Origin of the sequence: Mycobacterium sp. 1274761.0 (assembly GCF_001668615.1) — a bacterium.
Lineage (GTDB): Bacteria > Actinomycetota > Actinomycetes > Mycobacteriales > Mycobacteriaceae > Mycobacterium.
Window position 1 is genome coordinate 1 of sequence record NZ_LZMC01000073.1, and the last position, 114,277, is coordinate 114,277.

A 114,277-nucleotide genomic window follows, 5' to 3' on the forward strand; every position below is an offset into this window, starting at 1 on the left:
CGCGCAGGCGCAGATACAGTCCACGTGTGACCGAATACCAGACGATTACGCTCGAGCAGTCCGGCCCGATCGCGCGGCTCACGCTCAATCGGCCCGATGCCGCAAACGGCATGAACGACATCATGACTCGCGAGCTGGCCGACGCAGCCGCCCGCTGTGACACCCCCGCGACGAAGGTCGTCGTGCTGACGGGCTCGGGCCGATTCTTCAGCGCGGGAGGCGATCTCAAGTCCTTTGCGACGGCGCCCAGCCGGGGCAGCCACATCAAGGCCGTCGCCGACAGCCTGCACCGCGCGATCGGGCCGGACTGCTCGAGCGTAATCGTCTGGTATTCGGTCACACGTGGACTGTATCTGCGCCTGCGCGCCTGTCGTCGCACGTGGTCCCATTCCTGCGTTCACCTCGGTATGGCACTCTGAGCTTCCCCGGCGTATCCACGACGAAGGTGCATATGGCTGCCAGCAAAGCGAAGACATCCCGGCATACCGAGATCGAGCGGAAGTTCGACGTGATCGACTCGACGGTCTCGCCGTCATTCGAGGGGCTCTCGGCAGTGGCGCGGGTGGATCGGGCGCCGGTGCAGCGACTGGATGCCGTCTATTTCGACACACCGAACCACGACCTTGCCGCCCACCACGTGACACTGCGCAGGCGGACCGGCGGCACGGACGCGGGCTGGCATCTCAAACTGCCGGCCGGCCCCGATACCCGAACCGAGGTGCGGGCCCCGCTCGGCGACGCCGACGACGAGGCGGTGCCCGACGATCTCAAGGACATCGTGCTCGCCATCGTCCGAAACCGTCCGCTGGCGCCGGTAGCCAAGATCTCGACGTACCGGACTGTCACCGTCCTGTATGACGCGGACGGTTCGCCTCTCGCCGAGTTCAGTGACGATCAGGTGACGGCCTCAGCCGTTGAGGGCGAGCAGCAGCAGTGGCGCGAGTGGGAGCTGGAACTGGCCGAAGGCGCTGATGCCTCCGACGGTCTGTTGGATCGGCTATCGAACCGCCTGCAGGATGCCGGTGGCGTGCCCGCCGGGCACGGCTCGAAGCTTGCCCGCGTGCTGGCCAGCGATAACGACGAGGCGACGCAGCCACCGGACGATCCGATCCACCGGGCAGTGGCCGAGCAGATCGACGAGCTGATCGAGTGGGACCGCGCGGTGCGGGCGGACGTCGATGACTCGGTGCATCAGATGCGGGTGACGACCCGCAAGATTCGCAGCCTGTTGCAGTCCTCGGAGGAGGCTTTCGGCATTTCGGACGACGCGTGGGTGCTCGACGAATTGCGCCAGCTCGCAGCAGTGCTCGGCGTGGCCCGTGACGCCGAGGTGCTGGCCCAGCGCTACGAGGAGGCCCTCAACGAGTTACCCGGGGAACTCGTGCGGGGCCCGGTACGGAAGCGGTTGATCGAGGGCGCGAAGCGCCGCTACAAGTCGGGTCTGCGGCGATCGCTCATCGCAATGCGTTCAGAGCGGTACTTCCGGCTGCTGGATGCGCTCGACGGGCTGGTCGCGGCTGAACCGGTGCAAACGACCGACGACGGCGAGTCGAAGACCGCGACCGTCGGCTCGGCATACAAGCGTGTGCGCAAAGCCGCCAAGAACGCAGCCGACGCCGCCGAAACCGACCGCGATGAAGCGCTGCACCGAATCCGCAAGGGCGCCAAGCGCCTTCGCTATACCGCGGCCGCAACGGGCGCCGACAAGGTCTCCGACCGGGCGAAGAGCATTCAGAGCCTGCTGGGTGACCACCAGGACAGCGTCGTCAGCCGCACTCATCTGGTTCAGCAGGCTGAAGCCGCTCACGCAGCCGGGGAGGACACCTTCACCTACGGCCTGCTGTATGCCCGCGAGGACGCGGTGGCCCGCGACGCGCGTGGGCGACTGGACAAGGCGCTGAAGAAGCTGGACAAGTCGGTGCGCAAGGCCCGCTAACGCGAGGCGGGCGAACGAGTTGGCCTGTAAGCCGGATTCTGTTATCTGGGCGTTTGCAGCGTTGGCTCCGTTGTGTATTCGCAGGTCAGATTGTTGACTTTGTTGGTCGCCGACGGCTGTTGTCGAACCTACTGCGGACGATCCGCGGACGGGCGGGCGCTCCGCCGGGCCTGTCGCACGGGCCGGGCAAATCCCCAGGCTCGATGGGCCGAATTGCCCCCCGCGGCCTCCGACCAAAATTGTGGTTGGGAGTCGACCACTTCCTGTCACAAGAGAGGGAGTCCGTATATGGCTGACTTCGGGATCAACGACGGCGCGGGCTACCCTGTCTGAGTTTTTGCGAGCAGTCTCGCCATCAGCCGCCCGCTTTCATAAAGACTTTCATGAGTTGTGGTGTCAATTCGTCCACGAAAGAACCGGGTACTGGGAAGCGATTGGCAATTTCGAATTCATGGCTGATGTGCGCTTCCGTATATTCGCCAACAGCTTCCGGAAGTTCCACGGCTCGAATGGTGTAACCACGAAGGCTGCCCCAATCTAACTCGACACTCCCTGATGATCCCGGTCGATAGCCTTCTCTAGGTCGCGCCCCAACGGCGACGAGGTCTATTGGACCCGTGAACGATTGGGTGCGGTGGTCGGACTCGAGTGGTGACTTCTGGGATCTGTTCCTCGCCGGCTGCTACTGGTGGAGGCTGAGTTTGATCTGACCCCTCGTCTGGCGATTGCTGATGTAGATCTCATCCAAGCCCCGTTCATTGCTGTGGCCTTTCACGGTCCATGTCAGTGAACGCGGGCCGTCGAGTGCGCCTGCAGCGAAATTGATGATGCCGGGGCTCTCAAGGGTGATCGGCTCGGGCGGTATGAGCGTCGCCATGCAGCAGAGGCTATCCCAGCGGTCGTCGATCAGCCGGTAGGGCTAGCAGGCAAACGGCTGACCAGTCGGCCGCAGTGATCGCGTAATCCGGATGCAACTCGTAGCCCGCGATTTCGCGCTTAATGATCGGCCTTCAAGCCCCTTCACGCTGAACGGTTCTTCTTTAAGACATGGTGAGGGTGTAACCGTTCCGGTTCGTGAACGTGATGCCGTCCACGGTCCAGATGCCATTCGAATCAAGCCACTTGTCCCCTGCCCAGTGGAACTCGTCAGGTCCCTTGTTGGTAACCCACGCGAAGCAGGCCGGGCCGCAGTCCAGCGCCACCCCCACGTGCCATACCGTCCCGTCCTGTTCGGTGACCGTGTGCGATCCGGGCGTGACGGGAACGGGCGGCGGGTCATCGGCCAGCGCGGGGGCGGCTAGCGCGATCGAGCTTGCGGTGAGTGCCAGCGCTGCCGCCAATGTCTTCTTCATAATTTCCCTCCCGTTGGTAGCTGCCTGCCAAGTCGATGATTAACGCTGTGGCAGCTAATTAGCCCCCCTCAACGCAAGGTAGCGCGCTGGGCAGCATGATCACAGCTACTTCTCGGGCATTACTCTCGCAGTACTTGCATAAGCAAAAGCAGCGAACATTTCACCAGCAAGAAAAGGGTTCGCGGCCTCATAACTTGGTGGGACGCAGGTACCACTTTCGAACCTTTTGTTCATTCCCAGCCACTCACAGAAAGAGTTTGAACGCCGATTCCAAGAAGCTGGGTCCGTTGTTGAGCTACGGGTTCTAGGCTTCCAATGAAGCAGCAGGTGGCGAATGGACCACTTCCTCGGCCTCGATCAAGTCTTGGGATTGGTACATGAAGAATTGAGTGGCACCGCACACGTTCGGACGAGTTGGCACCGGCCACGGTCGGAGTGGTCCACGGCCTCGTTTCCACGGTGATGAAGTCGGCGATCCGCGATCCGCGATCGGCGGATCGCGTCGAACCCTTGCGACGGAACGAAATTGCCGAAGGTCCAGCGCCCGCAAATTGTGCCACTCACGACCGAGCAGGTGTCCGCGGTTCGCGCAGAACTGCCGCCGGAGCTACAGGTGCTCGTCACATTGGCCGCGGGAACCGGGATGCGCCAGGGCGAATGCTTCGGGCTGACGGTCGACCGCGTTCGGTTCCTCGAGCGGACCGCGATGGTGGACCGGCAGCTCGTCACGGTGCAAGGCGAAGCGCCGACCCTGGGACCACCCGAGACGAGGGCGAGCAATCGGACGATCCCGCTCCCCCAGGTCGTTGTCGACGCGCTCGCGGCGCACCTAGCGGCGTTTCCTGCCGAGCCGGACGGCCTGGTGTTCAAACTGGCGAGCAAGCCGATCACCCGGCAGGCCTTCGGCCACAAGTGGCGTCCAGCAGTCGAGGCCGCGGGACTTCCGGCCGGGACAGGCTTCAACGCGCTTCGCCACTACTACGCAAGCCTGCTCATCCGGCACGGCGAGAGCGTGAAAACAGTTCAGGCGCGCGTCGGTCACGCAAGCGCAGTCGAGACGCTGGACACCTACAGCCACCTGTGGCCGGATTCTGACGACCGGACGCGCGACGCCATCGACTCCGTGCTCCGGAATAACTGCGGACGCACTGCGGACGACCTCCACCCAGACGAGCTAAACATGCAGTTCAGAGAGTTAGCGCGAACGAGTTGGCCTATAAGCCGGATTCTGTTCCTCACCGCCGCGAACTACCACGGCGATGAGGCGGCGACCATCCATCTGGGCACACCGTCACCGGGTGCCTCGAGCGGCCTACCCGCAGGCTCGGGCGAGCAACCCTCGAGCGCCTGCGCAGCCGCACCAGGTGCGACCTCTTGGCCTTGCTTCGGGTGGGGTTTGCCTAGCCATCCCGGTCACCCGGAATGCTGGTGCGCGCTTACCGCACCGTTTCACCCTTACCACCGTTGGTGGCGGTCTGTTTTCTGTGGCACTTTCCCGCGAGTCACCTCGGATTGCCGTTAGCAATCACCCTGCTCTGTGAAGTCCGGACTTTCCTCGGACCCTCGGGTCCGCGGCCGCCCAGCCAACTCGTTCGCCCGTACATAATATTCCTGTGGCGCAGGTTGTTCCGGCCCGTTATCTGCAACGGGCCAAGGATCTGGTCGATTCGCGCTATGCCGAGACGATCACCGTCGATGATCTGGCGGCCGCCGCGGGTCTGTCGCGGGCACATTTCAGCCGGATGTTCACTCGGACATTCGGCGAGTCGCCGCGCTCCTACCTGCAGACTCGGCGACTGGAGCGGGCTGCGGCGCTGCTGCGCTACACCGACCGATCGGTGGCCGACATCTGTGTGATGGTGGGCCTGCAGAGCGTCGGGTCGTTCACGACGAGCTTTGCCCGGGTGTACGGCCTGACGCCGGCCGCCTATCGGGCCAGCATGCCGCCGGCGCTGATGCATGCCCGGGTGCCGAGTTGCATCCTGGCGCGCGATACCCGGCCACTACCCGACAGTCGGGTCAAGACAGCACACGGGGAGAAGACGAGCGCCGACCGCCGACCGTAGCGTCGGGTCCATGATGAGAATCGGCAGCGCCCACCTATGGGTCCATGATCAAGAAGTCGCCTTGAAGTTCTGGACCGAGAAGGTCGGCATGGAGGTGCGTGAAGATGTCTCCTTCCCCGAGGAGATGGGCGACTTCCGCTGGCTGACCGTCGGCCCGCCGGGCCAGGACGACGTCAACCTGGTGCTGATGGCGGTGCCGGGTGAGCCCGTGATGGATGAGGCCACCCGCAAGCAGGTGCTGGATCTCACCGCAAAGGGCTTCGCGGGCACCGTCTTTCTGGTGACCGACGACATCGACAAGTCGTACCGGGAGATGACGGCACGCGGCGTGGAGTTCAACGAGCCGCCCAATCAGATGCCCTACGGCATCGACTCGGGTTTCCGCGACCCCTCCGGCAACAGTGTCCGCCTCACGCAGTTGGCGGAGAACTGGCCAAACACTTAGGCGGGCGCCTCCGCGCCCGCGGCTTCTCGCATTTCGGCGAAAGCCGCGGCGAAGGCGTCGGTCAGGTCGTGAGGATCCCGCAGCGTGGCGTCGTCGGTGAGAACCGCGATACTCAACTGGTCGACGTAACTCCAGACGGTGATGTTCAGCGGGGCGCCCGCGGCGATAGGCCCAACCGAGTAGAACTCCGTCACCACGGCGCCCGCGACGCTTCCCTGTTTGCGTGGCCCCGGCACGTTGGAGACGATCAGGTTGAACAGTCGGTTGGGCGCTTCGCGCCGCGACATCAATCCGAATACCAGTCGGGTCATCGCGTGAGGTATGAACTCCAACCACTGGCCGACGAGGGTCGGACCGAGCAGTTCGTGGTCTTCCTTCGCGATGCGTGTCGATGTCCGTATCAGGTCCAGCCGCTGTACCGGGTCAGCAATCTGAACGGGCAGCGAGACGAGCATTGTGGCCAAGGCATTGCCGGCGATCCGGTCCGGCGACGTGTCGGTAGACGCGGGGACCGACGCAATCAGCGGCTGGTCGGTGTGGTCGCCGTAGAGCAGCAGCAGGCGCCTCAGCGCGCCCGCGGCGGTGGCAAGCACCACGTCGTTGACCGTCGCGTCGAGCTTTTTGCTGATCGCTTTGACGTCCCCGAATGGCAGCGCGGCGCTGGCGAACATCCGTCCCGGCGCCACCTTGTGGTTGAAGAACGTGGGCGGCGGGTTGAACTGGGCCGCCAGCTGGGGGTGGCGGCGACGTTGTCGTATCCGGCGCTGCAGCCGGTAGGCGCCGCCCACACCGGCGCGCACCGCCGACGGGAGGTTCCGCATCCGCGTGACGTGGTCGCGCGCAGCGAATGTAACCACTTCACGTGTGGTCGGCGGCCGCGTCGTCTCGGTGTGCTGCTGCGGGGGCGCATCGTCGGGCCAATCGACGGTGCGCGCCATCAGATTTGCCGACGCAACACCGTCGGCGAGAACATGGTGCACCTTGCCGATCACCGCGATCTGGTCATCTGCGAGCCCCTCGGCGTAGTAGAACTGCCACAACGGACGGCGGCGATCCACCGCCGTACTGGCGATGTCGCCGATCACCGCATCGAGTTGCCGACGACCGCCGGGCGCGGGCACCTGTACCCGTTTGAGGTGGTAGTCCAGGTCGAGTTCGGCGTTCTCCCGCCAGATCGGGCGATGTAATCGCCACGGCACCGAAGCCAACTGATACCTCAGCGGTTCAAGCACCGGCAGCCGCGAGCGGAACACCTCGCGGAACGCCTCGAACGACGGCGTGCCCTCGAACGCGCTGGTGTCGACGACAGCCACCTTCAAGGTGTGCTGGTGCACGTTCGGCGTTTCGCTGGCCAGCATCAGGACGTCCCAGCCGCTGAGTCGCTTCACCTTCGACTACCTGGCCGACCGCTCCTGGTGCTGCGCGCGGGGAAGTCGCTGATGCACTGATCGAAGCGCCCGCCGCAGCCCCGGTACGAACGCGGCAGGCTGCAGCGTGCACCCGGCGTGGCCGGCCTCGACAGGCACCATCTCGGCGTCGGGGATCTGCTCGGCCAACCACTGCTGGCGTCGAACGCCGAAGGCGCGATCCTTCATGGTGACGACCACCGCGGTGGGCACATCGATCTGTCCGACCCAGGGAGTCGAGTCGAACCGGACGACTTCGGCGATCGCTCGGCTGATGCCGCCGGGAGACGTGGCGCGCAGTTGGCCAATCACCCACCGGTGATCAGAGAGCCACCCGTCGGTGACAGCCGAGGCCGGTCCGCAGGGCCGTGGCGCGGGACTGAGGGTTTCCATCAGCGCCGCGAAGAGTCCCGTGGCGACCCGCTCGTAGCGGGCGCGGCTGACCGCTGCTGCCGCAGCGCAGAGCACCAGTCCGTCGACCCGGTCCCGGTGGCGTCTCCAAACCAATTGTGCGACAAGCGATCCCATCGAGTAACCTACCGGCACGAAGCTCGGGATGTCGAGGGCGTCTGCCAATGCGGCGACGTCGTCGGCGCAGTCCTCGAGCAGCATTCTCGGCGGTGAGATGCCCTGTCCATGGCAGCGCTGGTCGAACACGACGACACGGCCGAACTCGCGCACGACATCCAGTGCCGGATACCACGTCATCAATCCTGTGCACGCCAGCGAGTGCAGCAGCACGAAGGTCGGGCCGTTGCAGGGCCCGCTGTCGACGACATAGGTGCTCCCGCGCCCGGGCAGGTCGACGACGACGCCGGCGGGAATGCGGGCGGCGGAAGCCAACGCGGGCACCTGCGGTAACCGCGGCATCGGGAGGCGCATCCCAGGCCACAAGCTGTCGATGCGCTATTACAGCATGTCGGGCCGATTACGCTCGGGCGTTATCGCACAGAGGATCAGAATGAGGTTCCACTGATCTCACGCGCTGCTGCTTCCCGTCGTCTACACAGTGGAGAGGATGCCTGATGACGACATGGCAGAAGCGGGTGGATTCCGCCGACTGGGACGCGGTCACCGCCGAGCTGGACGAGTTCGGCGGTGCGCTGCTCCCCCAGCTGGTCACCAAGGCCGAGGCGGCGACGTTGCGCTCCCTTTACACCGATGACCGACGTTTCCGCGCCACAATCGACATGAGCCGCTACCGGTTCGGCGAAGGCGAGTACCGCTATTTCGACCGGCCGTACCCCAAGCCGATCGACGAGCTTAAGCACGCGCTCTACCCGCGGCTGTTACCCATCGCCAGGCAGTGGTGGGCCAACCTGGGCCGCGACGCGCCGTGGCCCGACGACCTCGACGACTGGCTCGCCATGTGCCACACCGCAGGGCAGACCAGGTCAACCGCCATCCTGCTGAAGTACGGACCCGGCGACTGGAACGCCCTGCACCGAGACCTCTACGGGGAGTTGGTCTTCCCGTTGCAGGTGGTGATCAACCTGTCCGAGCCCGGCATCGATCACACCGGCGGCGAATTTCTCTTGCTGGAGCAACGGGCGCGAGCGCAGTCACGCGGCACCGCCACGCTGCTCCCCCACTGTCACGGTTTCGTCTTCACCACCCGGGAGCGGCCGGTGGAGTCAGCTCGTGGATGGTCGGCTGCGCCTGTGCGCCACGGGGTTTCGGCAGTGCGCTCCGGCGAGCGCTTCACCCTTGGCCTCGTCTTCCACGACGCGTCATGAGTGCTCGCGCCGCCGCACCAGGATGACGTTGTCCATCCAGGGCCATTGCTCACCGCCCGGACCGACAGCGTGCCGCTCAACGGAATCGGCCCGGATGCACTCGAATTCGTCACGGTCCAGGTTCAGCGCCGCGACCACCTCGTCGCTGCTGGGGAACTCGTGATGGTGGTCGAGCTTCGACGGCCACGGGGGTGCCGAACCGTGGTCGACGATCACCAGAAGTCCACCGGGCCGCAGCGCGGCGAGCGCGTTCGTCAGCGCCTTCTTCCTGTCGAGATACACCGTGGAATGCAGGAACTGGGCCGACACCAAGTCGAAGGTGCCGTCGGGAAAGTCGTCAGAGAGGTCCATCTGGACAAGCTCGATGCGGCCCTCAACTCCGCGCGAAATCGCCGCCTCCCTGGCCCGACCCAACGCGGTGTCGGAGATGTCGACCGCAACAACGCTCCAACCCCGCTCCGCGAGCCACACGGCGTCGCCGCCCTCCCCGCAGCCGAGGTCGAGCGCACGCCCGGGCGCCAGATCGCCCACCACATCGGCGAGTTGGACGTTGACGCGGCCGCTCCAGATCCGGTCGCGCGCTCCATAGTGCTCTTCCCAGTGCGCTTTCGTCTCGCTCATGCAGCCCAGCTTGCCGCGCCGCCGCTGATCTGCCAATCTGATTTGCTATGCAGGCAAACCAGGCGGCTGAGGACGACGTCGACCTGCGGGTTCGCCGAAGGCTCCGCGAGCTGCGGGTGGGCCGCGGCCTGACCCTGGAAGACGTGGCCCGCAGCGCCGGCATCGATGTCTCCACGCTCAGCAGGCTCGAGTCGGGCAAGCGTCGACTTGCCCTCGACCATCTGCCCCGCCTCGCCGAAGCGCTGGCCGTGAGCACAGACGAACTGCTGCGCGCGCCCGAGCCAGCCGACCCGCGGGTGCGGGGCAGCTCGCACACCCATGACGACATCACCTACTGGCCGCTCACCCGGCATGCGGCGGCTGGCGGGCTGCAGGCGTACAAGGTCCGGATCGCCGCCAAGCGCCGAAAACCACCGCCAGACTTACCTGTTCACGAGGGACAGGACTGGACATATGTGCTGTCTGGGAGGATGCGTCTCATCCTCGGCGAGCGCGATTTCGTCATCGAGGCCGGCGAAGCCGTCGAATTCAGCACGTGGACGCCGCACTGGTTCGGCGCGGTGGACGGTCCGGTCGAGGCCATCGTGATCTTCGGCGTGCACGGCGAACGCCTGCACCTGCACGAATGATCACAGATACGACGTGTCGTTTACCAGTCGCACGGATGACGCTCCGTCGGGGTAGAACTCGGCAATCGACAGCGACGCAAGGTCGAGGTGCAGCCGGTAGAGAATACCGGGCCCGGCATCCAACGCCAGCCGAAGCAACGTCTTGATCGGCGTCACGTGCGACACCACGAGCACCGTCTCACCCGAATATTCGGCGATGATCCGACCACGCACCCGCTGCACTCGTTCTGCCACGCTGTCGAAGCTCTCACCGCCGGGCGGACGGATGCTGGTGTCCCCCAGCCAACGTCGGTGCAGCTGCGGGTCGCGTTCCGCCGCCTCCATGAACGTCAGACCTTCCCACTCGCCGAAGTCCGTCTCGATCAGATCGTCGTCGACGGTGACGTCGAGGCTCAGCGCCTTGGCGGCCCGGGCAGCTGTGTCGTATGCCCGCTGCAACGGTGAGGTGATGACTGCAGCGACTCCCCCGCGCTGCCCGAGATAGTGCGCGGCGGCGTCGGCCTGCTGCTGGCCGAGGTCGGTCAGCGCTGGGTTACCACGGCCGGAATACCGCCGCTGAATGGACAATTCGGTCTGCCCGTGCCGCAACAGGAGGAACCGAGTCGGCACACCGCGGGCGCCGGTCCAACCGACCGGTGCGGGCGGCGCCGGCTGCGGCTCCAACTGGGCGGCCGCATCCATCGCCTCGTTGGCCAGCCGGTCGGCGTGCGAGTTCTGATCCCGCGGAATCCACGTGTACGTGACGTGTTGAAACGCCGACGCGGCCGACATCGCCTGTGCCATGAGCGTCTTCAGCTCGGCGTTCTTTACCTGCCACCGGCCCGACATCTGCTCGACGACCAGCTTGGAATCCATCCGCACGTCTACTTCGGTGGCCCCGACCTTTGCGGCTTCCTCGAGGCCGGCGATCAGGCCACGGTATTCGGCGACGTTGTTGGTGGCATGGCCGATCGCCTGCTTGCTCTCGGCGAGCACCGTTCCCCGATCGGCTGTCCACACCACCGACCCGTAGCCCGCTGGCCCGGGGTTACCGCGAGAGCCGCCGTCGGCCTCGACGATGACCCTCACGGGCTACCATCCTTGACCCGCAAGAGGATTGCGCCGCATTCCGGACAGCGCAGCACCTCGTCGTCCGCGGCGGCGGTGATTCTGGCGATCTCCCCGCGATCGATCTCGATGCGGCACGCGCCACACCGGCGGCCCTGCAACCGGCCCGCGCCGGCACCACCGCGCGCCCGCTGACGCTCGTAAAGCGACACCAGATCGGCGTCCAGCGCTGCGGTCAGTTCGTCACGGCGCGAAAGGTTTTGGTGCCGGCTCTGCTCGACGGCCGCCAGCGCTTCGTCACGGGCCCGCTGCGCTTCGGCCAGCTCGCCTTCAAGCGCATCGATGGCGGTCAATTCGTCGGTCTGCTGGCGCTGCAAGTCTTCGCGACGCTCCATGACGTCGAGCAGCGAGTCCTCGAGGCTCGCCTGTCGACGTTCCAACGTCTCGAGCTCATGCTGAAGGTCTGCCAGCTGCTTGGCGTTGATGGCACCTGCCTCGAGCAGCTTGCGGTCCCGGTCCTCCCGCCCGCGCACCGCCTCGATCTCGGACTCGAATTTCGCGATCTGGGCATCGAGGTCCTCAAGCGCCAGACGCAACGCCGCGAGCCGGTCGTTGGCCTCGCGGTGGTCGGCCTGCGCCTTCTCGAAGCGCTCCTGCTCGGGCAGATGGCGAGAGCGATGTTCGATCCGACTCAGCTCGGCGTCGAGGTCGGCGAGTTCGAGCAGCGAACGTTGTTGGATGACTTCAGCTTTCATGAACCATTTCTCTCGATGTTCCACGGATCGGTGCGGACGGCAGATACCCGCACCGGCAGCGAATCCCCGAAGTGATCACGGAGCACGCCGGCCGCCTGATGGCACCAGGGGTATTCGCTCGCCCAGTGTGCGACGTCGATCAGCGCAACGTCGGAGCGTCTGCGGTGTTCGTCGGCCGGGTGGTGACGCAGGTCTGCCGTGACATAGGCGTTGACGCCGGCACCCGCGACGACGTCCAGCAGTGAATCTCCGGCGCCACCGCAGACCGCCACCCGCGAAATCTGGGCGTCGTCCTCACCAGACGCGCGTATCCCCCACGAGGTGGCGGGCAGCGCGTCGTGTACGCGCGAGACGAAGCCGGCCAATGTCTGCGGCTCCGAAAGGGTTCCGATACGGCCCAGCCCGACGTCGGCGGGCACCGGCGCCATCGCGAGTATGTCGAACGCGGGCTCCTCGTAGGGGTGCGCATGGCGCAGCGCCGCGAGGACGTGGCCGCGCAACCGGGCAGGCGCGATCATCTCGATCCGGTCCTCTGCCACCCGTTCAACCGACCCGACTCTGCCGATCGCCGGTGACGCGCCTTCCTGAGGCAGGAACTGCCCGGTTCCACCGACACTCCAGCTGCAGTGTGAGTAGTCGCCGATGTGCCCGGCGCCGGCGCCGAACATCGCCTCACGGACCACGTCGGCGTTCTCGGTGGGGACGTAGACGACCCACTTGTCGTTGTCGGGGCCGCCGGGCGCGGGAGCGAGTACCTCCTGCACCGTCACGCCCAGCGCGTCGGCGAGGGCATCGGAGACGCCGGGCGCGGCGGAGTCGGCATTGGTGTGAGCGGTGAACAACGCCCGTCCACCGCGGATCATCCGGTGCAGCAGGGCGCCCTTGGGGGTGCTCGCGGCCACGGTGTCGACACCGCGCAGCAGCAGCGGGTGATGTGCCAGCAGCAGACCGCGCTCCGGCACCTCGTCGACGACGGCTGCGGTGGCGTCAACCGCGACCGTCACCGACTCGACGACGTCGCCGGGATCACCGCAGACCAGACCGACCGAGTCCCAGTCCTGCGCCAGTGCGGGTGGGTAGGCGGCGTCGAGAACGTCGATGATGTCGGACAAGCGCGTGCTCATGGGAGCACGGTCACCTGTGTTGGACTTGCCACATCACGACCTTAGTGGGCCGTCGGAGACAATGGACGCGTGACGACCCTGGATGACACGGCGGCGGCGAACAGCGCACGCGAGGAGCAAAAAGAGCTGCGCCCGCAGCTGGTGATCTTCGATCTTGACGGCACCCTCACCGACTCGGCGGAGGGCATCGTGTCCAGCTTTCGTCACGCCCTCGGCGAAGTCGGCGCCGAGGTGCCCCACGGCGACCTGGCCAGCCGCATCGTCGGCCCGCCGATGCACCACACCCTGCGCGCCATGGGGCTCGACGAGGCCGACACGGCGATCGCCGCCTACCGCGCCGACTACACGACGCGCGGGTGGGCGATGAACAGCCTGTTCGATGGCATTCCGCAGCTCCTCGATGACCTGCGCGAGGCGGGGGTGCGGCTGGCCGTGGCGACGTCGAAGGCCGAGCCGACGGCCCGCAGAATTCTCGAGCACTTCGGCCTCGACGCATATTTCGAGGTCATCGCGGGCGCCAGCGTCGACGGTGTCCGCGCCACCAAGGCCGATGTGATGGCGCACGCGCTGGCTCAGCTCGACTCGCTGCCAGAGCGGGTCGTAATGGTCGGCGATCGTGCCCACGACGTCGAGGGCGCGGCCGCGCACGGCATCGCGACGGTCGTGGTCGAGTGGGGCTACGGGCGCGCCGACTTCGACGGCCCTGCCGCGGTCACGCCCGCGGCACGGGTGGCGACGGTCGAGGACCTTCGCGAGGTGCTGGGTGTCTGAGCCTCTGCACGTCACATTCATCTGCTCGGGCAACATCTGCCGGTCCCCGATGGCGGAGAAGATGTTCGCCCACCAGATCCGCGAGCGCGGCCTGGCCGACGCGGTCCGAGTGACCAGCGCTGGCACCGGAGACTGGCACGCCGGCGAGGGCGCCGACAACCGGGCCAACCGCGTGCTGCGTGCCCACGGCTACCCCACCGAGCATCGGGCCCGGCGGATCAACGAGGACCACCTGTCGGCCGACCTGCTGGTCGCGCTCGGCCGAAACCATGAGCGGATCCTGCGCGACATGGGCATACCACCTACCCGACTGCGAATGCTGCGTTCGTTCGACCCGAAGTCGGGTGCCCACCCGCTCGACGTCGACGATCCCTACTACGGCACCCAGGAGGACTTCGAGGACGTCTTCGGTGTGATCGAGGCGGCGCTGCCCGGTTTGCACCAATGGGTGGACGAACAGCTCGTCGAGCGTGGGATCGCCAGCTGATGAAGCGGTGGTCGTTCCTGCTTCGGCCGGGCTGGCTCGCATTGTTCGTCGTCGTGGTTGCGTTCGCCTACCTGTGCTTCACCGTCCTCGCCCCGTGGCAGCTCGGTAAGAACACCAGGACATCACGCGAGAACGCGCAGATATCGCGGTCATTGACTGCGGAGCCTGTGCCGCTGACAAGTGTTCTGCCGCACCAGGATTCGTCGGCATCCGACCAGCAGTGGCAACGAGTGACGGCGACCGGGCATTACCTGCCCGACCGGCAAGTCCTGGCGCGGCTGCGGGTGATCGAGGGAGATCCCGCGTTCGAGGTGCTGGTGCCGTTCGTCATTGATGACGGGCCGACGGTTCTGGTCGACCGCGGCTACGTGAAACCCGAAGAGGGCTCGAAGGTTCCGGCCATTGCGCCGGCGCCCGAAGGAAGGGTGACGATCATCGCGCGGCTGCGCGATTCCGAGACGGCGCCGCCAGACAAGGCGCCGTTCCGCCAGGACGGCGTGCAGCAGGTGTACGCGATCGACACCGTCCAGGTCTCCGGGCTTCTCGGCGTTCCGTTGGCCGGGTCCTACCTGCAGTTGGTCGACAATCAGCCGGGCGGGCTCGGCGTGGTTCCGCTGCCACACCTCGACGCCGGGCCGTTCTTGTCCTACGGCATTCAGTGGATCGCGTTCGGCATCATCGCCCCGATCGGGCTGGGCTACTTCATCGTTTCGGAAATCAAGGCGCGACGCCGGGAAGCGGCCGTTCGGCCTGCAACCGGTCCGCTGACCACCGAAGAGAAACTCGCCGACCGCTACGGCAAGCGCCGCTGACCACCACCGTCGCCGCCACCGCACCCACCAACTGAACAGCCCGCGAAAGCCGCACGGCCCGAATCAGATCCACCACCTGGGGCGCGGGGCCGTCACCGAGGGCGGGCCGGATCTCCAGCTGGTGCGCGTACTGTGTCGGGCCGCCGAGTCGAACGCCAAGAGCACCCGCGAACGACGCCTCGGCCACGCCGGCATTCGGGCTCGGATGCCTCGCTGCGTCGCGCCGCCACGCCCGCACCGCCCGCCACGGCGAGCCCCCGACGACGGGTGCGCACACCACCACCAGCGCACCGGTTACGCGGGCGGCGACGAAGTTGAGCAGATCGTCCAATCGCGCTGCGGCCCAACCGAATCGCAGATACCGCGGTGACCGATGGCCGATCATCGCGTCGAGCGTGTTGGCCCCGCGGTAGACCAACACCCCGGGCACCCCGCCAACGGCGACCCACACAAGGGGCGCCACCTGCGCGTCAGAGGTGTTCTCGGCGACGGACTCCAGGGCCGCGCGGCTGAGCCCATCAACGTCGAGCACGGAAGGATCGCGGCCACACAACGACGGCAGCAGAGCGCGCGCCGCAACGACGTCGGGGCGCGCCAGCAGACCGGCGATCTGCGCGCCGGTGCGGGCCAGCGAGGTACCGCCGAGCGACACGAACGTCGCCGCGGCCGTCAGTGCGGCCGTCCACACGGGCCCTCGGCGGGCTGCCGCCCGGTCAGCCGCGACCCCCACCGTCGCCAGCACACTGAGCAGCGCGCCGGTATGCAGTGCGCCCGCCAGCCGGTCATCGGCATAGGTGAACCGTTCGAGGCGGGCGGCGGTCGCGCCGAACAACGCCACGGGGTGTGCACGCCGAGGGTCGCCGAACGTCAGGTCGGCCAGGTATCCGACCGCGATACCGGCCGCGCGCCCCAGACACATCCGCGCAAACACGCTGCGAGCGTCTCACAAGGTGGTGTACTCGAATCATGAGGCTGGGGCCCCCGCAGCGGCCGACCCGTGTGGTCGATCTGATCAACCCTGCGGCGCTACTGGCGCCCGCCGCCAACGTGATCATGCAGTTGTCGTTGCCGGGAGTCGGATACGGCGTGTTGGAGAGCCCGGTGGACAGCGGCAACGTCTACCTGCACCCCTTCAAGCGGGCCCGCACCACCGGCACTTATCTCGCCGCGGCGACGCTCGGCACGGACGCCGACCGCGCCCTGATCCGGGCTGCGGTGGACAAGGTGCACGCTCAAGTGCGGTCGAGGAAGTCAAGTCCGCTGTCTTACAACGCATTAGACCCGCGGCTGCAGCTGTGGGTGGCGGCGTGTCTGTACCGGTACTACATCGATCAGCACGAATTCCTCTACGGCCCACTCGGCGACGAGGCGGCTGACGCGATCTATCAGGACGCCAGGAAGCTGGGCACCACGCTGCAGGTCCGCGACGACATGTGGCCACCCGACCGCGTCGCGTTCGACGAGTTCTGGAAGCGCACGCTGGACGAGTTGGCCATCGATCCTCCGGTGCGCGAGCACCTGCACGGTGTGGCCGCGATGGTGTTTCTTCCTGCCCCGCTTCGCCTGCTGGCCGGCCGGTTCAATCTGTTCGCCACCAAAGGTTTTCTGCCGCCTGAGTTTCGCGCGCTCATGAAGATGTCGTGGTCTGCGGCGCAACAGCGGCAGTTCGACCGGCTACTGGTATTGCTTCGGGTCGTCGACCACGTCGTCCCGCGCGAGGTGTGGCTGCTCGGCTACCGGATGTATCTGTGGGACATGCGTGCTCGGGCACGCCGAGGAAAGCGGGTCGTATGACGAGGGTCAACCATGTCGCGGTCACGGTGCGTGACGTCGATGCCAGCGCGCCCTGGTATCAGGCGCTGTTCGGCACCGACCCGGTGCTCGACGAGCACACCGACGCCGGCTTCCGGCATGTGGTGTGGGCGTTTGACGACGGCACCCTGTTCGGCATTCACCAGCATGACCGCACGATCGAAGACGGACGCTTCTCCGAATTCCGCGCCGGGCTCGACCATGTCGGCTTCGGCTGCGCCGACCGCGCGGAGCTCCAGACATGGCTCGACAAGCTCAACTCACTGGGGATCGAGCACGGCGGCATCGTCGACGCCCACTACGGGTCTGGGCTGAGCTTCCGCGACCCCGACGGCATCGCGCTGGAGTTCTTTGCGCCGCCCGGCGGCTAGCCACCTACCCTTGCCCGTGTGCACGAGCATGCCTTCAGCGACGAGGAGCGCCGCGCGGTCTACCGGGTGATCGCCGAGCGGCGCGACATGCGCCGATTCATCCCCCGTTCGACGGTTTCCGACGAAGTGCTGGCACGGTTGCTGGGCGCCGCGCACGCCGCACCGAGCGTCGGGCTGATGCAGCCGTGGCGGTTCATCCGCATCACCGACGACACGCTGCGCACGCGCATCCACCGGCTCGTCGACGAGGAACGAGACCGCACCGCCGCGGCGCTGGGTCCGCGGGCCGAGGAGTTTCTGGCGCTGAAGGTCGAGGGCATCCTCGAATGCGCCGAGTTGTTCGTCGTCGCCTTGTGCGACAACCGGGAAGCTCATACCTTCGGGCGCCGCACCCTGCCCCAGATGGACCTGGCGTCGGTGTCGTGCGCAATTCAGAACCTGTGGCTGGCCGCGCGCGCCGAGGGGCTCGGCATGGGGTGGGTCTCGCTGTTCGAGCCCCGCGAGTTGGCCGAGCTGCTGGGAATGCCGGCCGATGCCGACCCGGTGGCGGTGCTGTGCCTTGGCCCGGTGCCGGAATTCCCACCGCGGCCGATGCTCGAGATCGATCAGTGGGCGGTCGGGCGACCGTTGGCGGAGTTCGTCAGCGAGAACGCCTGGCTCAGCGGGTCATCGGACGACCCGGTAGCGCAGGTGGGCTACGCCCGGGGCTTCGAGCACCCGGACTAGCTCGAGAGTGGGCTGGCCCGCGTCGAACCCGTCGAACAGGGGCTCGCCCGACCCGAGTATCACCGGGCTGATCTGAAGATCGATCTCGTCGACCACGCCCGCTGCGATCGCCTGCCGCGCGCATGAGGCTCCTCCGGCGATCGATATGTCGCGGTCACCGGCGGCCGCTGTCGCCAGGGCGTAGGCCGACTCGATGCCGTCGGTGACGAAGTGGAAGGTGGTCCCACCGGCCATCTCGATCGGGTCGTGCGGATAGTGCGTCAGGACGAACACCGGACAGTGGTAGGGAGGCTCGTCGCCCCACCAACCCTTCCAACCCGAGTCCCCCCAGTCGCCACGGATGGGCCCAAACATGTTGCGGCCCATGATTGTTGCGCCCATGCCGTCCATCATGTCCGAGACCACCTGCCGGTTGACCGGGTGATCCTTGGCGGGGCCCAAGTGCCACGCGTGAAGCGCCTCACCGCCCACACCCAGCGGATGCTCCTCGCATTGGCAGGGCCCGGCGACATAGCCGTCGGCAGAGATCGACATCGAGAGATTGGTTCTGGTCACGGGAAGGCAGACCGGGACGGCCCGCAAAAGTCATCGGTGGGCGCGGACGGTATCGAACCGCCGACCGCTGGTGTGTAAAACCAGAGCTCTACCACTGAGCTACGCGCCCGTGCCGGTGCAGGCTACACGGCGATCACCGGCGACGGGAAATCTTCAAGCCGACCTTAGGGCCGCCAACGCCTCGGCCCAGACCGCTTGATCGCGGGCCTCGCCGGGCTGTTTCATCTCGGCGAACCGGATGATTCCGGCGCGGTCGACGACGAACGTGCCGCGGTTGGGGAAACCCGTGTCGGAGTTGAACACCCCGTACGCGGCGGCGACCGCTCCATGCGGCCAGAAATCGGCCAGCACCGGGAACGTGAACCCGCTCTGGGTGGCCCAAACCCGGTGCGTTGGGGGCGGACCCACCGAGATTGCCAGCGTGGCGGTGTCGGCGTTCTGGTAGACGGAAGGGTTGTCGCGGATCTCGTCGAGCTCGCCCTGGCAGATGCCGGTGAACGCCAGCGGAAAGAACACCAACAGCACGTCTTTGGCGCCGCGGAAGTCGCCGAGCCGCACCTGTTGACCGTTCTGGTCCTTCAGTGTGAAGTCAGGGGCCTCAGTTCCCAGGCCCAGCACTACCGCTGCTGTCTGCTCTTCGCGCAAGCGCTCATCGCCTGCCGTCTGCTCTTCGCGCAAGCGCTCATCGCCTGCCGTCTGCTCTTCGCGCAAGCGCTCATCGCCTGCCCGCCGCTTTCGACTTCGGCTGCACCAACCGGCTGGCGCTCCAGTCGCCGAGGTTGGCCGACGACGTCTGCATCAACCCGGCCGTCGGCGCCGACTCGGCGATCTCGGCCGGCAGCACATGGCCCGGTTTGCCAGTTTTGGGAGTCAAAACCCAGATCACGCCGTCATCGGCCAGCGGGGTGATGGCATCCATCAGCCTGTCGACCAGATCGCCGTCATCGTCGCGCCACCACAGCAGCACGACATCGACGACCTCGTCGGCGTCCTCATCGAGGAGCTCACCGCCGCACGCGTCTTCGATATCGGCCCGGATGTCGTCGTCGACGTCGTCGTCCCAGCCCAGTTCCTGCACAACCTGATCTTTTTGGATGCCCAGCCGTTGGGCGTAGTTCGGGGCGTCCGCCGCCGCGACCACCGTCGGTCCTCCTTCAACTGCTCGCTCGATCGTCCTATCGTCGCACGACCGAGTCTTCTAGCGGTGCCTGGTGCGGAAAGGTTTATCGATATGCGGCATCACAGAGGTCGAGCGCCGTCGTCTTGACGTCGTTCAACTTGGTCACCGCGGCGTTGAACTCGTCGGGTCCGTAGTTGCCTGCGATGGCGTTGGCCACCCCCCGGGCGGCGTCCACCCAGGCGTTGAGGGCGTCCCGGAGCTGGGGCGTCAGCGGCTCGCTGATGCTCTGGGCGACCAGGTCCGCGCTGTGGTTGAGCGAGTCGACGGCCGGCCCGGCCTTGGCCGCCGCATCCGGGGCGCTGTCGTTGAAGGCCTTCACGTAGTCGTTGACCGCGGTGATCGAGTCGACGCTGCTGGAACTCAACGCCTCACACGAGGTGTGCACCGCCTCGGTGGACAACGATTCCCGGCGCTGCGACTCCTTCGAGCTGGACGAGGACGCCGACTCCTCGATCGACGCCGAAACCGATGCCCGGTACACCGGCGCGTCGCCGGCGTTCACCGTCGGCGAGCCGTCGGTCACCGAGGTGCAGCCGACAACGATTATGGCCAGACCCGCCAGGCTGCCGACCACCTGGGCGACAATTCGCAGCCGCGGCCCCCTCACCGGCCCTCCCGTCTGCACAACCTGCAGACGTTACCGGGTCAACGGCTGATCGGCGGTTCATTCCACTAGGCACCACCGGCGGTGCACGTGGGGCACGATGGGGGGACGATAGGGGTTGTGCGAGACCTATACCTGGAACCGAGGAGCGCAAGTTGACCACCGAGTTCGCGCGCCAAGACCTGGCCCAAAACTCCGGCACCGCAGCCGAACCCGACCGGGTACGGGTGATCCGCGAAGGCGTTGCCTCCTACCTGCCCGACATCGATCCCGACGAAACCAGTGAGTGGCTGGAATCGTTCGATCAGTTGCTGGAACGGCAGGGCCCTGCGCGTGCGCGCTATCTGATGCTGCGCTTGCTGGAGCGCGCCGGTGAGCAGCGGGTGGCCATCCCGTCGCTCACCTCCACCGACTATGTCAACACCATCCCGACCGAGCTGGAGCCGTGGTTCCCCGGCGATGAGGAGATCGAGCGCCGCTACCGCGCGTGGATCCGGTGGAACGCTGCGATCATGGTGCACCGCGCTCAACGGCCGGGAGTTGGTGTGGGCGGCCATATTTCGACATACGCCTCCTCGGCCGCGCTCTACGAGGTCGGCTTCAACCACTTCTTCCGCGGCAAGTCGCATCCCGGCGGTGGCGACCAGGTCTTCATCCAGGGACATGCATCGCCGGGCATCTACGCGCGCGCGTTCCTCGAGGGCCGGCTCACCGCCGACCAACTCGACGGCTTCCGCCAGGAGCACAGCCACCCCGGCGGAGGCATCCCGTCGTACCCGCATCCGCGGCTGATGCCCGACTTCTGGGAGTTCCCCACGGTGTCGATGGGTCTGGGGCCCGCGAACGCGATCTTCCAGGCACGTTTCAACCACTACCTGCACGACCGGGGCATCAAAGATACCTCCGATCAGCACGTCTGGGCGTTTCTCGGGGACGGCGAGATGGACGAGCCGGAGAGCCGCGGGCTGATCCAGGTAGCCGCAAACGAGGCACTGGACAACCTGACCTTCGTGATCAACTGCAACCTGCAACGCCTCGACGGTCCCGTCCGCGGCAACGGCAAGATCATCCAGGAGCTGGAATCGTTCTTCCGCGGCGCAGGCTGGAACGTCATCAAGGTCGTGTGGGGACGCGAGTGGGACGCACTGCTGCACGCCGACCGCGATGGCGCGTTGGTCAACCTGATGAACACCACGCCCGACGGGGACTACCAGACGTACAAGGCCAACGACGGCGCCTACGTGCGCGATCACTTCTTCGGCCGCGATCCGCGCACCAAAGCACTCGTCGAGAAGATGAGCGACAGCGAGATCTGGAACCTCAAGCGCGGCGGCCACGACTACCGCAAGGTCTATGCGGCCTATCGCGCCGCCACCGAGCACAAGGGTCAGCCGACGGTGATCCTGGCCAAGACCATCAAGGGCTACTCGCTCGGCGCGCACTTCCAGGGCCGCAACGCGACCCACCAGATGAAAAAGCTTGCGCTGGAAGACCTCAAGCAGTTCCGCGATGCCATCCGCATCCCGATCAGCGACGATGACATCGAGAAGAACCCCTACTTGCCGCCGTACTACCATCCGGGGCCCGACGCACCCGAGATCCGCTACATGCTCGACCGCAGGCGGACGTTGGGCGGCTTCGTGCCGGAGCGGCGCACCAAGTCGAAGGCGCTGACGCTGCCGCCGCGTGACATCTATAAGGCATTGAAGAAGGGCTCCGGCAAGCAAGAGGTGGCGACCACCATGGCGCTTGTGCGTACCTTCAAGGAACTGTTGCGCGACAAGAATATTGGGCCGCGGATCGTGCCGATCATCCCGGATGAGGCGCGGACGTTCGGCATGGACTCGTGGTTCCCGAGCCTGAAGATCTACAACCGCAACGGCCAGCTGTATACCTCCGTGGACGCGGAACTGATGTTGGCGTACAAGGAAAGTGAAGTCGGCCAGATCCTGCACGAGGGCATCAACGAGGCCGGCTCGACGGCGACGTTCACCGCGGCGGGCACCTCGTATGCCACCCACAACGAGCCGATGATCCCGGTTTACATCTTTTATTCGATGTTCGGCTTCCAGCGCACCGGCGATGGGCTGTGGGCCGCCGCGGATCAAATGGCCCGCGGTTTCGTGCTGGGCGCCACGGCGGGGCGCACCACTCTCGTCGGCGAGGGGCTGCAGCACGCCGACGGCCATTCGCTTCTGCTGGCGTCCACCAATCCCGCTGTGGTCGCTTACGATCCCGCGTTCGCCTACGAGATCGCCTACATCGTCGAAAGCGGCTTGGCCCGCATGTACGGCGAGGATCCGGAGAACGTCTACTTCTACATCACGCTGTACAACGAGCCCTACAAGCAGCCCGCCGAGCCGGAGGGACTGGACATCGAGGGCCTACTGCGCGGCATCTACCGCTACCGGCCCGCGCCGGAGAAGAAGTCGAAGCAGGCGCACATCCTGGTGTCCGGGGTGGCGATGCCGGAGGCGCTGCGAGCGGCCGACTTACTGGCCGACGAGTGGGATGTCGCCGCTGATGTGTGGTCGGTGACGAGCTGGGGCGAGCTCAACCGCGACGGCGTCGAGATCGAGAAGGAAAAGCTGCGTCATCCCGACCGGCCGGCGCGGGTGCCCTACATCACCCAGGTGCTCGCCGACACCCGCGGACCTGCCGTGGCGGTGTCGGACTGGATGCGCGCGGTGCCCGAGCAGATACGGCCATGGGTGCCCAACACCTACGTGACGCTGGGCACCGACGGCTTCGGGTTCTCCGACACCAGGCCGGCCGCTCGGCGGTACTACAACACCGACGCCGAGTCGGTGGTGGTGGCGGTGCTCGAGGCGTTGGCTCGCGACGGCGAAATAGACGATTCGGTGGCCGCCGAGGCAGCCGACAAATACGAGGTCGACGACGTGCTCGCTGCGCCGGAGCAGACCTCGGACCCCGGGGTCGCCTGACTCGCTGCCTTCTTGGAGGATTCCACCAGAAATATGGGGTAGCTTTTAGGGATGACCGACAATCGGTACGTCCCGCCCGCCTCCACACTCGAGGTGCTCGAGACGGTGCCCGAATCGGTGTTGCGTCGGTTGAGCCAGTACTCGGGGCGGCTGGCCACCCAGGCGGTCCACGTGCTTGAGGAGCGGCTGCCGTTTTTCGCCGACCTGGAGGCTTCGCAGCGGGCCAGCGTTCAGCTCGTAGTGCAGACCGCCGTGGTCAACTTCGTCGAGTGGATGCGCAACCCCAAGGGCGACGTCAGCTACACCGCGCAGGCCTTCGAGGTGGTGCCGCAGGACCTCCGTAGACGCATCGCGCTGCGGCAGACCGTCGAGATGGTGCGCGTCACGATGGAGTTCTTCGAGGAAGTGGTGCCGCTACTGGCCCGCTCCGAAGAACAGCTGACCGCGCTGACCGCAGGAATTCTGCGCTACAGCCGCGACCTGGCGTTCGCCGCCGCAACGGCCTACGCCGACCAGGCCGAGGCGCGGGGCGCCTGGGACACCCGGATGGAGGCCAACATCGTCGACGCGGTGGTCCGCGGCGACACCGGGCCCGAGCTGCAGTCGCAGGCCGCCGCGCTCAACTGGGATGCCACCGCGCCGGCCACCGTCATTGTGGGTATGCCGCAGCCCGACCGCATCGACCTGGCCAGCGACGACGTCCACGACGTCGTCGTCAGGCACGGACGCTCGGCGCTGTCGGACGTGCACGGCACGTGGCTGGTGGCGATCGTGTCCGGGCCGATGAGCCTGACGGACAGGTTTGTCGCCGAGCTCGTCGACGTCTTCGCCGACGGGCCGGTGATCGTCGGGCCCACCGCCCCGACCCTGTCGGCGGCCCATTGGAGCGCCACCGAGGCGATCGCCGGGATGAATGCGGTCGCGGGCTGGACCGGCGCCCCCCGCCCGGTGACGGCCCGCGAGCTGCTGCCGGAGCGGGCATTGCTGGGCGACGCGTCGGCGGTCGCCGCGCTCGAGACCGAGGTGATGAGACCCCTCGGCGACGCCGGGCCCGCGCTGACGGAGACGCTGGATGCCTATCTGGACTCAGGTGGTGCGATCGAGGCCTGTGCCCGCCGACTGTTCGTTCATCCAAACACCGTCAGGTACCGGCTCAAGCGCATCGCCGACTTCACGGGCCGCGATCCCACCGTCCCGCGCGACGCCTATGTGCTGCGCGTGGCCTCGACCGTGGGACGATTGACCAGGCAGGCGTACCTTTCCGGCCAGTCAGCCACGGGGGGTCGAGAAGGGTAACAGATTGCGGGTCTATATCGATGGTGTCCCATCACATGCTGTTTTGTGGGGACTCCACAAAAAGATAAGACGAGGTTCATAATCTCTTACACCGCGCAGATCCGTTCCCACAGTGTTTTCTTAAATACGTGCTCGCATTGCTTGCTCCCGGACAGGGATCGCAGACCCCCGGCATGCTCGCCTCGTGGCTTGAGCTGCCCGGTGCGGCCGACCGTGTCTCCGCATGGTCGCAGGCCACCGGTCTCGACCTGGCCCGCCTCGGCACCACCGCGACGGCCGAGGAAATCACCGACACCGCGGTGACGCAGCCGCTGGTCGTGGCGGCGACGCTGTTGGCCTGGGAAGAGCTCACCAAGCGCGGCCTGCTGGCCGGACGCGACTTCATCGCAGCCGGACACTCCGTCGGAGAGATCGCGGCCTACGCCATCGCCGGCGTGATCTCGAGCGACGACGCCGTTGTGCTGGCGGCGACCCGCGGCGCTGAGATGGCCAAGGCCTGCGCGCTGGAGCCGACGGGCATGTCGGCTGTGCTCGGCGGCGACGAAGCCGAGGTCGTCAGCCGGCTGGAGGCGCTCGACCTGGTGCCCGCCAACCGCAACGCGACCGGCCAGATCGTCGCGGCGGGCAGCCTGACCGCGCTGAGCAAGCTCGCCGAGGATCCACCCGCCAAGGCCCGTGTCCGCCCGCTGGCCACCGCCGGCGCGTTCCACACGCACTACATGGCGTCGGCGACCGAGGGCTACGCCGCCGCCGCCGAGAGCGTCGCCACCAGCGAGCCGACCGGTAGGCTGTTGTCGAACGCCGACGGCAAGCCGGTCGCCTCGGCGTCGGATGCCATGAGCAAGCTGGTCGCTCAGCTGACCCGGCCGGTGCGCTGGGACCTGTGCACGGAGACGCTCCGGCAATCAAACGTGTCCGCGATCGTCGAGTTCCCGCCCGCCGGGACGCTCGCCGGAATCGCCAAACGCGAACTGAAGGGCACGCCGACTCATCCGGTTAAGACCCGCGCTGACCTGGACGGGCTGTCTGAGCTCTAAAGGTGTGACGCCCGGCATTCGTTGGGTGTCAGTGACAACCGAATAACTACGTAATCGCAGTAACACAACCAATTAGAAGGAGCCATTGTGCCCGCCACTCAAGAAGAAATCATCGCCGGTCTCGCCGAGATCATCGAAGAGGTCACCGGTATCGAGCCGTCGGAGGTCACCCCGGAGAAGTCGTTCGTCGACGACCTGGACATCGACTCGCTGTCGATGGTGGAGATCGCCGTGCAGACCGAGGACAAGTACGGCGTGAAGATTCCGGACGAGGACCTCGCAGGCCTGCGCACCGTGGGTGACGTCGTCTCCTACATCCAGAAGCTCGAGGAAGAGAACCCCGAGGCTGCCGCCGCGCTGCGCGAGAAGATCGAAGCGGATCGCGCGTGAGCAGGCCTTCCACTGCTAACGGCGGTTACCCCAATGTTGTGGTAACCGCCGTCACGGCGACGACGTCGATCGCGCCGGACATCGAGAGCACGTGGAAGGGCTTGTTGGCAGGCGAGAGCGGCATTCGCGTCCTCGAAGACGAGTTCGTCACCAAGTGGGATCTTCCCGTGCGGATCGGCGGCCACCTCAAGGAGGCCGTCGACGACCACATGGGGAGGCTGGACCTGCGGCGCATGTCGTATGTCCAGCGCATGGCCAAGCTGCTCGGTGGGCAGGTCTGGGACGCCGCCGGTACCCCGGAGGTCGACCCCGACCGGTTCGCAGTCGTTGTCGGCACCGGCCTCGGTGGCGGCGAGAAGATCGTCGAGACCTATGACCTGATGAACGAGGGCGGGCCCCGCAAGGTGTCCCCGCTTGCCGTCCAGATGATCATGCCGAACGGTGCCGCCGCGGTCATCGGCCTGCAGCTCGGTGCCCGTGCCGGCGTCATGACGCCGGTGTCGGCCTGCTCGTCGGGCTCGGAAGCCATCGCCCACGCGTGGCGGCAGATCGTCATGGGCGACGCCGACATCGCTGTCTGCGGTGGCGTCGAGGGCGGCATCGAAGCGCTGCCGATCGCGGCGTTCTCGATGATGCGTGCCATGTCGACCCGCAACGACGACCCGGAGGGCGCCTCGCGTCCGTTCGACAAGGACCGCGACGGTTTCGTGTTCGGTGAAGCCGGCGCGCTCATGGTCATCGAGACCGAGGAGCATGCGAAGGCACGCGGCGCCCAGCCGCTGGCCCGGCTCATGGGTGCCGGTATCACGTCGGACGCCTTTCACATGGTGGCGCCGGCAGCCGACGGTCTGCGCGCGGGTCAGGCAATGAAGCGGTCGATGGAACTTGCGGGCCTGTCCGCCAAGGACATTGACCACGTCAACGCCCACGCCACGGCGACCCCGATCGGTGACACTGCAGAGGCGAACGCGCTGCGGGTCGCCGGTGTGGAACACGCCGCGGTGTACGCGCCGAAATCGGCGCTCGGCCACTCCATCGGTGCAGTGGGCGCACTCGAGTCGGTGCTGACGGTGCTGTCGCTTCGCGACGGCGTCATCCCGCCGACGCTGAACTACGAAACACCGGATCCAGAGATCGATTTGGACGTCGTCGCGGGTGAGCCGCGATACGGCGACTACAAGTACGCCATCAACAACTCGTTCGGATTCGGCGGACACAACGTGGCACTTGCCTTCGGCAAGTACTGAGGTGTTCGGGGAAAGGAAGCACCGCAACGAGATGACAGGGTTAGCCACGGGGAATGGTTTCCCCAATGTCGTCGTCACCGGCATGGCCATGACGACTGCCCTGGCTACCGATGCGAACAGCACGTGGCAGAAACTGCTCGACGGGCACAGCGGCATCCGCACGCTCGAGGATCCGTTCGTCGAGGAGTACGACCTCCCGGTTCGCATCGGCGGTCACCTTCTCGAGACCTTCGAGGATGAGCTGACGCGGGTCGAGCTGCGTCGGTTGTCGTATCTGCAGCGGATGTCGACGGTGTTGAGCCGGCGGGTCTGGAAGGACGCCGGCGAGCCCGAAGTCGATCCGAAGCGGTTGATGGTGTCCATCGGTACTGGAATGGGCTCCAGCGAGGAACTGCTCTTTGCCTACGACGGCATGCGGCAAAAGGGTCTGCGGGCCGTCTCCCCCCTCGCCGTTCAGATGTACATGCCGAACGCGGCTGCGGCCGCAGTCGGTTTGGAGCGCAAGGCCAGGGCCGGAGTCATCACTCCTGTCTCGGCTTGCGCCTCCGGCTCCGAGGGCATCGCGCACGCGTGGCGCAACATCGTGCTAGGCGAAGCCGACATGGCGATCTGCGGCGGCGTCGAGACGAAGATCGAGGCGGTGCCGATCGCCGGCTTCGCGCAGATGCGAATCGTGTTGTCCACCACCAACGATGACCCCGCCGGTGCGTGCCGTCCGTTCGACAAGGACCGCAACGGGTTCGTGTTCGGCGAAGCCGGCGCGCTGATGGTCATCGAGACCGAGGAGCACGCCAAGGCGCGCGGTGCCACCATCTACGGGCGGATCATGGGCGCCAGCATCACCTCGGACGGCTACCACATCGTGGCGCCGGATCCGAATGGCGAGCAGGCCGGTCACGCGATGACACGCGCGATTCAACTCGCGGGTCTCAAACCCACTGATATCGACCATGTCAACGCGCATGCCACCGGCACCAGCGTCGGCGACGTGGCCGAGGGGCAGGCGATCAACAATGCGATGGGCGGACACAAGCCCGCGGTGTACGCGCCGAAATCCGCGCTCGGCCACTCGGTGGGCGCGGTGGGGGCCGTCGAATCGATCCTGACCGTCTTGGCACTCAAGAACGGTGTCATCCCGCCGACGCTCAACCTGAAAAACCAGGATCCGGAGATCGACCTCGACGTCGTCGCCGGCTCACCGCGACCCGGCAACTACAACTACGCGATCAACAACTCGTTCGGATTCGGTGGGCACAACGTGGCGCTCACCTTCGGGAAGTACTGAAGCCCCGATAATCCGGCCCGACAGGAGGTTTCGATGACGATCACGGTCCCCGAGGCAGTCGGCGAATCGACCGACCCCCGCGATCCGCTTCTGCGCCTGAAGAACTTCTTCGACGACGACTCCACATTGGAGTTCCTCCACGAGCGTGACCGCTCGGGTGTGCTCGCCGCCGCAGGAACGGTCAACGGCGTGCGGACCATCGCGTTCTGCACCGACGGGACCGTGATGGGTGGGGCGATGGGCGTGGAAGGCTGCGCCCACATCGTCACCGCTTACGACACCGCCATCGAGGAGCAGAGCCCGATCGTCGGCATCTGGCACTCCGGTGGCGCCCGCCTCGCCGAGGGCGTACGGGCGCTGCACGCCGTCGGTTTGGTGTTCGAGGCGATGATCCGGGCGTCGGGCTACATCCCGCAGATCTCCGTCGTCGTCGGATTCGCCGCGGGCGGCGCCGCTTACGGCCCCGCGCTGACCGACGTCATCGTGATGGCGCCGGACAGCAGGGTTTTCGTCACCGGACCTGACATCGTGCGCAGTGTCACCGGCGAAGACGTCGACATGGCGTCGCTCGGCGGTCCCGACACCCACCACAAGAAGTCCGGCGTGTGCCACATCGTCGCCGATGACGAGCTCGACGCCTACGCGCGTGGCCGTCGGCTGGTCGGATTGTTCTGCCAGCAGGGCCATTTCGACCGCAGCAAGGCCGAGGCCGGTGACACCGACCTGCACGCGTTGCTTCCCGAGTCGGCGCGCCGCGCCTACGACGTGCACCCGCTCGTCGAAGCGCTGCTGGATGCCGACGCGCCGTTCGAAGAATTCCAGGCCAAGTGGGCGCCGTCGATGGTGATCGGCCTTGGTCGGCTGGCCGGGCGCACCGTCGGTGTGCTGGCCAACAATCCCCTCCGGCTGGGCGGCTGCCTGAATTCCGAAAGCGCCGAGAAGGCAGCGCGTTTCGTGCGCCTGTGCGACGCGTTCGGTATTCCGCTCGTGGTCGTTGTCGACGTGCCCGGCTATCTGCCCGGTGTCGACCAGGAGTGGGGCGGCGTCGTGCGGCGCGGCGCAAAGCTGTTACACGCGTTCGGTGAGGCCACGGTTCCCCGCGTGACGCTGGTGACCCGCAAGATCTACGGCGGCGCTTACATCGCGATGAACTCGCGTTCGCTCAACGCCACCAAGGTGTTTGCGTGGCCGGACGCTGAGGTCGCCGTCATGGGCGCGAAGGCCGCCGTCGGTATTCTGCACCGCAAGAAGCTGGCCGCCGCATCCGACGACGAGCGGGAGGCGCTGCATGAGGAACTCGCCGCCGAGCACGAGCGTATTGCTGGCGGCGTCGATTCCGCCATCGAAATCGGCGTGGTGGACGAGAAGATCGACCCGGCCCACACCCGCAGCAAGCTGACTCAGGCCCTGGCCGAGGCGCCCGCACGCCGCGGACGTCACAAGAACATTCCACTGTAGGTTTAATCAAGAACGACCGCGGTGAATCCTCGCTTCCGTAATGTGGTTAGCGGCCCATCCCGTCGGGGGACAACCTGGGCCCCGCAACGGAGTGAGGAGCACACATGTTTGGCATCACTATTCGCCGTGGAGTCGCAGGGGTTGTCGCCGCCGCAGCGTTCACCGGACTTGCCGGCGCCATCGCAGTGCCGACGGCATCGGCCGACGCTGACTGTACGGTGTCCGGGCTGAGCAACGCCATCGGCGAGGTCGGGTCACAGACCGGCGCCTGGTTCGCGAACCATCCGGCCGCAAACAAGGCCGTCACCGACGCCGGCAATCAGGGCGGAGGGGCCGAGGCTGCCATCCGCAACTACTTCGTCGCTCATCCCAGCGAGTGGGCCGAATTGCAGCGCATCGCTTCCCCGCTGCGCAACCTGCGTCAGCAGTGCGGATCGAACGTAGCGCCCGCTGACATCGCGCGGCTCTACGACGCGATGGCCTCATAGCCGGGCCGAGGCGATCGGCGACGCCGAATTGATGTAGGGCTAAGTAGATCCCGTACCGACTCCGAGCATCTCCTCTGCGACAGTCAACACGGCGGCCCTGTCGGCGTCGACCAGCCCGATGCGCGTGCGGCGGTCGACGATGTCGTCGACCGCCAGCGCACCCTCGTGCGTCACGGCGTATTCGAATTCGGCGCGGATCACGTCGATGCCATCGGCCACCGGATCGGTGGGCCGCTCACAGGTGGCCGTGGCGATGACGTTCGAGGCCTCGGCGCCGAACCGCGCCACCAGTGATGGCGGCAGGTCGGTGGGAACGGGCTGTCCCGTAACGGGATTCGACGGAGCGCCGACGAGCGGAAGGTTTCGGGTTCGGCAACCGCGCCCATCCAGTCTCCGCAGCGCGACGGCCTTGTCGAGGACGTCTTCGGCCATGAAGCGATACTCGGTCAGCTTGCCGCCGATCACGCTGATTACGCCGGACGCCGATTCGACGACGGCGTGCTCCCGCGACACGTCGGCAGTCCTGCCGGCACCGGTGTCGATCAACGGGCGCAGGCCGGCGTAGGCGCCGATGACGTCGTCACGGCCGAGGGTGGTTTCCAGTGCGGTGTTGACGGTGTCGAGGAGGAAAGCGATCTCGTCCGAGGTCGGCTCGGGGACATCGGGAATTGCGCCAGGGGCGTCCTCGTCGGTCAGACCGAGGTACACCCGGCCCAACTGCTCGGGCATCGCGAACACGAAGCGGTTGAGTTCGCCGGGAATCGGGATGGTCAGCGCCGCGGTCGGATTGCCGAATGCGTTGGCGTCGAACACGAGATGGGTGCCGCGGCTGGGCCGCAGGCGGATCGAGGTGTCGACCTCGCCGGCCCACACCCCGCTGGCGTTGATGACCGCCCGCGCGCGGACGTCGAAGGACTCACCGGTCAATTGATCGTTAAGGCACACCGACGTGCCGGTGGCATGTGAAGCGGCGACACGGGTGAGGATGAACGCGCCGTGCTGGGCCGCGGTTCTCGCGACGGCCGCGACCAGGCGGGCGTCGTCGATCAACTGCCCGTCGTAGGCGAGGAATCCGCCCAACAGGCCGTCGCGTCTGACCGCGGGCGCCATGTCGACCGCTCGGCTCGCGGAGATCCGTCGTGATCGCGGCAGCGTTTCCGATCGGGTGCCCGCCAGGCGGCGCAGCGCGTCACCGGCGAGGAACCCGGCTCGCACCAGCGCTCGCTCTGCGCCGCCCATCGCGGGCAGCAGCGGCACGAGTTGCGGCATCGCGCTGACGAGGTGAGGAGCGTTGCGCGCCATCAGGATTCCGCGTTCGACCGCGCTGCGCCGCGCGATACCGACGTTTCCGGTGGCCAGGTACCGCAGCCCGCCGTGGACGAGCTTGGAAGACCAGCGGCTGGTGCCGAACGCGAGGTCGTGCTTCTCCACCAGGGCTACGCTCAAGCCGCGTGACGCCGCGTCCAGCGCGATCCCAGTGCCGGTGATCCCGCCGCCGATGACGACGATGTCGAGCGGTCCCCCGTCGGCCAGGATCGCGAGCTCGCGCGACCGGCGGGCTGCGTTGAGTGCGGCCGGGTTCGTCACGGCTTGAGGTATCCGTCCAGGCAATGGGCGAGTTCCACGGCGAGCGCATCGGCGTCGAGGATCGGAACGACGATCTGGGCGGACTGGATCGTCGACTGGGTGATGAGCAGACACATCGCGGCCAGCTGCCGCGGATCGCCCGGCCGCACACTGCCGTCCCGCTGCGCCTCAACCAACTCGCGCGCGACCGCATCGATGAGGATCTGCTGGCTGGTGCCCAGCCGTTCGGCGATGTACACCATCGCCAGGTCGGGCGCGGTATGGAACACCGCCATCACAACGTCGTCCTGCCGCAGCCGCTCGGCGACGCCGACGATCCGCTCGACGATCGCTTGCCGGCCCCAACCGCGCGACGGGACTTTGTTCAGCGCACCGACGATTCGGGCCGTCAGCAGCGCGGCCAGCAGGGCGCGGGTGTCGGGCCAGCGGCGGTAGATGGTCGGCCTGCTCACGCCCGCGCGGCGGGCGATCTCGGCGAGCGTTACCCGGTCCACGCCGTAGGCGAGCACGCAGCTGGCGGCCGCGTTGAGAATTCGGTCGCCGACATCCGGCGCCGTATCGTTACTGATTGACAGCATCTGTAATACTGTAACGCATGATGAAGTGGGACGCATGGGGTGACCCGGCGAAGGCCAAACCGCTCTCCGACGGGATTCGCAGCCTGCTGTCGCAGGCGCTGGGCATTGACACCTCACCGCTTCCGCAGCTGGAGCCCGATGTGGTGCGGCTGCGACCCTCGGCCCTGTCGCAGGCCGACCGCGACGCGTTCGCCGGCGTAGTCGGCGCCGACCATTGCGGTGTCGACGATCAGGCCAGGCTGTTGCGCGCGGGCGGCAAATCCACGCTCGACCTGCTGCGCCGGCGCGACACCGGAGTCCAGGACGCCCCCGACGCCGTGCTGCTGCCCCGTGACGAGGACGAGATCGCGGCGATCCTTCGGGTGTGCGAGGAGCGCGGCATCGCCGTCGTCCCCTTCGGCGGCGGCACCAGCGTCGTCGGCGGCCTCGACCCGCTGCGTGGAGAGTTCGCAGCGGTCATCTCGCTGGATCTGCGCAGGCTCAACCGACTGCACTCGCTGGACGAGGTCTCCGGAGAAGCCGTCCTCGGTGCGGGTCTGAAGGGGCCGGAGGCCGAACGCTTGCTCGGGGAGCGCGGGTTCTCCCTGGGGCACTTCCCGCAGAGCTACCAGTTCGCGACGATCGGCGGGTTCGCCGCGACCCGGTCCTCCGGGCAGGATTCGGCGGGCTACGGGCGATTCAACGACATGGTCCGCGGCCTGCGCGCCGTCACCCCCGCTGGTGTGCTCGACCTCGGTCGTGCCCCGGAGTCCGCCGCGGGCCCCGACCTTCGTCAACTGCTGATCGGCTCCGAGGGCGTGTTCGGCGTCATCACCCGCGTGCGCGTGCGTGTGCACCCGGTCCCGGCGACCACCCGGTATGAGGCATGGTCGTTTCCTGACTTCGCCACTGGCGCCGACGCGCTGCGCGCCGTCGCCCAGACCGGCACCGGCCCGACCGTGCTGCGGCTGTCCGACGAGGCGGAAACCGGCGTAAACCTGGCGACCACCGAGAGCATCGGCGAGGACAGCATCACCGGCGGCTGCCTCGCGATCACGGTGTTCGAAGGGTCGCAGGAACATGTCGCAAGCAGACATGCCGAGACCCGGGCACTGCTGCAGGCCATGGGCGGCACGTCGCTGGGCGAGGCGCCTGCGCACGCATGGGAGCACGGCCGCTTCGATGCGCCGTACCTCCGTGACTCGCTGTTGTCGGCAGGCGCACTGTGCGAAACGCTGGAGACGGCCACCAGCTGGTCCAGCATTCCCGCGGTGAAATTCGCGGTGACTGAGGCGCTGACGGCCGCGCTGGCCGAAAGCGGCACGGCAGCGCTTGTGCTGTGCCACATTTCGCATGTGTATCCCACCGGCGCATCGCTGTACTTCACGGTGGTCGCCGCGCAACGGGGAAACCCGATCGAGCAGTGGCGCAGCGCCAAAGCCGCCGCGTCAGACGCCATGATGCGCACCGGCGCGACCATCACCCATCACCATGCCGTGGGTGCCGATCACCGGCCGTGGATGCGCGAGGAGGTCGGCGAGCTCGGCGTTAGAGTGCTGGCTGCTGTCAAGGCGACGCTGGATCCGGCGGGAATCCTCAACCCGGGCAAGCTGATTCCATGACAGCGCGCACGCGAGGAGCATGATGACAGCGCGCACGCGAGGAGCATGATGACACCGCGCACGCGAGGAGCATGATGACAGCGCGCACGCGAGGAGCATGATGATATCCGGTCGAATTACGATGCTGACCAATCCCGCATCGGGGCACGGCAGCGCGCCGCATGCGGCCGAACGTGCGGTCGGCCAATTGCATCGGCGGGGCGTCGACGTCGTGGCCATTGCGGGCACCGATGCCGACCATGCGCGACGGCTCGTCGAGGGCGCCCTCGAACGCGGGATGGATGCCCTGGTCGTGGTCGGCGGTGACGGCATCGTCTCCCTGGCGCTGCAGGTGCTCGCGCAGACCGACATCCCGCTCGGCATCATCCCGTCGGGCACCGGCAATGACCATGCCCGCGAATTCGGTATTCCCGCAAAGGATCCCGAGGCGGCCGCCGACGTCATCGTCGACGGCGTCGCCCAGACAGTGGACCTCGGCCGCATCACGGGAGCTGACGGCACCGAGAGATGGTTCGGCACCGTGATGGCCGCGGGCTTCGATTCCCTGGTCACCGATCGCACCAACCGCATGCGGTGGCCGCACGGCCGGATGCGCTACAACCTCGCGATGCTCGCCGAGCTATCGCAGTTGCGGCTATTGCCGTTCCGCCTGACGTTTGACGGCGAGGAGATCGAAACACGGCTCACCCTCGCCGCATTCGGCAACACCAAGAGCTACGGCGGCGGCATGCTGATCTGCCCCACCGCCGATCCCACCGACGGTCTGCTCGACGCGACGATGGTGGCGTCGGAGTCGCGCACGAGACTGATTCGGTTGTTTCCGACCGTGTTCAAGGGCACGCACGTCAACCTCGACGAGGTCCGCACGGCGCGGGCCACCACGATCAGGGTGGAGTGCCGGGCTTCGACCGAAATTACGGCGTACGCCGACGGCGAGTACGTCTGCCCGCTGCCGGTGGAGGTGTCGGCGGTACCGGCGGCGCTGAAAATACTGCGGCCGGCTACCCCACGCCGCGGTTGAGCCAGCTCACCTCGCCGGTGTCGCCGCCGCTGCGGTAGGGCTCGAGCGCTTCGTCCCAGGCGGTGCCCAGCACCGAGTCGAGTTCGGCGGCGAGCATGTCCGCACCGGCCGACATCAGCGACCGCAGCCGCATCTCGCCGACCATGGTGTCGCCGTTGGCGCTCATGGAGCCGCTCCACAAACCGAGCTGGGGCGTGTGGCAGAAACGCTGGCCGTCCACGCCGGGGCTGGGATCCTCGGTCACCTCGAAGCGCAACACTGACCACGACCGGAGCGCGTTGGCGAGTTGTGCCCCTGCGCCGACGGGGCCGACCCAGTTGGTGACCGCGCGCAGCTGGCCAGGCATGGCCGGCTGTGGGGTCCAGGTGAGGTTCGCCCGTGACTTCAGGGTCGATGACAACGCCCACTCGACGTGCGGGCACACGGCCGCTGGTGAGGCGTGGATGTAAACCACGCCCGTCGTCGAGTCGGCGAACTGGTTCGACGCACGCATCTGCTGCTCCTTCGGCTCCACGAGGGACGTCTTCCCCAACGACCTGGCGGAACGAAATGAGCCGCATTCGGATGCGGTTGTGTCGTACGTGCCTATTGTGCCTTGTGAGGCCCCTGTTGCGCTAGCCCCCGGGCTATTTGCTGTCGAATTCAGCGATCACGGCGTCGGAAAGGGCCGGCCAGGGCTGGTAGGCCCAGTCGCCGAATTCGCGGTCGGTCAGCACGACGAGCGCCAGCTCGCGGCGCGGATCGACCCAGAGAAACGTCCCTGACTGGCCAAAATGGCCGTAGGTGTCGCCGCTGTTGGCTGACCCCGTCCAGTGCGGCGACTTGCCGTCACGGATCTCGAAGCCAAGGCCCCAGTCGTTGGGCCGCTGGACGCCGAAGCCGGGCAGCACGCCGTCGAGCCCGGGGAACTGCACGCTGGTGGCCTCGCTGTGCATGTCACCCGACACCAGCTCGGGCCGCAGCAGGTCGGCGGCGAAGGTCGCGAGGTCGGCGACCGAGGAGGTCGCGCCGTAGCCCGCGGCCTCGGCGCCACCGTCGAGCTCGCTGGACGTCATGCCCAGCGGTTCGAAGACCGCCTCCGCCAGGTAGCAGCCGAACTCGATGTCGGCTTCCGCGGCGATCGTCTGCGCGAGCACCCCGAAGCCGTAGTTCGAGTAGATGCGGCGCTTTCCCGGCTCCGACATCACCTTGTCGGTGTGCATCGAATATCCGGAGGTGTGGGCCAGCAGATGCCGCACCGTCGACTCCGGCGGGCCCGCGGGGGTGTCCAGTTCGAGGACGCCCTCTTCGATCGCGATCTGCGCCGCACGCGCGACCAACGACTTGGTCACCGACGCCAGCTGGAACCGATGAGCGGTGTCGCCGTGCTCGACCAGGATGCCCGACGGCCCGATGACCGCGGCAGCGGCGGTCGGCACCGGCCAATCGGCGACCACATCGAGTGCAGACATCTAAACGACGGCGTCGACCACGACACCGGTGAGCACGACCCAACGCTGCATCGACTCCGTCCACGCCCGACGGTGTTGTGCATCTGCCCGCCGACCCGAGCGCAGCACCAACCGATACACGTCGCCCGCCCAGTCGAGCGGTATCCGGTCGTCGAGCACGGGCAACAACGCGTCGTCGAGCATCCGGTACCCGTCGGCGGCGCGCGCGTCCAGCGCGGCGACACCCCCGACCACCCGGGCCAGCAGGGCAAGCGTGGCGTCGCCGGTTTCGGACGCCGTGTGCTGCAGGGCCGTTAGGGCGCGGCTCAGCCCGGCGGCGTCGCCAGCAGCCAGCGCGGTGGCCGCGTCGAGATAGGCCAGGTAGCCGTCGACGCGGCGGGCAGCACCACCCGCGGCCAGCGCGTGTGCACGGTCCGCCCATTGTCGCGACACCGCGTCGTGCCCGCGGGCGTGCCACTGCATCGCGAGAACCGCGGCCGTCATCGCGGCGGCGGGAGGGTCGGCCCGCACAGACCTGTCGTAGGCCCGCTCGGCCAACCGGACAGCTTCCCGGCCATATCCGAGGCGCCAGGCGGCAGCAGCGTAGGCGTGGAGGTCGTCGGGCGGAATTGATCCGATTCCGTCGGCCCGGACGAACGCCGCGTAGCTCGCGCGCCAGTCATTACGCCGGTAAGCATCGCGCGCTTCGGCGAGAAAATCGATCAACGTCTCCATGGCCTCTCCATCACCTCCATCACACCAGTTTCCCTCGACGTCATGGTCACAGGTTCCCACTATCCCGCTATCGTTTTGCCCCATGGGTCAGACAGTGCGCGGAGTGATTTCGAGGAAGAAGGGCCAGCCGGTCGAGGTGGTGGATGTCGTCATCCCCGATCCGGGACCGGGGGAGGTCGTCGTCGACATCCAGGCATGCGGTGTCTGTCATACCGACCTGACCTACCGTGACGGCGGCATAAACGATGACTATCCGTTCCTGCTGGGCCACGAGGCCGCTGGTGTCGTCGACGCTGTCGGCGACGGTGTCACCAACGTACAGCCCGGCGACTTCGTCATCCTGAATTGGCGTGCCGTGTGCGGCCAGTGCCGGGCCTGCAAGCGGGGGCGTCCGCACCTGTGCTTCGACACCCACAACGCCGCGCAGAAAATGACGTTGACCGACGGCACCGAGTTGACGCCCGCGCTCGGCATCGGGGCATTCATCGACAAGACCCTGGTTCACGAGGGGCAGTGCACGAAGGTCAATCCCGCCGCCGATCCCGCGGTGGCCGGGCTACTGGGCTGCGGGGTGATGGCCGGCATCGGTGCAGCAATCAACACCGGCGCGGTGAACCGTGACGACACCGTTGCGGTAATCGGTTGCGGCGGTGTGGGTGACGCCGCCATCGCGGGTTCGGCATTGGTCGGGGCGAAGCGGATCATCGCGGTCGACACCGACAACAAGAAGCTCGACTGGGCGCGCGGGTTCGGCGCGACGCACACGATCAATGCCCGCGAACTCGACCCGGTGGAGACCATCCAGGATCTCACCGACGGCTATGGCGCCGACGTGGTGATCGACGCGGTCGGACGGCCCGAGACATGGAAGCAGGCATTCTACGCCCGTGATCTGGCGGGAACCGTTGTGCTGGTGGGTGTTCCGACTCCAGATATGACCTTGGAGATGCCGCTGGTCGACTTCTTCTCCCGCGGCGGCTCACTGAAGTCGTCGTGGTACGGCGACTGTCTGCCGGAGCGCGACTTCCCGACCCTGATCAGCCTGCATCTACAAGGCAGGCTGCCGTTGGAGAAATTCGTGTCCGAGCGCATCGGCCTCGACGACATCGAGGACGCATTCCACAAGATGCACGCCGGCTCCGACACAGAGCCAGTGCTGCGGTCGGTGGTGGTGTTCGGCCGATGAGCGCTTGCGCGAAGAGGAGACGATGATGAACGGCGGCCCAATAGAGCGGCTGGTTACCCACGGCACCTTCGAACTCGACGGTGGCAGTTGGGAAGTCGACAACAACATCTGGATTGTCGGCGACAACAACGACGTCATCGTCTTCGACGCCGCGCACGATGCGGGCCCGATCGTGAACGCGGTCGGCGGGCGCAACGTCGTCGCAGTGGTGTGCACGCACGGCCACAACGACCATGTGACGGTGGCACCCGAACTGGGTGAGGCATTGGACGCGCCGGTGTTGCTGCACCCCGCTGACGAGGTGCTGTGGCGAATGACGCATCCCGACAGAGATTTTCGCGCAGTCGGCGACGCGGAGATGCTGACGGTAGCCGGTACGCAGTTGCGGGCACTGCATACGCCTGGCCACTCGCCGGGTTCGGTGTGCTGGTATGCGCCCGAGCTCAAGGCGGTGTTCTCCGGTGACACGCTGTTCGAGGGCGGTCCTGGCGCCACGGGCCGGTCGTACTCGGACTTCCCGACGATCCTGGAATCCATCGCGGGCCGGCTCGGCAGGCTGCCCGGCGAGACTGTCGTCTACACCGGCCACGGCGACTCCACGACCATCGGCGATGAGATCGTGCACTACGACGAATGGGTGGCCCGCGGCCACTAGAAGACTACCGTTGGTGGCATGCCCGAGAAGCCGACGGCTGTGCCCGAGTCGAGCGTTGTCGTTCGACCCGAGCCGGTGGAGAGCAAGACCTACACGGTCAGCTCACGGCTGCAGGCCGCCGGATTACGTGCGGCGATAGCGCTTTTCGAGCAGGCAGCCGACACCGTGCCGCTGCCCCGCGCGCCGCAGCCCATCGTCATCGCCGACTACGGCGCTTCCACTGGCCACAACTCGCTGCTGCCCATTTCGACGGCGCTGCCGGTGCTGCGCAGACGCACCCGTCCGGAGCATTCCATCCTGGTCGTACACACCGACGTGCCGGACAACGACTTCACGGTGATGTTCGAAACGCTGGCCGACGATCCGGACACCTACCTGAAGAAGGACGCCGCCACGTTCGCCTCGGCCGTCGGGCGGTCGTTCTACAGCCAGATCATTCCCTCCAACAGCGTTCACCTCGGCTGGTCGTCGTGGGCGATCCTGTGGCTGAGTCGCGTACCTTCGCCGATCCCCGACCACGTGCAGGTGAACTACAGCGCCGACCAGAACGTGCGAGCGGCCTACGAACGCCAGGCCGCCTACGACTGGCACGAGTTCGTCGCCTTCCGTGGCCGCGAGTTGGCCCCGGGAGGACAACTGGTCGTGCTGACGATGGCCATCGACGAGCACGGCGAGTTCGGCTATCGGCCGGTGCTGGGCGCGCTCGTCGATGCGCTGGGCGAGCTGGTCACCGACGGCCTGGTTACCGAGGACGAGGTTCGGCGTATGTGCATGCCGATCGTCGGGCGACGCGAGTCGGACTTCATTGCCCCCTTCGCGCCGTCGGGCCGTTTCGAGCGGCTGTCGATTGAGCATCTCGAGGTGTTCAATGCCGAGGACCGATTCTGGATGCAGTACCAAGCCGACCATGACACAGCGGTTTTCGGCGCGCTATGGGCGGCTTTTGTCAGGGCGTCGATCTTCCCGACGCTGGCGTCCGCGCTCACCGGCGGCCGCAACGACGCACGCGCGCCACAGTTCTTCGAGCGGCTGGAAGCCGGTGTCGCGCAACGGTTGGCCGCCTCCCCTGAGCCGGTGCAAATCCCGTTGGCCAAGCTCGTGTTGACCAAGCGGCAGCGCGCGTCCTAGGGCGCGGGCTGTGGCGGCTGTATCGGCCTGGGCACAAACGGCAGACCGGGAATGGTCTGGTACGGCAGCGTCGGGATCAGCCGCGGCGGAGTCGACGGCGCCTCCGATGTCGGCGGCGGGGCCTCCGATGTCGGCGGTGGCGGCGGTGGCGCTTCACTCGTCTGCGGAGGCGGGGGCGCCTGGGTGACGGTCTCCGGCGCTCGGGTGACCGTCTCGGTCATCTGCGGTGGCGGCGGTGCTGGCGTCTCACCGGGCGGCGGCGGCGCCTCCGATGTCGGCGGCGGGACGGCCGCTGTGGTCGTCGTGGTCGTGACCGGCGACGGGGAGGGCGCGCTCTCGTCACTGCGCAGCACGAACCACACCGCGAACGCGACCGCGAGAAGCACCAGGATCAAGCCCGCAATCAGCAGCGCGTACGGCCGTCGGCCGTCGGCCTCGGAGTGCTGAGTTTCGGGCTCGAAGTACATCGGCGGACGGGGACCGCCCATCGCGTCGGTCGAGGCCGCTCCCGCGTAGTCGTAGGGGTCGGTGACGGGGACGACATCGGGAACGTCGTCAGCCTCGGACCAGGCCAGGCCGGACGACGGAGCGGATCCCGCCGCGTCGGGGTGGACTTCCGGCGCCATCTGGGTCGCCACCACTGCAGCCGCTGCCGCCGCGGTGGGCGGGCTCAGCGCTTCGGCCATCGCCGTCGCGCCCACATCGGCAACGCCTCGGGCCGCGGTCAGCCCGCCACCGATGGCCGCGGTCAACTCCGGGTGCGGGCCGGTGATGACGGGCACGCCGAAGTGCTCAGACAGCGTCGTCGTGATCAACGGGATCCGGGAGCCGCCGCCCACGGAAGCCACGGCGGCCAACCCGCGGGCCCCATCACGGTCCAGCGTCTCCTGCAGCACACCGACGAAATCGGCCAGCGACGGACGGATCGCTTCGTCGAGCTCGTTTCGGGTGAGCCGCACCTCGCCCCGGTGCCCTGGCAACTCGGCGGTCAGGGACGTAGCTGTGGTGGTCGACAGCCGCTCCTTGGCGGCGCGGCACTGCCCGCGCAATCTGCTGAGCGGGCCGATAGCCGAGGTGCCCGTCGCGTCGACGGCTCCGGCATCGGACAGCCCCTCCAGAACTTGGGTCAGAACGGCCTGGTCGATCAGGTCACCGGACAGATCGGTGTGCCGCACGGTCTGGCCTACGGGTCTGCCGGTGCCGGCATCGACCAGCGTGATGCTGCTGCCACTGCCGCCGAAGTCGCACAGCGCAACGATTCCACTCGCGGGCAGGCCCGGATCATCCCGTAGCGCCGTCACGGCCGCGGCGGCGTCGGACACCAGCGCCGCGGCGGAAAACTCGCGCATCGGGGCGAGCGCACCGCGCAGTGCGTCCACGCTGGCCGGTCGCCAATGCGCCGGATGCGTCACGACGACGGGGTCGGTGGTGCCGCGGCCGTTGGTCACGTCGTAGAGCAGCGCGCGCAGCGCCTGGGCCAGCAGTGCCTCGCCGCGGTGGGTGGTGCCATCGGCAGCCACGATGCCGACCGGGTCTCCGACGCGGTCGACGAAGTCGGTGATGACGACGCCGCGGTCATCGGGGGTCAGCCTGGGGTTTTCGCCGGGCACGCCGACCTCGAGCGGCCGGTCGGGAAAAAGGGTCACCACGGAGGACCGCGTCACCGCGGCCCTGCCCACCACCACGGCCGTCAGGTTGGTGGCGCCAACCGACAGCCCTAAAGAATCAGCCATCCCAATCCAATCTCGCGGCCAACCCTATCGTCCATCTCGGCGCGGCCCGCAGCCGTTACTCAGCGGATGGTGCCGGCCCCGGCGATCAGCGGAAGCTCAAGCGGCGTCACCCACCCCGGCCTGAGGTCGTTGACGGCCGGAACCGCGTTGAGCGCGCGCATGCCGGTGGCAAGGCAGCCGGCCGCCGCGGCGTCGCGGCCGGAGCCATCGGTGAATCGAAATGCGGTCTCTTGGAGGATGCTTGGCGTGCCCTCGATGTCGACGCGGTACACGTCGTTCTGGTTTCCGGTGGGCCACTCGGGCGCGGCGTCGTCCCCGATGCGGTTCACGTGCTCCAGCTGAATTCGGGTTTCGCCCTGGTAGACACCGTTGATGGTGAACCGGACGGCGGCGACGTGACCGGCGGGGATGACGCCCTTCGCCGACTTCCGCTCGCTGGGTGTCACCCACTTGTCATAGGTGGTGGTGATCTCGTCGAGCATGATGCCCGCTGCATGCGCGATCATGGGAACCGTTGCGCCCCAAGCGAATACCAGGATGTCGGAGGTTTCGAGCATCGCCTTCTTCTCCGGCGGCTTGCCGATGCCCATCTCGCGTTCGTAGTCACCGGTGTAGTTGGTGTAGTCCAGCAGCTCCGAGGCCCGCACCGTGCGAACCTCCGAACACAGCCCCATCAGCGTCATCGGAAACAGGTCGTTGGCGAAGCCGGGATCGATGCCGGTGGTGAAACACGAAGATTCACCCAATTCGCACGCCTCGGTGATCGGCTGGATCCAGTTCGGCGGATTGAGATGCATCGTCGGCCACACCCATGGGGTCATCGCCGTCGAACACACATCGATACCGGCGCGGAGGAAGCGAGTCATCAGCGCGATGTTGTCCTCGGCGTGGGCCGCCGTGGGGCCGTAATGCACCAGGGCATCGGGTTTGAGGTCGATGAGGGCGTCGACGTCATCTGTCGCGGCGAGTCCCAACAATGCGGGCAGCCCGCAGATATCGGCGACGTCGCGGCCAACCTTGTCGGGGTTGCTCACTCCGACGCCTACTAGCTCGAACAGCGGGTGCTTCACGACTTCGGCGATCACCATCTTGCCGACAAAGCCGGTGCCCCACACGACGATTCGCTTGGTCATCCGCCACCTTCCGGTCGGTCCCCTGGTGCTGACCCTAACCCGGCGGACAGGGGCAACCGGCCGAAGGGGAATTTTCGCGTGCTCAATCGACTTGTGCCCGGCATGACAGATCTTCAGGGACGACGGGCACTGGTCACCGGTGCTTCACGCGGCATCGGGGCGGCGATCGTTCGGCGGCTGGCCGGCGACGGTGCAGCCGTCGCCTTCACCTACGGCAGGTCGGCCGAGGAGGCCGAGAAGCTGGTCGCCGAAATCACCGCCGAGAGCGGCACAGCGGTGGCGATCCAGGCCGACAGCGCCGACCCGGTGCAGGTCGCCGCGGCGGTCGACCAGGCGGTGGACCACTTGGGCGGGCTCGACGTCCTGGTGAACAACGCGGGCGTGGCCGTGTTGCACGATATCGAGTCGTTCCCGCTGGAGGAATTCGACCGGCTGCTGGCGATCAACGTCCGCGCAGTGTTCGTCGCGACGCAGCGCGCGGTGCCGCATCTGGGCGCCAACGGCCGCATCATCAACATCGGCAGCATCAACGCCGAACGGGTGCCCGGGCCCGGATTGTCCGGTTATGCGATGACGAAGGCCGCCGTCGCGGGCCTGACCCGTGGACTGGCCCGCGAACTGGGACCCCGCGGCATCACGGTCAACAATGTGCAGCCCGGCCCGATCGACACCGACATGAATCCGGATCAGGGTGAATTCGCCGAGTCAGCCAAGCAAGTCATGGCCATCGGCCGCTACGGGCAGCCCAGTGACATCGCGGGCGTGGTGAGCTACCTCGCGGGTCCCGACACGGGATACATCACCGGTGCCAACTGGAATGTGGACGGCGGCTTCACCGTCTAGCGGGCGTCACCGGCACAGCCGAAGGCCAGCGGGTTCACACACCAGCGGATAGCGGTCGACGGGAATCGGCAGCGGTTTGTCGAAGGCAAGGGTGAACGGGGTCTTGGTCATCCCGGGCTGCACTCCGCAGACGGCGGTATGGGTGGACGTGTGCTCGCCGGTCAACGTCACGTCGTCGAACTTGTAGGTGTCGACGGAAGACTCCCTGCTGCCATCGGGGCACAGGAAACCTTCGTCCTTGTGGGTGGTCAGGGTCCACTGGCCGCCGGTCAGATGAGCGTCACCACCCCAGTTCAACGAGTTCAACTCGAAGGTGCTCTCGTTCTTGGTGGCGCTGACGACCTTCAGCGTGCACGCGACAGGCAGCTCCAGCGGCACCCGCAGATCCCCCACCGTCGGCACGCAGAGCGGGTAGATCGTCCAGGTCGCTTCGGGCAGGCCCGGCGCGCTGAACTTATAGAGGCCCTCCATGACCTGGTCGGCCGCCGCCGGGCCCGCAGTGCCCAATGCCGTGCCGCCCAGCACGACGGCAATGCCCAGCAGACGAGCGATCGTCCCCATGTCCCCTCCTCAGGCCATTGCAAGGAGTATCACAGTGCGACCCACAGGCATCAAGGATCGCCCTCGTCGGCGATCATCACGCAGAAGGCCTGCATGTCTTCTAGACTCCCGCCATGAGCAGGTCAGCGCCGGTGATTGCGTTCGCTGTGGCGATCGCCTTCGGCGCGGCGGCGACCGGATGCACCAGCACCGTGGCAGGCGTCGCCGTCAAGCCCAGCGCGTCGGTACCGGCCGACGACGTGCCGCCGCTCGAGGAGTCGGCGCTGGAGGACCTGCTGCTCAACAACCGGGAGCTCGACAAGCTCGCCGGTGTCGAGATGGAGTCGCTCTATTCGTCCGACGAGATGAACGACAACGCTGAGCAGGTCTCCGATCTCGATTGCCTTGGTGCCATCTATCCCGGTGAGAAGGAGATCTACGACGGGGCCGGATGGGACGCCATCCGCGACGAGATCTACCTCGAGTCGGGCAGCGAGGAGGAATCACGTCTGGTCGAGCAGACCGTCATCCTCTTCGATTCCCCCAACGAGGCCGTCGAATTCTTCGAGGCGTCGAAGGACAAGTGGCTCCAGTGCGCAGAGATCAAGGACATCCACGTCGAGGACGGTTCGTGGCTGCCCGAGCGGGTCGAAGACGTGGATGAACGAACCATCGCGCTGAAAGCCCAAGTCGACGGCAGCCTCTCGGGAACCTGTCAACACGCGATGGGCGTGGTTTCCAACCTGATCGTCGAGGGCTTCTCGTGCGACGCAGACGACAACGACGACGCCCAGAAGGTCACCACCCAGATCCTCGAGGAAGCGCGCGAGCAGTAGCGGGTAGGCGCTCTTTCTTTTGAAGCGGTCTTGAACTCGTTGCGACGGCCTGTCGTGTCCCTGGTGGGGAAAGATCGATGGCCGTCATCGCGCTCACGCTTTACCTCGCCTTCGGGGTCTTGGCTCTCGGCGGGCGTCTCTGGGTGCAATGGAACCGCACGGGTTCGACCGGTTACCGCGGGATCAGCCGTCACCTTGGTTCGCTTGGACTGGCCGGCGGCGTAGCGTTCATCGTCGCGATGGTCGGTGGGCTGGCCGCTCCCCTGCTTCAAGTGCTGCACGTGGTATCGCCGCTGCGGTTGCTCGACGACGGACTGCTGAACCGTGCCGGCATCGCGCTGGCCGCCTGCGGGCTCGCCGCCACCATCTATGCGCAACTCGATATGGGCGCGTCGTGGCGGGTGGGCATCGACACGGCGGAGGTGACGGCGCTGGTGCGCACGGGAACGTTTCGGCTGGTGCGGAATCCGATCTTCAGCGCGATGATGGTGTTCACGTTGGGTCAAACGCTGATGGCGCCGAACGTCGTTGCCGTCTCGGTCCTCGCGATCTTCATCGCGGCGGTCGAGGTGTCGGTGCGCAGCGCCGAGGAGCCCTACCTGCTACGGGTCCACGGCGAGGAATACCGTGACTACATGGCCAGCGTCGGACGGTTCTTTCCCGGTGTCGGATTACGCCGCTACGAACGTGATCGCATCCGCTGAACGACGCGATGAACGAGGTTGATCGGCGCAAGCGCGACTCGCCAGGCCACCCCCTGCCAAACCGGACCCGTGCCGACGAATGTGACCACAGCGCCCCGGGCGCTGCCGGTGCGTCCCGTGATCAATTCAAATGTCGCATGGGCAACGACTATTCGTCGATCGCTGCGCAGCGCCGGAACCTTGTAGACCTTCTCTGGATGACTCAGCCGACCCCGGTGCATCGCCTTGTCGAATCCGCGCCAATGCAGACTGCGCAGCACAGGCGGTATGACGACGTTGAGGTTGCGGCCGAGCGCCTCGTCCGCCGAGTAGCCCGCGATATCGGTGACAGCGTCATCCCACTCCCTGATGATCCCGTCGCGATCCACCGTCACGGTCGGCCTCTGCTTCTGGTGCCTCTGGCGCGTCCCCTCCAAAGCGTCCATGCCTTCAATACGGTGCAGGCGGGTAGTGAGTTCACATGATGATCTGGGACCGCATAGCCGCCATCGTGACGCATCGACGTTCGTGGGTGCTCGCACTGCTGATCGTCGCCGCCTCCGGAGCATTGATGGCCGCCGCTGGGGCGAATTCCGATGCCGATGAACCGCCCGTTCAGCTGCCACCGTCGGCCGAATCTGCCCGCGCGGCAGAGATATCGAAGTCGTTTCCGGGCGGGGACCGGGTTCCGGCTGTTCTTGTGGTGTCCCGTCGCGACGACTCGTCTTTGACCCCCGGTGACATCGACGCGGCCCGAGCCGCCCAGCATCGCGTGTTGTCGGCAGCCGGCGCTGCCGGGCCACCGCTCATCGTTGCGCGCGACGGCCGAGCTGCGGTGGCCCCGATCCCCGTGGCGGCCAAGTCCGGATCTGAACTCAACGAGACGGTCGGTGCGTTGCGCCGGTCGGCCATGGCGGGCGCACCAGACGAGCTTGCCGTCGCGCTCACCGGCGGCCCCGCATTCGGCGCCGACATCGGCAACGCGATGTCGAACGCCAACATCGTGCTGCTGGCGGTCACCGCGTCAGTTGTCGCACTGCTACTGATCGTCACTTACCGCTCGCCGATTCTGTGGCTGGTGCCGTTGGCGGTGGTAGGCCTGGCCGATGGGCTCTCGACCGCGTTGGGCTCGTTGGTGTCACGCCTCACCGGGTTGATGTTCGATGGCGCCACTGCCGGTATCACCAGCGTGCTGGTCTTTGGCGCGGGCACCAACTATGCGCTGCTGCTGATCTCGCGCTACCGCGAGGAACTGGGACGCGGCGACGACCATCGAATGGCGCTGCGTCGCGCAGTGCGCTGCGCTGGACCGGCTGTCGTCGCCAGCAATGCGACGGTCGTACTGGGCTTGCTGACCCTTATTTTCGCCGCCGCACCGGCCACCCGGAGCCTGGGGCTGCATGCCGCACTCGGGCTGGTGATCGCGGTGCTGCTGATCCTGCTGGTGTTGCCGCCGTTGCTCGGCCTGTTCGGCACGAGGCTCTTCTGGCCGCTCGTTCCGCGCAGCGACGCAGAAGCGGCCGCCCCGGGCATCTGGCACAACGTCGCCACATGGGTCACCGGCCATGCCCGGCTGGTGGCCGTCTCCACGGTGGCGGCGTTGGCGTTGATGACGCTCGGTATGCTCGCAACGCCCATCGGTTTATCTCAGACCGAACAGTTTCGCGTGTCGGCCGAATCGGTGTCCGGCTACGACACACTGACTGCCCACTTCCCCAGCGGCTTGACCGATCCGACTTTCGTGATCGGAGACGAGGGCCGCGCCGACGCGACGAGGCAGGCGATCGCGGGGACGCCCGGTGTGGCTTCTGTCAGCGATTCGGGGTCCGCGGACGGATTGACCCAGTGGTCGGTGGTACTCGACGCGCCGCCGGCATCTGGGCAAGCCTTAAATACCGTTGCCGCGCTGCGCGAATCAACAAAAAACGCGGACCCGACCGCCGTGGTCGGCGGCCCGGACGCACAGGCGATGGATTCGCGCGATGCTGCCGTCCACGACCGCTACCTGCTCGTCCCGGCCATCCTCGCCGTGGTGTTGGCCGTGCTCTACGTGCTTCTCCGCGCTGCGCTGGCGCCTCCGGTCTTGGTCGCAGTCATGGTGCTGGTTGCGATGTCGGCGCTGGGTCTTGGCGGCTGGGCCTGTGTGCATCTGCTCGGTATGCCCGCACTCGATTACTCGACACCGCTATTTGCATTCTTGTTCCTCGTCGCTCTCGGCGTCGACTACACGATCTTCTTGGTCACGCGCGCTCGCGAAGAGACGCTGACGCATGGCACGCGCGAGGGCGTCGTGCGCGCGGTGTCGGCTACCGGACCGGTGATCACCAGCGCGGGCATCGTGCTGGCCGCGGTTTTCTGCGTGCTTGCCGTGCTTCCGCTGATCGTGCTGACCCAACTCGGTGTGATTGTGGGACTTGGCATTCTGCTCGACACCTTCGTCGTGCGCACCATGGTGGTGCCGGCCGTCTTCACATTGCTGGGGCCCCGAATCTGGTGGCCCGTGCAGCTCGAATCGATGAACCCAAAGGCGCCGTTGTACGTGAAGTAGACATGACCGCCCAACAGCCCGGGGCGGACTGGGACGCTATGTGGTCGCCCGCGCTTGCGCGCGGCCTGATCCGGCACGAGGCGCTGCGCTCGCTTCGGCACTGCGATGGCTACATCGACCTGCTGGGCCCCGACCACAAGTCCCGTCCCACCTTCGCGCAGCGCGTGCGCCTGCACGCGACGTCGGCGTCTTTTTCTGGCGCCAGGGCGGTCAACGCCGTGCGTTTAACCGGCGGACAGCGGGTGCTCGACCTCGCCTGCGGACCCGGCGACTACACAAGGGTCTTCGCTGACAGGCTGACCGGTGACGGGTTCGTCATCGGCGTGGACGACTCGGACCGGATGCTGCAGCGTGCCGCGTTGATCAACAGCCACGCCCGCGTGGTCTACATGCGTGCCGACACCCTCGAACTTCCCTTCGGCGATGGGGCATTCGACGCGGTGTGCTGCTTCGGCGCACTCCATCTGCTGCCCGAGCCGTTGGGAGTGTTGCGTGAGATGCTCCGTGTCCTCGCACCCCTTGGGCGGATCGCGGTGCTCACCAGCTACTGCCACGAATCGGCGCTGACACACAAGGTGCTGGCCGTGGGCGCCACGATGTGCGGCGTGCACGTTTTCGACCGAACCTCTGTGCCTGCGTTCTTCGCCGCAGCGGGGCTCGCCGGTATCGAGCAAGAACTGCACGGCATGACCCAGCTCGTCACCGCCTTCCGGCCTGGACCCACTTCAGTAGCGGCTATCTCATCTGCTGCTGCTCGACGTATGCTGCGATCACATCTGTAAGGGCACGCAGTTCACGGTCGACGTCGACGGGTCCCGGCACCGCCATCTTGGCCACCATTGCCCCCATCAAAGTGGTCCAGATTAGGTTGCCGACGGCGTCGGCACGCTCGGGCTCCAGCCCGTCGGCGACATACCGCCCCAGTCGGGTCAGGGTCGAGAACAATTCGAGCAGATGTCGCTGATCGACATCGGCGCGGCTCGATCGCGTCGCGATCAGAATCTCCAATGCCGCAATAGATGTCGGGCTCAGGAAGGCCTCGGCCACGGCGTTGACAAGCAGCTGCGCCCTGGCGTGTCCGACGGTCGATCCCAGTTGCGGTTCCAGAGCGCGCAGAGTCTCAACGAGTTGGCCAAAGCCCCTGTCCACCACCGCCATCAGGAGGCCGTCGCGGTCGCCGAAGTGATACTGGATCACGCCCCACGTCACGCCGGCCCGCTCTGTGATGTGTTTTGCGCTGGCGGCGCCGAACCCTTCCTCGATGACACATCGCACCGTCTCGTCGATGACCATCGCTCGGGTCCGGTCGGCACGTTCCTGCTTGCCGTTGACCGGGCGACGCGGCGAGATGCCGGTGGGCATGATCCCTAGAGCTTGAACCGGCCGGCGAAACCGCGCAGCGGAAGATCAGCGCTGGTCACGATTCCCGGCGGCGCGGCGACCACCGACCTGATCGCCGCGAGGGCCGGCATGCCGGTGACCGTCATCCCGATTGATGCGAAGTTGTCCGGGTTGGACAGGTCCACCCCGGGTTTCGGGAAGATCATGTGCTTGTTGTAAATGCACGGGTCGCCCTTGATCTGGGTGATGTAGCAGCCCTTGATATCCCAGCTCGGATCGGTGTGCGGGGTCATCTGCCACTCGAGATGGGTTTCCACCCTCGGCACGCCGTCGACCATGCCCTGGTACTTGATGTAGTTACCGCCGAGCGAGCCCTTGGGCAGCGTGTACCAGCCGAGGTCGACGTCTTTGGTGCACGAGCCGAGTTCGTAGCTGAATTTCACCTCGTCGAGTTCGAGGTCGAAACAGTCCGCCATCATCAGCACGCTGTCGGCGAACACCCGAGTGTACTTCTCGAGCCTGGCCGGAATACTCGGATCGTCGACCGGCAGACCGTAACCCACCTCGATCCAGGTGTCCTTGCTGTGATGGCAGGACACGTCGACCGATTCGATGGTGGTGACGTTCTCGATCTCGGCGACATCGGCCGAACACACCACGCCCAGGATCTGGTTCAGGCCCGGATTCATCCCCGTCCCGTAGAACGTGGAACCACCCTTCTCGCATGCCTCGGACAGCAGCTGCGTCACCGGCTTTCCGGAAGGGTGCGGATGGTTGGTGTCGCGGTGCCAGCCGGTGATCCAGTCCGCCGTGGTGACGATGTCTATGCCCGCCTCGAGGACTCGCACATAAAGATCCTCGTCCGGAAAAACGCCGTGAAAGGTCAACACGTCGGGCTTGGCGGCGATGATCTCTTCGACGGTGCCGGTGGCCGTCACCCCGTTGGGCGCAAGGCCCGCCAACTCTCCGGCGTCCTTACCGATCTTCTCCGGCGAGTAGCAGTGCACACCGATCAGCTCCAGATCGGGTTGGCTGGCGATGCGCTTGATCATCTCCGAGCCGACATTGCCAGTGGCAACTTGGAACACACGAATCGGCTTGGCGGGCTGGCTCATTCGGTACGACCTCTCTGTGCATACACTTCGGCGGCACTCCCACCGATCCCATCTGGATAGAATTGTTTGGCCCAGTTCCGGATCGCGGTGAAGCCCTGCTGTTCGGCGCCGGCCAGCGCGGGGGGGTCCGAATAGCGCTGGTGTTGCCAGATGTGGATGTCCTGGGTGAACTGGCGGATGACCTCGTTGCCGAAATCACGTGCCCGCGCCTCGGCCTTCGGCGAGTCGTCGCCGGGCCGGCGCCCGATGTAGACCATGAAGCGCACATCGGAGGTGCGGTCGTCAACCGGTGTGATCGCCGAAATCGTGCGGTTGTCGACCATCCCCCAACTCTTGGTCACTGCGATTCCCAGTCCGCCGTTGATGGCTTCCACGCCGCTACTCACGTCGTCGATTGTCTGGTTCTCGTCGCCTTCGAAGGTGATCGTGAAATCGACGTAGGACACCGGCTCGTCGAAATCGTGGCGGGTGAAGACCGGAACGATCGGGGTCTGGTGCACGAACTTGAAATGTGCGAAGTCGACGCCGTTTTCGAGGACGTACTGCGGATGCATTTCCAACGCTTCGCGGAAGAGCCGCAGCTGGGGGTAATAGTCCTCGGCGCTGCTGCCGTCGGAGAAGCTCGCGAAGATGTCCGGCACGTCGAAGTACGGCTCGCGTCCGTCGACGTCATGCCAGATGTACACCGACTCGTTCCGCTCGACCACGGGGAACGTGCGGATGCGGCGGCCCCGGTTAGGCCGATCCTGATACGGGATGCAGACGTTGCGGCCGTCGTGGTTCCACTGCCAGCCGTGAAACGGACACTGCAGCACCTCGCCGACCACGTGTCCGCCGTATCCGAGATGCGCTCCAAGGTGCTCGCAGTAGGCGTCCATGACGGTCAGCTGCCTCGACTCCGCGCGCCACGCGACCAGTTCCCGGCCGAAGTACCTCAGCCGGTGCACATCGCCGACCTTCACCTCATCTGACCAGGCGACTTGAAACCATCCGGTCGGCGTCATCGACAGTGGCGGCTTGGCCATGGCCCAAAATCATAGAGCATTCAATGTAAATCGTGAACCCCGTGCTCGTGCGTTTCGGGCGCGGTGCAGGCAGGGTAGTTAGCGCGATGGGCCGACGATGCGGGGTGATGGCGATGTCGAGAGCGGCGAGGTGGCTCGTCGTTGGCGTGGTCGCCTCCCTGATATGCGCCCTCGTCGCCTGCTCGACCGGTGAACGGGTCGACCTCGGTGACGGCTCGTCTGGTCGTCTGGTCGCCGCGATCGCCGGTGAGCCCGACCAACTCGATCCGAACAAGACCAGCGCCTATTTCTCGTTCGAAGTTCTCGAGAACGTGTTCGACACATTGGTCGAACCCGATGCGAACCTGGTGATGCGGCCCGCACTGGCCGAGTCGTGGAACGTCAGCCCCGACCAATTGACATGGACCTTTCATCTACGGCCCGGCGTCACGTTCCACGACGGCACCCCGCTGACCGCCGACGACGTCGTCTATACCTATCGCCGCATCGTCGATGAGGAGCTGTCCAACGTCGACAAGCTCAGCGCCGTCACCGACGTCCACGCCACCGACCCCGCGACCGTCGTCATCCGCCTCAAGCACCCGACACCGAACCTGCTGACCAACCTCGGCGGCTTCAAAGGAATGGCGATCGTGTCGCGACACAACGTCGAAAGCGGCCAGATCGCCACCCACCCGATCGGCACCGGCCCCTTCGCCTTCGAGTCACAGAAGAGCGGTGACTCAATCACCCTGAAGTCGAACCCGCACTACTGGGACGGCCCGCCGAAGGTGTCGGGCGTCGTCTTTCGTTTCATCCCCGAGAAGTCGACCGCGCTGTCGGCCCTGCAGGCCGGTGAAATCGATTGGACCGATTCGATTCCCACTCAGCGCGTCAAGCAACTCGCCGACGACGATTCGATTCATCTCGCGGTCACCCCGAGCAACGACTACTGGTATCTGGCGCTCAACCAGGCCCGTAAGCCGTGGGACGAGGTACGGGTCCGTCAGGCCATCGCCTATGCGATCGACCGCGACGCGATCGTGGCGGCCACCAGCTACGGCACCGCCGCCAAAAATCAACTCGCGATCCCGAAAGGGAGCTTCTGGTACACCGAATACAGCAGGTACCAATACGACATCGAGCAGGCCAAGCGGTTGCTCGCCGAGGCCTCGGCCGGCTCCGCTGCACCGAAGACGATGGACATGCTGGTCACCAACGAGTACCCGGAGACGGTGACCGCGGCCCAGATCATCGCTGACAACCTTGCGCCGCTTGGAATCACGGTGAACATTCGCACGGTCGACTTCGCGACGTGGCTCGACGAACAGAACAGCGGCCATTTCGACATGCTGATGATGGGCTGGCTCGGCAACATCGACCCCGACGACTTCTACTACGCCCAGCACCACACCGACGGCACCAGCAACGCGCAGAAGTTCTCCAACCCGCAAGTCGACCGGCTGCTCGATGCCGGCCGGGTGGAGATCAACCAGGACGCGCGCGCCGACATCTACCGCAAGGCCGCGACGATCATCGCCGACGAGTGCAGCTACATCTATCTGTACAACCCGTCGGTCATTCAAGCGTGGAACACAGCCATGTCGGGCTATGAGGCCCGCCGCGACAAGGCCATCCGGTTCCGCACGGCGGCCATCAGCGAAGGCGGCCGCGCGTGAACTCATCTGCTCCTCGCGTGCGCGTGAACCCGGTAGTGCGCTTCGTGGCCCGTCGCTTGCTGTACTCGGTCGTGGTCATGATCGGAGTGCTGATCGTGGTGTTCATGCTCGTGCACTTGGTGCCGGGCGACCCCGTGCGCATCGCACTTGGGACGCGCTACACCCCACAGGCTTACGAAGCGCTGCGCAGCGCAAGCGGTTTGGACCGGCCCATCGTCGAGCAGTTCTTCGGCTATATCGGATCCGCACTGACCGGTGACCTCGGGGTGAGTTTCCGCAACGGCGATCCCGTCACCGTCACCCTGCTCGAGCGGCTGCCCGCGACCGTGTCGCTTGCCGTCGTTGGAATCATCATCGCCCTCCTCATCGCGCTGCCCGCAGGCATCTGGTCGGCACTGCACGAGGGCCGCCTCAGCGATGCGATCGTGCGTGTCACAAGCCAATTCGGTGTGTCGATTCCCGATTTCTGGATGGGCATTCTGCTGATCGCATTGTTCGCCTCCACGCTGCACTGGCTGCCGACGTCGGGCTACCGGCCATTGTTGCAAGATCCCGGCGGATGGCTGCGGCACATCATTCTGCCCGGGCTGACCGTGGGGCTCGTCGCGGCGGCGATAATGACCCGCTACATCCGGTCGGCCGTATTGGAAGTCGCCGCAATGGGTTACGTGCGCACCGCGCGGTCGAAGGGACTGCCGCCGCGGGTGGTCACTCTGCGGCACACGGTCCGCAACGCCGCGATTCCGGTGCTGACCATCACCGGCATCCAGCTGGCGACCATCCTCGGCGGCGTCATCGTGGTCGAAGTGGTCTTCGCTTGGCCGGGACTCGGGAGGCTGGTGTACAACGCCGTTGCCGCCCGCGACTACCCGGTGATCCAGGGTGCGGTGCTGCTGATCGCCGCGCTGTTTCTGCTCATCAACCTCATCGTGGACCTGCTGTATGCGGTGGTGGACCCGAGGATCCGACTGTCATGACGACCGATACCACCGACGACCGGGCCAGGCTTTCCGCCGTCCGCCTGCTGGCCGGTAACCCGGTCACGGTGGCCAGCGCGGTAGTGCTGGCGCTGGTGGTCATCATTGCGGTGACAGCGCAATGGATCGTGCCGTTCGGCGTCAACGACGTCGACGTGCCGAGCGCGTTACGGCCGCCAAGCGGTGAACACTGGTTCGGCACAGACGAACTCGGCCGCGACGTGTTGTCCCGGGTGCTGGTGGCCGTGCAGGCGTCGACGCGTGTCGCCGTGGTGAGCGTGGCGTTCGCGGTGGTGGTCGGTGTGACGCTCGGTGTGGTCGCCGGCTACCGGGGCGGTTGGCTTGACACCGTTGCCATGCGCGTGGTGGACGTGATGTTCGCCTTTCCTGTGCTGCTGCTCGCGCTGGCCGTGGTAGCCATCCTCGGTCCGGGTCTGACGACCACGATCCTGGCTATCGGCATCGTCTACACGCCGATCTTCGCGCGGGTGGCGCGGGCCAGCACACTCAGCGTGCGGGTGGAGCCGTTCGTTCAGGTGTCGCGCACGATGGGCACCGGCCACCTGTACATGCTCGGGCGGCACATCCTGCCGAACATCGCCGGGCCGTTGATCGTTCAGACGTCGCTTTCACTGGCATTCGCGATCCTGTCGGAGGCCGCCCTGTCATTTCTCGGCCTCGGCATCCAGCCGCCGCAGCCATCGCTGGGCCGGATGATCTTCGACTCCCAGGGATTCGTGACGCTCGCATGGTGGATGGCGGTGTTCCCCGGCGCGGCGATCGTCGTCACCGTGCTGGCGTTCAACCTGTTCGGCGACGGGCTGCGCGACGTGCTGGATCCCAAGCAGCGCACGATGATCGAGGCGCGGAGGCGCAGTGGCTGAGCCCGTCCTGAGCGTGCGCGACCTGCGGGTGCGAATCGGCCGACGTGACATCGTCCGAGGAGTGTCGTTCGATGTCCCGCGGGAGTCGACGTTGGGCATCGTCGGTGAATCCGGGTCGGGTAAGTCGATGACCGTGCTCGCCGCCACGGGGCTGCTCGATGCGCCGGGCGCGGTCGTCAGCGGCTCAAGCATGCTGGACGGTAGTGGGGCGTCGACGCAACTTGTCGGGGCGTCGCAACGCGTGCTGCGTGAGGTGCACGGAGGGCGCGTCGGCTTCGTGTTCCAGGATCCTGGCACCTCGTTGAACCCGCTGCTCACCGTCGAACGTCAGATCACGGAATCGCTTGAGACGCACCGGAACATGACGCGACGGCAGGCGGGCGCGCGTGCATTGAAGTTGATCGAGGCGGTCGGCCTCCCCGACCCCCAGGCGCGGCTGGGATCCTATCCGCATCAGCTCTCGGGCGGACAGCGCCAGCGTGTGATGGTCGCGATCGCATTGTCGTGTGATCCCGAGCTGTTGATCGCCGATGAACCGACCACGTCTCTGGACGTCACCACGCAGGCGCAGATCATCGACCTGGTGCGTGATCTGCAGCGCGACTTCGGCACTGCGGTGGTGTGGATCAGCCACGACCTCGGCGTCATCGGTCAGGTCGCCGACGAGGTCACCGTTCTGCAGGACGGTGAGGCCGTGGAGCAGGCGCCGATCCTCGACGTCTTCGACAGACCGCAGCAGCCCTACACGCGCGAACTTCTCGAATCGCGCCCGCTCATCGGGTCGGCGGCGCCGCCGCCCGCCTCGGACGATGTTCCGGTGCTGCTCGATGTCGCGGGCCTGGATGTGCGCTTCCCCGTCACCACCCCGGTGGGCAGGTCGACGGTGCACGCGGTGAAGGACTTGAGTTTTCGGATACGCCGCGGAACGACGCTGGGCTTGGTCGGCGAATCGGGTTCGGGCAAATCGACGGTCGCGGCCACGCTGACGGGACTCGTGCCACCGGATTCCGGCAGCGCGGTGCTGGACGGCACCGACGTCTTCGATGTGCGCGGAAAGGACGAGAAGAGTTTGCGCAGGCGCATCAGCCTGGTATTCCAGGATCCCTTCTCGTCGCTGAACCCCCGCACCCGCGCGGGAACAGCGATTGCCGAGCCGCTGCGCGTACATCGTCTGGCGCAGGGCAAACGGGCGCGCGAACAGCGAGTGGCCGAACTACTCGAACTCGTCGGCCTGTCAGCGTCATTCGCGTCACGCTATCCCCATGAACTGTCCGGGGGCCAACGCCAGCGCGTCAGCATCGCCCGCGCCCTGGCCACCGAACCCGATCTGCTGATCCTCGACGAATCCACTGCGTCGTTGGATGTCTCGGTGCAGTCGCGCGTGCTCGATCTGCTCGCAGATCTCCAGCGCGATCTGCACCTGACCTATTTGTTCATCGGCCACGATCTGGCGGTCATCCAACGCATGAGCCACGACGTCCTCGTCATGCGCGACGGCGTCGCCGTCGAATATGGGCCTGCGGCAAAGCTCTTCGACAAGCCCCGAAGCGACTACACCCGTGCCCTGTTGGCCGCGATACCGCCGTCGCGGCCGCGGGCGGCTACGTGACCTTCAGCACGGCGCCGATCGCAAGACCCAGCACCAGCAGTGCTCCGGCCTGACGCACGTGCAGGAACGCCAGCGCCGCGTACCACAGCGGCCAGACGGGATAGTTCGGCGGCGGTTCGGCCGGCGGCGGTTGGCGAAACCGCGGCCACACCTTCCACAGTCGCGGCAATGCCAGCACGACCAGCAGCGCGGGCCAGGGCATCGCGTGAAGCGCAACTGCCAGCGCGACGAGAACGTAGAAGCCGACCATCATCGCCAGCGTCGCAACGCGGGCGCGCCGTTCACCGAGAATGACTGGCAGCGTGTGGATGCCGAGCGGTTCGTCGAACGGGATCTTGTCGATGTGCTTGCCCATCAACACCGTCGTGCTCAAAAGACCGTACGGCAGGGACGCCAGGACGATGTCCCAGCCGACGGTGCCGACGGCCGAGTAGTACGTGCCGCACACCATCAACGGGCCCCAGACGACCAGAACGTCGGGCTCGCCGAGACCGTGCTTCTTCAGACGCAGCGGCGGCGCGGTGTAGGCGACGCTCAGCGCGAAACCCGCGAGCGCGAAAGCCAGCACCGGCCAGCCGCGAGCCACGGTGAGGATCACGAGAATCGCGAGGTCGGCTATGTTGACGACGAGGATCGAGACCAGCAGCGTCCGGCGGCTCACCAGCCCCGACAACACCGGATGCGGGGCATACAGAGCACGCGGATAGGTGGAGCTGTCGGTGCCGACCTCGGTGTCGAAGAGGTCGTTCATCAGGTTGTTCGCAATATGGGCGAGCGTGATCCCCACCAGCGCCAGCACCAGCCAGCGCCAATCCAGGCCGGGTTCTCCGATGGCCAGCAGCGCGGCCACCAGCCCCGACACCAAGGTCATGGGCAGCACCGCCGCGCGGGTGACGACTAGCCAGCGGGTGACGGTATCGACGGGCGCGTCGGGCGGCGGGTTGGTGGTGCGTAGGGCGTACGCCCAGGAGGAGACCCTGGAACGGGCCCTTCCGGTACGGGTCACGTCAGGCCGATGTGCCGTTGCGGCAGTCGACCGCATCCGGTCGGTGCAGGGTGGCGGTCCAGCGACCGTGCGCCAGATGAGCGTCCCAGGTCAAGCCGGCGGCGACAACCGCCCGATGAATCCTCATGCTCTCCCCTTGCCCAGACAATGCTGTGTTGACTGCATGCGATGCGCACATTGTCCGATTCAGACCGACCGTAGGTTGCAGATCGGAGAAACATAAGTTCGCTGATGCCTTTACTCGGTCTTGACCGGAGGTTGAATCGGCCCACCGACGATGGCTGAGTGACTACGCTTCTAGCGGTGGAGCTGGGGGTTTTGGGTCCACTCCAGGTCCGGCAGGCCGGTCGACCGGTCGCGATCCCGGGCGCCAAGCCGCGCGCCGTCCTCACGATGCTCGGGCTGCACGACGGGTCGGTCGTATCGGCCGACTCGTTGATCGAACTGCTCTGGAGCGACGACCCCCCACGCACCGCCGCCAAGGCCCTTCAGACACACATCTCTGCTCTTCGTCGCACGCTCGGCGACGGCGTCGTGGTGACGCTGGGAGCGGGATGGGCGCTGGCCGGAGTCGACGTCGATGCCTCACGCTACAAGATCGCCGCGCGTCTCGGCCGCGACGCCGCTGCCGCCGGTGACATCAGTCAAGCGGTGGCCCGATTCGAAGAAGCGCTGTCGCTGTGGCGCGGGACTCCCGAACTGCCCGACGGGCAGCGGGGGGAATCGGAGAAAACCCGGTGGATCGAGACGAATTCGGCACTGGTCGAAGACCGCGCGGACGCCTTGCTGGCGTCCGGCCGCGCCGCGGAGATCATCGGCGAACTCGAAGCCGCCGTGGCCGAGGCCCCGCTGCGCGAGCGGCGGTGGGGCCAGCTGATGCTCGCCCTGTACCGGGCAGGCAGACAGGGCGAGGCGCTGGGCGCCTACCAACGGGCGAGGTCGCTGCTGGCCAAGCAGTTGGGCGTCGACCCCGGCCCGGAGCTTCGGCGCCTCGAGGCCGCCATCGTGGCCCAGGACTCCGCGCTGGATATGCCTGTGGCACAACAGGCCTCGAGCATCACCCGCGCGGTCACCTTCCTCCTGACCGACATCGAGGGGTCGACGGCCGCGTGGGAGGCCGACGCCGAGGCCATGGCGGTGGCCCTCGCCCGACACGACGAACTCGTCGAACAGGTGGTGACGTCGCGCGGCGGTCGGCTGGTCAAGACGCGAGGTGAGGGCGACGCCACGTTCTCGGTGTTCGAGCGGCCGTCGGCGGCCGCGGCAGCGGCTATCGAACTGCAGGATGCGATGGACCATGAGCCGTGGGAGCTGCAGACGCCCCTCCGGATTCGGGTGGCGCTGCACACCGGTGAAGTGGAACTGCGCGACGGTGACTATTTCGGCCGGGCCGTCAACCGTGCCGCACGGCTGCGTTCGTTGGCATCCGGCGGCCAGATCCTGTGTTCGGGCGCCACCGCCGAACTCGTCATCGATTCGCTTCCCGACGACGTAGTTCTCGCCGATCTCGGTATGCGTCAACTGCGTAACTTGACCCGTCCAGAGCACGTGTTCGAACTCCGGCTGCACACCGACGACGATCCGCAGGACGTGTCGATCGACGAACCCGTGAGCCGGCCGGAGCTTCCGGCCGTCCTGACCAATACCGGGCCGTTCGTCGGCCGTGGTCGTGAACTCGCACGGCTGCTGGGAGCATGGCAGGCGGCGCTCGGCGGCGGGATGAGCGCGGTGCTGATCGCCGGTGAACCGGGCGTGGGAAAGACGCGCTTGGCGGCGGAGTGGTCGTTGCAGGCGTACGAGCAAGGAGCATTCGTGCTCTACGGCCGATGCGACGAGGATCTCGGGGCGCCGTATCAGCCGTTCGCCGAGGCGCTGCGGTCGCTGGTGCCCTGCCTCGGCGAGGGCCGCCTGCGTGGACTCCGTGGCCTTGAGTCGCTACTCGCCCTCGTACCCGGGTTGACCGATATCCTGCCCGATCTCTCGGCGCCGACGCGCGCGGATCCCGACACCGAGCGTTATGCGCTGTTCGACGCTGTGGTGGCGGTGCTGGAACTGGCCTCGGCGAGCGCGCCGATCGTGCTGATCATCGACGACCTGCACTGGGCGGCCAAACCGACGCTGCTGCTTTTGCGTCATCTCCTGCGCTTCGGCGAGCGCGCCCGCGTCCAGGTGATCGGCACGTACCGCAGCACCGACCTGGACCGCTCCCATCCCCTGGCCGCGATGCTCGCCGACCTGCACCGCGACGGGACCGCCGAACGGCTGGCACTGAGCGGACTTGATGAAGACGACGTGACGGCCTATGTCGCCGAAGCGGGTTACGACGACGAGGATCTCGCCCGAGCGTTAGCGTCGGTCACCGGCGGCAACCCGTTCTTCCTCATCGAGGCCCTGCGCCATGTCGATGAAAGCGGCGGTGTCTGGGATCAGAGCACGTTGCCCCAGGGTGTTCGAGAAGCGGTGTCCCGCCGCCTGTCCCGGCTTCCGGCGGAGACGAACAAGGCGCTGGCTGCCGCTGCGGTCGTCGGGAGCCGGTTCGACGTCGAACTCGTCGAGCGCGTTGTCGATCAGGATCTCGTGGACGCGTTCGACGAGGCATGCAAGGCCGGGATCGTCATCGAAGAGCCTGGCGGTCGCTACCGGTTCAACCACGCACTGGTTCGGCAGTCGTTGCTCGCCGAGCTGCCGTCGGTGCGACGCATGCGGCTGCACCAGCGCATCGCGGCGACGTTGGAGAACCAGCCAGGCGCCGACGATGAACTGCTCGCAGACCTGGCGCACCACTACTTCGAATGTGCCTGGGCCGGAAACGCGGCCAAGGCCGTCGAGTACTGCCGACGTGCCGCAGACCAGGCGATGGCTCGGCTGGCCTACGAAGGCGCTGCCGACCTGTACGACCACGCTCTGCACGCGCTGGAGGAACTCGACGACGAGCTACCCGACCGTGACGATCAGATTGCCGAGTTGCTGGTCGCTCGATGCGAGGCGCTGCTGGCCGCGGGTGACATGACCTCGGCGACAGACGCGGTGGCGCAATTGCAGAGCGCGACAAGCGATTCGCCCCGCCTCGCGGCGTGGGCGGCCTGTTTTGACGGACAACTGTCGATGCTCACTCATCCCGAGCGGCTGGATGCCATCGAATCGGCGGTTTCCGCTGCGGCGGAACAGCTGGCTGCGCTCGAAGACGCCGCCGGAGAAGCCAAGGCGCACACCGTGCGTGCCGGCTGCTTGGCGCGATTGGGACGCATCGGCGACGCCGAGATAGCACTCGACCATGCGCTCACCGCGGCCCGTCGCGCACGTGAGCACCGCAGGGTCAACGCGGTGTTGGCGAATGCTCCCCTGGCGGCACTGTGGGGCCCGAATCCGGTGCCGCGCGCCGGCGGCCGGTGTCTCGACGTGGTGCGCTTGCTGCGGATCACCACGGATTCGCCTGCGGTGGAGGCGACGTCGACGCGGTGCCAGGCGGTGTTGGAGGCCTTCCGGGGACGGGCGGCTGCGGCCCGCCGGATGATCGACTCTGCCCGTCGCACGGTCACCGAACTGGGGCTGCGGCATGCACTGCTGGAGGTCGAGCAGTTTGCGGGCATCGTCGAACTCGTTGTCGGCGATCCTGCCGCCGCTGAGCCGCATCTGCGCAAGGCCTACACCGGATTTCGTCGATTAGGACTCGATGCCGACACCGCCGAGACGGCGGCGCTCCTGGGCCGGGCGTGTCTGGCGCTCGACCGGGCCGACGAGGCCGAGAAGTTATGTGCCGAAAGTGAGCGCCTGGCCGGTCACGCGCTGAAGCCATCGATCGCGTGGCGCACGCTTCGGGCGCATTTGCTGTCGTGCCGCGGTGAGCATGACGAAGCGCGTCACCTCGCTGAGGCCGCTGTCGGCTTGGCCGAACGGACCGACCTGCTGGTCGATCACGGCGACGCATGCCTCGCGCTGGCGGTGGTGCTGCGTGCCGCGGGTGCCGATTCTGGGGCTCGCGCCGCTGCGGAACGGGCCGCGGAACTATACGAGCAGAAAGACGCTGCGGCACTTGCTGAAAAGGCACACGCAGTTCTGGGACAGCCGGTTGCTGCAGCGCCAGAGGCGGTTCCCGAAGGGACTCAGGCTGAGCCCTGGAATGAATGTGTCCGGGTGATCCGATGCGCGCAAGATGCACTCGACCGCGAGGCATGGAATGAACTCGCGGAGCTCTTCGGCACCGACGCGGCAATCGAAAGCCGCCGGAAGATCGTCCACTTCACCCAGCAAGACATCACGGCCGCGAATTTTCCACTGATAACGAGGCTTCTTCACGAGGCTGACGGCATGCGCGTCCACATCACGGTTGTCGCCGTGCGAGGCGAGCACCTGGCTCTCACCCGAATGTGGCTGGTGACCGCTGACGCGAGCCCGGACGCACCGCGCGATGAACTGCTCCATCTGTTCGGAATCGACACGGACGGTCGCATCACACTGCAGATCTCGTTCGACACTGACGATCTCGCTGCGGCGATGGCCGAACTTGACGCGCAGCATGCACGATTCGAGCAATCCATCCAGCAACCACGGCCGCTTGAGAACGCGGCCAGTCGAGTGCTTGGTGACTATCTGTCGCACTTTGCGACACGCGATTGGGATGCCATGGCAGCAGCTCTGGCTGACGACTTCGCAGCCGATGATCGTCGCCGGGTGATAAATGCCGGCATCCGACGCGGCCGCGATAACGAGATAACGAATGTACGAGCGATTGCACAGCTCGGCTGCGAGGAGATCACGTCCACGCCCATCGCGACTCGCGGGGAGCATCTTGTACTGGCTCGCCACTTGTTCGCGCACCCCGAATGGCACGACCCATTCCGGAACGAAGTGATCGACGTCGTCGAGATCGATACCGACAACCGGATCATTGCCGAGGTCGCTTTCGACGCCGACGATCTCACCTCTGCCTTCGCGGAGCTCGACGCTCGGTATGTCGCTGGCGAAGCAGCGCCCTACGCCCACGTGTGGCAGGACGCGGTAACCAGTCTCGCCGAGGTCAACCGGCACGAGCGAGGGCGAATGGTCGACAGTATCGATTACTCCGACCGCCGGCGAGTGCCCTTCGCGCCAGGCGACTTTCAGAGGGCCGCAGAACAACTGTGGACGATGGTGCCCGATGCCCGCTACCGGGTCACGGCGGTGCACGCCCTCGATGAACGAGCGACCGTAGCCAGCCTTCTGATCGAAGGGACCGATACGCAGGGGAACACGCTGCAGTGGCCTCGCTGCGTGTTGTATACCGCTGCCCCACAGCGTATGGAGGTCTACGAAGCCGACGATGTAGATACCGCTCTCGCGCGGTTCGAGGAATTGCGCCGGCCACAACGTCGGCTGGAAAACGCGGCGAGCCGGACATATCAACGCGTCAACGACTACTTCGCGGCCAGAGACTGGCCCGCCATGGCCGAGGCTCTCATTCCCGACATATGCGACGACGATCGGCGTCGCGGCGCGAACCACGGCGTCCAGTATGGCCGCGACTTTGTACTCGCGAATTCACAGACCGCCGCCACCCTTGGCGCGACGCATATCGCTGTGGACGTCCTCGCGACACGCGGTGACCGACTCGCGCTGTGTCGCGTGTGCCACTTCGGCGATAGCCAACGGCCCGCGGAATTTCACATGGAGTCACTCGGAGTCGTTGAGGTCAACACCGACGGACGGGTTGTGACGCATGTTGCATTCAGTGTTGCCGACCTAGATGCGGCTCTCGAAGAACTCGACGCCCGCTACCTCGCTGGAGAAGCGGCACCCCATGCGCGTGTGTGGTCGGCGGTCATAGATGGTCACGCCGCCTTCAATCGTCACGAGTTTCCAGATGCAATACCGGATCTGGTTGACCACCGACCGCTCGTGGCGGTCGGCCCGGGTGACCCAGCGGCAAAGATCCGCCAGATGTGGGACTTCACCCCGGATCTGAAATTGTATGTGGAAGCGGTTCATCGGTTGAATGAGCGAGGTGCCGTCCTCACTCAGGCCTCCCATGGCACGTCGCAGTCGGGTTTCGAGGCTGAATGGCGGGTCGTCGAGCTGGTGACGGTCGATGACGCATCAGTTACACGCGCCGAATTGTTCGACGAAGCGGATCTCGACTCTGCCGTCTCACGATTCGAGGAGCTCAATAACTCTGTCCCTCGTCTGCGAAATACGGCGACCAAAGTGGTGGAACGCTTTTGGAGCTGTTTCGCTGCGATCGACGTAACTGCGACAAGCGCCCTGTTGGCCGACGATGTCTTCAATGCCGACCATCGTCCTATGGTGAACTCCGGGGTTCGTCGCGGTCGGGAAGCGATCTTGAAGGATATCTATGTGAGCGCGCGTTTCGGTACACGCATCACACCTTTCATCATCGCCACCCGCGGCGACCGTCTCGCCCTCATCCAAACCCGGTATACAGGCAAAGACCAAGGACCCCGTGCCTTCGCGATCGAAACCCTCAACGTCTTCGAGGTCGATACCGACGAGAAAATCACGGCACTCCTCACCTACGAGGTCGATGACCTCGACGCCGCATTTGACGATCTCGAGGCACGCTATCTCGCGGGCGAAGCAGCACCGCACGCGCGCACTTGGTCAGTGATCGCAAAAGCGTGCGCGGGACTCATCGAATCCGTGCATCGGCTGAACGATGCTGGAGCGGTTTTTACCCGCTTCGAAGCCGAGCGGCGGGCGCTAGACATCACGATGGTCGACGGTGACGCCGTTAGCGGCATCGAATTGTTCGACGAGGCAGAACTGGATGCCGCGCTCGCGAAGTTCGACGAGCTCTGCCGCCAGTCGTCACTCGAGAATCGGGCCAGCCGCGTCGCAGAACGCCTGTACGCCTGCTTTGCAGCGCGTGACTGGGACGGCCTCGGTGACACCCTGGCGGAAGACATTTGCCTGGACGACCGACGCAAGGTGATCGGGTCAGGCATTCGACGCGGGCGAGAGCTGAATGTTGCAGACCTCCGCGTCGTGGCAGACCTTGGCGCGCGAAGTATTTCACAGGTAGTACTCGCGACCCGTGGGGAACGCCTGGTGCTCGGTCGGGTCCATTTCGTCATCAACGGCCAGGACATTTACGAGAATTTTCACACCCATGCCCTGCGCGTCTTCGAAATAGACGACGACAACAGAATTGCAGCGGTGGCCATGTTCGACCCTGACGACGTCGACGCCGCCCTTACAGAACTCGACGCCCGATTCCTCGCCGGCGAGGCTGCCCCTTATGCAAGGACGTGGGAGGTGATCACAGATACGTATGCAGCTGTAAGCCGACGTGAACTTCCGCTGACCACAAAGGATTTCACGAACGTAGACCATCGTCGCGTCACCGCGCATGCACCCGGAGATCTCGTCGGCTATGTCCGTGCCGCCTGGGCACTGGAAGATGCTCTTGAGACCTACATCGAGATGGTGCACCGCCTGAGCCACGTAGGGGCTGTTGTCACCTGGAGGGCAGAGGGCACGTCACGTGACGGCTTCGATGCCGAGTGGCGGGGGGTCGGCATTCTGACGGTCAGCGGCGAGAAGGTCAGCCGTTGCGAAATCTTCGACGAAGTCGACCTCGACAAGGCAATAGCGAGATTCGACGAACTGAGCCGACCGGCACAGCTCGACAACGCGGCGACGCGAATATTCGAACGATTAGCTGATGCCTATAACCGGCGCGACCTCAAATCCTTTGTATCCCTTGCAACCCCGTCCAGCATCACACATGACCGGCGGTATGGACTTAACACCGTTGAGACGGGCTTAGCTGGACGACAGAATCTGCAAGCCATATTCGAGGTGTCGCCGTACAGCCTTAGATTGCAATATCGGCCCATTGCGACACGCGGATCGCGTCTGTCTTTGGTCGACGTTCACTGGGTTGACAGTGATGATCCCAAGCGGCCGATCACCATCGAGGTGTTGACGGTCATGGAAGTCAGCGACAACGGGCTGATGCAGACGACGGTGAGTTTCGATCCTGCCGACCTCGACGCCGCCTTCGCAGAACTCGACGCCCGATACCTCGCCGGGGAAGCCGCGGCCCATTCAACGATGTGGTCGCTTATCGCGCGGTTTTACGCGGCGCACAATAGAGGCGATATATCCGGTGCGTCGGATTGGACGACCATTGACCATCGGGTACGCGAGACGTTCCAAGCAGCGGACCTGACCGCCTACATCCGCAGCGCATGGCAACTGACCCCGGACGTCAAAATGCGCGTCGAGTCGGTGCACCGGTTAAGCAACACGGCAGCCCTCTTCACCCACGTGGCTTACGGAACCACTGCGGACTGCTTTGAAGCCGAGTGGCGGATGATCGTCCTCGTTGCCGTCGGGGTCGACGCGCAGAACCACTGCGAACTCTTCGAAGAAGCTGACCTTGAAGCAGCAGTCGCCGCGTTCGACGGGTTGACTCTGCGCTGACCGCGGCCGCCACTCGTACTTTTGCGCCAACGACGCAGAGTCAACGCCTAGACATGGCCCGCATTCGGTGGGCTCGTAGTCAGGTAGGGGTTGTAGATCGTCGTCGTTGTCGTCGGGGTGTCGGTCTCAGCGTCATCATCGGTCGGTGTCTGGCTGGTCGTCGACGACGGCGGCGGTGGCGGGGGCGGCAGGATCGCCTCACTGGTTTGCACACTCGGTCGGGTGTAACTCGTCGTGGTCGTCGACGAGGGCGTCCACGTCTCCGCTCCGCTAGAGGTGGCCGGTGCCGGCACTGAAACCGGCGGCACTACCGAGTCCTCCGCGGTCCTGACGACGGCGAAGATCAACACGAGAACCAGAACAACCGCTGAAGCGCCCGCCGCGAAGATCACGGCGGGTCGCTCGAACCACGACTTCAGGTCCTCTTCGTCAAGCGGCACGCCGGGATCCTAGTCATGGCGGGTTAATTCACAGACCCGGCAAGCAGATGGGTGACCCCGCCGCACGTATTCGCCGAGGAAGGATCTCCCTCGAGAATGTGCGCGCCCACGGGATGCCGCCCTCGGTGCCGGGATGTCAGTGGGCGGTTGCGCTGGTGTTCGCCGTGTTGACGGTCTGGGTGGTAGCCACCTGGCAGGTGACCCGTCGGCGGGTCGCGCGGCTGGCGGCAGCTGTCAGCGACCGGCAAGCACGCTGACGATTGGGGCGCTTAGGTAACGCTCCTGCATCGACCTATGCCACGTCCTGCGTGCCGTTACCTCGTTACGGGTAGTCGCGCGATAGGAAGGACGCGATATGACTATGCTTGCGAAAACCACTGCTCTGTTGGTGGCGTCAGCCAGCGCGATCCTCGGTGCGCCCGGCGCCGCCGCCTCACCCGAGAGCGACTACTGCACAAGCATGGCTGCCATCGGCTTTACCGGTAACTGTGCGACCTACACGACCCTCGCCCGCGATGTATGCGCTCAATTCGACCATGGGGCCGATTCGGCGACCGTTGCAGAAAAGTTGGACCTCGCAACCAAGGATCAGAAGCTCTCGAACTACATCGTGGCCGGCGCCCCGCTGTATTTCTGCCCGAACCACGCCGACAAGGTGTGATACGCCGACGCTTCTGAAAATCTTGTAGCTGACGGCCGGGGCGATCGCGTATCCGTACGTGTTCATACCGTTGCTGATGTAGACCGCCGTGGTCCTGTTCGTCATGGAATTTACGCGGATCAGAAGACAGCGGATGCGGACAGAACGCCGGCCGCGGCTGAGGAATTAGAAGCCTCCCGACACAATGTCACGTTGAGAACCTCGTCGAGGCTATATATGCACGGTGACGCTCTCAGACTGACATTGTGGTTCGGACGGTCAGCTCGAGCGCCAGCCGTCGCAGCCCCCAGTACGGCGAAACGCTGTCAGGCATCACCCGACATAGAACTATCAGCCCTGCGATCATTCGCTTCGAGTCTGTCTCCAGGTCGGTGTATCGCCATGTGGCGTTTTCGGCATCGCCGGAATGTCGGCATTAAGCTGAAAGTTCGTATGGCCTCGTCCATCAACGCCGAGTCGAATTCGCGGTGACCGACACTGCCTCGCAGCGCCAGCCGCTGTACCTGTTCGCCGACAGCCAGTTGTTGTTCTGGAAGCGGCGGGGCCGCCTCCTCCTCGAAGCGGCCGTCGCCAAGCTGCCGCCGGGTCCGCAGGTGGCCGCCGCATACATCGGGGCGTCCAACCAGGACCGCCCCGAGTTCTACGACCTCTGCAAGTCGGCGCTGGACGCCGCTGGGATAACCGATCACCGCATGGTCCGGGCCTCCCTCACGTCAGCCGACCGCGACTTCCTCGACCGAGCGCGGCTGATCGTCCTCGCCGGTGGCGACGTGCGCGTCGGCTGGGAGACCTTCACGGCGACCGGCATGGACCGTCTGATCTCGAGGCGGTATGCCGAAGGAGCCATTCTCATCGGCGTCTCAGCCGGGGCGGTCCAGTTGGGCACGTGCGCGCTCGTGGAAGCGGCTGGTGGCGCGTCGGAGATGGTCGAGACGTTCGCCCTGTCGTCGATGGTCATCGATGTTCATGACGAGCCGGCCGGGTGGACGCGGCTGTCGCGCACGATCCGTGCGCTCGGCGGCACCACCACGGGCCTCGCGATCCCCTCCGGAGGCGGTGTGATCGTTGGTGCAGACGGCCACCTCGAGGCTCTTCGACGTCCCGCCCACCTGTATCGGTTCGACGGCACTCGGCTGACGCGTACGCCGCTGACCCCTGCTGAGCGCTACTGAGTCTTCGATTTCGAGACTGCCGGGCGACACTGCTGTCGGGAAACGTCCGTTAATGCCACCGACACGCGGCGACGTCGGTAACAATGAGTGAGACGTCTCCTGAGGGGATGCGATTGTGGGGTCTTCGCGAATCGCCTTGCACTGGCCGGACCGCCGCTTGTGGACCGCGCGGTTGATCTCCGTCCGAGCGACCATTCTCGACGTCGCCGATCGGCAACCGTGGGTCGCGGCGGTGTTCGCAGTGCCCTTGACCATCATCGCCCTGGCTGGCGTGATCACCCATCCCAACGTATTCATGCCGTTGCTGGTGCTGGCCGCTGCAGCGCTCATCGGCGTCGAGTTCTACGTTGACCAGCAGCAAGCACATGATCTCCAGGCCCACAGGGGTGTCGGCGCCCGCAATCGGCACCGGCCGTCGCACACCGGGCCGACGAGGAAGCACGCCAAGCCCGACATGAAGCAGATGGAAGCAGAAGCGCGCGCACGGGTGGAAGCCGCCGAAGCCCAAGCGCTGGCCGTGGAAACACGGGCGCGGGCAGAGGCTACCGAGGCACAAGCCTTGGCTGCCGAAGCCGAAGCGCTCGCCGCCGAAGCCGAAGCGCTCGCCGCCGAGGCGCAAGCCCAGGCGAAAGCCGCCGAAGCACAAGCCCTTGCCGCCGAGCCCGAAGCGCTCGCCGCCGAAGCGCGCGCGCAGGCAGAAGCCGCCGAAGTGCAATCTCTCGCCGCAGAGGTGAAGGCTTGGTCGCGCGCGCGGACCGAGGCCGCCGAAACGGAAGCACGCGCCGCCGAGGCCAGAAAGCAGGCGCAAGCTGCGGCAGAGCAAGCCCGCGCCGCTTTGGTGTGGGCGCAAGCCGAAGCGGCTGAAGCACAAGTTCGCGCCGCCGAGGCCAGAAAGCAGGTCGAGGAGGCAGAGGCGCAAGCCCGCGCCGCCGAAGCATGGGCGCAAGCCGAAGCCGCCGAAGCCGAGGCCCGCGCAGCCGAGGCGAGAGCATGGGCGCGCGCCCAGGCAGAAGCCGCCCAGACCGAGGCCCGCGCAGCGAGAGCCGGCAAGCAGGCTGAAGCCGCCGAAGCGCAAGCCCGGGCCGCTGAGGTGTGGGCCGGGGCGAAAGCCGCCGAGGCCCTAGCGCTGGCCGAGGAAGCGCGCGCTCGGGCCAATCAGCTGCGACTTCAAGCGGAAGCCAAGACCAATCGCTTGCCCCGCGTGGAATGACGTCGAGCCGGCCTGAGAGGCAAGACACTCCAGCGGCGGGCGCCTCCACCCAACCCGGCAAGGCCTTCGGACACGTTTCGACAATTGACCGGTCGAGGAGTGCTGCTCGAGAAACGGTGGATAGAAAACGCTGACCGCTGCTGTATTGCTAGCCCCGCCAGCCGCGGGAAACCCTGATAATGACGGCTACTTGAGCATCCTGCGCCGTGCCGGTTTGAAGGGGTCGGATGCGACGCTCATAACGTTCGGCAAGAGCGTGTGCAGCCAATTCCACGCGGGCTCAGGATTCGACACAGTCGCGGCGTCCATCTACAAAAACACGAATTACCAAGCCCTTCAGGCAGGCATGATCGTCGAAGCGTCAACGCACTATCTATGTCCTGATGTTTACGACCTACCCGCCGCCTCGTGAGGACGGGTCCGGAAACACGGTGGTTATAGGCGAGGCGCAGCGGGGCTTCCTTCGCCGAGACGGCGGTCGCCGGTTACCCGCAAGAGAAGAAACACCTCCGACGAGGATTGCCATACCAAGACCGAAGCCTGCAAAAGCGATCACTTTGCGAGAGTCGCGCTCGCTACGGCAAGCATCACCAAAATTGGTCTGCTTCCCAATGAGCCTGTTCAAGTGGTCCCTCTCTTCAGCTGCTCCGAGTGCAGGGCTGAAAGCCGGACCACAGACGAAACTTTCACCTCCGCCCTGCGCCTCTAAGGAGCTAGCACCGAGGAAAACGCCGATTCCGATGACCACCATGCCAATGACGATCGCAAGCATCTTCATGTGTCCCTCCCAGGGGTTACCAACATTCTCACCCCCAACAGTGATTTCTGGTGGGATGCTGGCCTGGAGGCCGTGTTTGATGCCTCCCGTCGCTGTGGGCGCCTACCTGCGACTGAGGCACGCTTGGGCGCATGACTGCGGTCGTCCCGTTCCCGCCGACACCAATGCTGGCTACCGCAGCGACCCTGCCGACCAATCCAAGCGGCTATGCGTTCGAGGCGAAATGGGACGGCATCCGCGGCCTCGCCCGCGTCGATGACCGCGCAGAACTGTTCAGCCGCCACGCGAACAACCTCACTCCCTGCTTCCCCGAAATCGCCGGACACCTAGCCGATGCCCTGACGGGCCCAATATGGCGACGGCGAGTACGTCGCCAGCAATGAACTCGGCGAGCCGCTGCACCCCGACGCGCTTACCTCCCGCTGGGAGAAGGAACTGAAGGGACTCAAGATTCCGGCGGTGCTGCTTCATGACGCCCGCCACTCGTGCGCCAACTTGAGGCACCTGCGCGGGGTGCCAATCGCGGTCATCGCGGCATGGCTGGGTTACGCGTCGGCCGCCTTCACGATGGCTACCTACGCCCACAGCCAGGACGACGCACTCAAGGCCGCGGCGAGCAGTTTCTCTTTGCGCAACGCCTCGGCGGCGCGAAGCCCGGCCACTGATGCCCCGACGATGACGACGCGGCCGGTGTCGCTAACGGCACTCCCCTTGCCCATGCTTGCCTACTCGTCGTCATACTGCTCGACGATGATCGCTTGCACCGGGCAGGAAGCCGCGGCCCGCAACACCCGCAGACGTTGACTGTCATCCGGGTTCGGGTTGCAAGTCAAGGCTTCTTCCCCGCTGAGCTTGAGCACCTCCGGTGCCAGCGGGACACACTGCGCACACCCCAGGCAGCGATTCAGGTCGACGACGATTCGCACACGCACCGCCTCACACTTCTGAAGAGCTAGACTCCCAAATTCGGTCTATGTGCCGACACGGATGGACGGTACGCCGTCTACACGCTCGATAGATCCATTCCGGTACATATCGAAAGTTGCGCGCGGCCTTCACAACTTGCGCGCGCTAGCGTCGGCCGTCCGTCATCTCGTTCAGGGCCGGTGCCGGAAATGTCGTTCACATTCGGTGCCGGAATGCAAGTGCTAGCGTCGAATTGACGGAGACGTGGACGGAGTCTGATGTGCCTGTAAGTGATCATGACTGGAGTAAGCCGGCGGCGATGGCCATCCCGAGGGAGGGCTACTTCGAACTGCAACGCGGCCGTTACGGCCCGGTTTACCCGCGAACCCCGGCTTGCTACGGGTTCTCCATCATCGCAAAGGTGAAGGAGGGCCGTGAGGAGGCGCTCCGCGCCTACGGCAAGCAGATCGAGGAGACGATCAAAGCCAGTCCGGACGCGCTGGCCGTCTTGCGCCTCCACTACCTGCGCTGGGTGCTGTTCGATGTGGGTTTCGGCCTGTACTTCCAATACCAGGGCATCTTCGACACCGACTTCGACAAGTACACCGAAGACGCGGTGCAGCTGTTCAGCCAAACCGGAATCACGACGGCTTTCGTGAACTTGGAAGGCTTCCCGGAGGACTGGAAGGAGAACCCGGCGGCATTCGTGCAGTTCGTACGCGACCACCACTTTCCAAGCTTCTTGGAATACGGTGAATACCCTTACGTCACAGCGGATGAGGTCAAGAAGGCGCTGCGGCTCAAGGCGGCATTCTCCACGATGCTCGATCAGATGCAGTGAACGCCGCGGTCTGTGGTGCAGATGCTTGAACTCGATGACATCCAACACATTCTGCTGACCCGCACGCCGGCGATGACCGGCCGCTACGAGTTTCTGTCCTTCGACACGGCAGTCGGCGGACGGGCGTGGCTGTCCGAAATGGTGGAAGTGGTGGAGTCGGCGGCATCGGTGCCGACCACGATGGACGACACCAAACGGTGGGTCACGCTGGGGTTCACGTGGACGGGTCTTCGAGCGTTGGGAGTGCCCGAGGAATCACTGGACACCTTCCCCGACGCGTTTCGCCAAGGGATGGCGGCACGCGGTGACATCTTGGGTGACACCGGCCGCAACCACCCCGACAATTGGGTCGGCGGGTTGGCCGGCGAGGATTTGCACGCGATTGCGATCTTGTTCGCCCGTGACGACGCCGAGCAGGCTAGGGCCACCGGCGCCCACGACGACCTTCTTGCGCGTATCGATGGCGTGCGGCGGCTGTCGCATCTGGACCTGAATGCCACCCCACCGTTCAACTACGCCCACGACCACTTCGGCTTCCGGGATCGCCTGTCCCAACCGGTGATCGAGGGGACCGGCGAGGAGCCCACTCCGGGCTCCGGCGACCCTCTGAAGGCGGGCGAGTTCATCCTCGGCTATCCCGACGAATTGGGTCCGGTGATTAATCTGCCGCAACCGGACGTGCTGTCCCGGAACGGGACATACGCCGCCTACCGGCGGCTGCAGGAACATGTCGGCCTCTTCCGGGAGTACTTGAGCGACAACGCCGAGACCCCCGAAGAGCAGGAACTGCTTGCGGCGAAGTTCATGGGTCGCTGGCGCAGCGGTGCCCCGCTTGTGCTGGCGCCCGATAAGGACGACCCCGAGTTGGGTGCCGATCCCATGCGCAACAACGACTTCAATTACAAAGAGATGGACCCGCATGGGTACGCATGTCCGCTGGGCGCTCACGCGAGGCGACTCAACCCGAGGGACACCGCGCACAACATGAACCGACGCCGGATGATCCGCCGCGGAGCTACCTACGGTCCTGCGCTTCCAGACGGAGCGGCCGACGACGGCGCCGACCGCGGCATCGCCGCGTTCATCATCTGCGCAAACCTGATGCGGCAGTTCGAGTTCGCCCAGAACGTCTGGATCAACGACCGGACCTTTCACGAATTGGGCAACGAACACGACCCGATCTGCGGCACACAGGACGGCACCTTCGAATTCAAGATCCCGAAGCGTCCCATACGCAAGGTCCTCAAAGGACTTCCAGCATTTACGACCCTGACCGGCGGGGCGTACTTCTTTCTGCCCGGCATCAAGGCAATGCGTTATCTCGCCCAACTCGCTTGAACTGCAGGAAAACTCATGACCGCTACACAACCCGCAGCGCGCACCTACAACCAGTTCCACGTTCCACGACCACATTCGGGTGGGCGGCGCATCAGCATCTACTGGACGTGGAGCTATCCCTGGGAATCGCAACGCGATATTGAAGAATTGGACAACAGATTCTCCACCATGACTGAGGTACGCAGGGTCGCATGGCCGAACTACGAAGGCCAAGAGTGGGACGAAGCGAACTTCTTGCAAGGCGTTGCCGGTACTCTGGAGCTGTTTCACCGCTCGACACTGGCGTTCCAAGAGTTAGCCGGTGAAGCCACCGGCCATCCGGTCGCGGTGTTTCAGCGTATCGACCAAGCCGGCTACAAGCAGCTCATCGATGAACGGATCCTTGCCGACACCGACACCGTGATGGTGTTCGGGCTGGATCATCTTGTTGGGCAGGAGGAAGCAGCACCGGAGGAGATATCAGCCATTCAAGAGTGGCTGAAGCGAGAAGGCACCTGCCTGCTGCTGGCTCCGCATCACGACGTCGGGTTCACCGACGACATGCAACAACGACAGGTCGAATACCTCCACCACGGCGACCCCTTGGTGCCACGCCAACAACGCTTCACGGCCTACACCCGCTCGCTGATGAAGGCGCTCGACGTTCCTGTCCACAACAAGTGGGGACTTCGACCGGCCGTCGTGGACGGAACAAACGAAATCGCCCCGCTCAATGGATTCCGCGACCTTGACACGCCGCGGTTGCTCGACGACGTCACCACACTCAACTTCCATCCCCATCTACCGCATTACGAACTCACCGCGCCCGAAAGCGACCAACTCAGAGTGCTCGGCCGCCAACGTGTCGACCCGAACCGACCCCACCCCTTCACCGAGGCAGGCAACCCCGAATTCAATGCACTGATCTGGATGCCGCCCAACGAAAAACGAGCCGGTGACATAGTGCTCATCGACTCGACAAACTTCACCACCCTCTTCGGAGGCACAGACAGCCTGAAGAACCTGTGGCACAACCTCGCCACGATGAAGTAGCACACGAAAACCTCGACGCCTGGCATTCCCCGCACTGATGCAAGCCTTGGAGAAAGCCATCCCGATTACGACGCTGGTCTTTGTCGTGTCGAGCATGGCGGCGATGGGACTAGGACTCAAAGTGGCCGAAGTCACTGCTCCGCTGCGCAATCTGCGCCTAGTGATGTTGTCTCTGCTGGCAAATTTCGTGCTGATGCCGGGGGCGGCCTTCGTGCTTGCTCGGGTGCTGCGACTTGACGAACCACTAGGTGTCGGACTTCTGTTATTGGGCGTAGCCGCCGGCGCGCCGTTTCTGCCCAAGCTGACGCAGATGGCCAAAGGGAACTTGGCTTTCGCGGTGGCTCTGATGGTCTTGCTCATGGTCATCACGGTTGCCTACATGCCACTCGTACTGCCGCTCTTACTCCCAGGCGTGTCCGTCAACCCGGCGAGGATCGCGCTGTCGCTGGTTCTGACGATGCTCCTCCCGTTGGGCATTGCACTCGCTGTCAACGCGAAGTGGCCCGGTGCGGCGGCGCGGGCCAAGTCATTGTTCGACCGGCTCTCCAGTCTCGCAATAGTGCTTGTAGTTGTGCTGTTAGTCGTTGCGAACTTCAGTAAGGTGGTCTCACTTTTCGGCACCCGTGCCATTCTGGCCGGCCTGTTGTTCATAGCTTTCGGTTATGCCGCGGGGTGGGCGCTTGGCGGCCCGGCCGCGGACACTCGGCCCGTGCTGGGTCTGGGCACTGCGCAACGCAATATTGCAGCTGCGCTCGTGGTTGCTGGCCAAAGTTTCAGCGACCCTAGCGTCGTCGTCATGGTGGTCGTCGTCGCAATCGTCAGTCTCCTGATACTTCTACCCATGTCACGCCTGCTGGCCAAAAACCTTTGAAATCCGATGATTTGCATGGTGTTTAGGCGAGCACACCGAAGACGCGATCCATTTGGTGTCGCGCGGGGCTCGATCTCGAAGTGCTCGCCGTGTCCGCGTCCAGCGCGGTCTCGAGCGGGTTTTGCTCGGCTGTTTCAGCAGCCCGCGCGGGCCGATCAGCTCGACCGGTCGAGGCTTCCTGGAGTACGGGGGAAGCCCCACCTGCGTCTGCTGACCCTACTAACCGAGCGAATTGGTTGCTCCACTCGCGAACAAGGCAACACATCAATGTGGCCGACATGACCTCATCGATGTGAGGAGCAGGTCCATTGCCGTATCGTACTGCGGCCGCACATCACGGAGCGGCCTCTCGAAAGGTCTGAACCAGCTCGTATCGGCAATGGCAGCGTTGAATAAAGCTGAGCCGCGCCAAAGGATGGCGGCGACGGAGAGCGGGCTATTAGAGGCGCGCTGTCGCCCGGATTTCGAGTCGGCTCGGCCCCGCCGACCGTGCACAGCGAGACGGCCGTTGGAAGAGCGCGCACATCACCCCTGACGCAATCCGAACACCAGAGCACCTCATCCCCCGGTTCGCGGGCGCCAAGTCAGCTCGCGCTGCCGCCTATCGGCCGCAGGCCGACGCCCGGTCACCGGTGTGACGCTCCATCACAGATCGTTCGGGTGCGCTCGCGGGCCATCAGCCGAGCGCAAACACACCCGACGGAATAAACCCCTTTACGGTGGGGCGGGCGGGGCTCGAACCCGCGACCAACGGATTATGAGTCCGCGGCTCTAACCAACTGAGCTACCGCCCCTTGTCGCAGCATTAGACACTAGCGTCCAACCCGGCGACCGACGCTTGCTGCCCGGTCGGCCATCATCTCACCGGCTACCCCAGGTGTTCCACGACGTGATGCTCTCGACTGGCGGCCTGACGGCCGGCTTGAAATCGGTGCCGATCGTGTAGGCCACGGGGAGCAAAGCGACTTGCGTCACGTCGGTTGGAATCCCGAGTAATTCGCCGACCTCGTCAGCCTTGGACAGGTGCAATGTGGTCCACACCGATCCCAGGCCGCGCGCCCGCAGCGCCAGCATGAAACTCCACGCCGCTGGGATGATCGACGCCCACCCCGCCGCCGCAATGACCAGCGGAGCGCCGTCCAAGCGGCCCTCGACACATGGGATCACGTGCACCGGCACCCGTGCCAGCGTGGTGCTCAGCGCGTACGCGCTCTCATAGACCCTTCTGGTCTGCGGGTCCTCCGTCGTGCGCGCTGCGTGCGCGAGATACTCCTCGCCGCAGGTGCGATAGATATCAGCGATCGCGGCTTTCTTATCCAGATCGGTGACGACTAGCCACCGCCAGTTCTGAGAGTTGCTCGCCGTCGGCGCCTGAACTGCGACGCGCAAGCAATCCATGATGACTTCCCGCTCGACGGGCCGGCTGACGTCCAGGCGACGCCGGACCGCCCGCGTCGTCGTCAGCACCGCGTCAACCGCTTCGATATCCATGCGCTCAATCCTGCCCGTGTCGCATGGGAATCGCCGGTTACCGGCTAGCCGACGGCTGGCGATCTACCATCAAACCGACCATGGCGTCGCAAACCAACACCGAAGCCGCACCGTCGGCGCATACCGCTGTCGGGAAGTCGATCCGGCCCGCAGTCGTCCTCGCCGCGCTCGGTGTGGTGTTCGGTGACATCGGCACCAGCCCGATCTACACCATCCAGACACTGTTCAGCCCCGACGATCCCCACCCGGTCCCGCTTAATGCGCACAACGTCTACGGCGTCGTTTCCCTGATCTTCTGGACGATCATGATCATAGTCACCTTCACCTACGTGAGCCTGGTGCTACGTGCCGACAACGACGGCGAGGGCGGCATCATGGCGCTGATCACCCTCCTCCGCCGATGGGGTTCGGAGACCCGCCACCGCACCGCGCTGATCCTCGCGGCGCTGGGCGTCTTCGGCGCATCGCTGTTCTTCGGCGACAGCATGATCACCCCAGCGATCTCGGTGCTGAGCGCCGTCGAGGGGCTCGAGGTTGTCGACCCGGACTTCGAGCACTGGGTCGTGCCGATCACCGTGGTCATCATCGTGTCGCTGTTCTACGTGCAACGTCACGGCACCTCCGTCGTCGGACGCGCGTTCGGGCCGGTCATGGTCGCATGGTTTCTCGCCATCGGCGCTTGCGGGCTCACCGGCATCATCGCCCACCCCGAGATCCTCAAGGCGCTGTCGCCGACCTACGCGCTGACCTTCATGGTCGGGCATTTCGGAATCGCCTTTTTCTCGCTGACGGCCGTCGTGCTCGCCGTCACCGGCGCCGAGGCGCTCTATGCCGACCTGGGCCACTTCGGCCGCAAGGCGATCACCCGGGCCTGGCTGTTTGTCGTCTTGCCGGCGTTGGCCCTCAACTACCTGGGCCAGGGCGCGCTGCTGATCGGCGACCCGACGGCCATGCGCGCGCCGTTCTTCCTGCTCATCCCCAGCTGGGCGCTATGGCCGATGGTGCTGCTGGCCACGGCGGCAACGGTGATCGCATCGCAAGCGGTGATCACCGGCGCATTCTCGGTGACGTCGCAAGCGGCCCGCGTCGGGTATCTGCCGCGGATCCGGGTGATTCACACCTCCGCCTCGACCGAGGGCCAGATCTACGTGCCGTGGATCAACGGGCTGCTGACCGTCGCGGTGCTCGCACTGGTGCTCGCATTCCGTAGCTCCGAACGGCTGGCGTACGCCTACGGGATGGCGGTGACCGGCACCATCACGATCACCCTGTTGCTGTTTCTGTACTACGCGCGGACCAGGTGGCATGCCCCGCTGTGGTTGGTGACCATCGGGGGCGGAATCCTGCTTGCGATCGATCTGCTCCTCGTCGCGGCCAACCTGACCAAGGTCATTCACGGGGCTTGGCTGCCGCTGGCCATCGGGCTCACTGCCTTCACCGTGATGATCACCTGGCATCGGGGCCGTGAGATCGTCACCGCGGCACGGGAACACACCGAAGGGCCACTGAACACGTTCATCGAGGAGATCCGCCGCTGCGATCCACCGCTCGTACGTGTGCCGGGCACCGCAGTCTTCCTCAACCGCGGGAAGGAGACGGCACCGCTGGCGATGCGGACATGCGTCGAACACACCCATGTCCTGCACAAGCACGTGGTGATCGTGTCCATCGAGACCCTGCCGATGCCCCGCGCGCCCGAAGGCGAGCGCATTCAGGTGGACGCGCTCGGCTACAAGCGCGACGGGATCGTCTTCGTCACAGCCAATTACGGTTACATGGAGAAGACCCGCGTTCTCGATGCGCTCCGCAGCCTTACCCCCGAACAGTCCGAGGGCAAGATCGTGATCGATGAGGCGTCCTATTTCCTGTCCAAGCTCGAACTCGTCAGGGGCCGGGAGAAGACGATGGCGGCATGGCGCAAGCGGCTGTTCATCGCGACGAGCTACATCACCGCCGACGCCGCTGAACGGTTCGGCCTCCCCCGCGACCGGACTGTGATCATGGGTTCGCGTATCGAGGTGTAGGCCCGTCAGGGCGCATCGGCCGCGAGGGACACGGCAATCTTGTTGGCGGCGTTGTGCATAACGTCGACGGTCAACTCGAACGCCTCCGCCCCGGTGAAATGCGCCCGCACTCCGTCTGCCACGTCGGGTTCGATAGCAGCCGGCGTCCAGATCAACGCGTCGACGTAACGCAGCGCGGCTTTGTGCCGGTCGGCCAGCGCGTCTGCCGTGTCATACCAGGCGATCTGCTCATATAGCGCTTCGGTTCCGCCCGCCTGCAGTGCGTCTTCTTCCCGACGAGCCTTGCACATCCGGCAGTTGTGCTGGGCGGCGCCGCGCAGACGCACGACTTCCGTTGTCAGCGCGTCGAGTTCGCACAGCTCGGCGACGCGCGGCAGGAACTGGCCGAACAGCGCGTCGCCAACATCGGCGTCTCTGTCCCACACCACCGTGTCGCCCCACGGCACCGGCAGGCCCAGCGCTTCGAGACCGGCGCGAACTCTCGGAAGAAAGTCGGCGAAATAGGTCATGATCACCACGGGCAGCGTCGACGCACCCAGCGCGGAGGCGAACCGGCCCCGCAGATCGTCACTGATCGAGGACACGTCGACGCTGAACTGTTCGGCGAACTCCACCGCGACCGCCTCCGCCTCATCGGCGGGGCCGTCGACGGCGGTGTCGGCGGGCAGGGCCGGCAACGACAATGCAGCCGCGCATGTGCGGCGCACCAACGCGTTGATCCGTCCGTGCTCGGACGGTGCGAGCGCGACCAATCGCTCGAGTTTGCTATTCAGCGCGTCGGGCATCGTCGCATTATTGCGCCTGGCTGACCGACGACATGTGGAAGTCGGGGATTCGCAGCGACGGCATCGCGGCCCGCGTCGCCCAGTCACCCCATTCGCGCGGCAGCGTGACATCGCTGATGCCCGCCTGACTGACGCGGCGCAGCAGGTCCAGCGGGCTCTCGTTAAACCGGAAGTTGTTGACCGCGCCGGTGACCCGCCCGTTCTCGATGAGGTAGACGCCGTCACGGGTGAGACCCGTCAACAGCAACACCGCCGGGTCGACGGTGCGGATGTACCACAGGGTGGTGAGCAACAGGCCGCGCTCGGTGCTCGCCACCATGTCGGTGAGGGTGTCGGTGCCGCCGGTCATCAGCAAGTTGTCGGCGGCGACGGCAACGGGGGCGCCGAACTCGGCGGCGGCCGCACGCGGGTACGCCAGCGCGTTGATAGTGCCGTCCCGGATCCAGTCGACACGGCCGATGTCCATGCCGTTGTCGAATACCGACACGCTTTCCGACGAACTGGCCGTCGCGACGAACGGCAGGCATTCCAGGCCGGGCGCCGTCGGGTCGGAGTACACCGTCAGCGGCAGGTCGGTGAGCTTCTCCCCCACCCTGGTGCCGCCGCCGGGGGCCGAGAACGCGGTGCGGCCCTCCTGCGCGCCCCGTCCGTCCATCGACCACGACAGGTAGATCATCAGGTCGGCGACCGCCGACGGCGGCAGGATCGTCTCGTAGCGGCCCGCGGGTAACTCGATGGTGTTCTGCGCCCAACCCAGCCGCGTCGAAAGCTCCTCGAGCATGAGATCGGTTGGCACATCGACGAAATGGGGTGTGCCGACGCCCGCCCAGGCGCTTCCGGGACCACGCTTGGCGTTGATCTCGACGGAACCGGTCGGCTGCGTGTAGCGCCGACGCGCACCGCCCGACGTCGCCACGAACGTCGTTTCCAGGATGTGCCGCGCATAGCCGTAAAGCCGGTCGGCACGCGGGAAGCCGCGTGTCAGCGCATCGGCCACGTCACCGAATGCCTCGACACCGGTCTCGGGAACCGCTGCGTCCCAATCACTTCCGGCGTCTGCCCCGGGCAGTGACGGGGCATTGTCGCGTGCCTCCGGCGCCGAAAGCGCAGCCTCCTGGCACGCGGCCACCAGCCCGCCGATGACCGACGGATCCACGTCGCTGGACGTCAGCGACGCCACCTGCCCACGCTCGCCACGCCGCACCACCGAGATCACCGTCGTCTTGCGTTGCACCGAAACACCGTTGGTGGTCATCGAATTGTTGGCCCACCGCAGTGCAGCGTCGCTGCGGTCGGTGACCATGACGATCGTCTCGTCGGCCTTCCCCAACCGTGCCGCTTCAGCCAACGCGATGTCGATTACCTGCTGTGCGGCGATCACGGTCACCGTCCCCCTTCGGCGCGCGTGTTGAGCACGTTGACGTCGCGGAACAACGCCGACGGGCAACCGTGACTGACGGGGGCGACCTGACCGGGTTGCGCCTTGCCGCAGTTGAAGGCACCGCCCAGCCGCCACGTCGACCGGCCGCCGACCGCTTCCATTGCGCCCCAGAAATCGGTGGTGGTCGCCTGATACGCCACGTCGCGCAGTTGTCCGTCCAGCTTGCCCTCGCGGATCCGGAAAAACCTCTGCCCGGTGAACTGAAAGTTGTAGCGCTGCATGTCGATCGACCAGCTCTTGTCGCCGACGATGTAAATGCCGTCTTCGACCCGAGCGATCAGGTCATCGGTGGACAGATCTTCGGGCCCGGGCTGCAGGGAGACGTTGGCCATCCGCTGGATCGGCACATGGTGCGGAGAGTCGGCATACGAGCAGCCGTTGGATCGGGCCACCCCGAGCCGCGGGGCGAACACCCTGTCGAGCTGGTAGCCCACAAAGATACCGTCGCGCACCAGATCCCACCGCTGGGCCTGCACCCCCTCGTCGTCCCAGCCGACGCTGGCCAGCCCGAACTGCTGCGTGCGGTCGGCGGTCACGTTCATCACCGGCGAGCCGTACCGCATGGTGCCCAGCTTGTCGGGTGTGGCGAACGACGTGCCCGCGTAGGCCGCCTCATACCCGATGGCACGGTCGTATTCGGTGGCGTGCCCGATGGATTCGTGGATTGTCAGCCACAGATTGGATGGATCGATGACCAGATCTGTGGGCCGCGGTGTCACGCTCGGCGATTTGACCTTCTCGGCGAGCAGGGTCGGCAGCTCGGCGAGTTCGGTGCTCCAGTGCCACACGTCGTCGCCGTCGACAGCCTCCCAGCCCCGTGCGATCGGCGGCGCCAGCGTGCGCATCGTTTCGAAGGATCCTGCCGCGGCGTCGACGGCGACGGCTTCCAGCGTCGGTTGCACCCGGACCCGCTGCTGCGTGATGGACGACCCGGCGGTGTCGGCGTAGAACGTCTGCTCCTTGACCGCGTGCAGGCTGGCCGAGACGTGGTTGACGCCGTCGGCGGCCAGCAGCCGTCCCGAGTACTCGCCGAGCAGGTCGATCTTGGCCGTCGTCGGGATCGCGAACGGATCGGTCCGGTAGTCCGACACCCAGTTGGCGTCTGCGTACACCGGCTCGGGCGCCAACTCGATGGTCTCGGCGTTCAAGGGTGCCAGCGCCCGCGCCACCGCGACGGCGCGACGGGCGGTCTGCGCCGCGACGTCGGAATCCAACTCGGCGTGCGATGCGAAACCCCACGTCCCGTCGACGATCACCCGCACCGCGAGGCCGATCTCACGGTCGACGACTGAGGTCTGCAACTCGCCGTCGCGCAACGCCACCCTCTCGTCGAGGATGCGATGGATGCGCAGGTCGGCGTGGCTGGCTCCGGCGGCCAGCGCGGCCGACAGCGCGGCATCGGCAAGCTGGTGGCGCGGCAGCTCGAGAAAGTCGGCATCAACCTGACGGGGTGCTGTCACGGATATCACCGTAGTTGCGCCGCCGCAGGCCCGCTTTAATGGCTCGGTGGCCGCTAATCGGATGCGAAGGACGGCGGTGGCATACACGCTGCTGGCGCCGAGCCTGTTCGGCGTCGTCACGTTTCTGGTGCTGCCGATGCTGGTCGTGGCGTGGCTCAGCGTGCACCGATGGGATCTGCTGGGCCCGATTCACTATGTCGGACTGCAGAATTGGCGCTCGGTGTTGACCGACCCGTCGTTCGCCAGGTCGCTGGCGGTGACGGCGCTGTTCATCGCGATCGTGGTGCCCACGCAGTCGCTGCTCGGCCTCGTGGCCGCCGCCATGCTGGCGCGCGGGCTGCCGGGCAGCGGTTTCTTCCGCACTCTCTACGTGCTGCCGTGGATCTGTGCCCCGCTGGCGATCGCGGTGCTGTGGCGCTGGATCCTGGCCCCGACCGACGGCGCTGTCAGCGCGATGCTGGGTCGCCGCATCGAGTGGCTCACCGACCCGGACCTGGCCCTGCCCGTCGTGTCGGCGGTGACGATCTGGACCAACGTGGGCTACGTGACGCTGTTCTTCCTGGCGGGCATCTTGGCGATCCCCGGTGAGATTCAGGACGCGGCCCGCACCGACGGCGCCGACGCGTGGCAGCGGTTTCGTCGAATCACGCTGCCGATGCTGCGGCCGACGCTGTTTTTCGTCCTGGTCACCGGTGTCATCAGCGCCGCGCAGGTGTTCGACACCGTCTATGCACTCACCGCCGGCGGGCCGCAGGGGCGCACCGATCTGATCGCTCACCGCATCTACGCCGAGGCGTTCGGCGCCGCCGCGGTCGGGCGTGCGGCGGTGATGGCCGCGGTTCTGTTCGCCCTCCTGGTCGGGGTGACGATCGCACAGCACCTCTACTTCCGCAGGCGGATCACCTATGACGTCGTTTAGCCGGGCGGTGTCGGCGCCGGTGATCTACGCCGGGCTGGGTGTGGGCGCGGTGATCACGCTGGCGCCGTTCGCGCTGGGGCTGCTCACAGCCTTCACCTCTGCCGAGCAGTTCAACACCGGCACGCCTCTGTCATGGCCGAAGCCTCCGACGCTGGAGAACTACACGCGGTTGGCCGGCGCGGGCTTCGCCCGGGCGCTGTTGGTGACCGCGCTGATGACCGCTGTCATCCTGGTCGGCCAGCTCACGTTCTCGGTGTTGGCGGCGTATGCGTTTGCGCGACTGGACTTTCCCGGCCGCGGCGCGTTGTTCTGGGTGTACCTGGCGACGTTGATGGTTCCGGCGACGGTCACCGTCGTGCCGCTGTACCTGATGATGGCCCAAGCCGGTCTACGCAATACCTTTTGGGCATTGGTGCTGCCGTTCATGTTCGGTTCGCCTTACGCGATCTTCCTGCTGCGTGAGTACTTCCGTGGGATTCCCGACGATCTCATCAAGGCAGCCCGTATCGACGGCGCCAACACCCTCGACATTCTCACCCATGTCGTGATTCCCGCCAGCAAGCCGATTCTGGTGACGCTGACGCTCATCACCGTTGTCAGCCAATGGAACAGCTTCATGTGGCCGCTGGTGATCACCAGCGGCGGCAACTGGCAGGTGTTGACGGTGGCGACGGCGGCCCTGCAGTCCCGCTACAACGCGCAGTGGACGGTGGTGATGGCCGCGACGACGGTCGCAATCGTTCCGCTCCTTGTGTTGTTCGTCGCCCTCGGTCGACACATTGTCCGCTCGATCGTGGTGACGGGGCTCAAATGAGCTTTCGTCTCAAGGTTTCCACGCTCGCCGCGGCGGCGCTGGCGCTGACCATGGCCGTGCTGCTGATCGCGGCGGTGCTGCTGGGCAGGTCAACGGAGCCCGCCGGCCGGACAGTAGTCACCGTGCGCCTGTGGGACGAGCAGGTCGCTGATGCCTATCGGAAATCGTTCGACGAGTTCAGCCGCATTCATCCCGACATCGATGTGCGGCTCAACGTGCTGGCCTACGCCACCTATTTCGACACGTTGCGTACCGACGCCGCGGGCGGCAGCGCCGACGATATTTTCTGGTTGTCGAATGCGTACTTCGCGCAGTACGCCGACAGCGGACGGCTGCTGGATATCGGAAAAGAGTCAGGGCCCAACGCCGCAACGGGCTGGGACCAGTCGGTGGTGAAGCAATTTACCCGCGGCGGCACCTTGTGGGCGGTGCCGCAACTGACCGACGCGGGAATCGCCGTCTACTACAACGCCGAGCTGATCGAGAAGGCGGGCGTGGACCTTGGGCGCCTGCTGGCGATGCGATGGTCGCCGGGTGAGGTCGACACGCTGCGGCCACTGCTGACCCGCCTGACCGTCGACGCTGACGGGCGACGGGCCGACGAACCGGGCTTCGACGCCGGCCGCGTCCAGCAGTGGGGTTACAACGCGGCCAACGATCTACAGGGCATCTACCTCAACTTCATCGGCTCGGCCGGCGGCCGGTTCTCCGACGGCGACCGCTTCGACTTCGACAATCCGGGTGCGGTCGCCGCATTTAACTACCTGGTGCACCTGATCAACACCGAGCACGTCGCGCCACCCGCGTCGGACACCAACGGCAACGGTGACTTCTCCCGCAACCAGTTCCTGCAGGGCAAGATGGCGCTCTTTCAGTCCGGCACCTACAACCTGGCGGCGATCGCCGACCAGGCCCCCTTCCAGTGGGGTGTGGTCCCGATGCCAATCGGACCGGTCGGCCGGGTGAGCGTCACCAACGGCATTGCCGCCGCGGGCAATTCGGCCACCGGACATCCCGACGCCGTGCGTCACGTGCTGGCGTGGATGGGCAGCGCCCGCGGCAATTCGTATCTCGGCGCCAGCGGTGCGGCCATTCCCGCGGTGCTGGCGGCCCAGCACGTCTACTTCGACTATTGGGCCCGGCGCGGTGTCGATGTGCAGCCGTTCTTCAGCGTGCTCGACGGACCACGCATACGCGCCCCGGGCGGGCCCGGGTTTCCCGCGGGTTACCAAGCGCTGCGGCCGTACTTCGACGAGATGTTTCTGGGCCGCTCCGATGTGGCGACCACGCTGCGCGAGGCGCAGGCCGCCGCGAACGCCGCGGCCGAGCGCTAGGTCGTCGCCAACAGCGTCAGCTCGAGCGCGAGCGCCGCACCGCACACCGCCAGAACGATCGAAAGCGCCACCCAGTCACGCTTTTTCGGCCCCGACGGCGCAGCTGAGATCTGGCCTGCACCGCCACGTGCGGTGATCGCGTCGCCCATCTCATCGGCCCGCCGCAGCGCAACGATCACCGCGGCGGCGATCAGATCGATCACCTCGAGCGCCCAGCGGCGCCTGCGCGCGCGTCGTGTGGTGAGCACCGGCTTGGGACGGAGGCTGCGCGCCGCGTAGAGCGTCCGGAACTCGTCGATCAGCATCGGGAAGGCCCTCAACGCCAGCGCCAGCGCGACCGCCCAGTCGTCGACCGGAACGCGGAAGAAACGCAACGGTTTTCCAAGCGTCGCAACAGCGGGCGCGATCTCGGCGACGTTGGTGGTCCACGACACCATGCCGCCGAGCGCAAGCAGCACGATCGACAGCGCGGTGATGCGCAGGAACTTCAAGAACCCGCCCAGCCCGAGGTTGAGCCCGAACAGTTCGATGACGGGGCTGCCACCGGCCAGCGCCGCGGTGACGCCACCGAGCGCAAGCAGGAACCACAGCCACCGCGGTATCGACGGCAGCGCGCCGCGCGGGATCCGGGCCAGCCGCGCCGCGACGAGCACCAGCGCGGCGATGAAGCCAATCGGCACCCAGCCCGGATAGAACGTCAGCAGCACGCCGATGCCGGCCACGACAAGGAGTTTGGTGCCGGCCCACAGCTGGTGCACGACGCTGGTACCGGGCACCGGGCGCAGCAGTACCACCGGCCTGCGTTGGGGCCTGCGGGTCGGCGCGGTCATGCCACACCTCCCGCAGCTGTCGGCGCGGTCGCCAACGTCCCGTCCTGCAGGCGCACGGTGCGCGGGCACAGGTCGTCCAGTCCGGAGAAGTCGTGTGAGATCACGATGACGGTCAGCCCGGCGTTGCGGCGCAGATCCTCCAGCAGTCGCAGCAGTCCGCGTGCACTGGCGGCGTCGAGGCCGGCCAGCGGCTCGTCGAGGATGAGTGCGCGCGGCGAGCGTTCCAGCAACCCGGCCAGCACAACCCGGCGCATCTGACCGCCGCTGAGCTGGTCAATCCGCCGCGTCGCCAGCGCCGGATCCAGACCGACGGTCGCCAACGCTTGTTTCACCCGAGCCCGGTCACGCGTGGAAAATCCTGCCGCCGAGGCGATTTCGAGGTCCACCCGGCTGCGCAACAACTGCAGTCGGGCCGCCTGGAACGAGATCGCCACCGCGCCTACCTGGTCGGCCACCGGTGCGCCGTCGAGCAGGCACTGTCCGCTCGTCGGGGTGGTGAGCCCAGCCATGATCCACGCCAGCGTCGACTTGCCTGACCCGTTGAGTCCGTGGATCAGCACGCCGTCGCCCTCGTGCACCGCGAAGTTGATGTTCTGCAGCGCGGTCTTCGCCCACGGCGTGCTGCTGCCGTACTCATGGCCGACGTCGATGAGTTCGAGGACCGGCGCGTCGCCACTGGGCGCCGACGGCTGCGTCGCCTCGGGCGCGGCGGCGGTTTCCACCATCGCGGTGTTGTCAGCTGCTCCCCCGTTTCCGGTGAGGTCGATTGCGCGGTCGGCAGAGTCGGCTTCGTCGTTGTAGTGCGTGATGTGCACCAGCGACATGCGGTGGCGTTGGGTGAGCCCCGACAGCACGCCCATCAGCGCTTCGCGGCCATCCTGGTCGACCATGCTGGTCACCTCGTCCGCGATCAGCAGCGACGGCTCCCGCGCCAGCGCAGCGGCAACGGCAAGGCGCTGCAGTTCCCCTCCGGACAGCCCGCCGGTGTCGCGTTCGGCCATCCCGTCGAGTCCGACCTCGGCGAGCAACTTGTGCACGTCGGTGACGGTGCCCGGAGGCAGCCCCCACACCACGTCGTCGGCGACCCGCGTGCCGAGCACCTGGCTCTCGGGGTGCTGCAGGACCACCGCGGTGCCGCCGAGACGGCCCAACCCCACCGCGCCGGGACGCTCGACCGTCCCCGACGACGGGTCCCGCCCGGCCAGCACCAGCATCAGCGTCGTCTTGCCCGAGCCGTTGGGGCCGGTCACCGCGACGTGTTCGCCGGGTTCGACACTCAAACTCACCGGCCCGAGCGCATCGTGGTCGCTCTTCGGGTAGCGGAAGCGGACGTCGGTCAACCGCACCGGCACCGGAGCCACCGGCTCGCCGTCGCACGGCGGGTCCAGCTTGTGCACGTCGGGAATGACCACGAGGCGATTGATCACCTGTGACAAGGCCCACCAACCGATCAGCATGACAATGGTGATGGAGATCACCGACGACCCGCCGATCAGGTACGGCCAGTAGTCCAGCGCGGTGGCGAACAGGCTGCGCAACCGCTCGGCGAACTGCGTCATGTCGGGCAGGATCCACCAACCCGAGATGCGGGTGAGGAAGGCGGCGATGCCCTCGACGTTGGCGGTCAACGACTCGAAGATCAGGTGGCGCAGCCGCACCAGCACCGCCAGCGCGCCGACGACAACACCGCCGAATACCGCCCCTGCGACCAGCCCGACGAGGATGACGGTGGGCCAGCCCCGGCCGCGGCGCAGGATGAGCCCGATGAGCAGGCCGATATAGGCGCAGTCGATCACCGTCATGAAGCCGCCCATGCCGGCGATCAGGAACGCGATGGTGGAGCCCGCGACGGTTGCGGCGATGAGCACCCGCAACCGAAACCGGTACACCAGAAAGCCCATTGGCACGTTGCCCAGCAGGGAGATGCCCCCGGCGAAGGGCACCACGACAGCGATGATCGCAGTGGCCGCGCACAACGCGGCCATCACCGAGGCGTGTGCCAGCTCAACCGGTTGCAGCGATCCCGCACGACGAGCCCGGCTCGCGTGGTGGGTCGCAGTCATTTCACGATTCTGCCAGTCGCGGCTCGACGAGCCTGTGTCGCCACTGTGAGTGTCGACACGCGGCGGCATGTTGATACGCATAGTGAAGCTATGTAATTATGGAGTCGTGACCCCGACCCTTGGCGCCGACCTGCTTGCCGTGGTGGCACGACTCAACCGGCTCGCATCGCAGCGGGCCCGCATCCCTTTGCCGTTCGCGCAGGGGCGCCTGTTGTCCACTATCGAAGATCAGGGCGCGGCGCGCATCTCCGATCTCGCCGCGCTCGATCATTGCTCCCAGCCGACGATGACCATGCAGGTTCGCAGGCTGGAGGACGCCGGGCTGGTGTCACGCACCGTCGATCCCGACGATGCACGGGCTGTGCTCATCCGCATCACCGACAAAGGCGTCGACACGCTGCGGCAGGTTCGCGTCGATCGCGGCGCCGCCATCGACCCGTATCTGGAACGGCTCGATGAGGCCGACCGCCGGACGCTCGACGACGCCGTTCGTGTGATGCGCAAGCTCCTCAAAGACGCGGCAGCCCCGAAACCAACCGTCAAAGAGCAATAGTTCAATAGTTAGGAGCAGGCACCCGTATGTGGCGCCAACCCAAAGCCGTCTGGGCCGTTGCGTTCGCTTCTGTCGTCGCCTTCATGGGCATCGGACTCGTCGACCCCATCCTCAAGCCAATCGCCGACAACCTCAACGCCTCACCGTCGCAAGTCTCGTTGCTGTTCACCAGCTACATGGCGGTGATGGGCGTCGCCATGCTCATCACCGGCGTGGTCGCCAGCCGGATCGGCCCCAAACGCACACTGCTGCTGGGCCTGGCCGTGATCATCGCCGGCGCCGGGCTGGCAGGCCTGTCGGACACCGTGATGGGAATCGTCGGCTGGCGGGCACTGTGGGGCCTCGGCAACGCCCTATTCATCGCGACGGCGCTGGCCACGATCGTCAACTCGGCGCGCGGATCGGTCGCCCAGGCGATCATCCTCTACGAGGCGGCGCTGGGCCTGGGCATCGCCGTCGGGCCTCTGGTCGGCGGTGTGCTGGGCTCGATCTCGTGGCGCGGACCGTTCTTCGGGGTCTCGGCGTTGATGGCCGTCGCGCTGGTCGTCACCGCATTCCTGCTGCCGTCGACACCGCGTGCTGAACGCGCGACCACCCTGGCCGACCCGTTCCGCGCCCTGCGGCACCGCGGTCTGCTCGGCGTCGGAATCACCGCGCTGCTGTACAACTTCGGGTTCTTCACCCTGTTGGCCTTCACGCCATTCCCCCTCGACATGAGCGCCCACCAAATCGGGCTGATCTTCTTCGGCTGGGGCATCGCGCTGGCGTTCACCTCCGTGGTGGTTGCGCCACGACTGCAGCACCGGTTCGGGACGGTGAACGTATTGATCGTCAACCTGGTGGCGATGACGGCGACGTTGGCCGTAATGGCGGTCTTCACCGAACTGAAGGCGGTCCTGGCCGCGTGCGTGGTGGTGGCCGGGCTGTTCATCGGCGTCAACAACACGTTGATCACCGAAACCGTGATGAAGGCCGCGCCCGTGGAACGCGGTGTGGCCTCGGCGGCCTACAGCTTCCTGCGGTTCGGCGGCGCCGCTGTCGCGCCGTGGCTGGCCGGCGTGCTCGGCGAGCAGGTCAGCGTGCACCTGCCGTTCTGGGTGGGCGCAGGTGGCGTGTTGCTGGGCGCGGGCGTACTCGCGGCCACGCGCGGGCACCTGACCGGAATCGACATCGAGGAAACGGAATTGGAAGAGCTGACCGATTACGCCGAGTCGATGACCGTCGGCGTCGAGTCGTGAGTTGGGCGTGAAAACCCGCGCACGGCGCGGGAAATCACGCCCAAATCGCGCCTAGAGGAGTGAGTCGACCAGCGTGCCGACGATATAGGTCGCGGCGATCGCGATTCCGCCGAACAACATCTGCCGCGCCGACGCCCACCACCAGGGCCTACTGGTGAACCGGGCGGCGACGGCGCCGGCGACTGCCAACCCGATGCCACCGCAGACCAGCCCGCCGGTCAACGACTCGAACCCCAGCAGGTACGGGATGAGCGGCACCACGGCACCGATCGCGAACATCACGAACGATGACAGCGCCGCGACCCACGGCGACGGCTTCTCCGTCGGGTTGACCCCCAGCTCCTGAACGAGATGGAAATTGACCGCCTTGTTCGGGTCACGATGGATCTCGTCGGTCGCCACCGCGGCGGTCTCCCTCGTCAGCCCCAGTTTCACCAGCATGCCGATGAGCTCGGCCCGCTCCGCCGTCGGATGGTGCTCGAACGCGCGACGCTCCACCAGCACTTCGGAGTCGATCTGTTCGTTTGCGGTGGTGACCGATGTGTACTCGCCCAGCGCCATCGAGAAGGCGCCGGCCAGCAGGCCCGCCACACCGCTGATGACGACGGTTTGCGAGCTTGCTGCGGCCGCCACTCCCGCGATCAGCGCGGTGTTGCTGACCAGCCCGTCCATCGCGCCGAAGGTGGCGGCGCGAAGCCAACCGCCCGACACGTCGGAATGACGGTGTCCTCTGACGTGAGGCAGCCCCGTCGGTGACAGCGGAGCTTCGTTTGTCTCGGCCATGGCATGAGATTCAACGCCAAGGATTTCCACTGGTCCAGCGAGGTTTGCCTACGTTTGCCACATCACAGTTTCCACCGGACCGCCACGGGCTAACGTCAAGGTATGACCACCACCGCGGATCATCTGCGCAACACCCTTGACGGCCGTTGGCGCGATGTGAAAAACGACATGCGCAAACAGCTCTCCAGCGAGATCTTCCGCCCGCACTACACACCCAACACCGTCATCGCCCGCACCAAGGTGGCCGAGCAGTTGAAGATCATGGCCGAGCGTGGCGCGGCGGAGGACGGCTTCAAGAAAGAGCACGGCGGCAACGGCGACGTCGGTGCAGCCATCGCGCAGATCGAGATGCTCGCGATGTCCGACCTGTCCCTGATGGTCAAGGCCGGTGTGCAGTGGGGTCTGTTCGGCGGAGCCATCGAGAACCTCGGGACCGAGCGGCATCACGAACGGTACGTCAAGAAAATCATCGACCTGGAGCTGCTGGGCTGCTTTGCGATGACCGAGACCGGCCACGGCAGCGACGTGCAATCCCTCGAGACGACGGCGACCTACGACCCGTCGACACAGGAATTCATCATCGACTCCCCCACCCGCACCTCCCGCAAGGATTACATCGGCGGCGCCGCCGAAACCGCTCGGGTGGCAGCGGTTTTCGCTCAGCTGATCACACCGGACGGGGAAGGGCACGGCGTGCACTGTTTCGTTGTGCCGATCCGCGACGAGGAGGGCAACGACCTGCCGGGTGTCACGACGTCGGACTGCCACTACAAAGGCGGGTTGCCCGGTGTGGACAACGGCCGCATCCAGTTCGACCAGGTCCGCGTCCCGCGCGAGAACCTTCTCAACAAGTACGCCGACGTCGCCGAGGACGGCACGTATTCCTCGCCGATTGAGAATGTGGGTCGGCGCTTCTTCACGATGCTGGGCACGCTGATCCGCGGTCGCGTCACAGTGGGCGGTAGCGCCGGCGCCGCGGCCCGCGTGGCGCTGGACATTGCGACCCGATATGCGTTGCAGCGCAAGCAGTTCTCCGCTCCCGACGAGGAGGGCGAGGTGCTGATCATGGACTACCTGGTGCACCAGCGCCGGTTGTTCCCGCTGATCGCTAAGTCCTACGCCCTGCAGTTCGCGCAGAACGAACTGGTCGCCAAGTGTCACGAGCTGCAAAGCTCCGACGACCCTGACCCCGAAGAACAACGTGAGTTGGAGTCCCGCGCGGCGGGCCTGAAGGCGGCCAACACCTGGCATGCGACCGCCGCGATCCAGGAAGCACGCGAAGCATGCGGTGGCGCAGGCTATCTCGCCGAGAACCGGCTGATCGCGCTGAAGGCCGACACCGACGTGTTCACCACCTTCGAGGGCGACAACCACGTGCTGACCCAGCTGGTCGCCAAGGAGCTGTTGACCGCCTACGCCGACGACATCAAGGGCATGAGCCCGGTGGAGTGGGTGCGGTTCGCGGCGAACTTCGCCGGCGAGCGGGTGCTGAAACGCACTGCCGCCGAGACGATCATGCAGACCATCCTCGACACGCGGCAGGACAACGAGGAGGAGGGCAGCCTCTTCAACCGCGGCACCCAGGTGCAGATGTTCGAGGACCGCGAACAGTACATGCTGTCCACGGTGGCCCGCCGACTGCAAGGCAAGTCCAGGGAGATGAGCGCGTTCGACGCCTTCAACTCCGTCCAGGACCACGTGTTGCACACCGCGCGGGCGCACATCGAACGCATCATCCTGGAGGCATTCGTGGCGGGCATCGACTCATGTGAGGACGACGAGGCCCGCAAGATCCTCAACATGGTATGCGACCTGTACGCGCTGTCGGTCATCGAGCAGGACCGGGCCTGGTTCATGGAGCACCGCTTCCTGTCCACCGAACGCGCCAAGGCCGTCACCCGCGGTATCAACGAACGCTGCCGCAATCTGCGACCGTACGCTGAGCTGCTGGTCGACGGGTTCGGGATCCCCGAGCAGCTGCGCTACGCGGAGATGCTGCATCCGGAGAACATTCCCGACGCGGATGCCGAGGAGGAGCAGGACGCGACGTCGGCGGGCACCATCGGACCCAAATAGTCTGGTGCGCTAGGGATTCGGGATAGGGTCGAGCGCCTTGATCTTGCCCTCGTCGCTGATCTCGAACCGGACCGTGCCGATGCCGGTAGGGCAGCACGCCGCATCCTGACCTTGGCGCCACTGGTACTGCACACTGGCGGTCTGATTGCCGATCGAGATCACGTTGATGTAGGTCCGCGGCTCGGGCGTGGCAGGGCCGAGCGGGTTGTTCCGATCGAAGAACAGCACTTGCATCGGGCTGTCCGACGCGTCACCACCCTTGACCACGACCCAGTTCAGCCGGCAGTCGGGAGTGTGACCACGCGCCGTCTCGCGCCACTGCGGACCCTGCGGAAGGCCTGCCACCGCAGCAGAGACGGTCTCGGGCGTCGGCGCGTCGGATGGCGCGCAGGCCTGCGTGCTCGTCGGCGGCGGGCTCGGCGGGCTCCATCCGCAGCCGGCTGAGATGAGTCCAACGGCGATCAGCGCGGCAGGCAGGCGACGTGGCGGCATGGCCGCGAGCCTACGGGCGGTTACGCCGAAGCACAGAATGCGCGGGCAGATGAAAGCGCGTGGTTCATTGCTAAAGCGGGCGCCATAGGCCATATTGGCAATGAGCGACAACGGGGCGGAAACAGTGGCGGATACATCGAGCACAGCACCTAATATCAGGTCGGAGTGGCTGTCGAAATCGGCAGCCAAGACCAAGGGATCGGACAAAAAAGAAGTCCAATTCCACTACGACATCAGCAACGACTTCTTCAAGTTGTGGCAGGACCCCACTCAGACCTACAGCTGTGCCTACTTCGAACGCGACGACATGACGCTCGAGGAGGCCCAGATCGCCAAGATAGACCTCGCACTCGGCAAGCTGGGCCTGCAGCCGGGGATGACACTCCTCGACATCGGATGTGGTTGGGGCTCAACCATCATGCGGGCGGTCGACAAGTACGACGTCAACGTCATCGGCCTGACACTGTCGGAGAACCAGAAGAGGCACATCGAGGAGCACTGGTTCGCCAATTCCACGAGCAAGCGCCGTATGGAGGTACGGCTGCAGCCGTGGGAGGAATTCGACGAGCCCGTAGACCGGGTGGTGTCGATCGGCGCCTTCGAGCATTTCGGCTTCAGCAAATATGCCGACTACTTCAAGAAAACGTTCAACATCCTGCCTGACGACGGAGTGCAGCTGCTGCATTCGATCATCATCCCGAGCGACGAAGAGGTCCGCGCAAAGCAACTCAAGATCACGATGTCGCACCTGCGGTTCATCAAATTCATCATGGACGAGATTTATCCCGGTGGTCGACTGCCGTTGGCCGCCCTCATCGAGGAACACGCCACCAAGGCCGGCTTCACCGTGACGCGCGTGCAGCATCTGCAGCCGAACTACGTCAAGACGCTCGACACCTGGGCCGCCAACCTGGAGGCCAAGAAGGACGAGGCCATCGCGATCACCTCTGAGGAAATCTACGAGCGCTTCGTTAAGTACTTGAGAGGCTGCTCAGACCTGTTCCGCGAGGGTTACACCGATGTCGCCCAGTTCACCCTCGAAAAGGCTCCCGCTTAGCCGACATCATGTTGAACTTCGATCGGGAAGGATTCGGACAGAAGGGGGTCTGCCGATGCCGGGAGGCGTGATCAAGGACTCGACGACGATGAAAGTCGCCTACGAAGATGTCCAGGCCCACTACGACCTCTCGAATGAGTTCTTCGGCCTGTTCCAGGATCCGACGCGGACATACAGCTGCGCATACTTCGAGCGCGACGACATGTCACTGGAAGAGGCGCAACTGGCGAAGATTGATCTCGCGCTCGGCAAGCTGGGCTTGCAGCCCGGCATGACGCTGCTCGATATCGGGTGCGGCTGGGGCTCCACCATGAAAAGGGCCCTCGAGAAATACGACGTCAACGTCATCGGCTTGACGCTGAGCCGGAATCAATTGGCCCTCGGCCAGCATGTCGTCGACGGCGTCGACACCGACCGGTCGCGCAGAGTGATGCTGCGTGGGTGGGAAGAGTTCGACGAGCGCGTCGACCGGATCGTCAGTATCGAGGCGTTCGAGGCCTTCCCGAAGGAGCGGTACGTGCCGTTCTTCGAGATGTGCCAGCGCATCCTGCCGAACGACGGACGCATGGTGCTGCAGACGATCATGGGACAACCGATGAGGCGCTGGGCCGATATCGGTTTGCGGGTCACCATGAGCGACGTGAAGTTCATGCGGTTCCTCGGCACGGAAATCTTCCCGGGCGGCGGCGTGCCCTGCGACGAGGACATCGTCGAATGTTCCAGGAAAGCCGGCTTGACGATCGAACAACTGGAGTACCTGACGCCGCACTACGTGCGGACGCTCGACACGTGGACCGAACGACTGACGGCCGCCCGCGACCAGGCCATCGCGGTGACGTCGCCGGAGGTCTACGACCGGTACATCAGGTATCTGACCGGATGCTCAGATTTCTTCAGCCGCGGCATCAGCAGCGTCGGGCAGTTCACGCTAGTTAAGTAGACGGGCTCAGTACGCGCCGAAAACCAGGGCCACGTTGTGGCCGCCGACTCCGAACGAAGGACTGACCGCGTAGCGGTAGTCGCTCCGACGCGGCTCACCCACGATGACGTCGAGTTCGATCTCGCTGTCGAGTTCGGTGACGTTGAGTGTGGGTGGCGCGACGCCGTCGCGTAACGCCTGTACCGTCAGGACGGCTTCGATGGCCCCCGCAGAACCCAGTGAATGACCCAATGCTGCCTTGGGTGCGTAAACGGCGGGTCGGTGGGTTCCGAAAGCGGCCCGCAGCGCCCGCGCCTCGGCCAGATCTCCGTAGATGGTGCCGGAGGCATTGGCGTTGACGTGGTCGATGTCGGCCGGTTGGAGAGCCGCCTGCCTGATCGCACGGGTGACGGCTTCACCCGCCATCTCGCCTGACGGCTCGGGGGCCACGTCGTGGTGGCCGTCATAGGTGACGGCCGCGCCGAGGACCCGAGCCAGGATGTCGGCGCCACGAGCTTTCGCATGCTCCTCGGTCTCCAAAAGCATCAGCGCTCCGCCTTCGCCGAGCACCATGCCGTCACGATTCTTGTCAAATGGTCGACTGGCGCCTTCGGGGTCGCTGTTGTTTGTCGACAGCATGCCCAGCACGCTGAACGTCGCCACAGGTACGGCCTCGATCCGGGCTTCCACGCCGCCGCAGATCGCGACGTCGGCATCGCCGAACACGATGTGTTGCCAGCCTTGCTGGATAGCGGCTGCGCCGGAGGCATCAGATAGCACCGGCGACATGATTCCTGCCCTGGCTTTGTGATCCAGGCCGATCGCGGCCGCAGGCGCATTCGGCATGTGCATCTGCACCACGAGCGGCATCTTTCGAACCGCCCTCATACCCTCGGCTTTCAGATCCTGGTAAAGACCGATAAGCACCTGGGTCGAAGCCAGCGCTTGCCCAACGGAGACGGCGAGCCGTCGGGGCTCCACCTCCGGCGACCCGGCCTTTTCCCAGAGCCGCCGCCCCAGCACCGCCGCCATCTTCTGCATATACGACATTCGGCGCACCTCGACGCGGGAAAGGTGGTCGTCGAAGTCCTCCCGCAGTTCACCGCCGATCCGCACCTCGAGGTCGAACTCGTCGAGGAAGGGCTTCTCGAGCGTCCTGATACCACTTCGGCCGTCCAGGAGCTGTCGCCACGTGTCCTCAGCGTTGGGCGCAAGAGAGGTCGTCGACTCGATCGCGGTAACGACGACGTCGGGCCGTCCGCGTCCACCGTTGCCTGTCATATGCCACCCCCTTGTGCCTCAAGGAAAAATGCCCTCAGCCCAGAAAATGAAACCTCGGCGACGGCGCGTGATCAGAACTCGATGGTCGGCCTGTACATGTCGAGCCACACCGCCAGGTCGAGGATCCGTTCCATGCGGGTGCGTTCGACCGGCGCGAGGGTCTCGGGATCCAACTCGACGAGTCGTTCCAGGGCCTTACGGTCGATCAGACTGAACAGCGCGTCGTTGCCAGAGCCGAACAAATCCTTGACGTGCGCCTGAATCGCGGCGCCGTACTGGGGATCCGAGGTGGACGGGTACGGGCTCTTCACGCGGTTGACCACCGACTCGGGCAGCACGTCGCGCGCCGCGCCGCGAAGCAGGCTCTTCTCGCGGCCGTCGTAGGTCTTCAGCGACCATGGCGTGTTGTAGACGTATTCGACCAGCCGGTGATCGCAGAAGGGCACCCGAACCTCCAGACCGACCGCCATGCTCATTCTGTCCTTGCGGTCCAACAGAATTCGCACGAACCGCGTCAGGTGCAGATAGCTCATGACGCGCATCCGGTGGGTGAAGTCGTCTTCACCGTCGAGCCGTTGCACTTCTGCGACTGCCTCGGTGTAGCGGTCCTGCATGTAGGTGTCGAGGTCGACGGCGGATCGCAACCCAGGCGTGAGAATCTCACCGCTGGTGTCGATGGGTCTGTCACCGATCGCGATCCAGGGGAACGCGTTGGTCTGCTGTACCCGAGGGTCGTGGAACTGCCGGTAACCGCCGAAGATCTCGTCGGCCGACTCACCAGAGAGTGCCACGGTGGATTGCTGACTGATGGCCTTGAACAACAGGTACAGCGAGGCATCCATATCGCCCAGCCCCAACGGCATATCGCGGGCCCCAACGACCTTGCGCCGCAGATCCATATCGGCCAGCTGGTTGTGATCAAGCACGATATCGGTGTGATCGGAGCCGATGTGGCGGGCCACGTCGTGCACATATGGCGTGTCCATCGTCTGCCGCATCTCGCTGGGCTTGAAGTTCTCGGCCTGATCGACGAAGTCGACGGCAAACGTGCGCACCGGCTCACTGAGCTCGCGGGCCGAAAGGACGGTAATGGCACTGGAATCCAGGCCGCCGGACAACAACACGCACTCGGGGACGTCGGCGACCAGTTGCCGGCGGACGATGTCGTCGAGCAACTCGCGCACGTGCGCCACGGTGGTGTCGCGGTCGTCGGTGTGCAGCTTCGACTCCAGCCGCCAGTAAGTGCGTTCGCGGACGCCGTTCGCGTCGACCGTGACGATGGTGCCCGGCTCGACTTCGGACATGCCCTTCCACACCGCGAGCCTGGGTGTCTTGACGGGCACGAGGCTTTCGCGAAGTCCGTCGACGTCGACGACCCGCTGTGCCAACGGGTTCGCCAGAATCGCCTTGGGCTCTGAGCCGAACAGGACGCCGTCGGGCGTGCGATAGAAGTAGAACGGCTTGATTCCCATGCGGTCGCGGATCATCACCAGCTTGCGATCGCGCGCATCCCAGATGGCGAACGCGTACATGCCGTTCAGCCGGTCGGCTACCGAATCTCCCCACTGCAGGTAGCCGCGCAGCACGACCTCGGTGTCACTGGACGTGGCGAAGGTATGGCCCGCCTGCCGCAGCTCCTCGCGCAGCTCGGTGAAGTTGTAGGCCTCGCCGCTGTAGACCATTGCCACATCGCCGTTGGTGTGGACACCGTCATCGGCTGGGCACCGCCGGGCAGATCGATGACGGCCAGCCGGCGATGGCCCAGCGCGGCGTTTCGCTCAACCCACACACCCGATGCGTCGGGGCCCCGGCATGCCATGGTTTCGGTCATCGCGTCGACGGTTCGACGTTCCTGACGCAGATCCCGTGAGTAGTCCACCCAGCCGGTGATTCCACACATGTCCGACCCTCCATATGTTTCGACTCCGTTAACTATATTGGTACCCTATGTATTCGGCACACAGCAAAGTCACAGCCTCAAAACCGAAGCCACGAACAAGGATTCGCGGATAAAAAGTGGCAGACGTCACCCTTAGATGACGCCTGCCAGTCCAGTGATTGATTGGGGGTTATCCGGCGGCCAGCGCCTTCTTTCCGTAGATCCGCTCGAGCAACGCGGTGTCCCCGTGCACGTCCATCCGCACGGTCTTGCCGTCGCGAATCGTCATGACGTCGACATCCTCACTGGTTTCTCCGTCGATCGTGACCTCCGTGATGGCCACCACCGTGTCGCCTTCGGCGATCAGCCGTTTCACGGTCACCGTCGGCGACTTCTCGGCCAGCCGACCCAGAAACTCCATGACTTCGCTCTTGCCGTGGAAGGTACCGCTGATGGCGCTTTGGCCGGGCTGCACCCATTCGATGTCGTCATCGAAAAGGTCCATCACCGTCTGGACGTCACCTGCCGCGAAAGCGGCGTAGCCCTTTTTGACCAGTTCCTTGTTGTTTTCCTGCTCGGACACTGTAAATGCCCCCTTCGTGCGCATCCGATAATTCGGCCGCGAGAGGAGTGGCCGGTCTGGGGAGCCGCAGGGGCGCGACTTTCGGATCAGTCAGACCGTTCGCCGCCAAGCACATTGTCGAACTCGACCCGGAGCGTTTTGCAGCGATTCGCACGAATGATATGGCCGCTGCTGCAGACGCAAATAGGTCTTAGGTGGGCTTGCTCCCCCGGCTGGACTCGAACCAGCAACCCTTCGGTTAACAGCCGAATGCTCTGCCAATTGAGCTACAGGGGATTGCCCTGCCCGCGAGCTTCCGCCGCGGGCCGAGGGTTGACTTTAGCTTACGTGCCGGTCGGCCCGCCAATGATCTCCCGACTGGGCATGCACCCCCCGCCGTGAGGCAGGATGGACCCGTTGCACCGTCGTCTGGGAGGGGCCCTGTGTTCCGGTATGTCGCCGTATTGGCCGTCGGCTATGTGTTGGGGACTAAGGCCGGCCGGCGTCGATATGAGCAGATCGCGGGCACCTATCGCGCCGTTACCGAAAGCCCGGCCGCCAAGGCTGTGATTACGGCCGGACGCCGCAAGATCGCCAACCGGGTCTCACCCGACCCGCAAATGGTGACGTTGACGCCGATCGACGCCCAAACCGACGTACTTGAGCCCGAGACGGAGCCTCAGCCAGCCGCGAACAAAAGGAGCTAGTTAAGGCCCCTGTTGATGGTGGTGCCCGGCAACATCACGCCGTTTTGATAGTTGTTGGGGCCGTAGACACCCCAGGGCGTGCCGCCGCTGATCGGCTGGCCGTTGGAGTAGCCCAGGCACTTGCCGTCCTCTTGGTTACCGAACCACGCGAGGCACTGGCCGGGATAGGCCTGCTGCTGTGGCTCGGCAGACGTCAGAGTCGCCGCGACGATGACCGGTGCCGCAGCCGTGGCGGCCGCGAAAGCGCTGACAATGATCCACCGACGGGTCTTCTTCGAAGCCACCAACTTGCCTTTCACCTTCGGGCCCAGGGCGTCTACACCATAACGCCGGACGGCGAATTATGCAGTCAGGTCGTCGCCGCTGGCCTGTTCCAGCAGGCTGCGGCGATACGCCTCCATCGCGACCAGGTCGCCGAACAGTGCGTGGTATTCGTCGCCCTGCTCGACCGGAGACATGCGCTGCAGCTTCGATTTGACCTCGGCGATCTGCCGCCCGACGGCGACCTCCTGCAGACGGGCGAGGACACCGCTGATGTACCGCGGTAACTTCTCGTCATCTTCCACGCTGATGGATTCCACGCCGAGCTCGTTGACCAGGCTCGCCGCCGCCTCCGAACCGGTCTGCGCACGGACGGCTTCGATCCATTCGGCGCCCGCGGCGCCAGCCGACGTACCACCGGCCGCCGCGATCGCGTTGCGCACCGCGGCATAGCCGGGGTGGGTGAAGGTCTCCGGCGTCAACGCGTCGAATACCGGGCCGGCGATCGCGGCGTACTGCAGCGCCGACTTCAGCGCTTCCCGCTGCGGCCACAACGTGGGGTCGCGCGGGTCGGGCCGCGCCACCGTCTTGGCAGCGGCAGCCGCCGCCCGGCCACGCGGCTGCGGAGTCTGTTTGCCGCCCTTGGCTTGATCCCGGACGCGGCCCACCACTTGGGCGACGTCCTCCCAGCCCACCCAGCCGGCCAGCTGGCGCGCGTATTCGTCGCGCAGCGTCGGGTCCTTGATGCGCGCCACCATCGGCACGCACCGCCGCAGCGCGGCCACCCGCCCCTCGGCGTTGTCGAGGTCGTGGTCAGCCAGCGCAGTGCGAATTGCGAACTCGAACAACGGGGTTCGGCGTGCGACGAGGTCGCGCAGGGCTCCGTCGCCGTGCCGCAGCCGAAGGTCACACGGGTCCATGCCGTCGGCGGCAACCGCAACGAACGACTGGCCCGCGAGGTTCTGTTCACCGTCGAATGCTTTGACGGCGGCAGCCCGGCCCGCCGCATCACCGTCGAACACGTAGATGAGCTCGCCTCGAAAGAAGTTGTCGTCCATCATGAGTCGCCGCAGCATCGCGAGGTGCTCGTCGCCGAAGGCGGTTCCGCACGACGCCACCGCCGTCGTCACACCGGCGACGTGCATGGCCATCACGTCGGTGTAGCCCTCGACGACCACCGCCTGATGGGACTTGGCGATATCGCGCTTGGCGTGGTCGAGACCGAACAGCACCGACGACTTCTTGTACAGCACCGTTTCGGGGGTATTGACGTACTTGGCCTGGTTCTGGTCATCGTCGAACAAGCGGCGCGCCCCGAAACCGATGACCTCACCGCTGGACACCCGAATCGGCCACAGCAGCCGACGATGGAAACGGTCCATCGGGCCGCGTTTGCCTTCTCGCGACAGCCCCGCGGCTTCGAGCTCCTTGAACTCAAACCCCTTGCGCAGCAAGTGCTTTGTCAAGGTGTCCCAGCCCGAGGGCGCGAAGCCGCAACCGAACCGCGCCGCGGTCTCGGCGTCGAAGTTGCGGTCGAGCAGGTATTGCCGCGCGGGGGCGGCTTCATCGGAGTTCAGCGCCTCGGCGTAGAACTGCTGGGCGGCGGCGTTGGCGGCGAGCAGCCGGCTGCGGCTGCCGCGGTCACGCTGCACGCTGGTTGCCGCACCGGTGTAGGTGACGGTATAGCCGACGCGATCGGCGAGCAGTTCGACGGCCTCGACGAAGCTGACGTGTTCGATCTTCTGGACGAACGCGTACACGTCACCGCCCTCACCGCAGCCGAAGCAGTGGAAATGGCCGTGGTTGGGGCGCACGTGAAACGACGGGGACTTCTCGTCGTGGAACGGGCACAGACCCTTCAGCGAATCGGCTCCCGCGCGGCGCAGCTGCACGTAATCGCCGACCACGTCTTCGATGCGCACGCGTTCACGAATGGCCGCGATATCGCGATCAGGTATCCGGCCGGCCACGGGCTCAGTCTAGAGCCGGTTCCAGCCTCTCCAATCGCCCTTCGGTGAACGACGCGATCTGGTCGATGACCACGCGAAGCCGCTCACCATCGTCGGAGGCGGCGTTGAAGGCTGGCACCAAGATCGGGTCGAGCGTCGCAGGTGCACCCGCCGACAGCCACTCGGCCACCCGGTGGATGCGCTCACGCTGGCGGGCCTGCAGTTCAAGGTGTCGCGGGTCGGACATGATGAACTGCAGCGCCAGCACCTTCAGCAGCGTGACCTCGGCCCGCACGAGTGCCGGCACCTGCAGGTCTGCGGCGTAGCGGACCAGCGGCTGCGGTCCGGCTATGGCGCGGGTGGCCGCGATGGCGGCCGAGGCGAAGCGCCCGACCAACTCGCTGGTGAGCTTCTTCAGCGCCACGGATGCCGCGAGCGTGGCGTCGTACTTGCCGACGCCCGCGACCATCGGCAGCTCGGAAAGCCGGCCCGCCGCCGACACCAGCTCGTCGGCGGACAGGCCGCCGCCCATGCCGCTCGACTCCCCCAGCCGGCCCAACTCGGCGGCGGCATCGTCGTCGGCGAGCACGCGAAGGTCGATCCGCCCCGACACCACGCCGTCCTCGACGTCGTGCACGGAATAGGCCACGTCGTCGGCCCAGTCCATCACCTGGGCCTCCAGGCACGGGCGGAACTCCGGCGCGCCGTCACGCATCCAGTCCGCGGCGGCCACGTCGTCGCGGTAGAACCCGAACTTGCTGGCCCGCGTGCCGCGTTGCCACGGATACTTCGTTACCGCGTCCAGCGCCGCGCGGGTCAAATTCAACCCCGCGCTATGGTCTTGCGGGTCAAGGACTTTGGGTTCGAGCCGGGTCAGGATGCGGAAGTTCTGCGCGTTGCCCTCGAAGCCGCCGTGTGCGTCGGCGATCTCATTGAGGGCGCGCTCACCGTTGTGGCCGTATGGCGGATGCCCGATGTCGTGGGCGAGGCCGGCCAGGTCGACGAGGTCGGGATCGCAGCCAAGCCCGATCGCCATGCCGCGGCCGATCTGTGCGACCTCGAGCGAATGTGTGAGCCGGGTGCGCGGGGTGTCACTCTGCCGCGGGCCGACGACCTGTGTCTTGTCGGCCAGTCGACGCAGCGCCGCGCAGTGCAGTACCCGCGCTCGGTCGCGGGCGAAATCGGTGCGGTGTTCGGTGTCGGTTCCCGGCAACCCGGCACGCTTCGGCGGTTCGACCACCAGCCGCTGCCGGTCGAACTCGTCATACGCATCTTTGTCATTCGCCACGTTATTCGCCACCGACGCACAGTCTGCCAGGACGGATCGGCCGTACCCGCTGTCATGCCCCGCCGAGTCGATACATTGGCGGGCATGCGTATAGCCCGCCTGCTCAGCCTGGTCCTCGCGATTGCGGCCGCAGGTGTGCTGCTGGCCCCGAGCGCGGGCAGCACGCCGCCGTTCCGGTTGCCAAGCTATGTCACCGATCAGGCTGATGTGCTGAACGGCTCGCAGGTCACCCAGGTACAGCAGGCCGTCGACGAGCTCTACAACGACCGCCGAACCAGGCTCTGGGTCGTCTACGTCGACACCTTCAACGGCCTCGGCGCGGTGAACTGGGCCGAGAGCACCAGGCGAACAAGCGACTTAAATACCGACGACGCCATCCTGGCGGTGGCGGTCAGGGACCGCTCCTACGCCTTTTTGGTGCCGACGCAGATCGTCAGCGACTCGAAGTCCAATGACATCCGCCGCAATGTGATCGAGCCAAAGCTGCGCGCCAACGACTGGGCCGGCGCGGCCGTCGCAGCGGCCGAGGGACTGAATTCGGCGAGCGCATCGGGATCCGGTATCTCGACGTTCGGGCTGCTGGTCGCCTTGGCGATCATCGCGATCCTCGTGCTGTTGCTGTGGCTGTGGAGCAGGCGGCGACGTCGCAAGCGGCGCGAGGCCGAGCTCGCCGCGGCCCGCCGCGTCGACCCGTCTGATCCGAACGCGCTGGCGACGCTGTCGATCGACGCACTCGACGACCTGTCGAGGTCGATCGTGGTGGACGTGGACAACGCCGTACGAACCAGCGACAACGAATTGAGTTTGGCGGTCGAGGAATTCGGCGAGCGGGAGACGGCGCCGTTCAGCAAGGCGGTCGCCGCCGCGAAAACGACTCTGGCGCAGGCATTCAACGTGCGCCAGATTCTCGACGACGCCATACCCGAGTCGCCCGCGCAGCGCCGCGACCTGCTGACCCGGGTGATCGTCGCAGCGGCCAAGGCCGACCGAGAGCTCGATGCCCAGCGGGAAGCCTTCGCGCAGTTACGGAACCTGGTGATCAACGCGCCGACCCGGCTGAATTCGTTGACCCAGCAGATGGTCGATCTGACCGCGCGGCTGGAGCCGGCACAGCAGGCGCTGACGGCGTTGGGCAAGCAATTCGCCCATACGGCAGTGGCTTCGGTGGCCGGCAACGTCGAGACCGCCAAGCAGCGGCTGGGTTTCGCCGATCAGAACATCACCAACGCGCGAAACCTGTTGACCCGGCCCGCGGACAGCCAGACCGGGCTCGTGGACGCGATCCGGGCCGCGGAGTCGGCGCTCGGGCAGGCGCGCACGCTGCTCGATGCGGTGGACAGCGCCGGCACCGACATCAACCGGGCGATCGCGACGCTGCCGGCGGCGATCACCGACATCGAGAACGGCATCAAGGCCGCGGGTGATCAGCTGGCGCAAGGCGACAGCGCGCACGTCGCCGAGCTCAGCGCCGCCCGCGATGCCGCCGTCACAGCCGTGGCAGACGCGCATCGCAACGGCACCGCAGATCCGTTGGGGGCTTTCACCAAATTGACTCAGGCCGATGCGGACCTGGATCGGCTACTGGCCAGCGTCGCCGAGGAACGCGAGGCCGCGGCGCGGCTCAGCCGCGCATACGACCAGGCCGTGTTCACCGCCCGGTCGCGGGTGCGGGCCGTGTCCGATTACATCGACGTGCGGCGCGGCAGCATCGGGCCGGAGGCGCGTACCCGGCTCGCGGAGGCAGTGCGCCAGCTGCAGGCCGCTCAGGACAAGCGGGAGACCAACCTCAACGAGGCGATCGCGCACGCCAACGGCGCCGCGATGCTGGCGTCGCAGGCGCAGTCGATGGCGACGGCCGACGCCCAGGCCGCTCAGCAGGCGTATGTCGGGCGCTACGGCGGCGGAGCCGGCTCCAACATGGGCGCCGTGCTCGGCGGCATCATCCTGGGCAATATCCTGTCCGGCTCGATGCGCGGCGGATTCGGCGGCGGATTCGGCGGCGGTTGGAGCTCTACGTCGTACGGCGGGTCCGGCTGGGGCGGCGGCGGTGGTGGCCTCGGCGGTGGCGGCGGCCGCTTCTAGGGCTCCCGACTTATCCCGTCAGCGTGCGTGTTTGCACCCGACACCCCCCGCATTTTCGGCTCTTTGCGCACCCTCGCACGCCACGATCATGCTCGAATACCCGACGCCTCAACGGATCCGCACCACGCACGACCTTCGGCAACACGTCGCTTTGCGCACTGTGAAACGCCGTCGAGAGTGCGCGAAGTGATCACAATCAGCGGCGTGTCGGGGAACAAACACGCACGCTCGCGGATAGAAAGGCCGGCCGCGCTCCTCAGGCGCCTTTGAGACGGACCGCGAGGTAGTCGGGCACGGCGTCGAGGGCGACGCGGTCCTGCGACATCGTGTCACGCTCGCGGATCGTCACCGCGTGGTCGTCGAGCGTGTCGAAGTCGACGGTGACGCAGAACGGCGTGCCGATTTCGTCCTGGCGCCGATACCGCCGACCGATCGCGCCTGCGTCATCGAATTCGACGTTCCACGACTTGCGCAACTCGGCAGCGAGGTCGCGCGCCTTGGGCGACAGGTCCTCGTGGCGCGACAGCGGCAGCACCGCGGCCTTGACCGGCGCGAGCCGCGGATCCAGCCGCAGCACGGTGCGCTTGTCGACACCGCCCTTGGCGTTGGGCGCCTCGTCCTCGGCGTAGGCATCGACAAGAAACGCCATGAACGATCGCGTCAAACCCGCTGCCGGCTCGATCACGTACGGCACGTAGCGGGTGTCGCTGGCCTGGTCGTAGAACGACAGGTCGACACCGGAATGCTTTGAGTGCGTGGACAAGTCGAAGTCGGTGCGGTTGGCGATGCCTTCCAGTTCACCCCACGGGTTGCCCTGGAAGCCGAACTTGTACTCGATGTCGACCGTGCGGTCGGAGTAGTGCGACAGCTTGTCCTTGGGGTGCTCGTACAGCCGTAGGTTGTCGCGGTTGATGCCGAGGTCGACATACCAATCGAGCCTGGTGTCGATCCAGTACTGGTGCCACTGCGGCGCGCTGTCCGGCTGAACGAAGAACTCCATCTCCATCTGCTCGAACTCGCGGGTGCGGAAGATGAAGTTGCCGGGGGTGATCTCGTTGCGGAAGCTCTTGCCGATCTGGCCGATGCCGAACGGCGGCTTCTTTCGCGCCGTCGTCACGACGTTGGCGAAATTGACGAAGATGCCCTGCGCGGTCTCGGGCCGCAGATAGTGCAGACCTTCCTCGGTCTCGATCGGCCCGAGGTAGGTCTTGAGCATCATGTTGAAGTCGCGGGGTTCGGTCCACTGTCCCTTGGTGCCGCAGTCTGGGCAGGCGATCTCGCTCATCGGGACTGAAGCCGGATCAACGGCGGTATCGCCCTTACCCTTCTTGGCGGCGTAGGCCTCCTGCAGGTGGTCCTGGCGGTGGCGCTTGTGGCAGTTCAGGCATTCGACCAGCGGGTCGTTGAACACCTCGACGTGTCCCGACGCCACCCACACCTCGCGCGGCAGGATGATCGCGCTGTCGAGGCCGACGACGTCGTCGCGGCCGGTGACCACCGAGCGCCACCACTGCCGCTTGATGTTCTCCTTGAGTTCGACACCCAAAGGGCCGTAGTCCCAAGCGGACTTGGTCCCGCCGTAGATTTCGCCGGACTGGTACACCAGGCCACGGCGCTTGGCCAGGTTTGCAATGGTGTCGATGATCGAGGAAGACTTCGAGGAAGACGCAGCCACGGGTGACTAGCGTAACGATGCGCCGTTGACATGCGTAATCGCGCATGTATCGTGGCGACATAATGAAAACGGTTTCCAACTACTCGTCGGGGCTGGCCGCGGATGACGATGACCACATCCTCGACATGGCGGGCGACCTGCTGCGCGCTCTGGCCGCCCCGGTGCGGATCGCGATCGTTCTGCAACTGCGCGAGTCGTCGCGGTGCGTCCACGAACTCGTCGACGCGCTGGCCGTGCCGCAGCCGTTGGTCAGCCAGCACCTGAGGATCCTCAAGGCCGCAGGTGTGGTGGCCGGCGAGCGCTCGGGCCGAGAGGTGCTCTACCGGCTGGTCGATCGCCACCTCGCCGATATCGTGGTTGCCGCGGTAACGCATGCCGCGGAGGACGGATGAGCGCCCCCGGCGTGCGCGCCACCCGGCAGCGCGCGGCGATCTCGGCACTGCTGGAGAACCTGGACGACTTCCGCTCCGCGCAAGAGCTGCACGACGAACTGCGCCGCCGCGGCGAGGGCATCGGCTTGACGACGGTGTACCGCACGCTGCAGTCGATGGCCGCCGCCGGACAGGTCGACACGCTGCGCACCGACACCGGTGAATCGGTATACCGGCGCTGCTCCGAGCATCACCACCACCATTTGGTGTGCCGGGCCTGTGGTTGCACGGTCGAGGTGCAGGGCGGGCACGTGGAGAAGTGGGCCGCCGACGTCGCACGCGAGCACGGCTTCTCCGACGTCAGCCACACGATCGAGATCTTCGGCGTCTGCGGCGGCTGCTCGCCGAGCGCCTAGACGCCGATCAACGTCTGGCGCACGTCGGCGCCCGCGCTGAGCACCATCATGATCAGGGTCCGCAGCGCATCGTCGGTCAGGCCAGCGGCCGGAAAGTTGTACCGCAGCGTGACATCGGCGACGCCGCCGCCGGCGACGTGCTCGGCCAGCGATACCGTGCCGAGGACGGTGTCGTGCGCCAGACCAACGACCTTGTCGCGAATCTCATTGTCGACAGCCAGGTCCCAGGCAAGAATTTGGGTCAGCGACACCATCTCGAGGTCCTCGGCGATCGCCACCACCCGCAGCGAGGCAAACGTGTGCTCGTAATGAACGGTCAGAGCACCGTCGTCTTCCTCGTCGAAAGCCAGCACGCCGGTGAGTGTGCTGCGCAACCGTTCTCCGAGCTCCATCAGGCCCGGCCGAACCTGCGATTGCGGTTCACGTACTCCTCGCACGCCGCCCACAGATCGCGGCGGTCGTAGTCGGGCCAGAGCTTGTCCTGGAAGACATATTCGGCGTAGGCGGCCTGCCACAGCAGGAAATTGCTGGCCCGCTGCTCCCCCGACGTCCGGATGAACAGGTCGACGTCGGGAATGTCCGATCGGTGCAAGTGCTTGGCGAACGTCGCCTCGCTGATCCGGTTCGGGTTGATCTTGCCGTCCACCGCCTCCTGCGCGAGTTCCCTTGCCGCCTCAACGATTTCGGTGCGGCCGCCGTAGTTCACGCAATAGTTGATCGTGATGACATCGTTGCCGACGGTCATCTGCTCGGCGATGTCGAACTCCTTGATCACGCTGCGCCACATCCGCGGTCGCGAACCGACCCAGCGCATCCGCACGCCCATGTCGTTGAGGTTCTCGCGCCGGCGCCGCACCACCTCGCGGTTGAACCCCATCAGGAAGCGGACCTCCTCGGTGCTGCGCTTCCAATTCTCCGTCGAGAACGCGTAGACGGTCAGGTGTTTGATGCCGATTTCGATGGCGCCGCAAGTGATGTCGATGAGCACCGCTTCGCCCATCTTGTGGCCCTCGGTGCGGTGCAGCCCCCGCTGGGTGGCCCAGCGCCCGTTGCCGTCCATGACCACCGCGACGTGATGGGGCACCTGGTCGGCCGGGATCACGGGGGCGGCGGCTTTCGAGGTGTGCTGCGGCGGACGGGCGAACCGGCCGTTGGTACGCGGCGGCAGGTCAGGGAAGACGACCGGCCAGGTGGACTTGTCCGGAAAGGTGGGATAGTCGTCAGGCGCCGGAGGCAGCTGAGGGTGGATAGCTGTCGAGGCCCTTCTCGAGGTCCCCGGCCCCTTCCTTTTCACTACCACGGGTGACATCCTGCCCGAACAGCGCCACGCGATGCTCGGCGACCGCGCGATCAACCCGGTAGACACGCTCGACCAGCGGCAATGTCCGAAGTTGACGCTCGAGATGCCACTGCAGATGCGCCGCCACCAGCCCGCTGGCCTGGGTGCGGTGCGACTGTTGCGAGGCCTGCGCGAACTCCCAGTCGCCGTCGTAGAGCGCCGACATCAGGTCGAGGACCGCCTGCGGCGGCGTCGCCGAACCCGAAGGCCGACAGTGCACACACACGCTGCCGCCCGCCGCGATGTGAAATGCCCGGTGCGGACCCGGCGCGGCGCAGCGGGCGCACTCGGTGAGCGCAGGCGCCCACCCGGCGATTCCCATGGCGCGCAGCAGGTAAGCGTCCAGCACGAGCTCCCACGGGCGGCTGCCGTCGGCCACCGCGCGCAACGCCCCGACCGTCAGCCGGTGCAGCGCCGGCATGGGCGCGCGCTCCTCGCCTGCCAGCCGTTCGGCGGTCTCCAAGATGGCGCATGCGCACGTGTAGCGGCCGTAGTCGCTGACGATGTCGGCGGCGAACGCATCGATTGCCTGCACCTGGGTGACGATGTCGAGATTGCGGCCGGGGTGCAGCTGGACGTCGATGTGGGCGAACGGTTCCAGCCGGGAACCGAACTTGCTGCGAGTGCGTCGAACCCCCTTGGCCACGGCGCGCACCATCCCGTGCTCATGGGTGAGCAGGGTGACGATCCGGTCGGCCTCGCCGAGCTTGTGCTGGCGAAGCACCACCGCCCGATCGCGGTACAGGCGCATCCGCTCAGTTTCTCATCGTGTACCGACAGAGCCGGTAAGCAGCGCCGGGATATTGTCGACATCGATGGCCATGTCCCCCGTGCTTCCCCCGTTCTCGGCGCCAAAATCCAGGTTTCCCACCTTGACGAGCCTGCTGTATCGGCTGGCCAGCGGCAGCGTGACCTCTGTTGAACTGGTACGGCAGTCGCTGGATGCGATCGAGGCCAGCCAGCCGACGCTCAACGCGTTTCGCGTGGTGCTGCGCAAGCAGGCGCTCGCCGACGCCGCCAGGGCCGACCGGCGACGGGCCGCCGGACAGCACGCCGCACTGCTCGGGGTGCCTATCGCCGTCAAGGACGACGTCGACGTCGCGGGTACCCCGACCATGTTCGGCGCGGCGGGCCGGGTGCGACCGGCGGTGGCCGACGCCGAAGTCGTGCGGCGGCTCCGCACCGCGGGTGCGGTCATCGTCGGCAAGACGAACACCTGCGAGCTCGGCCAGTGGCCGTTCACCAGCGGACCCGCGTTCGGCCACACGCGAAATCCGTGGTCGCGCAACCACACTCCCGGCGGCTCGTCCGGAGGCAGCGCGGCGGCAGTGGCCGCAGGACTGGTCACCGGCGCCATCGGATCCGATGGGGCGGGCAGCGTCCGGATCCCCGCGGCGTGGACGCATCTGGTCGGTATCAAGCCGCAGCGAGGCCGTATTTCGACATGGCCGCTGCCCGAGGCGTTCAATGGCATCACCGTCAACGGCGTGCTGGCCCGGACCGTCACCGACGCGGCCCTGCTGCTCGATGCCGCGTCAGGCAACGTCGACGGCGACCGCCACAAGCCGTCGCCCATTCAGGCGGCCGAAGCCGTCGGCCGGGCGCCCGGCCCGCTGAGGATCGCGCTGTCAACACGGTTTCCCTTCAACGTGTTCCGGCCCAAGCTCAACCCCGACATCCGCGCCGCGCTGCACACCGTCGGTGAGCAACTCACCGAGCTCGGCCACACGATGGTCGCGGCCGACCCCGATTACACCGTCGGGATGTCGTGGAACTTCCTGTCGCGGTCCACGTCAGGCTTGCTGGACTGGGCCGACCGCCTGGGCCACGACGTGGAGCTCGACCGCCGCACCGTCGCCAACCTTCGGATGGGCCGGCTGCTGTCGGAGAACGCGCTACGGAAGGCCCGCGCGAAGGAAGCCGCCGCACAGCGTCGCGTCGGTTACATCTTCAACCTGGTCGACGTCATCGTTGCGCCGACGACCGCCCTGCCGCCGCCTGCCCTGCACCACTTCGACAACCGCGGCGGCTTGTCCACCGACCGGGCGATGATCCGGGCCTGCCCCGCGACGTGGCCGTGGAACCTGCTGGGCTGGCCGTCGATCAACGTGCCCGCCGGCTTCACCTCCGAGGGATTACCGATCGGCGTGCAATTAATGGGTCCCGCTGACAGTGAGCCGCTGCTGATTTCCCTTGCCGCCGAGCTAGAGGCCGTAAACGGCTGGGTCACCAAGCAGCCTGACCCGTGGTGGACCGAATCAGCCGGCTAGGCCGGAAACGGGCGATCGGCGTAAGGTGCGGCGGCGTGAAGGTGTGGCGCTGCGCAGCCGTGCTGTCGGTGATGACGGTGCTGGGCGGCGTCAGCATGCCGTCTGCGGTCGCCGACAACAAGCGGCTCAATGACGGGGTGGTCGCCAACGTCTACACAGTCCAGCACCAGGCCGGCTGCCGCAACGACGTGAAGATCAACCCGCAGCTGCAGTTGGCGGCGGAGTGGCACACCAACGACGTGCTGAACAACCGCGCACTCGACGGCGACGTCGGCTCGGACGGGTCGACTCCGCAGGCGCGGGCCGCCGCGGCGGGCTATCGGGGTGCGGTCGCCGAGACCGTCGCGATCAATCCGGCGCTGGCGGTCAACGGCGTCGAAATCATCAACCAGTGGTACTACCGGCCCGACTACCTGGCCATCATGTCGGACTGCGGCTACACGCAGATGGGCGTCTGGTCGCAAAACAGCCTGGACCGCTCGGTCGTTGTCGCCGTGTACGGCAAGCCGGCTTAGAAGCCGAGGCGGCCAAGCTGTTTGGGGTCGCGCTGCCAGTTTTTCGCGATCTTGACGCGCAGGTCCAAATACACCTTGGTGCCGAGCAGCTTCTCGATCTGCGTGCGGGCGGCGGTGCCCACCTCACGCAGCCGCGCGCCCCCCTTGCCGATCACGATGCCCTTCTGGCTGTCCCGCTCGACGAAGAGGTTGGCGCGCACATCGACTAACGGGTTGAGATCGTCGCGGCCTTCGCGCGGGGTGACCTCTTCGATGACGACCGCCAGCGAGTGCGGCAGCTCGTCGCGGACCCCTTCGAGTGCGGCTTCGCGGATCAGCTCGGCCATCAGCACTTCCTCGGGCTCGTCGGTCAATTCGCCGTCGGGATAGAACGCCGGCCCCGGCGGTAGCTGATCGGCGAGCACGTCTATCAGCACGTCGACCTGTTCGCCCGTCGTCGCCGACACCGGCACGATCTCGGCTTCGCCGACCAACTCGCTGACCGCGACGAGCTGTGCGGCCACCCGGTCCCGCGGCACCTTGTCGATCTTGGTGACGATCGCCACCAGCGTGGTCTTCGGCGCGACGGTCCGGATCTGTTCGTAGATCCACCGGTCCCCCGGCCCGATCGACTCGTCGGCGGGAATGCATAAGCCGATGACATCGACCTCCGAATAGGTGTCCCGAACAAGATCATTGAGTCGTTGGCCCAGCAGAGTCCGCGGCCGGTGCAGGCCAGGGGTGTCCACGAGCACGATCTGGAAGTCGTCGCGGTGCACGATTCCACGGATGGTGTGGCGCGTGGTCTGCGGACGGTTGGACGTGATCGCCACCTTGGCGCCGACCAGCGCGTTGGTCAGCGTCGACTTGCCCGTATTGGGCCTGCCGACGAAACAGACGAAGCCGGAACGGAACTCGCTCACGCCGGGCTTCACAAGGGCGAGCCCGACCGATCGGTGACAATGACCGCGGCGTCGGCGGACAGTTCGCGCACGGCCGCGACTCCGGGGTCGTCGTCCGATCCGCCGACGAGCACGGCCGCCTCGAGTCCGGTCGCACCGCTGGACACCGCTGCGGCCACCGCCGCCTGCAGCGCCGTCAAACTCAGCGCGTCAAGCCGCACCGGGGCGCCCGCATAGGTACGGCCGTCCTCGTCGCGCACGGCGGCGCCGCTGCCCGCTTCGGCGCGGCCCATCGCTCCGCGCGCCAGCGTTACCAGCTTGGCGTCCTCCGCGTCGAGCTCAGTCATTGTCGCCTTCCTGCTCGGATGCGACGGGGCTGACCAGCACGGTGCCGATCCGCACCCGGCCGCGATGGTCAC

At 66.0% G+C, this 114,277-nt stretch carries 109 protein-coding genes, 3 tRNA genes, 1 other RNA gene and 4 pseudogenes (1 of these 117 cut by a window edge); 61 read left to right on the plus strand and 56 right to left on the minus strand.

Features of this window, described 5'->3' with window-relative positions; all coding sequences use genetic code 11:
- Window positions 1-26: 26 nt before the first annotated feature.
- Both A5651_RS15215 and A5651_RS15220 read left to right on the plus strand, forming a co-directional pair.
- Window positions 27-299: pseudogene (locus tag A5651_RS15215) on the plus strand (enoyl-CoA hydratase/isomerase family protein); the annotation flags it as partial.
- 152 nt (window positions 300-451) lie between these two features.
- Window positions 452-1,936 (plus strand): CYTH and CHAD domain-containing protein, encoded by a 1,485-nt coding sequence (locus A5651_RS15220; RefSeq protein ID WP_066982217.1) that lies wholly within the window; start codon window positions 452-454, stop codon window positions 1,934-1,936.
- Window positions 1,937-2,291: 355 nt separating this feature from the next.
- Here A5651_RS15220 and A5651_RS25435 read toward each other — a convergent pair whose 3' ends face one another.
- The 3 genes from A5651_RS25435 to A5651_RS15230 all read right to left on the minus strand — a co-directional run bounded on the left by A5651_RS25435 (window position 2,292) and on the right by A5651_RS15230 (window position 3,288).
- Entirely contained in the window at window positions 2,292-2,438 is a 147-nt protein-coding gene (locus A5651_RS25435; RefSeq protein WP_156662945.1) for a hypothetical protein, read from the minus strand.
- A gap of 180 nt (window positions 2,439-2,618) precedes the next feature.
- The gene (locus A5651_RS15225) at window positions 2,619-2,813 is read right to left on the minus strand and encodes a hypothetical protein (RefSeq protein WP_066982220.1); all 195 of its coding nucleotides are present in this window, start codon (window positions 2,811-2,813) and stop codon (window positions 2,619-2,621) included.
- A 163-nt stretch (window positions 2,814-2,976) separates the two neighbouring features.
- Window positions 2,977-3,288 (minus strand): hypothetical protein, encoded by a 312-nt coding sequence (locus A5651_RS15230; protein WP_066982222.1) that lies wholly within the window; start codon window positions 3,286-3,288, stop codon window positions 2,977-2,979.
- Window positions 3,289-3,901: 613 nt separating this feature from the next.
- Here A5651_RS15230 and A5651_RS26025 point away from each other — a divergent pair.
- Window positions 3,902-4,309: pseudogene (locus tag A5651_RS26025) on the plus strand (site-specific integrase); the annotation flags it as partial.
- Window positions 4,310-4,489: 180 nt separating this feature from the next.
- Here the strand turns inward: A5651_RS26025 and rnpB are convergent.
- An RNA gene (gene rnpB / locus A5651_RS15235) (RNase P RNA component class A) lies at window positions 4,490-4,879 on the minus strand.
- Window positions 4,880-4,901: 22 nt separating this feature from the next.
- On the opposite strand from rnpB, the gene A5651_RS15240 reads away from it, so the two are divergent.
- Window positions 4,902-5,354, plus strand: coding sequence for a helix-turn-helix transcriptional regulator (locus A5651_RS15240; RefSeq protein ID WP_066982224.1), 453 nt, complete (start codon window positions 4,902-4,904; stop codon window positions 5,352-5,354).
- 10 nt (window positions 5,355-5,364) lie between these two features.
- Window positions 5,365-5,799, plus strand: a complete 435-nt coding sequence (locus tag A5651_RS15245) for a VOC family protein (protein WP_066982230.1) — start codon at window positions 5,365-5,367, stop codon at window positions 5,797-5,799.
- Here the strand turns inward: A5651_RS15245 and A5651_RS15250 are convergent.
- Both A5651_RS15250 and A5651_RS15255 read right to left on the minus strand, forming a co-directional pair.
- On the minus strand, window positions 5,796-7,187 hold the full coding sequence (locus A5651_RS15250; protein ID WP_066982232.1) for a wax ester/triacylglycerol synthase family O-acyltransferase: 1,392 nt from the start codon (window positions 7,185-7,187) through the stop codon (window positions 5,796-5,798). The two genes, A5651_RS15245 and A5651_RS15250, sit on opposite strands and share 4 nt — an antisense overlap.
- Window positions 7,188-7,193: 6 nt before the next feature.
- Entirely contained in the window at window positions 7,194-8,087 is an 894-nt protein-coding gene (locus A5651_RS15255; protein WP_231988697.1) for an alpha/beta fold hydrolase, read from the minus strand.
- 143 nt (window positions 8,088-8,230) lie between these two features.
- Here A5651_RS15255 and A5651_RS15260 point away from each other — a divergent pair, with 143 nt between their 5' ends.
- Window positions 8,231-8,941, plus strand: coding sequence for a 2OG-Fe(II) oxygenase (locus tag A5651_RS15260; protein ID WP_066982239.1), 711 nt, complete (start codon window positions 8,231-8,233; stop codon window positions 8,939-8,941).
- Here A5651_RS15260 and A5651_RS15265 read toward each other — a convergent pair.
- A complete protein-coding gene (locus tag A5651_RS15265; RefSeq protein WP_066982242.1) occupies window positions 8,936-9,562 on the minus strand; it encodes a bifunctional 2-polyprenyl-6-hydroxyphenol methylase/3-demethylubiquinol 3-O-methyltransferase UbiG in 627 nt (208 codons plus the stop codon). The two genes, A5651_RS15260 and A5651_RS15265, sit on opposite strands and share 6 nt — an antisense overlap.
- Before the next feature lie 47 nt (window positions 9,563-9,609).
- Between A5651_RS15265 and A5651_RS15270 the strand changes: the two genes are divergently transcribed.
- Window positions 9,610-10,191 (plus strand): helix-turn-helix domain-containing protein, encoded by a 582-nt coding sequence (locus A5651_RS15270; RefSeq protein ID WP_066982244.1) that lies wholly within the window; start codon window positions 9,610-9,612, stop codon window positions 10,189-10,191.
- On the opposite strand, the gene A5651_RS15275 is transcribed toward A5651_RS15270, so the two are convergent.
- From A5651_RS15275 to A5651_RS15285, 3 genes are read right to left on the minus strand one after another with little or no spacing between them, the layout of a single operon-like run.
- Window positions 10,192-11,259, minus strand: coding sequence for a bifunctional RNase H/acid phosphatase (locus A5651_RS15275; protein ID WP_066982246.1), 1,068 nt, complete (start codon window positions 11,257-11,259; stop codon window positions 10,192-10,194). It abuts the gene before it with no gap.
- A complete protein-coding gene (locus tag A5651_RS15280) occupies window positions 11,256-11,993 on the minus strand; it encodes a zinc ribbon domain-containing protein (RefSeq protein WP_066982248.1) in 738 nt (245 codons plus the stop codon). Before A5651_RS15280 ends, A5651_RS15275 begins: the two co-directional genes overlap by 4 nt.
- A complete protein-coding gene (locus A5651_RS15285) occupies window positions 11,990-13,117 on the minus strand; it encodes a Nif3-like dinuclear metal center hexameric protein (RefSeq protein ID WP_066982250.1) in 1,128 nt (375 codons plus the stop codon). Before A5651_RS15285 ends, A5651_RS15280 begins: the two co-directional genes overlap by 4 nt.
- 78 nt (window positions 13,118-13,195) lie before the next feature.
- Here A5651_RS15285 and A5651_RS15290 point away from each other — a divergent pair, with 78 nt between their 5' ends.
- The 3 genes from A5651_RS15290 to A5651_RS15300 are packed head-to-tail and all read left to right on the plus strand — an operon-like array spanning window position 13,196 to window position 15,187.
- The gene (locus A5651_RS15290) at window positions 13,196-13,888 is read left to right on the plus strand and encodes an HAD-IA family hydrolase (RefSeq protein ID WP_066982494.1); all 693 of its coding nucleotides are present in this window, start codon (window positions 13,196-13,198) and stop codon (window positions 13,886-13,888) included.
- Entirely contained in the window at window positions 13,881-14,375 is a 495-nt protein-coding gene (locus tag A5651_RS15295; RefSeq protein WP_066982252.1) for a low molecular weight protein-tyrosine-phosphatase, read from the plus strand. The genes A5651_RS15290 and A5651_RS15295 overlap by 8 nt, the downstream gene beginning before the upstream one ends.
- Window positions 14,375-15,187, plus strand: coding sequence for an SURF1 family protein (locus A5651_RS15300; protein WP_066982256.1), 813 nt, complete (start codon window positions 14,375-14,377; stop codon window positions 15,185-15,187). The genes A5651_RS15295 and A5651_RS15300 overlap by 1 nt, the downstream gene beginning before the upstream one ends.
- On the opposite strand, the gene A5651_RS15305 is transcribed toward A5651_RS15300, so the two are convergent.
- Complete coding sequence (locus A5651_RS15305) at window positions 15,093-16,106, minus strand: cobalamin biosynthesis protein (protein ID WP_066982497.1); 1,014 nt, start codon at window positions 16,104-16,106, stop codon at window positions 15,093-15,095. The genes A5651_RS15300 and A5651_RS15305 overlap by 95 nt on opposite strands.
- Before the next feature lie 47 nt (window positions 16,107-16,153).
- On the opposite strand from A5651_RS15305, the gene A5651_RS15310 reads away from it, so the two are divergent.
- Genes A5651_RS15310 through bluB form a run of 3 tightly spaced genes read left to right on the plus strand, consistent with a single transcriptional unit; the run spans window position 16,154 to window position 18,096 of the window.
- Window positions 16,154-16,981 carry an oxygenase MpaB family protein gene (locus A5651_RS15310; RefSeq protein WP_066982259.1) on the plus strand — a complete coding sequence of 276 codons (828 nt, stop codon included), beginning with the start codon at window positions 16,154-16,156 and terminating at the stop codon, window positions 16,979-16,981.
- Entirely contained in the window at window positions 16,978-17,370 is a 393-nt protein-coding gene (locus A5651_RS15315; RefSeq protein ID WP_066982262.1) for a VOC family protein, read from the plus strand. The genes A5651_RS15310 and A5651_RS15315 overlap by 4 nt, the downstream gene beginning before the upstream one ends.
- Window positions 17,371-17,388: 18 nt before the next feature.
- Window positions 17,389-18,096, plus strand: a complete 708-nt coding sequence (bluB, locus tag A5651_RS15320) for a 5,6-dimethylbenzimidazole synthase (protein WP_066982265.1) — start codon at window positions 17,389-17,391, stop codon at window positions 18,094-18,096.
- Here the strand turns inward: bluB and A5651_RS15325 are convergent.
- The 5 genes from A5651_RS15325 to A5651_RS15345 form a co-directional block, all read right to left on the minus strand.
- Window positions 18,037-18,651, minus strand: a complete 615-nt coding sequence (locus tag A5651_RS15325) for a dihydrofolate reductase family protein (protein WP_066982268.1) — start codon at window positions 18,649-18,651, stop codon at window positions 18,037-18,039. The two genes, bluB and A5651_RS15325, sit on opposite strands and share 60 nt — an antisense overlap.
- 37 nt (window positions 18,652-18,688) lie before the next feature.
- Window positions 18,689-18,760 (minus strand) — tRNA-Val (locus A5651_RS15330).
- A gap of 44 nt (window positions 18,761-18,804) precedes the next feature.
- Window positions 18,805-19,269, minus strand: coding sequence for a peroxiredoxin (locus tag A5651_RS15335; RefSeq protein WP_066982501.1), 465 nt, complete (start codon window positions 19,267-19,269; stop codon window positions 18,805-18,807).
- Window positions 19,270-19,366: 97 nt separating this feature from the next.
- Window positions 19,367-19,792 carry a DUF3052 domain-containing protein gene (locus A5651_RS15340; RefSeq protein WP_066982273.1) on the minus strand — a complete coding sequence of 142 codons (426 nt, stop codon included), beginning with the start codon at window positions 19,790-19,792 and terminating at the stop codon, window positions 19,367-19,369.
- Between the two features lie 82 nt (window positions 19,793-19,874).
- Window positions 19,875-20,438, minus strand: coding sequence for a hypothetical protein (locus A5651_RS15345; RefSeq protein WP_231988698.1), 564 nt, complete (start codon window positions 20,436-20,438; stop codon window positions 19,875-19,877).
- A 152-nt stretch (window positions 20,439-20,590) separates the two neighbouring features.
- On the opposite strand from A5651_RS15345, the gene aceE reads away from it, so the two are divergent.
- From aceE to A5651_RS15385, 8 genes are all read left to right on the plus strand, one after another.
- Window positions 20,591-23,380, plus strand: a complete 2,790-nt coding sequence (gene aceE / locus A5651_RS15350) for a pyruvate dehydrogenase (acetyl-transferring), homodimeric type (RefSeq protein WP_066982276.1) — start codon at window positions 20,591-20,593, stop codon at window positions 23,378-23,380.
- Window positions 23,381-23,431: 51 nt separating this feature from the next.
- Window positions 23,432-24,676 carry a CdaR family transcriptional regulator gene (locus A5651_RS15355; RefSeq protein ID WP_066982278.1) on the plus strand — a complete coding sequence of 415 codons (1,245 nt, stop codon included), beginning with the start codon at window positions 23,432-23,434 and terminating at the stop codon, window positions 24,674-24,676.
- 128 nt (window positions 24,677-24,804) lie between these two features.
- Window positions 24,805-25,713, plus strand: a complete 909-nt coding sequence (locus A5651_RS15360) for an ACP S-malonyltransferase (protein ID WP_082943788.1) — start codon at window positions 24,805-24,807, stop codon at window positions 25,711-25,713.
- Between the two features lie 87 nt (window positions 25,714-25,800).
- Window positions 25,801-26,103 carry a meromycolate extension acyl carrier protein AcpM gene (acpM, locus tag A5651_RS15365; RefSeq protein WP_066982284.1) on the plus strand — a complete coding sequence of 101 codons (303 nt, stop codon included), beginning with the start codon at window positions 25,801-25,803 and terminating at the stop codon, window positions 26,101-26,103.
- A complete protein-coding gene (gene kasA / locus A5651_RS15370; RefSeq protein ID WP_066982286.1) occupies window positions 26,100-27,350 on the plus strand; it encodes a 3-oxoacyl-ACP synthase KasA in 1,251 nt (416 codons plus the stop codon). The genes acpM and kasA overlap by 4 nt, the downstream gene beginning before the upstream one ends.
- A 31-nt stretch (window positions 27,351-27,381) precedes the next feature.
- Window positions 27,382-28,635 (plus strand): 3-oxoacyl-ACP synthase KasB, encoded by a 1,254-nt coding sequence (gene kasB, locus A5651_RS15375; RefSeq protein WP_066982507.1) that lies wholly within the window; start codon window positions 27,382-27,384, stop codon window positions 28,633-28,635.
- 33 nt (window positions 28,636-28,668) lie between these two features.
- Window positions 28,669-30,093: an acyl-CoA carboxylase subunit beta gene (locus A5651_RS15380; RefSeq protein WP_066982289.1), complete on the plus strand. Its 1,425-nt coding sequence runs from the start codon at window positions 28,669-28,671 to the stop codon at window positions 30,091-30,093.
- A 104-nt stretch (window positions 30,094-30,197) separates the two neighbouring features.
- Window positions 30,198-30,581, plus strand: coding sequence for a hemophore-related protein (locus A5651_RS15385; RefSeq protein WP_066982292.1), 384 nt, complete (start codon window positions 30,198-30,200; stop codon window positions 30,579-30,581).
- 39 nt (window positions 30,582-30,620) lie between these two features.
- On the opposite strand, the gene A5651_RS15390 is transcribed toward A5651_RS15385, so the two are convergent.
- Both A5651_RS15390 and A5651_RS15395 read right to left on the minus strand, forming a co-directional pair.
- A complete protein-coding gene (locus tag A5651_RS15390; protein WP_066982295.1) occupies window positions 30,621-32,168 on the minus strand; it encodes a glycerol-3-phosphate dehydrogenase/oxidase in 1,548 nt (515 codons plus the stop codon).
- Window positions 32,165-32,746, minus strand: coding sequence for a TetR/AcrR family transcriptional regulator (locus tag A5651_RS15395; RefSeq protein WP_066982298.1), 582 nt, complete (start codon window positions 32,744-32,746; stop codon window positions 32,165-32,167). The genes A5651_RS15390 and A5651_RS15395 overlap by 4 nt, the downstream gene beginning before the upstream one ends.
- 20 nt (window positions 32,747-32,766) lie before the next feature.
- On the opposite strand from A5651_RS15395, the gene A5651_RS15400 reads away from it, so the two are divergent.
- Together A5651_RS15400 and A5651_RS15405 are read left to right on the plus strand one after the other, a co-directional pair.
- Window positions 32,767-34,347: an FAD-binding oxidoreductase gene (locus A5651_RS15400; RefSeq protein ID WP_066982510.1), complete on the plus strand. Its 1,581-nt coding sequence runs from the start codon at window positions 32,767-32,769 to the stop codon at window positions 34,345-34,347.
- A gap of 97 nt (window positions 34,348-34,444) precedes the next feature.
- A complete protein-coding gene (locus A5651_RS15405) occupies window positions 34,445-35,368 on the plus strand; it encodes a diacylglycerol kinase (protein ID WP_066982301.1) in 924 nt (307 codons plus the stop codon).
- Here A5651_RS15405 and A5651_RS15410 read toward each other — a convergent pair.
- The 3 genes from A5651_RS15410 to A5651_RS15420 form a co-directional block, all read right to left on the minus strand.
- On the minus strand, window positions 35,349-35,861 hold the full coding sequence (locus tag A5651_RS15410; RefSeq protein WP_066982513.1) for a DUF3145 domain-containing protein: 513 nt from the start codon (window positions 35,859-35,861) through the stop codon (window positions 35,349-35,351). The two genes, A5651_RS15405 and A5651_RS15410, sit on opposite strands and share 20 nt — an antisense overlap.
- Window positions 35,862-35,994: 133 nt before the next feature.
- On the minus strand, window positions 35,995-36,819 hold the full coding sequence (locus tag A5651_RS15415) for a serine hydrolase (RefSeq protein ID WP_066982307.1): 825 nt from the start codon (window positions 36,817-36,819) through the stop codon (window positions 35,995-35,997).
- Window positions 36,820-37,533 carry a hypothetical protein gene (locus A5651_RS15420; protein ID WP_066982310.1) on the minus strand — a complete coding sequence of 238 codons (714 nt, stop codon included), beginning with the start codon at window positions 37,531-37,533 and terminating at the stop codon, window positions 36,820-36,822.
- 82 nt (window positions 37,534-37,615) lie between these two features.
- Here A5651_RS15420 and A5651_RS15425 point away from each other — a divergent pair, with 82 nt between their 5' ends.
- Genes A5651_RS15425 through A5651_RS15435 form a run of 3 tightly spaced genes read left to right on the plus strand, consistent with a single transcriptional unit; the run spans window position 37,616 to window position 40,502 of the window.
- Complete coding sequence (locus tag A5651_RS15425; protein ID WP_066982313.1) at window positions 37,616-38,719, plus strand: S-(hydroxymethyl)mycothiol dehydrogenase; 1,104 nt, start codon at window positions 37,616-37,618, stop codon at window positions 38,717-38,719.
- 25 nt (window positions 38,720-38,744) lie between these two features.
- Window positions 38,745-39,374: an MBL fold metallo-hydrolase gene (locus A5651_RS15430; RefSeq protein ID WP_066982516.1), complete on the plus strand. Its 630-nt coding sequence runs from the start codon at window positions 38,745-38,747 to the stop codon at window positions 39,372-39,374.
- Window positions 39,375-39,413: 39 nt separating this feature from the next.
- The gene (locus tag A5651_RS15435; RefSeq protein ID WP_066982519.1) at window positions 39,414-40,502 is read left to right on the plus strand and encodes an SAM-dependent methyltransferase; all 1,089 of its coding nucleotides are present in this window, start codon (window positions 39,414-39,416) and stop codon (window positions 40,500-40,502) included.
- On the opposite strand, the gene A5651_RS15440 is transcribed toward A5651_RS15435, so the two are convergent.
- Window positions 40,499-42,235, minus strand: a complete 1,737-nt coding sequence (locus A5651_RS15440; protein ID WP_066982316.1) for an Hsp70 family protein — start codon at window positions 42,233-42,235, stop codon at window positions 40,499-40,501. The genes A5651_RS15435 and A5651_RS15440 overlap by 4 nt on opposite strands.
- 59 nt (window positions 42,236-42,294) lie before the next feature.
- Entirely contained in the window at window positions 42,295-43,368 is a 1,074-nt protein-coding gene (locus A5651_RS15445) for a dihydrodipicolinate reductase (RefSeq protein ID WP_066982319.1), read from the minus strand.
- Window positions 43,369-43,470: 102 nt separating this feature from the next.
- Between A5651_RS15445 and A5651_RS15450 the strand changes: the two genes are divergently transcribed.
- On the plus strand, window positions 43,471-44,211 hold the full coding sequence (locus tag A5651_RS15450) for a 3-oxoacyl-ACP reductase family protein (RefSeq protein ID WP_066982322.1): 741 nt from the start codon (window positions 43,471-43,473) through the stop codon (window positions 44,209-44,211).
- A gap of 6 nt (window positions 44,212-44,217) precedes the next feature.
- Here the strand turns inward: A5651_RS15450 and A5651_RS15455 are convergent, their stop codons facing one another.
- The gene (locus A5651_RS15455; protein ID WP_066982325.1) at window positions 44,218-44,772 is read right to left on the minus strand and encodes a hypothetical protein; all 555 of its coding nucleotides are present in this window, start codon (window positions 44,770-44,772) and stop codon (window positions 44,218-44,220) included.
- 113 nt (window positions 44,773-44,885) lie between these two features.
- On the opposite strand from A5651_RS15455, the gene A5651_RS15460 reads away from it, so the two are divergent.
- Entirely contained in the window at window positions 44,886-45,587 is a 702-nt protein-coding gene (locus A5651_RS15460) for a sensor domain-containing protein (protein ID WP_066982328.1), read from the plus strand.
- Between the two features lie 77 nt (window positions 45,588-45,664).
- Window positions 45,665-46,291 carry an isoprenylcysteine carboxylmethyltransferase family protein gene (locus A5651_RS15465; protein ID WP_066982331.1) on the plus strand — a complete coding sequence of 209 codons (627 nt, stop codon included), beginning with the start codon at window positions 45,665-45,667 and terminating at the stop codon, window positions 46,289-46,291.
- On the opposite strand, the gene A5651_RS15470 is transcribed toward A5651_RS15465, so the two are convergent.
- Window positions 46,267-46,665 carry a PAS domain S-box protein gene (locus A5651_RS15470; RefSeq protein WP_231988699.1) on the minus strand — a complete coding sequence of 133 codons (399 nt, stop codon included), beginning with the start codon at window positions 46,663-46,665 and terminating at the stop codon, window positions 46,267-46,269. The two genes, A5651_RS15465 and A5651_RS15470, sit on opposite strands and share 25 nt — an antisense overlap.
- Before the next feature lie 89 nt (window positions 46,666-46,754).
- Between A5651_RS15470 and A5651_RS15475 the strand changes: the two genes are divergently transcribed.
- Together A5651_RS15475 and A5651_RS15480 are read left to right on the plus strand one after the other, a co-directional pair.
- Window positions 46,755-48,818 (plus strand): MMPL family transporter, encoded by a 2,064-nt coding sequence (locus A5651_RS15475; protein ID WP_066982522.1) that lies wholly within the window; start codon window positions 46,755-46,757, stop codon window positions 48,816-48,818.
- A gap of 2 nt (window positions 48,819-48,820) precedes the next feature.
- Window positions 48,821-49,600, plus strand: coding sequence for a class I SAM-dependent methyltransferase (locus tag A5651_RS15480; RefSeq protein WP_066982336.1), 780 nt, complete (start codon window positions 48,821-48,823; stop codon window positions 49,598-49,600).
- Here the strand turns inward: A5651_RS15480 and A5651_RS15485 are convergent.
- From A5651_RS15485 to A5651_RS15495, 3 genes are read right to left on the minus strand one after another with little or no spacing between them, the layout of a single operon-like run.
- On the minus strand, window positions 49,554-50,180 hold the full coding sequence (locus A5651_RS15485; RefSeq protein WP_066982338.1) for a TetR/AcrR family transcriptional regulator: 627 nt from the start codon (window positions 50,178-50,180) through the stop codon (window positions 49,554-49,556). The genes A5651_RS15480 and A5651_RS15485 overlap by 47 nt on opposite strands.
- 5 nt (window positions 50,181-50,185) lie before the next feature.
- Window positions 50,186-51,274 (minus strand): dihydrodipicolinate reductase, encoded by a 1,089-nt coding sequence (locus tag A5651_RS15490; protein WP_066982340.1) that lies wholly within the window; start codon window positions 51,272-51,274, stop codon window positions 50,186-50,188.
- On the minus strand, window positions 51,271-52,299 hold the full coding sequence (locus tag A5651_RS15495; RefSeq protein ID WP_066982343.1) for a Rieske 2Fe-2S domain-containing protein: 1,029 nt from the start codon (window positions 52,297-52,299) through the stop codon (window positions 51,271-51,273). Before A5651_RS15495 ends, A5651_RS15490 begins: the two co-directional genes overlap by 4 nt.
- Window positions 52,300-52,412: 113 nt before the next feature.
- Between A5651_RS15495 and A5651_RS15500 the strand changes: the two genes are divergently transcribed.
- The 4 genes from A5651_RS15500 to A5651_RS15515 are packed head-to-tail and all read left to right on the plus strand — an operon-like array spanning window position 52,413 to window position 57,427.
- A complete protein-coding gene (locus tag A5651_RS15500; protein WP_066982525.1) occupies window positions 52,413-53,957 on the plus strand; it encodes an ABC transporter substrate-binding protein in 1,545 nt (514 codons plus the stop codon).
- A 35-nt stretch (window positions 53,958-53,992) separates the two neighbouring features.
- Window positions 53,993-54,934, plus strand: coding sequence for an ABC transporter permease (locus tag A5651_RS15505; RefSeq protein WP_255361822.1), 942 nt, complete (start codon window positions 53,993-53,995; stop codon window positions 54,932-54,934).
- A complete protein-coding gene (locus A5651_RS15510; protein ID WP_066982348.1) occupies window positions 54,931-55,818 on the plus strand; it encodes an ABC transporter permease in 888 nt (295 codons plus the stop codon). Before A5651_RS15505 ends, A5651_RS15510 begins: the two co-directional genes overlap by 4 nt.
- Complete coding sequence (locus A5651_RS15515; RefSeq protein WP_066982352.1) at window positions 55,811-57,427, plus strand: ABC transporter ATP-binding protein; 1,617 nt, start codon at window positions 55,811-55,813, stop codon at window positions 57,425-57,427. Before A5651_RS15510 ends, A5651_RS15515 begins: the two co-directional genes overlap by 8 nt.
- Here A5651_RS15515 and A5651_RS15520 read toward each other — a convergent pair.
- Entirely contained in the window at window positions 57,420-58,469 is a 1,050-nt protein-coding gene (locus A5651_RS15520) for a prenyltransferase (protein ID WP_156662950.1), read from the minus strand. The genes A5651_RS15515 and A5651_RS15520 overlap by 8 nt on opposite strands.
- A complete protein-coding gene (locus A5651_RS26255; protein WP_255361818.1) occupies window positions 58,435-58,560 on the minus strand; it encodes a hypothetical protein in 126 nt (41 codons plus the stop codon). The genes A5651_RS15520 and A5651_RS26255 overlap by 35 nt, the downstream gene beginning before the upstream one ends.
- Before the next feature lie 176 nt (window positions 58,561-58,736).
- On the opposite strand from A5651_RS26255, the gene A5651_RS15525 reads away from it, so the two are divergent.
- Entirely contained in the window at window positions 58,737-66,854 is an 8,118-nt protein-coding gene (locus tag A5651_RS15525) for a BTAD domain-containing putative transcriptional regulator (protein WP_066982357.1), read from the plus strand.
- Between the two features lie 47 nt (window positions 66,855-66,901).
- Here the strand turns inward: A5651_RS15525 and A5651_RS15530 are convergent, their stop codons facing one another.
- Window positions 66,902-67,294: a hypothetical protein gene (locus A5651_RS15530; RefSeq protein ID WP_066982360.1), complete on the minus strand. Its 393-nt coding sequence runs from the start codon at window positions 67,292-67,294 to the stop codon at window positions 66,902-66,904.
- Window positions 67,295-67,341: 47 nt separating this feature from the next.
- Between A5651_RS15530 and A5651_RS25440 the strand changes: the two genes are divergently transcribed.
- The 6 genes from A5651_RS25440 (at window position 67,342) to A5651_RS15550 (ending at window position 71,498) form a co-directional block, all read left to right on the plus strand.
- Entirely contained in the window at window positions 67,342-67,551 is a 210-nt protein-coding gene (locus A5651_RS25440; RefSeq protein WP_156662952.1) for a hypothetical protein, read from the plus strand.
- Window positions 67,552-67,649: 98 nt separating this feature from the next.
- Window positions 67,650-67,955, plus strand: a complete 306-nt coding sequence (locus A5651_RS15535) for a DUF732 domain-containing protein (RefSeq protein WP_066982363.1) — start codon at window positions 67,650-67,652, stop codon at window positions 67,953-67,955.
- Window positions 67,956-68,422: 467 nt separating this feature from the next.
- Entirely contained in the window at window positions 68,423-69,127 is a 705-nt protein-coding gene (locus tag A5651_RS15540; RefSeq protein ID WP_066982366.1) for a Type 1 glutamine amidotransferase-like domain-containing protein, read from the plus strand.
- A 115-nt stretch (window positions 69,128-69,242) separates the two neighbouring features.
- The gene (locus A5651_RS15545; protein WP_156662954.1) at window positions 69,243-70,337 is read left to right on the plus strand and encodes a hypothetical protein; all 1,095 of its coding nucleotides are present in this window, start codon (window positions 69,243-69,245) and stop codon (window positions 70,335-70,337) included.
- A gap of 190 nt (window positions 70,338-70,527) precedes the next feature.
- Window positions 70,528-70,749: a DUF732 domain-containing protein gene (locus A5651_RS24970; RefSeq protein ID WP_231988700.1), complete on the plus strand. Its 222-nt coding sequence runs from the start codon at window positions 70,528-70,530 to the stop codon at window positions 70,747-70,749.
- Between the two features lie 497 nt (window positions 70,750-71,246).
- Window positions 71,247-71,498 carry a hypothetical protein gene (locus tag A5651_RS15550; RefSeq protein ID WP_156662956.1) on the plus strand — a complete coding sequence of 84 codons (252 nt, stop codon included), beginning with the start codon at window positions 71,247-71,249 and terminating at the stop codon, window positions 71,496-71,498.
- 192 nt (window positions 71,499-71,690) lie between these two features.
- On the opposite strand, the gene A5651_RS25450 is transcribed toward A5651_RS15550, so the two are convergent.
- Window positions 71,691-71,834 (minus strand): hypothetical protein, encoded by a 144-nt coding sequence (locus tag A5651_RS25450; RefSeq protein WP_156662958.1) that lies wholly within the window; start codon window positions 71,832-71,834, stop codon window positions 71,691-71,693.
- Between the two features lie 6 nt (window positions 71,835-71,840).
- The gene (locus tag A5651_RS15555; protein ID WP_369803956.1) at window positions 71,841-72,047 is read right to left on the minus strand and encodes a ferredoxin; all 207 of its coding nucleotides are present in this window, start codon (window positions 72,045-72,047) and stop codon (window positions 71,841-71,843) included.
- Window positions 72,048-72,340: 293 nt separating this feature from the next.
- Here A5651_RS15555 and A5651_RS15560 point away from each other — a divergent pair, with 293 nt between their 5' ends.
- From A5651_RS15560 to A5651_RS15575, 4 genes are read left to right on the plus strand one after another with little or no spacing between them, the layout of a single operon-like run.
- Window positions 72,341-72,862 carry a hypothetical protein gene (locus tag A5651_RS15560; RefSeq protein ID WP_066982375.1) on the plus strand — a complete coding sequence of 174 codons (522 nt, stop codon included), beginning with the start codon at window positions 72,341-72,343 and terminating at the stop codon, window positions 72,860-72,862.
- Between the two features lie 21 nt (window positions 72,863-72,883).
- Complete coding sequence (locus A5651_RS15565) at window positions 72,884-74,200, plus strand: peroxidase (RefSeq protein ID WP_066982530.1); 1,317 nt, start codon at window positions 72,884-72,886, stop codon at window positions 74,198-74,200.
- Window positions 74,201-74,215: 15 nt separating this feature from the next.
- A complete protein-coding gene (locus A5651_RS15570; protein WP_066982378.1) occupies window positions 74,216-75,232 on the plus strand; it encodes a hypothetical protein in 1,017 nt (338 codons plus the stop codon).
- A 46-nt stretch (window positions 75,233-75,278) separates the two neighbouring features.
- Window positions 75,279-76,103, plus strand: a complete 825-nt coding sequence (locus A5651_RS15575; protein WP_231988701.1) for a bile acid:sodium symporter family protein — start codon at window positions 75,279-75,281, stop codon at window positions 76,101-76,103.
- A gap of 720 nt (window positions 76,104-76,823) precedes the next feature.
- Here A5651_RS15575 and A5651_RS15580 read toward each other — a convergent pair.
- Window positions 76,824-76,897 (minus strand) — tRNA-Ile (locus A5651_RS15580).
- Between the two features lie 67 nt (window positions 76,898-76,964).
- Entirely contained in the window at window positions 76,965-77,594 is a 630-nt protein-coding gene (locus tag A5651_RS15585) for a nitroreductase family protein (protein ID WP_066982384.1), read from the minus strand.
- Between the two features lie 80 nt (window positions 77,595-77,674).
- On the opposite strand from A5651_RS15585, the gene A5651_RS15590 reads away from it, so the two are divergent.
- Window positions 77,675-79,618, plus strand: coding sequence for a potassium transporter Kup (locus A5651_RS15590; RefSeq protein ID WP_066982533.1), 1,944 nt, complete (start codon window positions 77,675-77,677; stop codon window positions 79,616-79,618).
- Window positions 79,619-79,623: 5 nt separating this feature from the next.
- On the opposite strand, the gene A5651_RS15595 is transcribed toward A5651_RS15590, so the two are convergent.
- From A5651_RS15595 to A5651_RS15605, 3 genes are read right to left on the minus strand one after another with little or no spacing between them, the layout of a single operon-like run.
- The gene (locus tag A5651_RS15595) at window positions 79,624-80,403 is read right to left on the minus strand and encodes a carboxymuconolactone decarboxylase family protein (RefSeq protein WP_066982387.1); all 780 of its coding nucleotides are present in this window, start codon (window positions 80,401-80,403) and stop codon (window positions 79,624-79,626) included.
- A gap of 7 nt (window positions 80,404-80,410) precedes the next feature.
- A complete protein-coding gene (locus A5651_RS15600) occupies window positions 80,411-81,784 on the minus strand; it encodes a TldD/PmbA family protein (RefSeq protein ID WP_066982536.1) in 1,374 nt (457 codons plus the stop codon).
- A 2-nt stretch (window positions 81,785-81,786) separates the two neighbouring features.
- Entirely contained in the window at window positions 81,787-83,304 is a 1,518-nt protein-coding gene (locus A5651_RS15605) for a TldD/PmbA family protein (RefSeq protein WP_066982390.1), read from the minus strand.
- A 61-nt stretch (window positions 83,305-83,365) separates the two neighbouring features.
- On the opposite strand from A5651_RS15605, the gene A5651_RS15610 reads away from it, so the two are divergent.
- From A5651_RS15610 to A5651_RS15620, 3 genes are read left to right on the plus strand one after another with little or no spacing between them, the layout of a single operon-like run.
- A complete protein-coding gene (locus tag A5651_RS15610) occupies window positions 83,366-84,223 on the plus strand; it encodes a carbohydrate ABC transporter permease (RefSeq protein WP_066982393.1) in 858 nt (285 codons plus the stop codon).
- Entirely contained in the window at window positions 84,210-85,037 is an 828-nt protein-coding gene (locus tag A5651_RS15615) for a carbohydrate ABC transporter permease (RefSeq protein ID WP_066982397.1), read from the plus strand. The genes A5651_RS15610 and A5651_RS15615 overlap by 14 nt, the downstream gene beginning before the upstream one ends.
- Window positions 85,034-86,371 carry a sugar ABC transporter substrate-binding protein gene (locus tag A5651_RS15620; RefSeq protein ID WP_066982400.1) on the plus strand — a complete coding sequence of 446 codons (1,338 nt, stop codon included), beginning with the start codon at window positions 85,034-85,036 and terminating at the stop codon, window positions 86,369-86,371. The genes A5651_RS15615 and A5651_RS15620 overlap by 4 nt, the downstream gene beginning before the upstream one ends.
- Here A5651_RS15620 and A5651_RS15625 read toward each other — a convergent pair.
- Complete coding sequence (locus A5651_RS15625) at window positions 86,368-87,201, minus strand: energy-coupling factor transporter transmembrane protein EcfT (protein WP_066982403.1); 834 nt, start codon at window positions 87,199-87,201, stop codon at window positions 86,368-86,370. The two genes, A5651_RS15620 and A5651_RS15625, sit on opposite strands and share 4 nt — an antisense overlap.
- Window positions 87,198-89,264: a DUF2232 domain-containing protein gene (locus tag A5651_RS15630; RefSeq protein ID WP_066982538.1), complete on the minus strand. Its 2,067-nt coding sequence runs from the start codon at window positions 89,262-89,264 to the stop codon at window positions 87,198-87,200. The genes A5651_RS15625 and A5651_RS15630 overlap by 4 nt, the downstream gene beginning before the upstream one ends.
- 106 nt (window positions 89,265-89,370) lie before the next feature.
- Between A5651_RS15630 and A5651_RS15635 the strand changes: the two genes are divergently transcribed.
- A complete protein-coding gene (locus tag A5651_RS15635) occupies window positions 89,371-89,817 on the plus strand; it encodes a MarR family winged helix-turn-helix transcriptional regulator (RefSeq protein ID WP_066982407.1) in 447 nt (148 codons plus the stop codon).
- A 26-nt stretch (window positions 89,818-89,843) separates the two neighbouring features.
- Window positions 89,844-91,055, plus strand: a complete 1,212-nt coding sequence (locus A5651_RS15640; protein ID WP_066982410.1) for an MFS transporter — start codon at window positions 89,844-89,846, stop codon at window positions 91,053-91,055.
- A gap of 51 nt (window positions 91,056-91,106) precedes the next feature.
- On the opposite strand, the gene A5651_RS15645 is transcribed toward A5651_RS15640, so the two are convergent.
- Window positions 91,107-91,838 carry a VIT1/CCC1 transporter family protein gene (locus A5651_RS15645; protein ID WP_066982414.1) on the minus strand — a complete coding sequence of 244 codons (732 nt, stop codon included), beginning with the start codon at window positions 91,836-91,838 and terminating at the stop codon, window positions 91,107-91,109.
- A gap of 102 nt (window positions 91,839-91,940) precedes the next feature.
- Here A5651_RS15645 and A5651_RS15650 point away from each other — a divergent pair, with 102 nt between their 5' ends.
- Window positions 91,941-93,914: an acyl-CoA dehydrogenase gene (locus tag A5651_RS15650; protein ID WP_066982417.1), complete on the plus strand. Its 1,974-nt coding sequence runs from the start codon at window positions 91,941-91,943 to the stop codon at window positions 93,912-93,914.
- Window positions 93,915-93,923: 9 nt separating this feature from the next.
- Here the strand turns inward: A5651_RS15650 and A5651_RS15655 are convergent, their stop codons facing one another.
- On the minus strand, window positions 93,924-94,406 hold the full coding sequence (locus A5651_RS15655; protein WP_066982420.1) for an LppP/LprE family lipoprotein: 483 nt from the start codon (window positions 94,404-94,406) through the stop codon (window positions 93,924-93,926).
- 100 nt (window positions 94,407-94,506) lie between these two features.
- On the opposite strand from A5651_RS15655, the gene A5651_RS15660 reads away from it, so the two are divergent.
- Together A5651_RS15660 and A5651_RS15665 are read left to right on the plus strand one after the other, a co-directional pair.
- Entirely contained in the window at window positions 94,507-95,463 is a 957-nt protein-coding gene (locus tag A5651_RS15660; protein WP_066982423.1) for a cyclopropane mycolic acid synthase family methyltransferase, read from the plus strand.
- A 55-nt stretch (window positions 95,464-95,518) separates the two neighbouring features.
- Window positions 95,519-96,403 carry a cyclopropane mycolic acid synthase family methyltransferase gene (locus tag A5651_RS15665; protein WP_304441189.1) on the plus strand — a complete coding sequence of 295 codons (885 nt, stop codon included), beginning with the start codon at window positions 95,519-95,521 and terminating at the stop codon, window positions 96,401-96,403.
- 6 nt (window positions 96,404-96,409) lie between these two features.
- Here the strand turns inward: A5651_RS15665 and A5651_RS15670 are convergent, their stop codons facing one another.
- From A5651_RS15670 to A5651_RS15685, 4 genes and pseudogenes are all read right to left on the minus strand, one after another.
- On the minus strand, window positions 96,410-97,663 hold the full coding sequence (locus A5651_RS15670) for a KasA/KasB family beta-ketoacyl-ACP synthase (RefSeq protein ID WP_066982426.1): 1,254 nt from the start codon (window positions 97,661-97,663) through the stop codon (window positions 96,410-96,412).
- A 71-nt stretch (window positions 97,664-97,734) separates the two neighbouring features.
- A pseudogene (asnB, locus tag A5651_RS15675) lies at window positions 97,735-99,563 on the minus strand (asparagine synthase (glutamine-hydrolyzing)).
- A 169-nt stretch (window positions 99,564-99,732) separates the two neighbouring features.
- Entirely contained in the window at window positions 99,733-100,125 is a 393-nt protein-coding gene (locus A5651_RS15680; RefSeq protein WP_066982429.1) for a nuclear transport factor 2 family protein, read from the minus strand.
- 203 nt (window positions 100,126-100,328) lie between these two features.
- Window positions 100,329-100,401: transfer RNA gene (locus A5651_RS15685), tRNA-Asn, on the minus strand.
- A 146-nt stretch (window positions 100,402-100,547) separates the two neighbouring features.
- Here A5651_RS15685 and A5651_RS15690 point away from each other — a divergent pair.
- Entirely contained in the window at window positions 100,548-100,811 is a 264-nt protein-coding gene (locus tag A5651_RS15690) for a hypothetical protein (RefSeq protein ID WP_066982432.1), read from the plus strand.
- Here the strand turns inward: A5651_RS15690 and A5651_RS15695 are convergent.
- The 3 genes from A5651_RS15695 to A5651_RS15705 are packed head-to-tail and all read right to left on the minus strand — an operon-like array spanning window position 100,808 to window position 104,309.
- Window positions 100,808-101,095, minus strand: coding sequence for a hypothetical protein (locus A5651_RS15695; RefSeq protein WP_369803957.1), 288 nt, complete (start codon window positions 101,093-101,095; stop codon window positions 100,808-100,810). The genes A5651_RS15690 and A5651_RS15695 overlap by 4 nt on opposite strands.
- Before the next feature lie 57 nt (window positions 101,096-101,152).
- Complete coding sequence (gene dnaG, locus A5651_RS15700; RefSeq protein ID WP_066982434.1) at window positions 101,153-103,042, minus strand: DNA primase; 1,890 nt, start codon at window positions 103,040-103,042, stop codon at window positions 101,153-101,155.
- Window positions 103,043-103,046: 4 nt separating this feature from the next.
- The gene (locus A5651_RS15705; protein WP_066982436.1) at window positions 103,047-104,309 is read right to left on the minus strand and encodes a deoxyguanosinetriphosphate triphosphohydrolase; all 1,263 of its coding nucleotides are present in this window, start codon (window positions 104,307-104,309) and stop codon (window positions 103,047-103,049) included.
- Between the two features lie 84 nt (window positions 104,310-104,393).
- Here A5651_RS15705 and A5651_RS15710 point away from each other — a divergent pair, with 84 nt between their 5' ends.
- Window positions 104,394-106,391: a YgcG family protein gene (locus A5651_RS15710; protein WP_066982439.1), complete on the plus strand. Its 1,998-nt coding sequence runs from the start codon at window positions 104,394-104,396 to the stop codon at window positions 106,389-106,391.
- Between the two features lie 256 nt (window positions 106,392-106,647).
- On the opposite strand, the gene A5651_RS15715 is transcribed toward A5651_RS15710, so the two are convergent.
- Complete coding sequence (locus A5651_RS15715; protein WP_197496637.1) at window positions 106,648-108,036, minus strand: glycine--tRNA ligase; 1,389 nt, start codon at window positions 108,034-108,036, stop codon at window positions 106,648-106,650.
- Between the two features lie 92 nt (window positions 108,037-108,128).
- Between A5651_RS15715 and A5651_RS15720 the strand changes: the two genes are divergently transcribed.
- Together A5651_RS15720 and A5651_RS15725 are read left to right on the plus strand one after the other, a co-directional pair.
- Complete coding sequence (locus A5651_RS15720) at window positions 108,129-108,458, plus strand: metalloregulator ArsR/SmtB family transcription factor (RefSeq protein WP_066982444.1); 330 nt, start codon at window positions 108,129-108,131, stop codon at window positions 108,456-108,458.
- Window positions 108,455-108,853, plus strand: a complete 399-nt coding sequence (locus A5651_RS15725) for a Fur family transcriptional regulator (RefSeq protein WP_066982446.1) — start codon at window positions 108,455-108,457, stop codon at window positions 108,851-108,853. Before A5651_RS15720 ends, A5651_RS15725 begins: the two co-directional genes overlap by 4 nt.
- Here A5651_RS15725 and A5651_RS15730 read toward each other — a convergent pair.
- The 3 genes from A5651_RS15730 to recO are packed head-to-tail and all read right to left on the minus strand — an operon-like array spanning window position 108,850 to window position 110,943.
- Window positions 108,850-109,245: a hypothetical protein gene (locus A5651_RS15730; protein WP_066982449.1), complete on the minus strand. Its 396-nt coding sequence runs from the start codon at window positions 109,243-109,245 to the stop codon at window positions 108,850-108,852. The genes A5651_RS15725 and A5651_RS15730 overlap by 4 nt on opposite strands.
- Window positions 109,245-110,153 carry a decaprenyl diphosphate synthase gene (locus A5651_RS15735; protein WP_369803958.1) on the minus strand — a complete coding sequence of 303 codons (909 nt, stop codon included), beginning with the start codon at window positions 110,151-110,153 and terminating at the stop codon, window positions 109,245-109,247. Before A5651_RS15735 ends, A5651_RS15730 begins: the two co-directional genes overlap by 1 nt.
- A complete protein-coding gene (recO, locus tag A5651_RS15740) occupies window positions 110,074-110,943 on the minus strand; it encodes a DNA repair protein RecO (protein ID WP_066982455.1) in 870 nt (289 codons plus the stop codon). The genes A5651_RS15735 and recO overlap by 80 nt, the downstream gene beginning before the upstream one ends.
- A gap of 64 nt (window positions 110,944-111,007) precedes the next feature.
- On the opposite strand from recO, the gene A5651_RS15745 reads away from it, so the two are divergent.
- Window positions 111,008-112,462 (plus strand): amidase, encoded by a 1,455-nt coding sequence (locus A5651_RS15745; protein WP_369803959.1) that lies wholly within the window; start codon window positions 111,008-111,010, stop codon window positions 112,460-112,462.
- A gap of 71 nt (window positions 112,463-112,533) precedes the next feature.
- Window positions 112,534-112,971, plus strand: a pseudogene (locus tag A5651_RS15750) (CAP domain-containing protein); the annotation flags it as partial.
- Window positions 112,972-112,973: 2 nt separating this feature from the next.
- Here the strand turns inward: A5651_RS15750 and era are convergent.
- The 3 genes in view from era to A5651_RS15765 are tightly spaced (at most 8 nt apart) and all read right to left on the minus strand, a layout consistent with a single transcriptional unit that may run on beyond the window.
- Entirely contained in the window at window positions 112,974-113,879 is a 906-nt protein-coding gene (gene era, locus A5651_RS15755; protein WP_066982552.1) for a GTPase Era, read from the minus strand.
- An 8-nt stretch (window positions 113,880-113,887) separates the two neighbouring features.
- Window positions 113,888-114,205, minus strand: a complete 318-nt coding sequence (locus A5651_RS15760; RefSeq protein WP_066982458.1) for a cytidine deaminase — start codon at window positions 114,203-114,205, stop codon at window positions 113,888-113,890.
- A protein-coding gene (locus A5651_RS15765; RefSeq protein ID WP_066982461.1) for a hemolysin family protein crosses the window boundary here: on the minus strand, window positions 114,198-114,277 show its 3' end. Its footprint extends 1,213 nt past the window's final position; 80 of the gene's 1,293 nt are visible here — the last part of the coding sequence; its start codon lies off the right edge, out of view — the gene reads right to left on this strand; it ends in the stop codon at window positions 114,198-114,200. The genes A5651_RS15760 and A5651_RS15765 overlap by 8 nt, the downstream gene beginning before the upstream one ends.

Coding starts and splice junctions, on each gene's coding strand:
- A5651_RS15220 (WP_066982217.1), top strand. CDS start 452: ATGGCTGCCAGCAAAGCGAAGACATCCCGGCATACCGAGATCGAGCGG.
- A5651_RS15225 (WP_066982220.1), bottom strand. CDS start 2,813: ATGGCGACGCTCATACCGCCCGAGCCGATCACCCTTGAGAGCCCCGGC.
- A5651_RS15230 (WP_066982222.1), bottom strand. CDS start 3,288: ATGAAGAAGACATTGGCGGCAGCGCTGGCACTCACCGCAAGCTCGATC.
- A5651_RS15245 (WP_066982230.1), top strand. CDS start 5,365: ATGATGAGAATCGGCAGCGCCCACCTATGGGTCCATGATCAAGAAGTC.
- A5651_RS15255 (WP_231988697.1), bottom strand. CDS start 8,087: ATGCGCCTCCCGATGCCGCGGTTACCGCAGGTGCCCGCGTTGGCTTCC.
- A5651_RS15260 (WP_066982239.1), top strand. CDS start 8,231: ATGACGACATGGCAGAAGCGGGTGGATTCCGCCGACTGGGACGCGGTC.
- A5651_RS15265 (WP_066982242.1), bottom strand. CDS start 9,562: ATGAGCGAGACGAAAGCGCACTGGGAAGAGCACTATGGAGCGCGCGAC.
- A5651_RS15270 (WP_066982244.1), top strand. CDS start 9,610: ATGCAGGCAAACCAGGCGGCTGAGGACGACGTCGACCTGCGGGTTCGC.
- A5651_RS15280 (WP_066982248.1), bottom strand. CDS start 11,993: ATGAAAGCTGAAGTCATCCAACAACGTTCGCTGCTCGAACTCGCCGAC.
- A5651_RS15285 (WP_066982250.1), bottom strand. CDS start 13,117: ATGAGCACGCGCTTGTCCGACATCATCGACGTTCTCGACGCCGCCTAC.
- A5651_RS15300 (WP_066982256.1), top strand. CDS start 14,375: ATGAAGCGGTGGTCGTTCCTGCTTCGGCCGGGCTGGCTCGCATTGTTC.
- A5651_RS15305 (WP_066982497.1), bottom strand. CDS start 16,106: ATGTGTCTGGGGCGCGCGGCCGGTATCGCGGTCGGATACCTGGCCGAC.
- A5651_RS15310 (WP_066982259.1), top strand. CDS start 16,154: ATGAGGCTGGGGCCCCCGCAGCGGCCGACCCGTGTGGTCGATCTGATC.
- A5651_RS15315 (WP_066982262.1), top strand. CDS start 16,978: ATGACGAGGGTCAACCATGTCGCGGTCACGGTGCGTGACGTCGATGCC.
- A5651_RS15355 (WP_066982278.1), top strand. CDS start 23,432: ATGACCGACAATCGGTACGTCCCGCCCGCCTCCACACTCGAGGTGCTC.
- kasB (WP_066982507.1), top strand. CDS start 27,382: ATGACAGGGTTAGCCACGGGGAATGGTTTCCCCAATGTCGTCGTCACC.
- A5651_RS15380 (WP_066982289.1), top strand. CDS start 28,669: ATGACGATCACGGTCCCCGAGGCAGTCGGCGAATCGACCGACCCCCGC.
- A5651_RS15385 (WP_066982292.1), top strand. CDS start 30,198: ATGTTTGGCATCACTATTCGCCGTGGAGTCGCAGGGGTTGTCGCCGCC.
- A5651_RS15395 (WP_066982298.1), bottom strand. CDS start 32,746: ATGCTGTCAATCAGTAACGATACGGCGCCGGATGTCGGCGACCGAATT.
- A5651_RS15400 (WP_066982510.1), top strand. CDS start 32,767: ATGAAGTGGGACGCATGGGGTGACCCGGCGAAGGCCAAACCGCTCTCC.
- A5651_RS15405 (WP_066982301.1), top strand. CDS start 34,445: ATGATGATATCCGGTCGAATTACGATGCTGACCAATCCCGCATCGGGG.
- A5651_RS15410 (WP_066982513.1), bottom strand. CDS start 35,861: ATGCGTGCGTCGAACCAGTTCGCCGACTCGACGACGGGCGTGGTTTAC.
- A5651_RS15415 (WP_066982307.1), bottom strand. CDS start 36,819: ATGTCTGCACTCGATGTGGTCGCCGATTGGCCGGTGCCGACCGCCGCT.
- A5651_RS15420 (WP_066982310.1), bottom strand. CDS start 37,533: ATGGAGACGTTGATCGATTTTCTCGCCGAAGCGCGCGATGCTTACCGG.
- A5651_RS15425 (WP_066982313.1), top strand. CDS start 37,616: ATGGGTCAGACAGTGCGCGGAGTGATTTCGAGGAAGAAGGGCCAGCCG.
- A5651_RS15430 (WP_066982516.1), top strand. CDS start 38,745: ATGAACGGCGGCCCAATAGAGCGGCTGGTTACCCACGGCACCTTCGAA.
- A5651_RS15440 (WP_066982316.1), bottom strand. CDS start 42,235: ATGGCTGATTCTTTAGGGCTGTCGGTTGGCGCCACCAACCTGACGGCC.
- A5651_RS15445 (WP_066982319.1), bottom strand. CDS start 43,368: ATGACCAAGCGAATCGTCGTGTGGGGCACCGGCTTTGTCGGCAAGATG.
- A5651_RS15450 (WP_066982322.1), top strand. CDS start 43,471: ATGACAGATCTTCAGGGACGACGGGCACTGGTCACCGGTGCTTCACGC.
- A5651_RS15455 (WP_066982325.1), bottom strand. CDS start 44,772: ATGGGGACGATCGCTCGTCTGCTGGGCATTGCCGTCGTGCTGGGCGGC.
- A5651_RS15460 (WP_066982328.1), top strand. CDS start 44,886: ATGAGCAGGTCAGCGCCGGTGATTGCGTTCGCTGTGGCGATCGCCTTC.
- A5651_RS15465 (WP_066982331.1), top strand. CDS start 45,665: ATGGCCGTCATCGCGCTCACGCTTTACCTCGCCTTCGGGGTCTTGGCT.
- A5651_RS15475 (WP_066982522.1), top strand. CDS start 46,755: ATGATCTGGGACCGCATAGCCGCCATCGTGACGCATCGACGTTCGTGG.
- A5651_RS15480 (WP_066982336.1), top strand. CDS start 48,821: ATGACCGCCCAACAGCCCGGGGCGGACTGGGACGCTATGTGGTCGCCC.
- A5651_RS15485 (WP_066982338.1), bottom strand. CDS start 50,180: ATGCCCACCGGCATCTCGCCGCGTCGCCCGGTCAACGGCAAGCAGGAA.
- A5651_RS15490 (WP_066982340.1), bottom strand. CDS start 51,274: ATGAGCCAGCCCGCCAAGCCGATTCGTGTGTTCCAAGTTGCCACTGGC.
- A5651_RS15495 (WP_066982343.1), bottom strand. CDS start 52,299: ATGGCCAAGCCGCCACTGTCGATGACGCCGACCGGATGGTTTCAAGTC.
- A5651_RS15500 (WP_066982525.1), top strand. CDS start 52,413: ATGTCGAGAGCGGCGAGGTGGCTCGTCGTTGGCGTGGTCGCCTCCCTG.
- A5651_RS15510 (WP_066982348.1), top strand. CDS start 54,931: ATGACGACCGATACCACCGACGACCGGGCCAGGCTTTCCGCCGTCCGC.
- A5651_RS15520 (WP_156662950.1), bottom strand. CDS start 58,469: ATGCGGTCGACTGCCGCAACGGCACATCGGCCTGACGTGACCCGTACC.
- A5651_RS26255 (WP_255361818.1), bottom strand. CDS start 58,560: ATGAGGATTCATCGGGCGGTTGTCGCCGCCGGCTTGACCTGGGACGCT.
- A5651_RS25440 (WP_156662952.1), top strand. CDS start 67,342: ATGGGTGACCCCGCCGCACGTATTCGCCGAGGAAGGATCTCCCTCGAG.
- A5651_RS15535 (WP_066982363.1), top strand. CDS start 67,650: ATGACTATGCTTGCGAAAACCACTGCTCTGTTGGTGGCGTCAGCCAGC.
- A5651_RS15550 (WP_156662956.1), top strand. CDS start 71,247: ATGACTGCGGTCGTCCCGTTCCCGCCGACACCAATGCTGGCTACCGCA.
- A5651_RS25450 (WP_156662958.1), bottom strand. CDS start 71,834: ATGGGCAAGGGGAGTGCCGTTAGCGACACCGGCCGCGTCGTCATCGTC.
- A5651_RS15560 (WP_066982375.1), top strand. CDS start 72,341: ATGGCCATCCCGAGGGAGGGCTACTTCGAACTGCAACGCGGCCGTTAC.
- A5651_RS15565 (WP_066982530.1), top strand. CDS start 72,884: ATGCTTGAACTCGATGACATCCAACACATTCTGCTGACCCGCACGCCG.
- A5651_RS15570 (WP_066982378.1), top strand. CDS start 74,216: ATGACCGCTACACAACCCGCAGCGCGCACCTACAACCAGTTCCACGTT.
- A5651_RS15585 (WP_066982384.1), bottom strand. CDS start 77,594: ATGGATATCGAAGCGGTTGACGCGGTGCTGACGACGACGCGGGCGGTC.
- A5651_RS15590 (WP_066982533.1), top strand. CDS start 77,675: ATGGCGTCGCAAACCAACACCGAAGCCGCACCGTCGGCGCATACCGCT.
- A5651_RS15595 (WP_066982387.1), bottom strand. CDS start 80,403: ATGCCCGACGCGCTGAATAGCAAACTCGAGCGATTGGTCGCGCTCGCA.
- A5651_RS15610 (WP_066982393.1), top strand. CDS start 83,366: ATGCGAAGGACGGCGGTGGCATACACGCTGCTGGCGCCGAGCCTGTTC.
- A5651_RS15615 (WP_066982397.1), top strand. CDS start 84,210: ATGACGTCGTTTAGCCGGGCGGTGTCGGCGCCGGTGATCTACGCCGGG.
- A5651_RS15620 (WP_066982400.1), top strand. CDS start 85,034: ATGAGCTTTCGTCTCAAGGTTTCCACGCTCGCCGCGGCGGCGCTGGCG.
- A5651_RS15625 (WP_066982403.1), bottom strand. CDS start 87,201: ATGACCGCGCCGACCCGCAGGCCCCAACGCAGGCCGGTGGTACTGCTG.
- A5651_RS15630 (WP_066982538.1), bottom strand. CDS start 89,264: ATGACTGCGACCCACCACGCGAGCCGGGCTCGTCGTGCGGGATCGCTG.
- A5651_RS15640 (WP_066982410.1), top strand. CDS start 89,844: ATGTGGCGCCAACCCAAAGCCGTCTGGGCCGTTGCGTTCGCTTCTGTC.
- A5651_RS15645 (WP_066982414.1), bottom strand. CDS start 91,838: ATGGCCGAGACAAACGAAGCTCCGCTGTCACCGACGGGGCTGCCTCAC.
- A5651_RS15650 (WP_066982417.1), top strand. CDS start 91,941: ATGACCACCACCGCGGATCATCTGCGCAACACCCTTGACGGCCGTTGG.
- A5651_RS15655 (WP_066982420.1), bottom strand. CDS start 94,406: ATGCCGCCACGTCGCCTGCCTGCCGCGCTGATCGCCGTTGGACTCATC.
- A5651_RS15660 (WP_066982423.1), top strand. CDS start 94,507: ATGAGCGACAACGGGGCGGAAACAGTGGCGGATACATCGAGCACAGCA.
- A5651_RS15665 (WP_304441189.1), top strand. CDS start 95,519: ATGCCGGGAGGCGTGATCAAGGACTCGACGACGATGAAAGTCGCCTAC.
- A5651_RS15670 (WP_066982426.1), bottom strand. CDS start 97,663: ATGACAGGCAACGGTGGACGCGGACGGCCCGACGTCGTCGTTACCGCG.
- A5651_RS15710 (WP_066982439.1), top strand. CDS start 104,394: ATGCGTATAGCCCGCCTGCTCAGCCTGGTCCTCGCGATTGCGGCCGCA.
- A5651_RS15720 (WP_066982444.1), top strand. CDS start 108,129: ATGAAAACGGTTTCCAACTACTCGTCGGGGCTGGCCGCGGATGACGAT.
- A5651_RS15725 (WP_066982446.1), top strand. CDS start 108,455: ATGAGCGCCCCCGGCGTGCGCGCCACCCGGCAGCGCGCGGCGATCTCG.
- A5651_RS15730 (WP_066982449.1), bottom strand. CDS start 109,245: ATGGAGCTCGGAGAACGGTTGCGCAGCACACTCACCGGCGTGCTGGCT.
- recO (WP_066982455.1), bottom strand. CDS start 110,943: ATGCGCCTGTACCGCGATCGGGCGGTGGTGCTTCGCCAGCACAAGCTC.
- A5651_RS15745 (WP_369803959.1), top strand. CDS start 111,008: ATGGCCATGTCCCCCGTGCTTCCCCCGTTCTCGGCGCCAAAATCCAGG.
- A5651_RS15760 (WP_066982458.1), bottom strand. CDS start 114,205: ATGACTGAGCTCGACGCGGAGGACGCCAAGCTGGTAACGCTGGCGCGC.